Source organism: Streptomyces sp. NBC_00461, assembly GCF_036013935.1.
Classification (GTDB): domain Bacteria; phylum Actinomycetota; class Actinomycetes; order Streptomycetales; family Streptomycetaceae; genus Streptomyces.
Genome location: NZ_CP107902.1, coordinates 3,128,552 through 3,243,511 on the forward strand (window position 1 = coordinate 3,128,552; position 114,960 = coordinate 3,243,511).

At 69.8% G+C, this 114,960-nt stretch carries 96 protein-coding genes, 3 tRNA genes and 6 pseudogenes (2 of these 105 only partly in view); 50 read left to right on the forward strand and 55 right to left on the reverse strand.

The features are described 5' to 3' along the window. Positions 1-15 carry the beginning of a hypothetical protein gene (locus OG870_RS14755; protein ID WP_323180229.1) on the reverse strand. Its footprint begins 144 nt before the window's first position, so the window shows 15 of its 159 coding nt (coding positions 1-15); it begins with the start codon at positions 13-15; its stop codon lies beyond the left edge, outside the window. A 458-nt stretch (positions 16-473) separates the two neighbouring features. Between OG870_RS14755 and OG870_RS14765 the strand changes: the two genes are divergently transcribed. From OG870_RS14765 to OG870_RS48160, 5 genes and pseudogenes are all read left to right on the forward strand, one after another. After that, complete coding sequence (locus tag OG870_RS14765; protein ID WP_266924035.1) at positions 474-1,457, forward strand: response regulator transcription factor; 984 nt, start codon at positions 474-476, stop codon at positions 1,455-1,457. Positions 1,458-1,678: 221 nt separating this feature from the next. Continuing rightward, positions 1,679-3,058, forward strand: a complete 1,380-nt coding sequence (locus tag OG870_RS14770) for an APC family permease (RefSeq protein WP_266584871.1) — start codon at positions 1,679-1,681, stop codon at positions 3,056-3,058. Positions 3,059-3,243: 185 nt separating this feature from the next. Beyond that, on the forward strand, positions 3,244-3,588 hold the full coding sequence (locus OG870_RS14775) for a hypothetical protein (protein WP_266924039.1): 345 nt from the start codon (positions 3,244-3,246) through the stop codon (positions 3,586-3,588). Positions 3,589-3,606: 18 nt separating this feature from the next. Then, entirely contained in the window at positions 3,607-5,922 is a 2,316-nt protein-coding gene (locus OG870_RS14780; protein WP_327690959.1) for a N,N-dimethylformamidase beta subunit family domain-containing protein, read from the forward strand. Between the two features lie 38 nt (positions 5,923-5,960). Then, positions 5,961-6,061: pseudogene (locus OG870_RS48160) on the forward strand (IS5/IS1182 family transposase); the annotation flags it as partial. 693 nt (positions 6,062-6,754) lie between these two features. Here the strand turns inward: OG870_RS48160 and OG870_RS14785 are convergent. Then, positions 6,755-6,883 carry a hypothetical protein gene (locus tag OG870_RS14785; protein ID WP_327690960.1) on the reverse strand — a complete coding sequence of 43 codons (129 nt, stop codon included), beginning with the start codon at positions 6,881-6,883 and terminating at the stop codon, positions 6,755-6,757. Between the two features lie 24 nt (positions 6,884-6,907). Then, positions 6,908-7,657, reverse strand: a complete 750-nt coding sequence (locus tag OG870_RS14790; RefSeq protein WP_266584864.1) for a hypothetical protein — start codon at positions 7,655-7,657, stop codon at positions 6,908-6,910. Between the two features lie 265 nt (positions 7,658-7,922). Here OG870_RS14790 and OG870_RS14795 point away from each other — a divergent pair, with 265 nt between their 5' ends. The 6 genes from OG870_RS14795 (at position 7,923) to OG870_RS14820 (ending at position 15,507) form a co-directional block, all read left to right on the forward strand. Then, entirely contained in the window at positions 7,923-9,236 is a 1,314-nt protein-coding gene (locus tag OG870_RS14795) for an ABC transporter substrate-binding protein (protein ID WP_266584862.1), read from the forward strand. Positions 9,237-9,333: 97 nt separating this feature from the next. Further along, positions 9,334-11,367, forward strand: a complete 2,034-nt coding sequence (locus OG870_RS14800; RefSeq protein ID WP_266584861.1) for a branched-chain amino acid ABC transporter permease — start codon at positions 9,334-9,336, stop codon at positions 11,365-11,367. After that, positions 11,364-12,179, forward strand: coding sequence for an ABC transporter ATP-binding protein (locus OG870_RS14805; RefSeq protein WP_266584858.1), 816 nt, complete (start codon positions 11,364-11,366; stop codon positions 12,177-12,179). Before OG870_RS14800 ends, OG870_RS14805 begins: the two co-directional genes overlap by 4 nt. After that, complete coding sequence (locus OG870_RS14810) at positions 12,176-12,889, forward strand: ABC transporter ATP-binding protein (RefSeq protein ID WP_327690961.1); 714 nt, start codon at positions 12,176-12,178, stop codon at positions 12,887-12,889. The genes OG870_RS14805 and OG870_RS14810 overlap by 4 nt, the downstream gene beginning before the upstream one ends. Before the next feature lie 126 nt (positions 12,890-13,015). After that, entirely contained in the window at positions 13,016-13,870 is an 855-nt protein-coding gene (locus OG870_RS14815) for an alpha/beta hydrolase (protein WP_327690962.1), read from the forward strand. Between the two features lie 1,433 nt (positions 13,871-15,303). After that, positions 15,304-15,507, forward strand: coding sequence for a hypothetical protein (locus OG870_RS14820; protein ID WP_266584852.1), 204 nt, complete (start codon positions 15,304-15,306; stop codon positions 15,505-15,507). Between the two features lie 65 nt (positions 15,508-15,572). Here the strand turns inward: OG870_RS14820 and OG870_RS14825 are convergent. From OG870_RS14825 to OG870_RS14870, 11 genes and pseudogenes are all read right to left on the reverse strand, one after another. Then, positions 15,573-15,686: pseudogene (locus tag OG870_RS14825) on the reverse strand (transposase); the annotation flags it as partial. A 316-nt stretch (positions 15,687-16,002) separates the two neighbouring features. After that, entirely contained in the window at positions 16,003-16,362 is a 360-nt protein-coding gene (locus OG870_RS14830) for a hypothetical protein (RefSeq protein ID WP_266584850.1), read from the reverse strand. A 58-nt stretch (positions 16,363-16,420) separates the two neighbouring features. Beyond that, positions 16,421-17,164: pseudogene (locus tag OG870_RS48165) on the reverse strand (ISL3 family transposase); the annotation flags it as partial. 67 nt (positions 17,165-17,231) lie between these two features. Further along, on the reverse strand, positions 17,232-17,360 hold the full coding sequence (locus OG870_RS14835; RefSeq protein WP_266584849.1) for a hypothetical protein: 129 nt from the start codon (positions 17,358-17,360) through the stop codon (positions 17,232-17,234). 565 nt (positions 17,361-17,925) lie between these two features. Then, positions 17,926-20,172, reverse strand: coding sequence for an RNA polymerase sigma factor (locus tag OG870_RS14840; RefSeq protein ID WP_266840539.1), 2,247 nt, complete (start codon positions 20,170-20,172; stop codon positions 17,926-17,928). An 890-nt stretch (positions 20,173-21,062) separates the two neighbouring features. Continuing rightward, entirely contained in the window at positions 21,063-22,502 is a 1,440-nt protein-coding gene (locus tag OG870_RS14845; RefSeq protein WP_266924043.1) for a gamma-aminobutyraldehyde dehydrogenase, read from the reverse strand. A 336-nt stretch (positions 22,503-22,838) separates the two neighbouring features. After that, a complete protein-coding gene (locus OG870_RS14850; protein ID WP_266924045.1) occupies positions 22,839-23,897 on the reverse strand; it encodes a N,N-dimethylformamidase beta subunit family domain-containing protein in 1,059 nt (352 codons plus the stop codon). A gap of 65 nt (positions 23,898-23,962) precedes the next feature. Next, positions 23,963-24,481, reverse strand: coding sequence for a hemerythrin domain-containing protein (locus tag OG870_RS14855; protein ID WP_266584839.1), 519 nt, complete (start codon positions 24,479-24,481; stop codon positions 23,963-23,965). 367 nt (positions 24,482-24,848) lie between these two features. Beyond that, complete coding sequence (locus OG870_RS14860; protein WP_181649890.1) at positions 24,849-25,502, reverse strand: FMN-dependent NADH-azoreductase; 654 nt, start codon at positions 25,500-25,502, stop codon at positions 24,849-24,851. Between the two features lie 136 nt (positions 25,503-25,638). Then, complete coding sequence (locus OG870_RS14865) at positions 25,639-26,010, reverse strand: DoxX family protein (protein ID WP_057582123.1); 372 nt, start codon at positions 26,008-26,010, stop codon at positions 25,639-25,641. Between the two features lie 264 nt (positions 26,011-26,274). Next, positions 26,275-26,886, reverse strand: a complete 612-nt coding sequence (locus tag OG870_RS14870) for an NADPH-dependent F420 reductase (RefSeq protein ID WP_057582124.1) — start codon at positions 26,884-26,886, stop codon at positions 26,275-26,277. Between the two features lie 184 nt (positions 26,887-27,070). Here OG870_RS14870 and OG870_RS14875 point away from each other — a divergent pair, with 184 nt between their 5' ends. Both OG870_RS14875 and OG870_RS14880 read left to right on the forward strand, forming a co-directional pair. Then, positions 27,071-27,544 carry a MarR family winged helix-turn-helix transcriptional regulator gene (locus OG870_RS14875; RefSeq protein WP_057582258.1) on the forward strand — a complete coding sequence of 158 codons (474 nt, stop codon included), beginning with the start codon at positions 27,071-27,073 and terminating at the stop codon, positions 27,542-27,544. A 277-nt stretch (positions 27,545-27,821) separates the two neighbouring features. After that, positions 27,822-28,493, forward strand: coding sequence for a recombinase family protein (locus OG870_RS14880; RefSeq protein WP_143606564.1), 672 nt, complete (start codon positions 27,822-27,824; stop codon positions 28,491-28,493). Between the two features lie 909 nt (positions 28,494-29,402). On the opposite strand, the gene OG870_RS14885 is transcribed toward OG870_RS14880, so the two are convergent. From OG870_RS14885 to OG870_RS14895, 3 genes are all read right to left on the reverse strand, one after another. After that, positions 29,403-29,476: transfer RNA gene (locus OG870_RS14885), tRNA-Ile, on the reverse strand. A gap of 179 nt (positions 29,477-29,655) precedes the next feature. Further along, a tRNA-Asn gene (locus tag OG870_RS14890) sits at positions 29,656-29,728 on the reverse strand. A gap of 5 nt (positions 29,729-29,733) precedes the next feature. Then, positions 29,734-29,806, reverse strand: a tRNA-Asn gene (locus tag OG870_RS14895). Positions 29,807-29,949: 143 nt separating this feature from the next. Between OG870_RS14895 and OG870_RS14900 the strand changes: the two genes are divergently transcribed. The 4 genes from OG870_RS14900 to OG870_RS14915 all read left to right on the forward strand — a co-directional run bounded on the left by OG870_RS14900 (position 29,950) and on the right by OG870_RS14915 (position 35,562). Beyond that, complete coding sequence (locus OG870_RS14900; protein ID WP_266584830.1) at positions 29,950-30,255, forward strand: YtxH domain-containing protein; 306 nt, start codon at positions 29,950-29,952, stop codon at positions 30,253-30,255. An 84-nt stretch (positions 30,256-30,339) separates the two neighbouring features. Beyond that, positions 30,340-31,782, forward strand: a complete 1,443-nt coding sequence (locus OG870_RS14905) for an FGGY family carbohydrate kinase (RefSeq protein WP_266513877.1) — start codon at positions 30,340-30,342, stop codon at positions 31,780-31,782. Between the two features lie 115 nt (positions 31,783-31,897). Beyond that, on the forward strand, positions 31,898-33,631 hold the full coding sequence (locus OG870_RS14910) for an ABC transporter ATP-binding protein (protein ID WP_266513880.1): 1,734 nt from the start codon (positions 31,898-31,900) through the stop codon (positions 33,629-33,631). Beyond that, entirely contained in the window at positions 33,631-35,562 is a 1,932-nt protein-coding gene (locus tag OG870_RS14915) for an ABC transporter ATP-binding protein (RefSeq protein WP_327690963.1), read from the forward strand. Before OG870_RS14910 ends, OG870_RS14915 begins: the two co-directional genes overlap by 1 nt. A 54-nt stretch (positions 35,563-35,616) precedes the next feature. Here the strand turns inward: OG870_RS14915 and OG870_RS14920 are convergent, their stop codons facing one another. From OG870_RS14920 to OG870_RS14940, 5 genes are all read right to left on the reverse strand, one after another. After that, positions 35,617-36,918: an RNA polymerase sigma factor gene (locus OG870_RS14920; RefSeq protein ID WP_266513885.1), complete on the reverse strand. Its 1,302-nt coding sequence runs from the start codon at positions 36,916-36,918 to the stop codon at positions 35,617-35,619. A 500-nt stretch (positions 36,919-37,418) separates the two neighbouring features. Further along, entirely contained in the window at positions 37,419-39,317 is a 1,899-nt protein-coding gene (dnaG, locus tag OG870_RS14925; protein WP_266513888.1) for a DNA primase, read from the reverse strand. A gap of 29 nt (positions 39,318-39,346) precedes the next feature. Continuing rightward, on the reverse strand, positions 39,347-40,612 hold the full coding sequence (locus tag OG870_RS14930; protein ID WP_266513891.1) for an NAD(P)/FAD-dependent oxidoreductase: 1,266 nt from the start codon (positions 40,610-40,612) through the stop codon (positions 39,347-39,349). 135 nt (positions 40,613-40,747) lie between these two features. Further along, positions 40,748-42,007 (reverse strand): deoxyguanosinetriphosphate triphosphohydrolase, encoded by a 1,260-nt coding sequence (locus OG870_RS14935; protein WP_266584826.1) that lies wholly within the window; start codon positions 42,005-42,007, stop codon positions 40,748-40,750. 60 nt (positions 42,008-42,067) lie between these two features. Beyond that, positions 42,068-42,901 (reverse strand): sirohydrochlorin chelatase, encoded by an 834-nt coding sequence (locus tag OG870_RS14940; protein WP_327692309.1) that lies wholly within the window; start codon positions 42,899-42,901, stop codon positions 42,068-42,070. Between the two features lie 322 nt (positions 42,902-43,223). On the opposite strand from OG870_RS14940, the gene OG870_RS14945 reads away from it, so the two are divergent. Then, positions 43,224-43,910, forward strand: a complete 687-nt coding sequence (locus OG870_RS14945) for a SanA/YdcF family protein (RefSeq protein ID WP_266513896.1) — start codon at positions 43,224-43,226, stop codon at positions 43,908-43,910. A gap of 114 nt (positions 43,911-44,024) precedes the next feature. Further along, a complete protein-coding gene (locus OG870_RS14950; RefSeq protein ID WP_327690964.1) occupies positions 44,025-46,307 on the forward strand; it encodes a molybdopterin oxidoreductase family protein in 2,283 nt (760 codons plus the stop codon). Positions 46,308-46,337: 30 nt separating this feature from the next. On the opposite strand, the gene OG870_RS14955 is transcribed toward OG870_RS14950, so the two are convergent. Further along, positions 46,338-46,748, reverse strand: coding sequence for a gamma-glutamylcyclotransferase family protein (locus OG870_RS14955; RefSeq protein ID WP_327690966.1), 411 nt, complete (start codon positions 46,746-46,748; stop codon positions 46,338-46,340). Positions 46,749-46,899: 151 nt separating this feature from the next. Here OG870_RS14955 and OG870_RS14960 point away from each other — a divergent pair, with 151 nt between their 5' ends. Both OG870_RS14960 and OG870_RS14965 read left to right on the forward strand, forming a co-directional pair. Next, on the forward strand, positions 46,900-48,552 hold the full coding sequence (locus OG870_RS14960; protein WP_327690967.1) for a M4 family metallopeptidase: 1,653 nt from the start codon (positions 46,900-46,902) through the stop codon (positions 48,550-48,552). 101 nt (positions 48,553-48,653) lie between these two features. Beyond that, complete coding sequence (locus OG870_RS14965; protein WP_327690968.1) at positions 48,654-49,553, forward strand: aminoglycoside phosphotransferase family protein; 900 nt, start codon at positions 48,654-48,656, stop codon at positions 49,551-49,553. A gap of 40 nt (positions 49,554-49,593) precedes the next feature. On the opposite strand, the gene OG870_RS14970 is transcribed toward OG870_RS14965, so the two are convergent. Then, on the reverse strand, positions 49,594-50,223 hold the full coding sequence (locus OG870_RS14970; RefSeq protein WP_266584819.1) for an NADPH-dependent FMN reductase: 630 nt from the start codon (positions 50,221-50,223) through the stop codon (positions 49,594-49,596). Positions 50,224-50,502: 279 nt separating this feature from the next. Between OG870_RS14970 and OG870_RS14975 the strand changes: the two genes are divergently transcribed. Next, positions 50,503-51,045 carry a hypothetical protein gene (locus OG870_RS14975; RefSeq protein WP_266513914.1) on the forward strand — a complete coding sequence of 181 codons (543 nt, stop codon included), beginning with the start codon at positions 50,503-50,505 and terminating at the stop codon, positions 51,043-51,045. 135 nt (positions 51,046-51,180) lie between these two features. Continuing rightward, positions 51,181-51,804 (forward strand): class F sortase, encoded by a 624-nt coding sequence (locus tag OG870_RS14980; protein WP_266513917.1) that lies wholly within the window; start codon positions 51,181-51,183, stop codon positions 51,802-51,804. A 150-nt stretch (positions 51,805-51,954) separates the two neighbouring features. Here the strand turns inward: OG870_RS14980 and cpt are convergent, their stop codons facing one another. Both cpt and OG870_RS14990 read right to left on the reverse strand, forming a co-directional pair. After that, positions 51,955-52,488, reverse strand: coding sequence for a chloramphenicol phosphotransferase CPT (cpt, locus tag OG870_RS14985; protein WP_266513920.1), 534 nt, complete (start codon positions 52,486-52,488; stop codon positions 51,955-51,957). A gap of 15 nt (positions 52,489-52,503) precedes the next feature. Next, positions 52,504-53,286 carry a sulfite exporter TauE/SafE family protein gene (locus OG870_RS14990; RefSeq protein WP_266584811.1) on the reverse strand — a complete coding sequence of 261 codons (783 nt, stop codon included), beginning with the start codon at positions 53,284-53,286 and terminating at the stop codon, positions 52,504-52,506. Positions 53,287-53,490: 204 nt separating this feature from the next. On the opposite strand from OG870_RS14990, the gene OG870_RS14995 reads away from it, so the two are divergent. The 5 genes from OG870_RS14995 to OG870_RS15015 all read left to right on the forward strand — a co-directional run bounded on the left by OG870_RS14995 (position 53,491) and on the right by OG870_RS15015 (position 59,179). Further along, positions 53,491-54,705, forward strand: a complete 1,215-nt coding sequence (locus tag OG870_RS14995; RefSeq protein ID WP_266513925.1) for an NAD(P)/FAD-dependent oxidoreductase — start codon at positions 53,491-53,493, stop codon at positions 54,703-54,705. Beyond that, positions 54,705-57,299 carry a nitrite reductase large subunit NirB gene (gene nirB, locus OG870_RS15000; protein WP_327690969.1) on the forward strand — a complete coding sequence of 865 codons (2,595 nt, stop codon included), beginning with the start codon at positions 54,705-54,707 and terminating at the stop codon, positions 57,297-57,299. Before OG870_RS14995 ends, nirB begins: the two co-directional genes overlap by 1 nt. Further along, positions 57,296-57,646, forward strand: a complete 351-nt coding sequence (gene nirD / locus OG870_RS15005; RefSeq protein WP_266513929.1) for a nitrite reductase small subunit NirD — start codon at positions 57,296-57,298, stop codon at positions 57,644-57,646. Before nirB ends, nirD begins: the two co-directional genes overlap by 4 nt. A 78-nt stretch (positions 57,647-57,724) precedes the next feature. After that, the gene (locus tag OG870_RS15010) at positions 57,725-58,309 is read left to right on the forward strand and encodes a TetR/AcrR family transcriptional regulator (RefSeq protein ID WP_266513932.1); all 585 of its coding nucleotides are present in this window, start codon (positions 57,725-57,727) and stop codon (positions 58,307-58,309) included. Positions 58,310-58,378: 69 nt separating this feature from the next. Further along, positions 58,379-59,179, forward strand: a complete 801-nt coding sequence (locus OG870_RS15015; RefSeq protein ID WP_266584807.1) for an SDR family NAD(P)-dependent oxidoreductase — start codon at positions 58,379-58,381, stop codon at positions 59,177-59,179. A gap of 10 nt (positions 59,180-59,189) precedes the next feature. Here the strand turns inward: OG870_RS15015 and OG870_RS15020 are convergent, their stop codons facing one another. From OG870_RS15020 to OG870_RS15030, 3 genes are all read right to left on the reverse strand, one after another. Next, on the reverse strand, positions 59,190-60,116 hold the full coding sequence (locus OG870_RS15020; protein WP_266840518.1) for an oxidoreductase: 927 nt from the start codon (positions 60,114-60,116) through the stop codon (positions 59,190-59,192). A gap of 180 nt (positions 60,117-60,296) precedes the next feature. After that, the gene (gene ppdK / locus OG870_RS15025; protein WP_266513939.1) at positions 60,297-63,017 is read right to left on the reverse strand and encodes a pyruvate, phosphate dikinase; all 2,721 of its coding nucleotides are present in this window, start codon (positions 63,015-63,017) and stop codon (positions 60,297-60,299) included. A gap of 406 nt (positions 63,018-63,423) precedes the next feature. Then, positions 63,424-64,626, reverse strand: a complete 1,203-nt coding sequence (locus tag OG870_RS15030) for an ROK family protein (protein ID WP_327690970.1) — start codon at positions 64,624-64,626, stop codon at positions 63,424-63,426. A gap of 120 nt (positions 64,627-64,746) precedes the next feature. Between OG870_RS15030 and OG870_RS15035 the strand changes: the two genes are divergently transcribed. From OG870_RS15035 to OG870_RS15045, 3 genes are all read left to right on the forward strand, one after another. Continuing rightward, positions 64,747-66,186 carry an MGH1-like glycoside hydrolase domain-containing protein gene (locus tag OG870_RS15035; protein ID WP_266513945.1) on the forward strand — a complete coding sequence of 480 codons (1,440 nt, stop codon included), beginning with the start codon at positions 64,747-64,749 and terminating at the stop codon, positions 66,184-66,186. Next, on the forward strand, positions 66,183-68,120 hold the full coding sequence (locus OG870_RS15040) for an amylo-alpha-1,6-glucosidase (protein ID WP_266584803.1): 1,938 nt from the start codon (positions 66,183-66,185) through the stop codon (positions 68,118-68,120). Before OG870_RS15035 ends, OG870_RS15040 begins: the two co-directional genes overlap by 4 nt. Positions 68,121-68,486: 366 nt before the next feature. After that, positions 68,487-70,310 (forward strand): sulfatase-like hydrolase/transferase, encoded by a 1,824-nt coding sequence (locus OG870_RS15045; RefSeq protein ID WP_443063430.1) that lies wholly within the window; start codon positions 68,487-68,489, stop codon positions 70,308-70,310. A 221-nt stretch (positions 70,311-70,531) separates the two neighbouring features. Here the strand turns inward: OG870_RS15045 and dusB are convergent, their stop codons facing one another. Continuing rightward, the gene (gene dusB, locus OG870_RS15050) at positions 70,532-71,662 is read right to left on the reverse strand and encodes a tRNA dihydrouridine synthase DusB (protein WP_266513950.1); all 1,131 of its coding nucleotides are present in this window, start codon (positions 71,660-71,662) and stop codon (positions 70,532-70,534) included. Positions 71,663-71,805: 143 nt separating this feature from the next. Here dusB and OG870_RS15055 point away from each other — a divergent pair, with 143 nt between their 5' ends. Continuing rightward, a complete protein-coding gene (locus OG870_RS15055) occupies positions 71,806-73,251 on the forward strand; it encodes an MFS transporter (RefSeq protein ID WP_266584801.1) in 1,446 nt (481 codons plus the stop codon). Between the two features lie 18 nt (positions 73,252-73,269). On the opposite strand, the gene OG870_RS15060 is transcribed toward OG870_RS15055, so the two are convergent. Further along, a complete protein-coding gene (locus tag OG870_RS15060; RefSeq protein ID WP_266513955.1) occupies positions 73,270-74,193 on the reverse strand; it encodes a helix-turn-helix transcriptional regulator in 924 nt (307 codons plus the stop codon). Between the two features lie 101 nt (positions 74,194-74,294). On the opposite strand from OG870_RS15060, the gene OG870_RS15065 reads away from it, so the two are divergent. The 3 genes from OG870_RS15065 to OG870_RS15075 all read left to right on the forward strand — a co-directional run bounded on the left by OG870_RS15065 (position 74,295) and on the right by OG870_RS15075 (position 77,253). Further along, on the forward strand, positions 74,295-75,722 hold the full coding sequence (locus OG870_RS15065) for an MFS transporter (RefSeq protein WP_327690971.1): 1,428 nt from the start codon (positions 74,295-74,297) through the stop codon (positions 75,720-75,722). A gap of 97 nt (positions 75,723-75,819) precedes the next feature. After that, positions 75,820-76,026 carry a hypothetical protein gene (locus OG870_RS15070; protein WP_266513961.1) on the forward strand — a complete coding sequence of 69 codons (207 nt, stop codon included), beginning with the start codon at positions 75,820-75,822 and terminating at the stop codon, positions 76,024-76,026. A gap of 81 nt (positions 76,027-76,107) precedes the next feature. Next, complete coding sequence (locus tag OG870_RS15075) at positions 76,108-77,253, forward strand: serine hydrolase domain-containing protein (protein WP_327690972.1); 1,146 nt, start codon at positions 76,108-76,110, stop codon at positions 77,251-77,253. 305 nt (positions 77,254-77,558) lie between these two features. Here OG870_RS15075 and OG870_RS15080 read toward each other — a convergent pair whose 3' ends face one another. Continuing rightward, positions 77,559-78,149, reverse strand: coding sequence for a TetR/AcrR family transcriptional regulator (locus tag OG870_RS15080; protein ID WP_266513967.1), 591 nt, complete (start codon positions 78,147-78,149; stop codon positions 77,559-77,561). A 28-nt stretch (positions 78,150-78,177) separates the two neighbouring features. Beyond that, the gene (locus OG870_RS15085; protein WP_266513969.1) at positions 78,178-79,188 is read right to left on the reverse strand and encodes an aldo/keto reductase; all 1,011 of its coding nucleotides are present in this window, start codon (positions 79,186-79,188) and stop codon (positions 78,178-78,180) included. Between the two features lie 194 nt (positions 79,189-79,382). Here OG870_RS15085 and OG870_RS15090 point away from each other — a divergent pair, with 194 nt between their 5' ends. Then, positions 79,383-80,429, forward strand: a complete 1,047-nt coding sequence (locus tag OG870_RS15090) for a chitinase (RefSeq protein WP_266513971.1) — start codon at positions 79,383-79,385, stop codon at positions 80,427-80,429. 3 nt (positions 80,430-80,432) lie between these two features. Here the strand turns inward: OG870_RS15090 and OG870_RS15095 are convergent, their stop codons facing one another. Beyond that, positions 80,433-81,044, reverse strand: coding sequence for a LysE family translocator (locus OG870_RS15095; RefSeq protein ID WP_266513973.1), 612 nt, complete (start codon positions 81,042-81,044; stop codon positions 80,433-80,435). A 178-nt stretch (positions 81,045-81,222) separates the two neighbouring features. Then, entirely contained in the window at positions 81,223-82,605 is a 1,383-nt protein-coding gene (locus OG870_RS15100; protein WP_266513976.1) for a glycine--tRNA ligase, read from the reverse strand. Positions 82,606-82,790: 185 nt separating this feature from the next. On the opposite strand from OG870_RS15100, the gene OG870_RS15105 reads away from it, so the two are divergent. From OG870_RS15105 to OG870_RS15120, 4 genes are all read left to right on the forward strand, one after another. Then, a complete protein-coding gene (locus OG870_RS15105; RefSeq protein WP_266584795.1) occupies positions 82,791-83,750 on the forward strand; it encodes a metal ABC transporter substrate-binding protein in 960 nt (319 codons plus the stop codon). Between the two features lie 17 nt (positions 83,751-83,767). Beyond that, positions 83,768-84,604, forward strand: a complete 837-nt coding sequence (locus OG870_RS15110) for a metal ABC transporter ATP-binding protein (protein WP_327690973.1) — start codon at positions 83,768-83,770, stop codon at positions 84,602-84,604. Continuing rightward, a complete protein-coding gene (locus tag OG870_RS15115) occupies positions 84,604-85,506 on the forward strand; it encodes a metal ABC transporter permease (protein ID WP_266584791.1) in 903 nt (300 codons plus the stop codon). Before OG870_RS15110 ends, OG870_RS15115 begins: the two co-directional genes overlap by 1 nt. 68 nt (positions 85,507-85,574) lie before the next feature. Next, on the forward strand, positions 85,575-85,985 hold the full coding sequence (locus tag OG870_RS15120; protein ID WP_266513985.1) for a Fur family transcriptional regulator: 411 nt from the start codon (positions 85,575-85,577) through the stop codon (positions 85,983-85,985). A 138-nt stretch (positions 85,986-86,123) separates the two neighbouring features. On the opposite strand, the gene OG870_RS15125 is transcribed toward OG870_RS15120, so the two are convergent. From OG870_RS15125 to OG870_RS15150, 6 genes are all read right to left on the reverse strand, one after another. Continuing rightward, positions 86,124-87,455, reverse strand: a complete 1,332-nt coding sequence (locus OG870_RS15125; protein WP_266584790.1) for a histidine-type phosphatase — start codon at positions 87,453-87,455, stop codon at positions 86,124-86,126. Between the two features lie 60 nt (positions 87,456-87,515). After that, the gene (locus OG870_RS15130) at positions 87,516-88,367 is read right to left on the reverse strand and encodes an isoprenyl transferase (RefSeq protein ID WP_266513993.1); all 852 of its coding nucleotides are present in this window, start codon (positions 88,365-88,367) and stop codon (positions 87,516-87,518) included. Positions 88,368-88,382: 15 nt separating this feature from the next. Further along, complete coding sequence (recO, locus tag OG870_RS15135) at positions 88,383-89,129, reverse strand: DNA repair protein RecO (protein WP_266513996.1); 747 nt, start codon at positions 89,127-89,129, stop codon at positions 88,383-88,385. Further along, positions 89,126-89,257, reverse strand: a complete 132-nt coding sequence (locus OG870_RS15140; protein ID WP_323180318.1) for a hypothetical protein — start codon at positions 89,255-89,257, stop codon at positions 89,126-89,128. The genes recO and OG870_RS15140 overlap by 4 nt, the downstream gene beginning before the upstream one ends. Before the next feature lie 27 nt (positions 89,258-89,284). Next, positions 89,285-89,824 carry a DUF1266 domain-containing protein gene (locus OG870_RS15145; RefSeq protein WP_266584788.1) on the reverse strand — a complete coding sequence of 180 codons (540 nt, stop codon included), beginning with the start codon at positions 89,822-89,824 and terminating at the stop codon, positions 89,285-89,287. A gap of 118 nt (positions 89,825-89,942) precedes the next feature. Continuing rightward, on the reverse strand, positions 89,943-90,158 hold the full coding sequence (locus tag OG870_RS15150; RefSeq protein WP_266514001.1) for a hypothetical protein: 216 nt from the start codon (positions 90,156-90,158) through the stop codon (positions 89,943-89,945). A gap of 183 nt (positions 90,159-90,341) precedes the next feature. Between OG870_RS15150 and OG870_RS15155 the strand changes: the two are divergent. Further along, positions 90,342-90,728 (forward strand): annotated as a pseudogene (locus OG870_RS15155) (Scr1 family TA system antitoxin-like transcriptional regulator); the annotation flags it as partial. 60 nt (positions 90,729-90,788) lie between these two features. Here OG870_RS15155 and OG870_RS15160 read toward each other — a convergent pair. From OG870_RS15160 to OG870_RS15185, 6 genes are read right to left on the reverse strand one after another with little or no spacing between them, the layout of a single operon-like run. Next, a complete protein-coding gene (locus tag OG870_RS15160; protein ID WP_266514004.1) occupies positions 90,789-91,784 on the reverse strand; it encodes a hypothetical protein in 996 nt (331 codons plus the stop codon). A gap of 36 nt (positions 91,785-91,820) precedes the next feature. Continuing rightward, on the reverse strand, positions 91,821-92,792 hold the full coding sequence (locus OG870_RS15165; RefSeq protein ID WP_327690974.1) for an SCO2521 family protein: 972 nt from the start codon (positions 92,790-92,792) through the stop codon (positions 91,821-91,823). Between the two features lies 1 nt (position 92,793). Next, positions 92,794-93,780, reverse strand: a complete 987-nt coding sequence (locus tag OG870_RS15170; RefSeq protein WP_266584784.1) for an SCO2522 family protein — start codon at positions 93,778-93,780, stop codon at positions 92,794-92,796. Further along, positions 93,777-94,694: an SCO2523 family variant P-loop protein gene (locus tag OG870_RS15175; RefSeq protein ID WP_266514012.1), complete on the reverse strand. Its 918-nt coding sequence runs from the start codon at positions 94,692-94,694 to the stop codon at positions 93,777-93,779. The genes OG870_RS15170 and OG870_RS15175 overlap by 4 nt, the downstream gene beginning before the upstream one ends. A 2-nt stretch (positions 94,695-94,696) precedes the next feature. Then, complete coding sequence (locus OG870_RS15180; RefSeq protein WP_327690975.1) at positions 94,697-96,547, reverse strand: SCO2524 family protein; 1,851 nt, start codon at positions 96,545-96,547, stop codon at positions 94,697-94,699. 47 nt (positions 96,548-96,594) lie between these two features. Beyond that, positions 96,595-97,371, reverse strand: a complete 777-nt coding sequence (locus OG870_RS15185) for an SCO2525 family SAM-dependent methyltransferase (protein ID WP_327690976.1) — start codon at positions 97,369-97,371, stop codon at positions 96,595-96,597. Between the two features lie 69 nt (positions 97,372-97,440). On the opposite strand from OG870_RS15185, the gene OG870_RS15190 reads away from it, so the two are divergent. Further along, positions 97,441-97,929, forward strand: a complete 489-nt coding sequence (locus tag OG870_RS15190) for a GNAT family N-acetyltransferase (RefSeq protein WP_266584776.1) — start codon at positions 97,441-97,443, stop codon at positions 97,927-97,929. On the opposite strand, the pseudogene OG870_RS15195 reads toward OG870_RS15190, so the two are convergent. Then, positions 97,874-98,167 (reverse strand): annotated as a pseudogene (locus OG870_RS15195) (response regulator transcription factor); the annotation flags it as partial. The gene OG870_RS15190 and the pseudogene OG870_RS15195 sit on opposite strands and share 56 nt — an antisense overlap. Before the next feature lie 117 nt (positions 98,168-98,284). Between OG870_RS15195 and OG870_RS15200 the strand changes: the two are divergent. Next, entirely contained in the window at positions 98,285-99,760 is a 1,476-nt protein-coding gene (locus OG870_RS15200; RefSeq protein ID WP_405624250.1) for an alpha/beta hydrolase, read from the forward strand. A gap of 18 nt (positions 99,761-99,778) precedes the next feature. Here OG870_RS15200 and OG870_RS15205 read toward each other — a convergent pair whose 3' ends face one another. After that, positions 99,779-100,897, reverse strand: a complete 1,119-nt coding sequence (locus OG870_RS15205; RefSeq protein ID WP_266840497.1) for an abortive phage infection protein — start codon at positions 100,895-100,897, stop codon at positions 99,779-99,781. A gap of 139 nt (positions 100,898-101,036) precedes the next feature. Here OG870_RS15205 and bla point away from each other — a divergent pair, with 139 nt between their 5' ends. Continuing rightward, complete coding sequence (gene bla / locus OG870_RS15210) at positions 101,037-101,948, forward strand: class A beta-lactamase (RefSeq protein WP_405626758.1); 912 nt, start codon at positions 101,037-101,039, stop codon at positions 101,946-101,948. Positions 101,949-101,958: 10 nt separating this feature from the next. On the opposite strand, the gene OG870_RS15215 is transcribed toward bla, so the two are convergent. Both OG870_RS15215 and OG870_RS15220 read right to left on the reverse strand, forming a co-directional pair. Beyond that, complete coding sequence (locus OG870_RS15215) at positions 101,959-102,393, reverse strand: protein-tyrosine phosphatase family protein (protein WP_266514029.1); 435 nt, start codon at positions 102,391-102,393, stop codon at positions 101,959-101,961. Beyond that, the gene (locus OG870_RS15220; RefSeq protein ID WP_405624253.1) at positions 102,390-103,160 is read right to left on the reverse strand and encodes a FadR/GntR family transcriptional regulator; all 771 of its coding nucleotides are present in this window, start codon (positions 103,158-103,160) and stop codon (positions 102,390-102,392) included. The genes OG870_RS15215 and OG870_RS15220 overlap by 4 nt, the downstream gene beginning before the upstream one ends. A 189-nt stretch (positions 103,161-103,349) precedes the next feature. On the opposite strand from OG870_RS15220, the gene OG870_RS15225 reads away from it, so the two are divergent. From OG870_RS15225 to OG870_RS15245, 5 genes are read left to right on the forward strand one after another with little or no spacing between them, the layout of a single operon-like run. After that, entirely contained in the window at positions 103,350-104,972 is a 1,623-nt protein-coding gene (locus tag OG870_RS15225) for an ABC transporter substrate-binding protein (RefSeq protein ID WP_266840494.1), read from the forward strand. A 19-nt stretch (positions 104,973-104,991) separates the two neighbouring features. After that, entirely contained in the window at positions 104,992-105,954 is a 963-nt protein-coding gene (locus tag OG870_RS15230) for an ABC transporter permease (protein ID WP_266514037.1), read from the forward strand. Next, entirely contained in the window at positions 105,951-107,942 is a 1,992-nt protein-coding gene (locus OG870_RS15235; protein ID WP_327690979.1) for a dipeptide/oligopeptide/nickel ABC transporter permease/ATP-binding protein, read from the forward strand. Before OG870_RS15230 ends, OG870_RS15235 begins: the two co-directional genes overlap by 4 nt. A gap of 19 nt (positions 107,943-107,961) precedes the next feature. Beyond that, positions 107,962-108,981: an ABC transporter ATP-binding protein gene (locus tag OG870_RS15240; RefSeq protein WP_327690980.1), complete on the forward strand. Its 1,020-nt coding sequence runs from the start codon at positions 107,962-107,964 to the stop codon at positions 108,979-108,981. Next, positions 108,978-109,913, forward strand: a complete 936-nt coding sequence (locus OG870_RS15245; RefSeq protein WP_266584761.1) for a dihydrodipicolinate synthase family protein — start codon at positions 108,978-108,980, stop codon at positions 109,911-109,913. Before OG870_RS15240 ends, OG870_RS15245 begins: the two co-directional genes overlap by 4 nt. Positions 109,914-109,994: 81 nt before the next feature. Here OG870_RS15245 and OG870_RS15250 read toward each other — a convergent pair whose 3' ends face one another. From OG870_RS15250 to leuA, 4 genes and pseudogenes are all read right to left on the reverse strand, one after another. After that, on the reverse strand, positions 109,995-111,182 hold the full coding sequence (locus OG870_RS15250; RefSeq protein ID WP_327690981.1) for a sialidase family protein: 1,188 nt from the start codon (positions 111,180-111,182) through the stop codon (positions 109,995-109,997). A gap of 286 nt (positions 111,183-111,468) precedes the next feature. Next, positions 111,469-111,588: pseudogene (locus OG870_RS15255) on the reverse strand (TerB family tellurite resistance protein); the annotation flags it as partial. Between the two features lie 46 nt (positions 111,589-111,634). Then, positions 111,635-112,330: a TerB family tellurite resistance protein gene (locus OG870_RS15260; protein ID WP_327690982.1), complete on the reverse strand. Its 696-nt coding sequence runs from the start codon at positions 112,328-112,330 to the stop codon at positions 111,635-111,637. Between the two features lie 185 nt (positions 112,331-112,515). Further along, positions 112,516-114,237, reverse strand: coding sequence for a 2-isopropylmalate synthase (gene leuA, locus OG870_RS15265; RefSeq protein ID WP_266514051.1), 1,722 nt, complete (start codon positions 114,235-114,237; stop codon positions 112,516-112,518). A gap of 319 nt (positions 114,238-114,556) precedes the next feature. Here leuA and OG870_RS15270 point away from each other — a divergent pair, with 319 nt between their 5' ends. Further along, on the forward strand, positions 114,557-114,960 hold the 5' portion of the coding sequence (locus OG870_RS15270; protein ID WP_266924097.1) for a M4 family metallopeptidase. 670 nt of this gene lie beyond the right edge of the window; the window shows 404 of its 1,074 coding nt (coding positions 1-404); its start codon is at positions 114,557-114,559; its stop codon lies beyond the right edge, outside the window.

Genomic DNA, 114,960 nt, shown 5'->3' on the forward strand with positions numbered 1-114,960 from the left:
GAGGTGATCAGTCATCGTGCCCCGTCCTCTCCATCGATTCACTTCCGGGGCGGAGCTACTTGAGGTTGGACAGCGCCGAGCCCTTGATTGTGTCCACCAGAGGGCGACCCAGCGCGGGACCTTCCTCCTGAAGAGCGGTGACAGCCTGGCTAACCTGAATCAGGGTGTCGCGGTCAGTACGGCGCAGGCCGTGAAGCCACGAAAGGGCTGGCTCGACCACAACGATCTTCCAGGCCTCATATTGAGGGAGTGGTTTTCGCGGCAGGAACCGTCCCAGACAGCGATGAAATCCGCGCAGGGCTGGGTGACAGTTAGCAGCGTCGCCCACCCGTAGAGCAGGGCCGGCCGACTCCTCTACTCAGGCGGTCACCGCGAGCGCGATGTGCAACCGCGACCGCGGCTCTCATCCTCAGAGCCCGAGAAGACGTTGCTATCGTGGGGTGGGGTAGCCCAGCTTCGAGAGGGATCCGCTGATGAAGCCATCCCACACCCGGGTCCTGGCCGAGGCTGCCTATGCAGCCGGAGCCCGTGACCGGCACGAGGCCGCGATGACGGTATTGAGGCTGCTCGAGCCGGTGACCCATCACGACGCCGGCGCCCTCATGATCTGGGACCCGATGGCCCGTGCGCACCGCGCGCTCGCTGCGGTCACCTACGGTGATGAAACAGTTGCCGCATTGGGTGACCGCTATGCGGCGAGTGCTGAGAACCGGCTGGTCCGGGAGCGGCGCCTGCCGATGCGGATCGACGACGTGCCGGGCGACTACCGAGTGTCCCCGATGTACCGAGAGGTGCTCGGACCTGCCGGCTTCGCAGACGGCATGACCGCATGCCTCTTCTCGGACAGCGGGGTGTACACGGGCATGCTGCACTTCTCCGCGGCGGCGCGCGGCGCGTTCCGTGATGACGCGGCCGAACTCCTCAAGGCATTGGCGCCCGCGCTGGCGCGGATGTGCGACGTGGGTCGACGGGAGACCACCGGATGCGCCATACCCTCGGGAGCGAACGCCACCCTGATCGACCACACCGGCCGTGCCTGGGCCGTCGAGTCGTGCGCCCCGGCGCTCGCGCCCACGCAGCCCGACTTCACCGGCTTCCTGCGCCGCTTCATGGCCTCGCCGCAGGTTGCCGCCACCGGGCTGCAGGCGTCGAGTGAAGGGTGGCTTACGCTGCAGGTCCTGAAGGTGGCCGATCCGCTGGGACGGCCGGAACCAGCCGTACTGGTGCAGGAGCTTCCGACGGCCAGGCTGCCCCATTCTCTCTCGCCGCGCGAGTACGACATCCTGAACGGGATGGCGGCGGGGTTCTCGAACCAGCAGCTGGCATCGCAGCGAGACGTCTCCCTGCGCACGGTGACCACGCACGTGGAGCGGATCCTGCACAAGATGGGGCAGCCGTCGCGCGCCGGCGCGGTGGCGTCGGCGCTGCGCGACGGGATTCTGCGCCTGGACCGCTGACCACCGTTGTCGGTAGGAATGCGTATTGAGGCGCAAGGTGGCCGAAAGCCATATTCGAGGTGAAGAGAAGCCCGCGCTGAAGGCGGCCCCCACCCGCCGAGCCGGCTGCTGCCGACCCCCGCGTCCTCCCCGCTGTTGCCGCCCACGGCACCGACAGCCGACCGGGGCTCGTTCATCCCTCAGGAGGCCCGGCCGTGAACGTTCCAGAAGCTCCGCAAGCAGTGCCCGAAAGACCTGACGGCGCGTATGACGACGGCGACCGGCTGCACGAGCTCGGTTACGAGCAGGAGCTCGCCCGCACGCTCAGCCTGGCTGACGTCGTCATCTATGGCCTGATCTACATGGTGCCGCTCGCCCCCGTCGCGGTGTTCGGCATCGTCTACAACATGGCCGCCGGCGCGGTCGCCGCGGTGTACGTGGTGGCCGCGATCGCGATGCTGTTCAGTGCCATCAGCTACAAGGAGATGGCGGTCCGGTTCCCGGTCGCCGGCTCGGTCTACAGCTATGTGCGGATGGGCAGCAACCGCTTCCTCGGGTTCGTCTCCGGGTGGGCCATCCTGCTCGACTACCTGCTGCTGCCCGCGCTGCTGTGCGTCTTCGCGGCCAGCGCGATGACCGGAGTGGTCTCCTGGGTGCCCGCCTGGATCTGGGTGGTGATCTTCGTCGCCGCGACCGCCCTGATCAACATCATGGGCATCAGCGTCACCGCGACGATGAACAAGATCTTCCTCTACATCCAGCTGGTCGTGCTGGCCGTGTTCCTGGTCTGGGCGGCCGTGCTCGTCCTCCAGGGCCGGGCTCATCTGTCGCTCAACCCGTTCGTCCCCGCCGACGGCGGCTCCTGGTCTCTGATCCTCGGTGCAGTTCCGGTCGCCGCCCTGAGCTACATCGGGTTCGACGCGATCTCGACACTGAACGAGGAGGCCGAGGGCGGCGGCAAAACCGTCTCCAAGGCCACCATGATCGTCCTCTACCAGGTGACCGCGCTGTTCGTCGTGCAGGTCTTCGTGGCGGGCATCCTGGTCCCGAGCGGGACGGAATTCGCCGACGGCGACCCGGTCAACAACGCCTTCTACAACGTGGTGGGCACGGCCATGGCGGGCTGGTTCAAGACGATCGTCCTGCTGACCGCTGCTCTGATCGCGATCTTTGCCAACACCATTGCCTCCAACGCCACCTCCGCCCGTCTGGTCTTCAGCATGGCCCGCGACGGGCAGCTGCCGAAGTTCCTGTCGCGGGTCAGCGACAGGCATCAGGTCCCCCTCAACGCGATGATCTTCATCGCACTCCTGTCGGTGGGAGTCGGCATTCTCGGCGTGGAGCAGTCGGGACTGCTGACCACCCTGGTGACCTTCGGCGCGATCACCGCGTACGTCCTCCTCCACGTCAGCGTCTTCACCCACTTCGTCGTCCGAGGCGGCAGCCGCCGCATTTTCGTCCACTGGGTCTCCCCGGTCCTCGGCGCCGCGCTCCTCCTGGTCGCGCTGTGGAACGCGGACTCCAACGCCAAGATCGTCGGCTCGTGCTGGCTCGTCATCGGCCTCGGTGTGGCGGCGTACTTCAAGCTCACCGGGCGTGCGCTCGGTGGCTCCGACGCCTGACCGCACTCGCGCATACCGCCGGGCAGCACAGGCATCGGCCTGAGGCACCGTCACATCGAGGCGAAAGCCTCAGTCGCTGCCCGGCGCTCGCGAGCTCCTTCAGCACAAGAAAGGCACCCTCCCGTGAGCCCATCGTCCTTGTCCCGTCGCACCGCAACGGTGTTCCAGCAGCAGGAGGTGAACTGATGCGCACCAGTGCGGACCGCTCGGCCGAGCTGCTCGAGGTGTTCCGTCTGCGCAGCGAGAAACGCCTGCGCAAGCAGTGCACCGACGAGGTCGTCGCCGCCCATGACGCGGCTCCGCTGGGACCACACGACGACCGCACTCAACGCGTGCTGCGGGCGCTGCGCGGCCTGCCCGTCTCGGGCAAGCACATCGTCTTCTCCGAAGGACCCGACGGCCCCTGGCGCGTGGCGCAGATCGTCCTGGGTATGCCGGGCAACCTGCTCCTGACCGAGCAGTCCTTCGAGGACTACGAAGACGCCATGCGGTACATCTTCACCGCGCGTGTCGCGGAACTGCAGAACTAGAAAGGAACGTGGAGGGTCATGCCACTCCCCAGCGACCGCACGACGACCCAGAACGTCTTCGGCTACACCGATCGCTTCTCCGCCCGTCCCGGCGAGCAACTGTCGTTCCACATCAGCTGTGAAGGCCCCTCGGCCTACGACGCCGCCCTGGTACGCCTGCGACACGGCTACGACGGGCAGGCGGGGCCGGGTTTCCTGGAGGCCGAGGTCCCCTCCCCCGTCGATGGGACGTACCCGGGGCAGTACTACACCTGCCGGCCCGGCTCCTACGTCGAAGTCCCTGACCCGAAGGGCCTGCTGGCGAACCCCGACGCGCTGGTCATCCGCGCCGCCGTCTTCCCGACGCTTCCGCGCGACAACCGTTCAGGGAGCCTGGGCGCCTATCGGGTCAGCCAGAGCTCCGTCGGCTTCACCGGCGAGCGCCAGGCGGTCATGGGCACCTGGGACGAGGCGACCATGACCGGCTGGGCCCTGCTGCTCGATGACGGCAAGCCGTCCGTCGTATGGAGCGAGGGCGGTCAGCGGCGGATCCTCACCCTGGAACAGGAGCTGACGGCCCACCAGTGGTACCGGCTCGAGGTCGAACTGCCACGGTCGGCGGGGCAGATCACCCTGCGGCAGACCCCGCTGGACCACTGCGCGGACCGGGTGGCACCGGCCGCCGCAGCCGCCGTACCCGAGCAGGCGAGTGCAGCCGCCTCGGCAGTCCGGACGGCCTCTTCAATGCCGTTCCGTATCGGCGCGCTGGCTCGCAGGGACGGTGACCGGCTGCTCGCGGCGGCCGCGTTCAACGGGAAGATCGGTGGCGTCCGTATCGAACGCGCCGCCGATGATGCCTCCGAGGTGCGCGAACCGGTGGCTGCCTGGCACTTCGGCCGCAGTCGGCGTCCCGACGGGCTGCTGCTGTGGGACGTGGTCGACGAGGGGCCTCACATGCTGCACGGCCGCTGCGTCAACGCGCCCGTCCGGGGCGTCACCGGGCCCGAGTTCCACGGTGTCGTGGAGGACTTCCGGCTTGCGCCCGACGAGTTCGACGCCATCCACTTCCACGACGACGACATCGCTGACGCCCAGTGGCCTGCGGCGTTCACCTTCGAGGTGCCCGAGGACCTGCCCAGCGGCGTCTACGCGGTGCGGCTGCGGGCCGAGGGCATCGAGCAGCACGTGCCCTTCCTCGTCGGGCCGGGGCGCCGCCGCAAGGACGTCGCCGTCCTGTTCCCCACGGCGACCTACCTGGCTTACGCCAACGACCGGATCGCCTTCGAGGCGGACGGCATGGAGATGCTCCTCGGGCACACGCCCATCGTCCACAAGGAAGACCTGGTACTGCAGGACCACCCCGAGTTCGGTCGCTCCCTCTACGAGATCCACAATGACGGGTCCGGCGTGGTGTTCGGCAGCGTCCGCCGTCCGCTGATCAGCCTGCAGCCGCGGTACCGCGCCTCGTTCATGAGCGAAGGCCCCTGGGGTCTGCCCGCCGACCTGTCCCTCGTGCACTGGTTGGAGACCGCTGAGTGCGAGTTCGACGCCCTCACGGACGAGGACCTCGATCGGGAAGGCCACGACCTGCTGCGCGACTACCGCGTCGTGATCACCGGAAGCCACCCCGAATACGTCACGCGGCGCGAGCTCGACGCCCTTGAGGAGTTCACCGCGAACGGCGGCCGGCTGATGTACCTGGGCGGCAACGGCTTCTTCGCGACCGTCTCCTACGACCCCGACGCCCCGCACCTGATGGAGCTGCGCCGGGCCGACGGCGGCACGCGCCCCCACCAGTCACCCTTCGCCGAACGCCGCCACACCACCTCGGGCGAGGCCAGCGGCCTGTGGCGCAACAAGGGCAAGGCACCGCAGCGTCTGGTAGGAGTCGGCATGGCGGCCCAGGGCTTCGACCGCTGCACCTACTACGAGCGCCTTGCGGACAGCCAGGATCCGCGGGCGGCCTTCGTCTTCGAAGGCGTCGGCGAGAACGAGCTCCTGGGAGACTTCGGTGTCCTCGGGGGCGGCGCGGCCGGCGCCGAGATCGACTGCTGGAACCCGGCGCTCGGCTCGCCGCCCGAAGCCCTGGTCCTGGCCACCTCCGGGCCTTTCTCCGACAACTACCTGCTGGTGACCGAGGAGATCTTCGAGATGCTCCCGGGGATGGGCGGAACCGAGCAGCCGGCGGTCCGCTCGGACATGGTCTACTGCGCGCTGGAGGGCGGCGGCGGATTCTTCTCGGTCGGCTCCATCGCCTGGACCGGGTCGCTGTCCCACAACGGGTACGACAACAACATCGCGAAGATCACAGGCAACGTACTGCGGCGCTTCCGCGACGAGAAGCCGCTGGAGTAGGCCACCCCTGCTGTCGAAGGCGTCCCGCTCCGCCGGCGGAGCGGGACGGGAACGGCCCCGGTGGTGGACGTCCGTGGTGTCTGCCGCCGGCGGACCGGGGCTGCCCGTGGCCGCGTATTGGCCGACGAACCTCGCTGTGGATCGCAGCCCATGCCGCGCACCGGCTATCGGGACAACAAACGGGTTGTAGACACCGTCGGCCTGGACACGTCTGCGCCGTCCCGGCCCCTGTACGGCCCCTGAGTCTTGGCATCGACCCTCACGGCAGTCGCCCGGTCCGCGAGCGACACCCTCGATCATCAACTCAGCGGCAGGTCAGAAGGGTTGGAACTCCCCCGACCACCGCCGGACCCCAAACCCACGAGCAGCGGATTCAGTCCGTCCAGGCAAAGTTGACGCGCCGACACCCAAAAATGAACGTTTCCGCAGGTCAAAGGCCTACACAAGTGGGGCGGGTGGGACTCGAACCCACGGCCGACGGATTATGAGTCCCTTGGGGATCTTGGCGGCCCTTGCCGATCATTACCGATTCACGCCGTTCTTGCAGGCCAGACGTGCTGATCCGTGTCACCCCTGTGCAGTGCTTGTCGGTCTGTTGCTGTCCTTGTGGCCCCTCAATGGCCCCTGGGAGCCAATGAGTTGGACGCATACCACAGCAGCAGCCGCGTCCGCCCGGTTCAGCCAAGGGGATAGAACCCTCGCAGAGCGGAGTCCCTTACCGACGCGATGATGCTCCTTCCCAGGTATCGGGGTGGAGCATCGTCCCTGACATCAAGAGGCGATCCTGTCCACCGGACTGCGCATGGACCTGGGTCGCAGCGTGCCGATCGGATCAACCGAGGTCGACCAGGATCACGGCCTGGCGGAACGCAACGGTGTTGAGTTCCGGGGGCTGCGGAGATCTTGCTTTGAGCTTGGTGACGCGCTCCGTCCGCGATCTGGCGGCCTTCGGCGCACTCATCGACGCATGGACGTGCGAACCCATCTACGCCGGTTCGGTGAACTGGTCGAACACCATCACGGCGGCGCGGGTGGCGAGGGACCAGCGGTCCTCTCCTTCCGGGTCCTCCAGGTTGGGGTGTCCGGCGATCCAGCGCATGTGGAAACCGTCGAGCAGGGCGGCGATGGTGGTGGCAAGGTGTTCGACCTTGTAAGGCGCGCGCATGCGCAGCCCGTAGACGTCCAGCAGCGTCTGATACGCCTCGCAGGCGACCTCGGTGAACGACTCGCCGTAGTGCCCCAGGGCGTCGCGGACGCGGGGGTTGGCGGCGCTGGCGTAGAAGCCGAGCAGCACGCGGTAGATCGGGTCCACGCGATGGTTCTCGTGGTTGTCCGTCAGGACGTCGTTGAGAGCCTCCTGCCAGGTCGTGCCACTGTCGACCGCCTCCTTGAAACGACGGACGCTCTCCGGCAGCCCCGGGACCAGTTCAGCCTGTCGGCCGGTGAGGTGGAAGAGGAGATCCGCCTGGAAGTCGGCCTGCGCGGGCCAGATCTGGTAGATGGATCCGGTCGTGATCGCCGGTGCTGTGTCGTCGCCCAGTTGCTCCCGCATGATGCGGGTGGCTTCCTCGGTGACCCGCTTGACGCGGATATGAGCAAGGGCCGCGGAGACGGCCGCCTCACTCGTGTCGGAGGTGCCGGCGCAGACGAGCTTGGTGGCCGCTTCCAGCATGAGGGCCCGGGTCTCTTCGGGTGAGCGCCGAGGGAGCCTGCGTCTCACGGCGTCCGCCGTCATGTCCTTCCCCTCCCATTACATGATCGTTAATTCGGTGTGAACCGGGGCGTTGACAGGGCGCCAGCGTACACCTAGATTCCCGATCCGTAAGAAAGTTACGAAACTCGGAAGCCGCCAATCACCTGGCCTTTCGAAGTTCCTCGGGCTGGTCCGAGACACCGGTCACCCCAGTGCGCCCGCCTGCCTTCCTCTGCCTTCCGTGCTCTCCCCGCATGCCGTGCCAGGCACCGCCGCCCTGCCGTTTTCCGATCCAGGAGGATCCCGCATGCCCGTAACCTCACGTCCTCTGAGACTCGGCCTCGTCTCCGCCGCCGTGGCGCCCCTGCTGGGTGTCGCCGCATGCGGCGGATCTGGCACCAACGCCCCCGCATCGACCGGCACCTCCGGGGGTGGCTCCTCCGCAAAGGCGGAGTCCCGCCAGGCGAGTGACGTCGTGACCGACTACCTCGCCTACGTCGGTGGAAAGGCGGGCAAGGCCGACGCCGGCCTCGAACCGGTCACCCTGGGCTGGGTGAACGTCGAAGGCGGCCCCGGCGGCAACCCCGAAGCCACCCTGGGCGCCCGCGCCGCCGTGAAGTACGTCAACGACACGTTGGGCGGTATCGGCGGGCACCCGCTGAAACTGAACGTCTGCACGGTCGTGTCCGCCGAGGAGGAGGGGCAGAAATGCGGCCAGCAACTACTCGGCGACAAGGAAGTCTCTGCCATCGGCGCGGGCAACCTCTACCTCGGAGACGCCTCCTTCAACTCCGTGATCGCGGGGAAGAAGCCCGTGCTGGTCGGAGTGGCGACCGGCCCGACCATGCCCACCGCGAAGAACACCTTCAGTACGTTCGGTGACCTGCCGCACATCTTCGGTACCTGGGGCACGTATGCCCGTGACGTGCTGAAGGCGAAGACCGCGGCGGTGATCCACACGAACACGCCCGGCGACAAGATCGCCTCCGGGGCAGCGGTGAAGGGCCTGGAAGCGGCCGGCCTGAAGGTGAAGTCCGTCGGATTCGACGCGCAGTCCACCGACCTGATCGGCCCGGTCACCGCGGCCGGGGCGAACACCGCGGATGTCGTGGTGCCCATCTCCATCGGTGGCGGATGCGTCGGGATCGCCAAGGCACTGAAGCAGCTCAATGTCACCAAGCCGGTGGTCTCCACACCGCTGTGCATGTCCCCCGATGTCGCCCAGGGGCTCGGTGGGGACCTGCCCACCTGGACGTACGGCGTCGCCCAGACGCTGCCGATGGACCCCTCGGCCGCCGACTCCAAGGCGTTCCTGAAGGCCTCGGCAGAGGCCGGGCTGGGCAAGGACGACCAGTCCAAGGTGTTCGCGCCGCTGGGCTGGAGCACTGTCCTCACATACGCGAAGGTGCTCAACGCCATCGGCCCGGACAAGATCACTCCCGCGTCGGTGACCGAGCAGCTCAAGAAGTTCCCCGGGCCGGTCATCATGGGCGCCGCAGAGGTCAAGTGCGGCAAGTACCCGGACGCCGCCGCTGTCTGCAACGACCAGGCGAGGTTCTACCAGTACGAGGGCAAGGGCCAGTTCAAGCCCCTGACCGACTGGATCCGCCCGCCCCAGTGAGACCCGCCCGCCCCCGCCGCCGCTGAGGCTGCACGCCCTCGCGGGACGCAGCCTCAGCAGCGCGGATTCGCGGATTCGCGGACTCATGACAGGAGTCATGAAATTGGAACAGATCCTGCTCTTCGCCGTGCTCGGCCTCGGCCAGGGGGCACTGATCGCCGGCATCGCGCTCGGCGTCGTGGTCACCTACCGGGGCTCGGGCATCATCAACCTGTCCACCGGCGCCGTCGCCATGGTCTCGGCCTATGCCTTCTGGGCCCTGACCACCGGTTTCTTCGGGTTCACGCTGCCCGTCGGGCCCGCTCTCGCCGGGGCCCTCGCGGTCGCGGTCGCCGTCGGAGTGCTCACGGAGGTGGCGGTCTTCAAGCCGCTGCGAACCGTCTCGCCCCTGGCCAAACTCGCGGCCTCCCTCGGTATCCTGCTCACCCTGCAGGCCACCGTGCTCCTGGTCTTCGGGGTTCAGCCGCAGCAGGCACCGAGCATCCTTCCGGCCGGCACCGTCACCATGCTGGGCATCACCACACCCTCCGACCGCTTCGTCCTGGCCGGACTGGTCGTCGTGATCGCCCTGGTCCTCGGGTCCTTGTACCGGTGGAGCCGCTTCGGCCTGGCCACCCGCGCGGCCGCGGAGAACGAACAGGCCGCTCTGCTGGCAGGCCTGTCACCCAACAGCGTCTCGATGGCCAACACACTCCTGGCCGCCCTGGTCGCCGGGCTGCTCGGTGTCCTGGCCGCGCCCATCGTCCAGGTCGACTCCATGACGCTCCCCCTGCAGGTGGTCCCGGCCCTGGCCGCCGCCCTCTTCGCCGGGTTCACCTCGCTGTGGATCGCCTGCACCGCGGGCATCCTCATCGGAGTGCTCCAGTCGATCGTGTACTACCTGTCCACGCAGAGCTGGTTCCCGACCGACAGCGGCAACGCCATGCCCGGCCTCCAGCAGCTCCTCGTCTTCGCCCTGATGGTCGTCGCCCTGTACGTGCGCGGCGCCGGTCTGCCGCGCCGCGGTGAAAGCGTCGAACAGCGGCTGCCCGCGGTGCCCCTGCCCGAGCGGCTGCTGCGTCCCGCCCTGATATCCGCCGCGGTCGCCGTCGTCGCACTGATCGTGCTCCCGTTCGACTTCCGCCAGGCGCTCACGAACTCGATGATCGGCATGGTCATCGTCCTGTCGTACGTCGTCATCACCGGCTACGTCGGACAGATCTCCGTGATGCAGCTCGCGATCTCCGGAACCGCGGGCTTCGTCCTCTCCCACCTCTCGGTCGGGTGGGGGATCCCGTTCCCGTTCTCCGCCCTCGGCGCGATGGTGCTGGCCACCCTGCTCGGAGTGGCCGCGGGCGTCTCCGCCTTGCGGGTGCGGGGTGTGAGCCTGGCCGTCGTCACCCTGGCCGCGGCCCTGGCCATGGAACAGGCGCTGTTCAACAACACCTGGTTCGGCGGGACGGCCGGAGTGTCCGTACCCCCGCCGCGCCTGTTCGGGATCGACCTCGGACCGAAGGCGGACTTCCGCGGCTTGGACGGCAACGAACCCAGCCCCATGTTCGGCTTCCTCGTCCTGGCCGTCACCGTCGCGCTCGGACTGTACGTCGCCCATCTCAGGCGCACCGGACTCGGCCGGCGGATGCTCGCCGTCCGCTCCAACGAGCGCGCCGCTGCGGCGGCCGGTGTCGACGTGCGGGCGGTGAAGATCGCCGCGTTCGCGATCAGTTCCTTCATCGCCAGCGCCGCCGGCACCCTCTACGGCTACAACTTCGGCTCGATCAGCGCCGCCCGCTTCACCGCTCTGGCCGCCCTCGGCCTGATCGGATTCGCCTACATCGGCGGCATCACGATGGTGTCCGGAGCCGTGATCGCGGGGCTGATGTCCACCGAGGCGCTGCTGCCCCACGCGCTGGACAAGTGGTTCGGGATCAAGGGGACCTGGGCCCTGCTCTTCGGCGGCGTCTCCCTGATCGTGACGCTGATCGCCAACCCCGACGGCATCGCGGGCGCCGCCCACCGCCGGAGGACGGCGAAGAGGGCGAAACGTGCGGCGGCCACGACGGGACCACCGAGCGACAGCGCATCCACCGTCGGCTCCCCGGAGATCCGCCCCGGCCGTACCGCTGCCGACGCCAAGGAGGTCGCATCGTGAACGTGCTCTCTGTCCAGCAGTTGGGCGTCAGCTACGGCGGCGTCCACGCGCTCAGCGATGTCTCCCTGGAGGTCGGCGAGGGCCAACTCGTGGGGCTCATCGGCCCCAACGGGGCCGGCAAGACCACCTTCGTGGACGCGGTCACCGGCCTCGTCACCGCCCGGGGAAGGGTGGAACTGGACGGCAAGGACCTGACCGGACGGCCGCCCCATGTACGGGCCCGCCGAGGGCTCGCCCGCACCTTCCAGAGCAGCGAACTCTTCGAAGACCTCACGGTCACGGAGAACCTCCAGGTCACGGCGGACCCTTCGACGTGGTGGACCGCGCTCGGCGAGACCTTCGGCCGCCGCCCGCCCTCGAACCCCGCTGTCCCGGAGGCCCTCTCCGCCCTGGGGCTGGAGGACCTGGCCGACGCCTCGGCAAGCGAGCTGTCCCAGGGCAGACGCAAACTCGTCGGTGTGGCGCGGGCGTTGGCGGCCCGGCCCCGCGTCATCTGTCTCGACGAACCCGCGGCCGGCCTGGACACGACGGAGAGCGCCGAACTCGGACACAGACTGCGCGCGGTCGCTGACGCCGGCACCGCGCTGCTCCTCATCGACCACGACATGAGCCTCGTGATGGGGATCTGCGACCACATCGTCGTCCTGGAGTTCGGCAAGGTGATCGCCTCCGGGACACCGGCACAGGTCCGAACCGACCCAGCCGTCATCGCCGCCTACCTCGGGGCTTCCGCCGCCCAGCCCGCCAGCGCGTCCGGCACTTCGGGCAATGGCTCCGCCAAGGCCCTCACCAGCACACCGGAGACACCATGAGTACCCCAGTCCTGGAGGTGGCCGGCCTCACCGCCGGATACGACGGAGCCGCTGTCATCCGCGGGATCGACCTCGAAGTGGGCGAGGGAGAAGTCGTCGCCCTCCTCGGGGCCAACGGAGCGGGGAAGACCACCACACTCAAGGCCGTCTCCGCCCTGTTGCGCCCTCTTGCAGGCACGATCACCTTCAACGGAACGGACCTCGGCAGGATTCCGGCAGCGACGCGCGCCCGCCTCGGCATCGCCCACGTCCCGGAAGGACGCGGCATCTTCTCCGGCCTCACGGTGGTGGAACACCTGCGCCTCAGTCACCGGGGCGAGCGCCTCGACCAGACGGCCGCCGAGCGTTACTTCCCCGCCCTGTCCCGCCTCCAGGACCGCAAGGCAGGACTGCTCTCCGGCGGCGAGCAGCAGATGCTCGCCATGGGACGAGCCCTGGCCCGCGGCCCCAAGCTGCTCCTGCTCGACGAGCTCAGCCTCGGCCTGGCACCCATCATCGTCGAGGAGTTGCTGCCCATCGTCAGGCGCTATGCCGACGACACCGGCTGCGGGGTGCTGCTCGTCGAACAGCACGTCGGGCTCGCCCTCGACATCGCCGACCGCGGCTACGTCCTGTCCCACGGCGAGATCACCACGCATGCCACGGCCCGGGAACTCCGGGCCGACCAGTCCCGGATCGTCGCCGGCTACCTCGGCGAACAGCACGCCTGACCCGGCCGGGCGGCCCCAACCGCCCGACACCACAACCCCCGTGAGCCCGAACCGCTCGGGCAGCCCACCCCCTACGACCCGGCGGGGCACTCAGGGCTGCCCCGCATACCCAGGACAAGGAGTCCGATGTTCACCTTCGACAGCGAAGACGGCGTCCAGATCCACGTGCACGTATGGAAGCCGGACACCCCACCGCGAGCCGTCGTCCAGATAGCCCACGGCATGGGAGAGCACGCCGGCCGTTACGCCCCCCTCGCGGCGGAGCTGACCGCTCAGGGATACACCGTCTATGCCAACGATCACCGCGGACACGGGCTGAGCAGGCACGCCGAGCCCGGTCATCTCGGGGACGACGGCTGGAACCGACTCGTCAGTGACATGGCCACCCAGTCGGAGACCATCCGCGAGCAGCACCCCGGCCTGCCCCTGGTGCTGCTCGGGCACAGCCTCGGTTCCTTCGCCTCGCAGCAGTACGTCCTGGACCACTCCCACCTGATCGACGCACTCGCCCTCGCCGGCACCACCGCGGTCGACGTCATGCTCGCGGCACAGGCGCGGGACGCCGCGGAGGGAGGAGACCCGTTGCTCGCGCTCAACCAGGCGTTCCAGCCCAGCCGCACGCCGTTCGACTGGCTCAGCCGGGACGAACCGGCCGTCGACGCCTACCTCGCCGACCCCATGTGCGGCTTCAGCCTCGACGCCCAGGGCATGGCCGACATCACCATCGCCTCGACGTCACTTGCCCAGCCCAAGGGAATCCCGGCGGATCTGCCCATCTGCGTCCTGGTCGGGGATCACGACCCGCTGAACGCCGATCTCTCACTCAGCAACCTGCTTGTCGAACGCTACGGCGAGGCCGGCCTCAACGACGTGACGTATCTCAGATACCCCGAAGCCCGCCACGAACTGTTCCACGAGACCAACAGACAGGAGATCGTCAGCGACCTGCTGGCCTGGCTGAACCGCGTCCTCGCCCGCTGACCCCGGCGCTGGGGACAGCGTCCCGGGGACCGCGAACGGTTACGGGGCGGGCGGCTGCCAGGCAGACGGCCACGGTTGGCCCCTCGCCGTCGACGCGGTGAAGGTGTCCTCGTTGGCAGGCTTGCCGGTCACATTGCCCCGGACGACGTCGACTCGGGCCAACTTTGATATCACCGCGCCCAGCTGGGGTCGCCGGTCAGGGCCACGTTGACGGTCCGCGTGACCTTGGTGTCCTCCGACGCGCGCTCGTGTCCTTGACGTTTTCGCAGGTCAGATGCGGTTGCCCATACGGGTGCCGCCCGATTGCCTCCGCCCCGACGAACTCCAGCCCGTGTCAGCCTGTTCCTTCGAAGGGCCTGTGAAGTCGGAGATCGCCGGGATGGCCAGGGGTCGTCAGTTGTGCCCCGGGCCCGGCCGCTGAGGGTTTCCGATCGTCACATCGTCCATGACGCCGACAGCAGCCGACCCCCTGTCGGCGCGGATGTCGACTGCTCCCTCGACGATCGGCCGGGCCAACCCCACTGACCGCCCGGCGATCTGGCCAACCGAACCATGGGGAGCCCGGCGAGAGCTCGGTGTGCCCGCTCAGGACCGTTTCCTCTTCGGGCCGTTTCCTCGCCTCGGGCCTGCGCACCAGGCGTACGGCATCCTCGCCGCCTCCACTGTCGGCGCCATGGACGGCAGCCCATGCCGCGTGCGTAGCAAATGGGACAACGATTCAGCCCGGCGACACCCTCAGCTGGACCCACCTTCGCCGTCCCGGCCCCTGTACGGCCCCTGAGTCTTGGCATCGACCCTCACGGCAGTCGCCCGGTCCGCGAGCGACACCCTCGATCATCAACTCAGCGGCAGGTCAGAAGGGTTGGAACTCCCCCGACCACCGCCGGACTCCAAACCCACGAGCAGCGGATTCAGTCCGTCCAGGCAAAGTTGACGCGCCGACACCCAAAAATGAACGTTTCCGCAGGTCAAAGGCCTACACAAGTGGGGCGGGTGGGACTCGAACCCACGGCCGACGGATTATGAGTCCTTTGAGGATCTTGGCGGTCCTTGCCGATCAACGCTCATCTTTGACGTTTTCGCAGGTCAGATGTGGTAATCCGTGTTGAGGCTAGTCAGCCCTTGTCAGTCTGTTCCTGTCCTTGCGGCCTCAACTCGGCCTCAATGAGGCCCGACAGGAACGCGCTGAAGACACAGGAGACGATCGCGCCAGCTCAAGGACGGGGATCGAACCCGCGCGCAGCGGATTCTCCTTCCAACACGGAGAGGCTCCGCCCTCTGCTCGGGGCAGAGCCTCTGTGGCTGTTTTCATAGGCCAGACGTCGCCTCGTGAGCTTATCCGGCTCAGTTGCCTTCTTCCAGAGCGGGTTGATGGGAACGGGCAGGCTGCGGCTGACTGGTACAACGTCGCCCACCGGCACTCCGGAATAGCCATGCATACCCCCTTCGACGTGCACTTCGGCCTCGCCGACCAGCTCCGCGAGATGCGCGCCGACGTCCTCACGAGCGTCTACCGCCAGCACCCCGAACGATTCGTCCGCGGGGCACCCGAACCACCGAAACTCCCCGGGGCCGCCTGGATCAACAAGCCCCCCGACCTCCGACACAACGGTCAAACGATCCCGGCACAGAGATAGAACGATCTACCTGCCTTGATCGCGCTGACAGCGGCACCCCCCTTTTGCGGGGCCGCGGCGGGTGATGTCTGGCGTGCGCCCGCGGCGTGCTGGTGGGCACGGACCGCGGTGGAGTCCACGGACACATCCCAGTCGATTCGGCCGGCGGCGTCCTCGGCGGCCTGCACCTTCGACAGGAGCATCTGCCGTTCGGCACCCGGTGCAGCCCCGGCGGATCTCAGCAGCGAAGAATGGCGCATCCTCAACGCGTTCGAGGGCGAGCGGTACGAACTGCTGGAAATCGCCTTGTCCACAGGCGAATTGGGATGGGTGCGGCTCGTCTTGAGTGGGGTGCTGGTCAGGCACTGGGGGTGTATTCGCTCTGGCCAGCTGGTTGGTAGAGGCGTTCAAGTTCGCGAGTGAGGTGGTATCGCAAGTGGGTGTCGAAGTCGCCGTTGTTGCGCATGGCGCGGACGTTAAGGACGGCTTGACAGGTCAGCAGATCAGCAGGTCACTTCAGGCGAGCCACACCCGTTGGGGAATGCTGTGGCAGCCGTCGGTCCACCGCTGGTGCAGGTAGGGCTTGTACTCGTCGAGGAGGGTGGCGCGGTTGGTGGCTTTGACCAGGAGTTCGTCGAGGCTGCGGGCGCGGGCGAAGCGGCGCACGGTGGAGTGGCCTAGCCGCAGTTCACTGCGGATCACGGCCAGGGTCTTGCCCTCGGCCAGCCGCTCCTGCACCGCCTCGTAGCGTTCGGTGGTGCGGGCCACCAGGCGCCGCGGGCGGCCCGCGAAGTCGAGCGTCCCGTCCGGCGGAACGAACGGGATGCTCTCCGCGGTGGACGGCTCCTCGGTGACCAGGTCCCCGGCGGCGTCCACCTTGGTGACCAGGGGGGGTCGCGAATGCGGCCCGGATGCAGCTGTGGTGGGCGCCGACCGTCCTCTCCAGGGCCTCGGCAAGGTTCCGCCACAGATGCCACCCGTCCGCGATCTGCGTCGCCTGCGGGGCGCCGGTACGGGCGCCCTTGGCGTAGGCGCCGGCCCGGTCCCGGCAGATGATCTCCACCTCGGGGTGACCGCGCAGCCAGTCGGCCAGCGGTGCGGCGTCCCGGCCGGGCAGCACATCGAGCGGCCGGCGGGCCTCCAGGTCGATGAGGATGGTGGCGTACGAATCGCCCTTGCGTAAAGCGAAATCGTCCACGCCCAGCACTCTGACCTGGGCCGGAGGCGACTTGAGGACAGCGCGAAGGAGATGCAGGAGGGTGTCCTTCGCAACGCGGATGCTCAACGCGCCGGCAAGACGTGCCCCGGGACGGCCCGCCAGCGTCAGGGCGATCGAGGTGAGCACCGTTCGAAGCAGTGGGGTGTAGCGGGCGTGCGGGCTGGTCAGCCCTTGAATCTGCACGACGAATGTCACCGCCGGGCAACGGGAGTTGACGCACTTGAAGCGCCGCACCGAGAACTCGATCACAACGGGGGCCGCACCGATGGGTGCGTCAACGAGGCGGCGCCGGTATCGCCCGTGCACCCGCCAGGAAGGCATCGCACAGGACGTACATCTCGCTGGGAGCGTCCGGCATGATGTACGAAACGTGACCGCCCCGGCCACCCGCTCGACGGACTCCACGACCACACCAGCTAAATGCGGCAGCAACCGCCCCAAAACCCCTGAACCGCACACCCAGTAGATGCCCAGCTCAGCCGGACAGCATCACAAGATCGTCGACAGAGCCGAATTGCGCGACCGCTCACAGTTCCTGCTGCCCCGCGCCGAACAGCAGGCCGGCGATGTGCGCGTTCGCCACCTGGTCCATGTGCGCGAAGAGCCAGTCCACCTTGTCGTCCTGGTAGTGGATGAGGGTGTTGTTCTGCGCCATGTTGCCCACAGGGATCTGCCACAGGACCACCGGCTTGCCACGGACTCGGCCATCGTCTTCCAGACCCCTAGCTCGGCGGCGGCCTTCTGGTCCGTCCAGAACATGTCGCGGCTCCCGTGCGCCGGCTCGGCGTACCAGCCCGCGTCGCGGTCCGACACGTCGGCGACCAGGAAGTCGGCGTTCTGCGCCCCGAGGATCGCGTAATCCTTGGCGCACGCCTGCGTGTTGCCCTGCCAGTCCCAGCAGGTGAGGTGCATACCGACGGCCGCGTGAGGAGCGTACTTGCGGGTCATTGCGATCAGGCAGTGGGCCAGACCCGCCACACTGTTCGCCTGATTTGCGCAGTCGTTCGGGGCCGCAGCAGTCACCTGCGCCGGGACCTTGTTCACATTGCCCACGGTCGAGTAGCCGGGGCACAGCAATGTGCTCCGGCTACCCGACATCATCGACGGCAGCAGCTCGCGGACGTCACCGACGTCCCGCGGGCGGCCAGGATCACGCCGCGCAGGACCGGGCCGATCGTGCTGAACGACGTGCCGACCGCGAAGGCAGCAGCCTTCTCACGCTATTTGAGCGGCGTGCCACCCGAGTTTCGGTAGGCGATCGTCTTCCGGAACAGGTTGCCGCCGTCGGTTTCAATCGTGGTCGACTTGTCCGATCCTTGGCCGAACATCAGAGCCGCGACATGGGCGCTCGCGACCCGGTCCATGTGCGAGAACAGCCAGTCCACCTTGTCGTCCTTATAGTGGTACGGGGTGTTGTTCTGTCGCATGTTGCCGACCGGGATCTGCCAGACCACGATCGGTTTGCCGGACGCGTCCGCCATCGTCTTCCAATACGCGAGCTGCGCGGTCCACTTCTTTTCGCTCCAGAATGAGTTGTGTCCGCCATTCTCCGGCAGGGCAGTGAGACCGGCGTCCGCGGCTTCAACCTCCCCGACCAGGAAGTCCGCATTTTTTGCCCCGAGGGCCACGTAATCCCTGGCGCATTTCTTCTCGTTGCCCGGCCAGTCCCAGCAGGTGAGGTGCAGGCCGACGGTCGCGTTAGGAGCGTACTTGCGGGTCATTGAGATCAGGCAGCGGGCCAGACCCGCCACAGTGTTCGCCTGATTTCCGCATTCGTTCGGAGCCGCCGCAGTCACCTGCGCCGGGACCTTGTTCACATCGCCCGTCCCTCGGGCGAATCCCCAAAAGTCAGCTTCGAGATCGATCATGTCGTGCGAGGTGCCGATCTTCTGGACGAAGAAACGGTAGTCGTTCAGGTACCTGGTGAGGAGGTCGACCCGGTTGACCGCCTTCACCTCGTCCTGCCACGTCGCATTGGGGGTGAGGTGGGGGAGTTCAAACCACGACCACATCATCGTCTGCGGATGCGGTTGACCCTTATAGGTAGCCTGCGCAGCGCGGGCTTCCATATGGGGGACGAGCCCCCCGCGTCCACCCCACACGCATCCCCACCAGTTCGTCCCATTCGGGCAGGACTTCGCCGTGTACACGCTGCTCGACGGTGCAGGCGGACTGACGACGTATTGGTACTGAGCGTCGAATGGTGCGGCAACCGAAGGTTTATCGTTCGATATTCTTCCGATCATCACCGTGTTCTTGCCCATGAAACGTATCGTCGAGCTGGCGCCACCGGCCGCAGGAGACGACGCCGACGACGCTGCTGCCTTGGCGCTCGCCGACGCCGACGCCGACGCGCTCGCCGAGGCTGAGGCCGAACCGCTCGCCACGGCCGCCGCGACACCCGCAGCGCCCCGCGCCCCCGCCGTGGCGGAAGGGGAACCCTGTGGCTGGTGGCTGGTGGCCGCGTAGACGACGCCCGCGCCGACGGCTACGGCGGCAGCTACCGCGGCCGCGACGAGTTTCGCGGACACGTGCGCGGCCAGCCCGCCCGATCTGCTGCCGTGGCCGCCGTGGCGCAACCGCTTCGCGGCCTTGCCTTTCCCCGCGACCCCTTTCGCCGCGGCGGCCTGCGCGCTCGGCGCGGACGGGGGCAGGGCGTGCCGCAGCCATGTGGCCGCGAGCAGTGCGGGTACCGGTACCAGGGCCGAGCCCGCCAGCAGCCGCTCGGCGGGCACCAGGTCCTGCCAGGACGCGACGCAGGCTACGCATTCGCGTACGTGCCGCGCGAACTGCTTGCGCCACGACGGGGCCGCCCACCCGTCCCACCGGGTCGCTATCTGGGAGAGCTCAGCGCACCGGGGCGCGGCGTCCAGCGCCCGCACCACCGTGCGGGCGGCGTCCAGCCTGGCCTTGAGCCGCTGCACCCGCACCGCCGCGTGTCCCGGCTCGATGCCCAGCGCCCCGGCCAGCTCCGCCCGGTCCAGCTCGCCCGCCGCCTCCAGCCACCACAGCGCCAGCAGTTCGCGGTCACCCTCCTCCAGCCAGCGCGTCGCCAGAGCCGTCTCGCGCCTCTGGCCCGACAGCTCCAGTTGAAGGATCGTCAGGTCCACGAAGTCCGCGCCGGGATCGGCCGCGTCCGGCGCGAGCTCGAAGCCCCAGCCGTGCGCCGCCGAGGGCTGCGTCTGGTGGCGCCGCCACCGGTCGCGCACCTGGCGCACCGCGATCGCCACCACCCAGGCTCGGAACGCCGTAGGGTCGCGCAAATCCCCGATCCGGTCCACCGCGCGCATCAGCGTCTCCTGGACCACGTCGTCCACATCGACGTGTCCGTCCAGCGCCCGCCCGACGATGTTGTAGACCAGCGGCAGATACGCGGCCATCAACTCGTCCAGGGCTTGGCGGTCCCCGCCCTGCGCCGCCACCACCAAGTCCTGATCTGCACGCCCGTCCCGCTCTGCAACCCGCATCCGCACTCCTTCGCTCACCGGCCGGGCGCCCGCGCGCGCCCGGTCCGCCTCGATGTATAGGTGACGGCTGCGCGGCGGCCGGGTAACACTTCCGGCCGCATTGTTTTGCCGGACCGCGCACTACCCGCGGGCGGCGGCGACCCAACACCAAGCAAACCAACCAGTAGACGAAACACCATGCGTCAGCTAGCTGCCCGGCAGAACCACCGAATGGAGAAACGCACAGGTCATCGATCAGCAGCGCGGTTCACCACAACGCTCTCAGTCTTTCCGATCCTTGTGTCCAACCTGCGTCCAGAACGCGTCCTGGAGGACAGCCCAACCGGATTCCGAGACGATCGCCCCAGCTCAGAAGTGCGCCTCGAACTCGCCCGCAGCGGATTCCCCTTCCAACGCACAGAGACTCCACCCCAGGGCGCCAGGGCGGAGCCTCTGGGAGCACTTTCACCGAGCAACGCGTATACACAGAGCCCGAGCTACAGGACCGGAATCAGTCCGCGTCCAGCTCGGCCGCTTCGACGGGGTGCCGCTGCAGCCAAGCGTATGCGTTTCGCCTGTTGCTACCAACATCCCCGGGGCGATGCCGGCCTCAAACTGAGCCACCGTCAGCGCGCCCGCTGCGAGGACCGCATCCGCAACGCCCGTGCCACCGGCCTGCGCAACCTCCCCCGGCACGACTTCTCCCCGAACCAGATCTGGCTGGAGATCGGTCTGCTTCTATCCTTGCGTCCCGAACGCGTCCAGGATGGACGAGGAGAACCCGACTCCCCGGATACTGCTCCAGTTCAGAGGGGTTCTCAAACTCCTCCGCAGCGGATCCCTTCCTCACTTCGGGCGGATGTCGGGGCCCCTGCGGGGCGATCCCACTGGCACTGGCGTCGGCGCGAGCGTCACGCGTCCAGTGACGTCATGACGTGCTTGATACGGGTGTAGTCCTCGAAGCCGTACGCGGACAGATCCTTGCCGTAGCCGGATTGTTTGAAGCCGCCGTGGGGCATCTCGGCGACCAGTGGGATGTGGGTGTTGATCCACACGCAGCCGAAGTCCAGCTTCTTGGACATGCGCATCGCGCGTGCGTGGTCCTTGGTCCACACCGACGAGGCCAGGGCGTAGTCCACGCCGTTGGCCCACTCCACGGCCTGCTTCTCGTCCGTGAAGGACTGGACGGTGATGACCGGGCCGAACACCTCGTTCTGGATGATCTCGTCGTCCTGCTTGAGGCCGGAGACGACGGTGGGGGCGTAGAAGTAGCCCTTGTCGCCGACGCGGTGGCCGCCTGCCTCGATCTTGGCGTGGGCGGGCAGCCGCTCGATGAAGCCGGAGACCTGCGTGAGCTGGTTGGCATTATTGAGCGGTCCATACAGCACATCCGGATCGTCGGGCCGACCGGTCTTCGTGCCTGTGGCGGCCCTCGCCAGCGCCGTCACGAACTCGTCGTGGACCGACTCCTGTACGAGGACGCGGGTCGCGGCCGTGCAGTCCTGGCCGGCGTTGAAGAAACCGGCCACCGAGATGCCCTCGACGGCCTGGGTTATGTCAGCGTCGGCGACGACGACGACGGGGGCCTTGCCGCCCAACTCCAGGTGGACGCGCTTGACGTCTTTGGCCGCGGACCCGGCGACTTGCTTGCCAGCCCGTACGGAGCCGGTGATGGAGGCCATCGCCGGAGTGGGGTGTTCGACCATCAGGCGCCCGGTGTCGCGGTCACCGCAGATGACGTTGAAAACGCCCTTGGGAAGGATGGACCCAATGATCGCGGCCATCAGCAGGGTGGAGGCCGGGGTGGTGTCCGACGGCTTCAGGACCACGGTGTTGCCCGCGGCCAGCGCCGGGGCGAACTTCCAGACCGCCATCAGCATCGGGTAGTTCCACGGTGCGACCTGCGCGCAGACCCCGACGGGCTCACGCCTGACGATGGAGGTCATGCCGTCCATGTACTCACCGGCCGATCGGCCCTCGAGCAGGCGCGCGGCGCCGGCGAAAAAGCGGATCTGGTCCACCATCGGTGGCACCTCTTCGCTCGCCGTCAGCTCCAGGGGCTTGCCGGTGTTCTCGGACTCGACGGCGACGAGTTCCCCGGTCCTCGCCTCGAAAGCGTCCGCGATCTTCAGTAGCAGGCGCTGTCGCTCGGCCGGGGTGGTGTCGCGCCACGCCGGGAACGCGGCCGCGGCGGCGCCCATGGCGGCGTCGACGTCCTCCCGGCCGGACAGCGGCGAGGTCGCGTAGGACTCGCCGGTCACCGGGTTGACGATCTCGATGGTCTGCCCGTCGGCGGCGTCCAGGGACTCGCCGCCGATGTAGTTTCGCAGCGTGCGCAGAACGGTGGTCACTGGGTCTCCAGTTGGCACATAGGTGGTTCCTCGCGTGTTATTTCGGGTCCGGTTGTCGAGGGTGATGTCGGACGGCAGCCGCTGGGCCACGTGGACAGGGATGAGGACAGCAGCAGCACCAGCACGGTGCCGACATGGACCAGGTGCCAGTGCCGTGAATTCCCACGTGCCCCGACTCCGATCGGGCACCGACTCGGTGCCGGGTACCGGGGTGCGCGGAAGCCGCCGCAGAGCGGGGACTACGCCCCTGGGCCAAGTGCCGGTCTGCGCAGCCGGATGGCGTAAGGCGAGCTGCTCCGCCGGCAGAGCTGCTCGCCTTGGGCAACAGGGGGTGGCCTAGTCCAGCGGCTTCTCGTCGCGGAAGCGCCGCAGCACGTTGCCGGTGATCTTCGCGATGTTGTTGTCGTACCCGTTGTGGGACAGCGACCCGGTCCAGGCGATGGAGCCGACCGAGAAGAATCCGCCGCCGCCCTCCAGCGCGCAGTAGACCATGTCCGAGCGGACCGCCGGCTGCTCGGTTCCGCCCATCCCCGGGAGCATCTCGAAGATCTCCTCGGTCACCAGCAGGTAGTTGTCGGAGAAGGGCCCGGAGGTGGCCAGGACCAGGGTTCCGGGCGGCGATCCGAGCGCCGGGTTCCAGCAGTCGATCTCGGCGCCGGCCGCGCCGCCCCCGATGACACCGAAGTCGCCCAGGAGCTCGTTCTCGCCGACGCCTTCGAAGACGAAGGCCGCCCGCGGATCCTTGCTGTCCGCAAGGCGCTCGTAGTAGGTGCAGCGGTCGAAGCCCTGGGCCGCCATGCCGACTCCTACCAGACGCTGCGGTGCCTTGCCCTTGTTGCGCCACAGGCCGCTGGCCTCGCCCGAGGTGGTGTGGCGGCGTTCGGCGAAGGGTGACTGGTGGGGGCGCGTGCCCCCGTCGGCCCGGCGCAGCTCCATCAGGTGCGGGGCGTCGGGGTCGTAGGAGACGGTCGCGAAGAAGCCGTTGCCGCCCAGGTACATCAGCCGGCCGCCGTTCGCGGTGAACTCCTCGAGGGCGTCGAGCTCGCGCCGCGTGACGTATTCGGGGTGGCTTCCGGTGATCACGACGCGGTAGTCGCGCAGCAGGTCGTGGCCTTCCCGATCGAGGTCCTCGTCCGTGAGGGCGTCGAACTCGCACTCAGCGGTCTCCAACCAGTGCACGAGGGACAGGTCGGCGGGCAGACCCCAGGGGCCTTCGCTCATGAACGAGGCGCGGTACCGCGGCTGCAGGCTGATCAGCGGACGGCGGACGCTGCCGAACACCACGCCGGACCCGTCGTTGTGGATTTCGTACAGGGAGCGGCCGAACTCGGGGTGGTCCTGCAGTACCAGGTCTTCCTTGTGGACGATGGGCGTGTGCCCGAGGAGCATCTCCATGCCGTCCGCCTCGAACGCGATCCGGTCGTCCGCGGCTCCAACCTCACGCTCCCGGCCAGGACAGCTCAGGCGTGCCAGTCGTGGTCCATCCGCAGGAAGTACGGGAAGAGGGTGCGCTCCTCGAAGTCGAGATGGGCCTGGAGGTGGTCGGCAAGCGCGACGATCTGTTCCAGCACCACGTGGACGGAGCGTTCGTCCTTGGGGTTCAGCTGCCGCGCGTCGGCGCGGATGCTCACGATCATCTGTTTGACCTCCTCATGCTCGCGCCGGAGCCGCCCGATCTGATCGGTGAGCTCGGGGAACCGGTGCTGTATGACCGGCAGCATCCGAGCGTCCTCGATCGTGTGGTGGGCGTCCAGGTGGGCGCAGAAATGCTGGCAGCCCACCTTGAGCTGCCAGGTGAGGTCCGCGACAGTCAGACCGCCGAGCAGCTCCTCGATGTCCTCTGCGCGTGTGGTCGCCGCATCGAGCACCTCAAGCCCCTTGCGCAGGGCGGCGACGTCGCTGCGCAGCGGCGCATGCGCCATCAGCAGCTGCTGCATCATCTGGCGGCCGGCGACAGTTCCCGCCTGCGGCTGTGTCATCGTCGATGCTCCTTTGCGACTGCCTCGCGCACGGCGGGTGCGACCTTCTCGATGATGGGGCGCAGCGCGGACTCGTTGACCGGGCCGCTGAAGATGTAGCCGTTCATGCGGTGCTCGACCGGCCAGCTCGTCAGCAGGTCGACCCGCTGCGTAGTCGAACGGTCACCGACCAGGTTGTAGACCCGGTTGGTCCGGCTCGGGTCCCGCCCGGCAGCGCCGGCCGCCTCGTCGATTCGCCGGTTCGCGTCGTCCAGCTCCTCCGGGGCGAGAAATTCCTTCGAGGGCAGCCAGCCGCCTGTCCCCGCTGGAGTTCGCCCACGGCGGCCGTGAAGCGTGCTTCACGGCCGCCGTCCGGAGGGCGCTGTTTCTAGGCGGCGATGCGGTGGGCTATCGCCTTGGCCGTGGAGGCTGCGTCGTCCAGTGCCTGCTGGCGGGAGGCTTCGAAGAGGGGGATCAGCTGGGACATCGCCGGGTTGTGTACGGCCATCGTGAGTTCCGGGACGATGAAGTTCACGTCCAGGGCGAGCGCGTCGGCCAGAACGGCCGTGAGGTAGTTCTGCACGTATTCGTAGCCCTCGCGGGGCGTGCCCGGGGCGTAGGAGCCGCCGCGGCTGGCGACGACGGTGACGGGGGTGCCCTTGAGCCTGGAGCTTTCCACGCCGGCGGTGCGGCCGACGAGGACGATGTTGTCGAGCCACGCCTTGAGGGTCGAAGGAATCGAGTAGTTGTACATCGGAGCGCCGATCAGTATGGCGTCGGCGTTCTCCAGCTCGTCGATCAGCGTCAGCCGGTGGGCGAGGGCGGCGGCCTGGGCGGGGGTGTGCGTGGCCGGGTCGGTCTGGCCGGCGGTGTGGGCGTCGGCGGTGAGGTGCGGTACGGGGTTCGTGGCGAGGTCACGGTAGATGACCGTGCCCTCGGGGTGGTGCTCCTGCCAGGTCCGGCGGAAGGCGGCGGTCACGGCGCGGGAGGAGGAGGCGTCGCCGGAAAACAGCGAGGAATCGAGATGCAGAAGAGTGGCCATGGGATGTTCCTCAGGTGTAGCAGTGGTCGGGAATGCGGATGATCGGTGACGGTCCGCGTGGCGAGGGCGTCTCGCGATCACCCGGCGGGTTTGCCGGGCGGAAGGTGAGCTGTGGCGCCTCGGATTCAGGCGCTGGTCAGGAGGCGAGGACGAGCGTGGCGGCGGCAGCGATCGCGATGACGGTGAGGATGATGGGTGCCATCGCGTTGCCGCGGGTCTCGGGGTTGGCGTAGTCGCCGGACTTGGCGTGGAAGCCGACGGCTCCGACGAGCAGGACTGCGAATCCCAGGGCGGCGGCAACGCCGATGGGCTGCCAGAAGAGACCGGCGATGAGCCCTGCGGCTGCGGCCAGCTCGGCCAGCCCGATGAACCGGACCAGCGGGGCGCTGAAGCCTCCGGGAGACTGCAACTGGGCTGGAATGCTGCCCTTGAGCAGGGCTTTCGGTAGTCCGGCGGCCAGCCCGACAACGGCGAGCAGAACGCTCAGTACGGCGGCGAAGACAAACACGGGTCATGCCTTTCTGGGGAGTGATTCGGACCGCCCGAGCTGTGAGGGACCGGCATCCGTGGAGGATGGGTGTGCCGGCGGGTTTTGCTGCTCACGCGTGAGCGTTGCTGAAGTGCGGTCTCATCGATGGAGAGCGCTGCTGCGCGGCAACCCGGCCGCGGGCCGGGCGCCGGCCGCCGCGGTGCGGCCGGTGACGGCAGACGCTGAGGCAGGACGGCTCGTCGGCGCCGGCCGCACCGCCTGTGGAAGGCGGAACGCGGCCGATCAGGTGAGGGGCTGTTCGGTGAAGTTCCTGAGCACCAGTGCGCCGGGAACCTCGATGAGGCGTCCGCCTTCGTCGATCCTGCCGAGTTCCACCGGCGACAGGCCGAGCGTGCGGGCGAGCTCGGCGATCTGGGAGCTAGCCTCCCCGGAGTCGCTGGAGACGAAGACCACGCGCTTGCCCTGGCCGGAGGGCACTTCGGCGGCGAGCGTCTGGGCGGGAAGGTGGTTGAAGCCCTTCACGATCTGGGCGCCGGGCAGGACCTCGGCCGCGTACTGCGAGGAGAGCCGACCCTTGAGGATGTCGCCCGCGTTGGGCGCGTAGTGCGCGTTGGTGGTGTCGACGACGATCTTCCCGTTCCAGTCGGGCAGGGCGTTGCCGAACGTCTCGACTGCGCCGAACGGGATGGCCATGAAGATGACGTCGCTCGCCAGTGCCTCGGTGAGCGTCACGGCCCGGACCGTGGAACCCCAGGAGGCGGCGAGTTCGCTGATCGAGCCCGGTCCGCGGGTGTTGGCGATGCTGACCTCGACTCCGGCCCGGGCGAAGAGACGCGCCAGCGCCGAACCGATGTTTCCGGTGCCCACGATGGCGTAGCGGGTGTCTGCAGACATGAGTGCTCCCTGTTCCAGTAATTGCTGAAGGCTGTCGAGGCGGCAGAGCAGCTTCGCCGCCCGGCCTGTCGTCGCCGCGTTTCTGTAGGCGGCTCCGACCTCCGCAAGTCCATTTGGTTGAGGTGTTAACCAAACCGTACGACGAACTGGTTAACATGTCAACCAAAGCGGTAGGATGGGCTTCATGGACGAACCGCGATGGCTGGACGAGCGTGAACAGCGGGCTTGGCGCAGCCTCATGAAGATGCAGGCCGGCCTGTCCGAATACATCGAGCGGCAGCTGCGCACCCACAGCGGGCTGTCCACCGCCGACTACCAGGTGCTGGCGCACCTGTCTGAGGCGCCCGAGGGACGCCTGCGGTCGTTCGCACTCGGAGATGCGCTGCAATGGGAGAAGAGCCGTCTGTCGCAGCATCTGACCCGCATGCAGAACCGCAACCTCATCCGCCGCGAGCGATGCGCGACCGACCAGCGAGGGGCCGTCGTGGTCATCACCGAACAGGGCCGCACCCTCGTCGAGGCAGCTGCCCCGCTCCACCTGGCTGACGTGCGCAATGTGCTGATCGACCACGTGACCCCTGCGCAGATGGACCTGCTGATCGAATTGGGAGACCAGGTGGAGGCGCAACTCGCCGAGATCGATCAGAAACCGGGATGACCCCTTGCGTCCCCGCCGGGCTGCCGCCGACCGTGCCGTCAGAGTCTCGCCCGGGGTGCTGATGAGGGCCCGGCATCGCACCAACCGCCCTTACTGCGACACTCCCATCCAACAAAGAAGACGATGCGGGTCGACGAGCCTCGCCTTCAAAAAACGAACGTTTTCTGAAGATCACCGTGCGGGGGTCCGCACACCCCGCAGCCTCTTCAAAAAACCCTTCAAAAACCTGGGTCATTCAAGAACCCTCGACCACCGTTTTCTGACATGATCCGGGGTCATGAGTGACACTCCGGAGCCGTCCGGCCACCCCGAACTCCTCGTTGCCGAACCGCTTGTCTGCACCGAGATCAAGATCGGGTACGCGCGGGTGTCCAGCGGCGGACAGAAGCTCGACCGGCAGATCGACGCCCTCACCACCGCCGGATGCCGGAAGATCTTCTCGGACAAGAAGTCCGGAAAGAACGCCCTCCGCCCGGAATTGAAGGCGTGCCACGCCTTTCTCGACGCTGGCGACACCCTCGTCGTCCCGTCGCTCGACCGCTACGGCCGCAGCCTCCAGGACCTCATCAACATGGTCGCCGAACTCCGGACGCGCGGGATCGGCTTCACCTCGCTGCACGAGAACCTCGACACCACCACCCCCGGCGGCCGACTCGTCTTCCACGTCTTCGCCGCTCTGGCGGAGTTCATCCGCGAACTCATCGTCCAGGGCACTCGCGAGGGCCTGGCCGCTGCCCGCGCCCGCGGCCGGGTCGGAGGGCGCCCCACCGTCGCTACCGAGGAAGTCATCCGCGCCGCCCGCGACCTGCTGCCCGACCCCGGCCGCTCCATCACCTCGATCGCCAAAATGCTGGGCATCTCCCCGGGCACCCTCTACAACCACATCCCCGACCTCCAAGACCTGCGCGCCTCCGCCGTCCCCCACCAGCTCGACGCTGCGGAACGGTGACCCCACGTGCCGATCCGTCCCTAGGACCGCGAGCGTTGTCCCGCCGACTGGCCGGACATCTCCAACGCCATCAACGAACGCGCGGGCTGGCGGTGCGAGTGTGAAGGCGAGTGCGGACGCGGCAGTCACCCCGGCCGGTGTCCCAACCGGCCCGGACAGCCCGTGTACGGCACCGGTTCGCGGGTCATCCTGACGACGAGAGCGCGCACCTCGACTACACGCCGGAGAACTGTCACCCGGCCAACCTCAAAGCCATGCCAGGGCTGCCACCTGCACTACGACTGTAACCACCACGCCCGCATCCGGGCCCAGACCCGGCATACCGCGCTCGAAACGGCGGGCAGCTGACGTTTGAGTTGTAGGCGAACGTAGCAAGATCAACCCGGCGGACAGCATCACCCCACCGGAGCAGTGGAACCCGGCGCCCCCCGACGCGACAGCCGGGCCATCAACCTGCCCACGACCAACCGACAACAGAGAAACGGCCCGCCGGAGAAACCGACGGACCGTCATGCAAGATCGAGGCTAAGGCCGCTACACCTGCGTTCCGGGCCGTTTCCTGTTGGGGCAGTTTCCTTGGACCCTCGCCAGACCTACTGCCCGGAAGCCGCAGGCCCCGGCCGTCACACAAAACGCCCTGAGTCACCCGCAGACGACTTGTCGGACAACGCATCCGGCGCACTTCACGGGCACCTCCGGCCTCAGGAGGGCCTCAATACATGCTTTGCCGCAGCAGAGCCGAGCAGAACCCGTCTCAGCGATTGCACGTCCATGCAGGTCAGAGAGTCATCAGCCGAAGCAGACCAACGTGGCATCAAACTCACGAGCAGCGGATTCAGTCCGTTCAGGGAAAGTTGACACCCCGACAGGACAAAATGAACGTTTCCGCAGGTCAGAAACCTGCGCAGGTGGGGCGGGTGGGACTCGAACCCACGGCCGACGGATTATGAGTCCGCTGCTCTAACCGGCTGAGCTACCGCCCCATAGCGGCGTGTCGCGCACATTTGTGCGCGCCGTCTGCCGCAGCATAGCCGCTCATACGATCTCCTGCTTCGTATGGTCGACTTCGCATGCCCTTGAGGACTCCGCCGTGACCTGCACGGTTCCCGAGGAACAGGGCCAGACATGAAAAAGGACCCCTTCGGGGTCCTCGTTCAGCATGCTCCCCCGACTGGACTCGAACCAGTAACCTGCCGGTTAACAGCCGGCTGCTCTGCCAATTGAGCTACGGAGGACCGAGCTCCCCCGACTGGACTCGAACCAGTAACCTGCCGGTTAACAGCCGGCTGCTCTGCCAATTGAGCTACGGAGGAATGCCTCGTTGCATCGAACGCACCTACCTGGGTATTCGCCAGGGGGCGGGCGGTCGCTGCGACACATACATTAGCGCAAGCAGGGGGGTGCTCCGCCAATCGGTTCCCCCGGCACCGACCGACACGAGGGAAGGATGGCCTCCATGCGCTACAAGCTCACGTTCGTCGTCGGGCTGGCTCTGGGTTACGTGCTGGGCACGCGTGCCGGGCGCGAGCGCTACGAGCAGTTGAAGAAGTCCGCACGCCAGGTCTCTCAGAACCCGGCCGTCCGCAACACCGCAGAGACGGCCGCCCAGCAGGGCCGCCAGTTCGCCGGCAAGGCGTATCACGCGGTGAGCGAGAAGGTCGGCGACCACGTCCCCGACTCGGTGACCCAGCGGGTCCGGTCCCTGCGGGACCGCAACACCAACGGCACCGCAGAGGACGACTGGGGCACCACCAATACGTAGGTCCACGGCGCTGCGGGCCCCGTCGGACCGGTACCCGCCGGTCGGCAGACGCCCCCGCGGCGCTCGACCCATAGAATTTTCGCCATGGGGATAGTCGCCGGGTTGGACAGTGCGCCCGATTTCACTCGCATCGTCGTCTGCGACACGGACACAGGTGCCGTGCTCAGGCAGGGGTATGCCCCGCATCCGGTGGACGGTGATCGCCCTGCCGACGTCGACCCGCAGGCCTGGCTGCTTTCACTCGGTGAAGCGGCCGGCGGCGGACTCCTCGAAGGTGTGCAGGCCATCGGCGTGTCGGCGCAGCAGAACGCGGTCGTGCCGCTCGACTCCCAGGGCGGCACCGTACGTCCCGCGATGGTCGGCGGTGACAAGCGTGCCCAGGTGGCCGCGGCTGATCTGATCGACGCGCTCGGCGGGCGCGAGGCGTGGGCGCAGGCGGTGGGGTGCGTGCCGCAGGCCGCGCAGCCGGTGACCAAGTTGCGCTGGCTGGCGAAGAGCGAACCGGATGCCGCGCTGCGCACGGCGATGCTCATGCAGGCCCACGACTGGCTCGTGTGGCAGTTGCTGGGGAGACCGGTCAGAAGGACCACCGACCGGGGCGGGGCCTCCGGCACCGGTTACTGGTCGGCGGCCACCGGCAACTACCGGTCCGATCTCGTCGAGCTGGCGCTCGGTCACCAGGCCATGCTGCCCGAGGTGATCGGCCCTTCCGACGCGGCCGGTACGACCCCGGAGGGGCTGCTGATCTCCGCCGGGACCGGTGAGACCATGGCCGCCGCGTTCGGTCTGGGGATCGGGCTCGGGGATGCCGTGGTGTCCCTGGGGGCGTCCGGTTCCGTGATGGCCGTGCACCGCGAGGCCCTGGTCGACAACACCGGGATGATCACCTCCCTGGCCGACGCGACCGGCATGCACCTGCCGGTCGTGACCACGCTGAACGCCGTGCGGACCCTGCGCGGGACCGCCGAACTGCTCGGGCTGCCCGATCTGGAGAGCCTGTCCGAGCTGGCGATGAAGTCGACGCCGGGCGCGCACGGGCTCGTCATGCTGCCGTATCTGGAGGGTGAGCGGACGCCGAACCTGCCGCACACCGCGGGCTCGATCGCGGGGCTGCGGCGGGAGTCGATGAAGGCCGAGCACCTGGCCCGAGCGGCGTTCGAGGGCATGCTGTGCGGGCTCGCGGACGCGCTGGACGTGCTGCGCGGCCGGGGTGTCGAGGTGCGGCGGGTCTTCCTGCTGGGGGCGGCCGCCGAACTGACCGCGGTGCAGGCGGCGGCGCCCATGCTGTTCGGCGCGCAGATCGTCGTACCGCAGCCCGCGGACTACGCGGCGATCGGTGCCGCCCGGCAGGCCGCCTGGGCGCTCGGCGTGTCGCAGGGCACTCTCGACCCGCGCACACCGCCGGCCTGGCAGGGCGCGTCCGCCCAGATGCTGGAGCCCGGCGACGAACTGGCGGTCGGACAGGCGGTGCGGCAGCAGTTCGTTTCCGTGAGGGAACAGACACACCCCGGCGCGTTCCGCCCGTAGGACGACAAAGCGCACTGCTGTCGGCTTAATCGGTTGAGGTAACACGGGTGGAGTGTCCGACGATAGGAGCCTGGGGCATCAAGCCCGCCCCACCGCCGACTCCGAGAGACGTAGCGTGCTCATACGACTTCTGCGGACCTACCTCAGGCCCTACAAGAAACCCATCGCCCTGCTGGTGCTGCTGCAGCTCCTGCAGACCTGCGCCACCCTCTATCTGCCCACTCTGAACGCCCACATCATCGACCAAGGCGTCGTGAAGGGTGACACCGGCTACATCCTCTCCTTCGGCGCCCTGATGATCGGCATCTCACTGGTCCAGGTCGTGTGCAACATCGGTGCCGTGTACTACGGCGCCCGCACCGCCTCCGCACTCGGCCGGGACCTGCGCGCGTCCGTGTTCGACCGGGTGCAGTCCTTCTCGGCGCGGGAGGTCGGTCACTTCGGCGCGCCCTCGCTGATCACCCGTACGACCAATGACGTGCAGCAGGTCCAGATGCTGGCCCTGATGACGTTCACGCTGATGGTGTCGGCGCCGATCATGTGCGTGGGCGGCATCGTGCTGGCGCTCGGCCTGGACGTGCCGCTGTCCGGTGTGCTGATCGCCGTGGTCCCGACGCTGGGCATCTGCGTCACGCTGATCGTGCGGAAGCTGCGACCGCTGTTCCGGGCCATGCAGGTACGCCTGGACACGGTCAACCGGGTCCTGCGCGAGCAGATCACCGGCAACCGTGTGATCAGGGCCTTCGTGCGGGAGGAGTACGAGAAGGACCGGTTCCGCAAGTCCAACGCCGACCTCACCGAGATGCAGCTGAAGACCGGCAACCTGCTCGCGCTGATGTTCCCGGTGGTCATGACCACGGTGAACCTGTCGTCGATCGCGGTGGTGTGGTTCGGCGCCCACCGGATCGACAGCGGCGGGATGCAGATCGGCGACCTGACCGCGTTTCTCGCCTACCTCATGCAGATCGTCATGTCCGTGATGATGGCCACCTTCATGTTCATGATGGTGCCGCGCGCGGAGGTGTGTGCCGAGCGGATCGAGGAGGTGCTCGGGACCTCCTCCAGCGTGGTGCCGCCGGCGGCTCCGGTCACCGAGCTGCGCCGGCACGGTCACCTGGAGATCCGGGGTGCCGGGTTCCGCTATCCCGGCGCCGAGGAGCCCGTGCTCAAGGCGGTCGACCTGGTCGCGCGGCCCGGCGAGGTGACCGCCGTCATCGGCTCGACGGGCAGTGGCAAGTCGACGCTGCTGGGGCTCGTCCCGCGCCTGTTCGACGCCACCGACGGCCAGGTGCTCGTCGACGGCACGGACGTGGCGTCCCTCGAACCGGCGCTGCTGGCGAAGACGGTCGGGCTGGTGCCGCAGAAGCCGTACCTGTTCGCCGGGACGGTCGCGACCAACCTGCGCTACGGCAATCCGGACGCCACCGACGAGGAGCTGTGGCACGCGCTGGAGGTGGCGCAGGCCAAGGACTTCGTGCAGAAACTCGAAGCCGGGCTCAACGCCCCGATCTCGCAGGGCGGCACGAACGTCTCCGGCGGTCAGCGGCAGCGACTCGCCATCGCCCGGACGCTGGTGCAGCGCCCGGAGATCTACCTCTTCGACGACTCCTTCTCCGCGCTCGACTACGCCACCGACGCGGCGCTGCGTGCGGCGCTCGCCCAGGAGACCGCGGAAGCGACCGTCGTGATCGTCGCCCAGCGGGTGGCGACCATCCGCGAAGCGGACCGGATCGTCGTCCTCGACGAGGGGCTTGTCGTCGGGACCGGCCGCCATCACGAGCTGATGGCGGGCAACGAGACCTATCGGGAGATCGTGCTCTCCCAGCTGACGGAAGCGGAGGCTGCCTGATGGCCGGGCCGATGGCACGGATGATGGGCCAGGGCGGCGGCCCCGACAGCCGTTCGTTGGACTTCAAGGTGTCGGGCAAGCGCCTGATCGCCCGGTTCAAACCAGAACGTCTCACGATCTACGCGCTGCTGGTCTGCGTGGTCGTGAGCGTCGGCCTGAACGTGATCGGGCCGAAGATCCTCGGCAAGGCCACCGACCTCGTCTTCGCCGGCATCATCGGGCGTCAGATGCCGGCCGGGGCCACCAAGGAACAGGTTCTCGCGTCGATGCGGGAGCGGGGGCAGGGCCAGGTCGCCGACATGCTCCGCAGCACCGACTTCACGCCCGGCAAGGGCATCGACTTCGGCGCCGTGGGCAACGTACTGCTGATCGCGGTGTGTACGTTCCTCGCCGCCGGTCTGCTGATGGCGGTGGCGACGCGGCTGGTGAACCGGGCCGTCAACCGGACCATGTACCGGATGCGTGAGGACGTGCAGGCGAAGCTGTCGCGGCTGCCGTTGTCGTACTTCGACAAACGACAGCGCGGTGAGGTGCTGTCCCGGGCGACGAACGACATCGACAACATCGGCCAGACGCTGCAGCAGTCGATGGGCCAGCTCATCAACTCGGTGCTGACCATCATCGGCGTGCTCGCGGTGATGTTCTGGGTGTCCTGGCTGCTGGCGCTGGTCGCGCTGGTGACGGTGCCGCTGTCGTTCGTCGTCGCCACGCGCGTCGGCAAGCGCTCGCAGCCGCACTTCGTGCAGCAGTGGCGCTCCACCGGCAAGCTGAACGCCCACGTCGAGGAGATGTACACCGGCCACACGCTGGTGAAGGTGTTCGGGCGGCAGCAGGAGTCGGCGCAGCAGTTCGCCGAGCAGAACGACGCGCTGTACGAGGCCGGGTTCAAGGCGCAGTTCAACAGCGGGGTCATGCAGCCGCTGATGATGTTCGTGTCGAACCTCAACTACGTGCTGGTGGCGGTCGTCGGTGGTCTGCGGGTCGCGTCCGGCGCGCTGTCGATCGGCGACGTACAGGCCTTCATCCAGTACTCGCGGCAGTTCTCGATGCCGCTGACACAGGTCGCCTCGATGGCGAACCTGGTGCAGTCGGGCGTCGCCTCGGCCGAGCGGATCTTCGAACTCCTGGACGCGGAGGAGCAGGAGGCGGATCCGGTGCGCGGCGAGCGGCCCGCGGAGCTGCGGGGGCTGGTGGAGCTGGACAACATCTCCTTCAGCTACGACCCCGACAAGCCGCTGATCGAGCACCTGTCCCTGAAGGCGGAACCCGGGCACACCGTCGCGATCGTCGGCCCGACGGGAGCCGGCAAGACCACGCTGGTCAATCTGCTCATGCGGTTCTACGACGTGTCCGGCGGGCGTATCACTCTCGACGGCGTCGACATCGCGAGCATGTCCCGGGACGAACTGCGGGCCGGGATCGGCATGGTGCTGCAGGACACCTGGCTGTTCGGCGGCACGATCGCGGAGAACATCGCGTACGGCGCCTCGCGGGAGGTCACCCGGGGCGAGATCGAGGAGGCGGCGCGGGCCGCGCACGCCGACCGGTTCGTGCGCACGCTTCCCGACGGCTACGACACCGTGATCGACGACGAGGGCTCGGGCGTCAGCGCCGGTGAGAAGCAGCTCATCACCATCGCGCGGGCGTTCCTTTCGGACCCGACGATCCTGGTGCTCGACGAGGCGACGAGTTCGGTGGACACCCGCACCGAGGTGCTGATCCAGAAGGCGATGGCGAAGCTGGCGCACGGCAGGACGTCGTTCGTGATCGCGCACCGGCTGTCGACCATCCGGGACGCGGACACGATCCTCGTCATGGAGAACGGGTCGATCGTGGAACAGGGCACCCACGCGGACCTGTTGGCGGCCGACGGGGCGTACGGGCGGCTGTACAAGGCGCAGTTCGCCCAGGCGGTGGCCGAGGTCGACTAGTCGCCGGGACAGCTGATCCCAGGGGGCCGCTCACCGCGTGTGAGCGGCCCCTTCTCAGTCCAGGTATCCCCTCAGCTGGTCCGCGAAGGCGTGATCGCGCAGCTTGTTGAGCGTCTTGGACTCGATCTGCCGTATCCGTTCCCGCGTGACGCCGAAGATGCGGCCGATCTCCTCCAGCGTGCGCGGGCGGCCGTCGACGAGCCCGTACCGCAGCTGTACGACCTTCCGCTCCCGCTCCCCCAGCGTCGACAGCACCGCCTCCAGGTGCTCACGAAGGAGCATGAAGGCCGCCGACTCGACGGGGGAGGTGGCGTCGCCGTCCTCGATCAGGTCGCCGAGGGCCACGTCGTCCTCCTCGCCCACCGGGGCGTGCAGGGAGACGGGTTCCTGGGCCAGGCGGAGGACCTCGCTGACGCGCTCCGGCGGCAGTTCGAGGTGGTCGGCGACTTCTTCCGGCGTCGGCTCGTAGCCGCGTTCCTGCAGCATGCGGCGCTGGACGCGGACGACCCGGTTGATCAACTCGACGACGTGGACCGGGACTCGGATGGTCCGGGCCTGGTCGGCGAGGGCCCGGGACATGGCCTGGCGGATCCACCAGGTGGCGTAGGTGGAGAACTTGTAGCCGCGGGCGTAGTCGAACTTCTCGACGGCGCGGATCAGGCCCAGGTTTCCTTCCTGGACGAGGTCGAGCATGGTCAGCCCGCGGCCGACGTACCGCTTGGCCACGGACACCACGAGCCGCAGATTCGCCTCGATGAGGCGGCGCTTGGCCATGCGGCCCATGACGACGAGCCGGTCCAGGTCGAGCGCGAGCTGGCTGTCCAGGTCGGGTGCCGTGCCGAGCCTCTCCTCGGCGAACAGGCCGGCCTCGACGCGGCGCGCGAGGTCGACCTCCTCGGCCGCGGTCAGCAGGGGGATGCGGCCGATCTCGCGCAGGTACTGGCGGAACAGGTCCGAGGACGGTCCCGCGGTGTCGGCCGCGCGGGCCCGCGGCGGTGCCACCGGCTCGGGGTCCTCGGCGGTCTCCAGCGCCTCTGCGGGCGGTTCGGCCGGCTCGGGCGGGCTCTCGGGCTCCGCCTCGGGGTGGTGCGCGACACGGGTCTGCGGGGGTACCGCGACGAGAGGATCGGTCTCGGCGTCCGGCTCCGTGCCGTCCGTACTGTTGTCGGTCTCGGTGAGGGTCTGGGTCTGCACGGGGGCGACCTCCAGGATGATCGCTGCTGAGGTGTGCGGCAGCGCTGCTTCGGGAGCGGAGTCGACGGCCTCGCCGCTGTCCGTCCCGTACGCGATGAGCGCAGCCGCGGGGTTGTGGGACCCGTGTGGGACGGATCGGCCGCGCTCCGAGGACTCAGGCACCGGAACCCAGTGTGGAGTACGACACATCGCCGCCACGAGGGGCGTGCGGTGACTTTTTGCAATCGGGCTGTGACCGGGTGGTTACCGTCACAAAAAACCCGGATGTCCGCGCACCGCCTGATCTGGCACGATCGCCGCACTCGTTGCGCCGGTGGGCGGCGGTGGGCGGCGGTGGGCGGCGGTGCGCCATCAGCCTTTGCTCACCCTGTCGGGTTCCCCGGCCCGCGCGGTCGAATCGGCTCCGGCCCGCGAGGCGGCGGCATGACGTCCCTAGGCCCTGTCGTCAAATTCCCGTCGCCCGGAGGGCGGCCTCGCGGCGTCAGGTGCGTGCTGTGGGGGTCCCCCCGGCCGGAGGCTGGGGGAGTGCCGGGCGTGGACCCTCGTACTGGACGTACTCGGGTCTGCGCCCGGTGCGGCGAGTGGGGGCACCTCCCACGCCCTTAAGGCAGTGGGGGAGCGTGCATGGCGTCGCGAGGCAGACGGGAATGTGACGACAGGGCCTAGAGGGCGGCGGCCCCGTGCGCCCGTAGCGCCTGGTCGTACTGCTGGAGCACCCACAACTCGTTCTGTACGGCGGCCAGTTGGGCCGGGTCGCTTTGGGTGCCGAGGCGGGTGAAGGTGCTCTGGACGTCGCGGACGCGGCGCTCCACGGCGCGGCGGCGGACGGTGACGAGCTGCTCGCCCGCGTAGTTGTCGTCGACCGTGCGGCGCATGATCGCCTCGACGGCCAGCTCCGTGACCATCGCGCGCACCGCGTCGTCCGGTGCCGCCTCGCGGACGCGGACCAGGTAGTCCTGCGCGTCCTGGACGCCGTACTCCACACCGCCCGCCTCCATGATCGCCTCGCGTACGGCGGCGTAGGGCGCGGCGGTGAACTCGTCCGCGCCGTACGCGTCGAAGGCGGGGGAGACCAACTCGGGGCGCTGGAGGGCGAGTTTGAGGAGTTCGCGTTCGGTGGCGTAGACGGGGTTGCGGAGGTTGAGGGCCGGGCCGGAGGTCAGGGGGCGGGGGGCGGCGTCGTACGACTGCGGGCCCCGGGCCGGCGCCGGTCCCCTGCCGCCGCGGTCGCGGGCCCAACGGGCCAGCTGGGCCACGCGCTTGACGACGAACTGGGTGTCGAGGATGCCGAGCATGCCGGCGAGCTGGACGGCGACCTCGTGCTGGGCGCCGCTGTTCTTGATACGGGCGACGATCGGGGCCGCCTCGTCCAGGGCCGCCGCCCGGCCGGCGGGGGTGTCGAGGTCGTAGCGGACGACGATCTGGCGGAGCGCGAACTCGAAGAGCGGCGTGCGGGGTTCGGTCAGGTCCGCGACCGCCTCGTCGCCCTTCGCCAGGCGCAGCTCGCAGGGGTCCATACCGTCGGGGGCGATCGCGATGTACGTCTCGGCGGCGAACTTCTGGTCGTCCTCGAAGGCGCGCAGGGCCGCCTTCTGGCCGGCCGCGTCGCCGTCGAAGGTGAAGATCACCCGGGCCGAGCCGTTGTCCATCAGCAGCCGGCGGAGGATCTTGATGTGGTCGCCGCCGAAGGCCGTGCCGCAGGTCGCGATGGCGGTCGTGACGCCGGCCAGGTGGCAGGCCATGACATCGGTGTAGCCCTCGACCACGACCGCGCGGCTGGCCTTGGCGATGTCCTTCTTCGCAAGGTCGATGCCGTACAGGACCTGGGACTTCTTGTAGATCGCCGTGTCGGGCGTGTTGAGGTACTTGGGGCCGTTGTCCGCCTCGTACAGCTTGCGGGCACCGAAGCCGACGACCTCGCCGCCGATGTCGCGGATCGGCCACATCAGACGGCCGCGGAAGCGGTCGATGGGGCCGCGGCGGCCCTCCTGGGAGAGGCCGGAGAGGAGGAGTTCCTTGTCGGTGAAGCCCTTGCCGCGCAGGTAGCGGGTGAGGTGGTCCCAGCCCTGGGGGCTGTAGCCGACGGAGAAGTGCTCGGCGGCGGACTGGTCGAAGCCGCGCTCGGCGAGGAACTTGCGGCCGGTGTCGGCCTCGGGGCTGGTCGCGAGCTGTTCGACGTACCACTGGGCGGCGATCTTGTGGGCCTCGACCAGGCGGATGCGCTCGCCGCGCTGGTGAGCGGGGTTGTAGCCGCCCTCCTCATAGCGGAGGGTGATGCCGGCCTGCGCGGCCAGGCGCTCGACCGACTCCGAGAAGGTGAGGTGGTCGACCTTCATCACGAACGTGATGGTGTCGCCACCCTCCTGGCAGCCGAAGCAGTGGAAGAGTCCCTTGCTCGGGCTGACCTGGAAGGACGGCGACTTCTCGTCGTGGAAGGGGCACAGGCCCTTGAGGTTGCCACCGCCCGCGTTGCGCAGCTGGAGGTACTCGGACACCACGGCGTCGATCGGGACCGCGTCCCGTACCGCCTTCACGTCCTCGTCGTTGATCCGTCCTGCCACGCGTGAATTCTACGGTGATGGTCCGACATCTAAGGGACGAGGTTTTCGAGCGGAACGTGCGGGTCCGCCAGTGCCTCCGTGTCCACCTGTGTCCTTGAGCGAATCAGCCGCTGGATGGGTTCTGTGACGTCCCACACGTTCACGTTCATCCCGGCCAGCACTCGGCCCTCCTTGACCCAGAAGGCGATGAACTCACGCTTCCCGGCGTCCCCCCGGATCACCACTTCGTCGTAGGAGCCCGGGGGCGCCCAGCCGGAGTACTCCATCCCGAGGTCGTACTGGTCGGAGAAGAAATAGGGCACGCGGTCGTAGGTGACGTCCTGGCCGAGCATCGCGCGCGCCGCCGCCGGTCCGCCGTTCAGCGCGTTGGCCCAGTGCTCGACGCGCAGCCGGGTGTCGAAGAGGGCGTGCGGGAAGGACACGACGTCACCGGCCGCGTAGATGTCGGGGTCGGAGGTGCGCAGCCGCTCGTCGACCACCACGCCGCCGCCGTACCGCCGGTCGGCGATCTCCAGGCCCGCCGCCTCCGCGAGGCCGATGCGGGGGGCCGCGCCGATCGCCGCGAGGACGTCGTGGGCGGGGTGTTCCTCGCCGTCGTCGGTGCGGGCGGCGAGGACCATGCCGTCCTGGCCGACGATCTCCGTCAGCCGCGCGCCGAAGTGGAAGCGGACGCCGTGCTCGCGGTGCAGCTCGGCGAAGAGGTTGCCGAGCTCGGGGCCGAGGACCGCGTGCAGCGGCGTCGCCAGGGGCTCGACGACGGTGACCTCGGCGCCGTACTCGCGGGCCGCCGCCGCGACCTCCAGGCCGATCCAGCCGGCCCCGGCGATCACGATGTGGCCGTTGTCCCGGCCGAGGGCGGCCAGTACGCCCTTGAGCCGCTCGGCGTGGGCGAGGCGGCGCAGGTGGTGGACGCCCGCGAGGTCGGTCCCGGGGATGTCGAGGCGGCGGGGCTCGGCACCGGTCGCGAGCAGCAGCTTGTCGTAGCGGACGAGCGTGCCGTCCCCGCCGAAGCGGACGGTCTTCGCCTCGCGGTCGATGGCCTCCACGGTCTCGCCGAGGTGCAGCTCGATGTCGTTGCGCGCGTACCAGGCCGGTTCGTGGACGAAGACGCTGTCGCGCTCCTCCTTGCCCAGCAGATAGCCCTTGGACAGCGGCGGGCGCTCGTACGGGTGGTCGCGTTCGTCGCAGATCAGTATCACGCGGCCGCTGAAGCCCTCCGCTCGGAGCGCCTCGGCCGCCTTAGCGCCGGCGAGGCCGCCTCCGACGATGATGAATGTCTGATCCGCGTCGACCACTTGATGCCTCCTCGTAATGATGCCGCCACATGCGAGCGTCCCGCACGGAGCGTGATGGGGGAAGAGGTAGTGGCCCGATCAGGCCACGGAGGGTCACATTCGGGCTCGTTTGGCGTCACCCGCCTCCCGTCAGTCTCACAGATGCCCCGTCAGACGCGCGTGAAGCGAGCGGGCCGAGGCGTCGGTGAGGGAGGCGATCTGGTCGACGATCACGCGCTTGCGGGCGCGGTCGTCGGGGGCCTGGTCGAACAGGGCGCGGAACTGGGGGTCGAGGCCGTCCGGGGCACGGACGGTGAGTGCCTCGGCCAGCTCGGCGACCACGATCCGCTGGTCGGCCCGCAGCCGCTCCTGCTCGGCGCGCTGCATGACGTACCGGTCGGCGACCGCCTTGAGGACCGCGCACTCCAGCCGGGTCTCGTGCGGTACGACGAGTTCGGCGCCGTATCGGGTGAGCCGGCCGGTGCCGTACGCCGCGCGTGTGGCGGTCTCGGCGGCGAGGCAGAAGCGGCCGATGAGCTGGCTGGTGGCGTCCTTGAGGCGGGCCTGGGCGGCCGCGGAACCGTCGTAGCCGTGCGGCCACCAGTCCTCGTCCTGGAGGCGGTCCAGGGCGGCGGCGAGTTCGGCGGGGTCGGTGTCCGCGGGGACGTAGCGGCCGACGGCGACCTCGAAGACCGCCTGCCGTTCGGGTTCGGCGTGCAGGCAGTTGGGGTCGATGTGGCCGGCGTGCAGGCCGTCCTCGACGTCGTGCACCGAGTACGCCACGTCGTCCGACCAGTCCATGACCTGGGCCTCGAAGGTGGTGCGGGTGTCGGGGGCCTCCTTGCGGACCCAGTCGAAGACCGGGCGGTCGTCCTCGTAGACGCCGAACTTCCGGGAGCCGGGGTCGGTGGGGTGGGCGCCCCGGGACCAGGGGTACTTGGTGGCGGCGTCGAGGGCGGCGCGGGTGAGGTTGAGGCCGACGGGGCGGGAGCCGTGGTCGGTGAAGCGTTTGGGCTCGATGCGGGTGAGGAGTCTCAGGGACTGGGCGTTGCCCTCGAAGCCGCCGCAGTCCTCCGCGAATTCGTTGAGCGCCTGTTCGCCGTTGTGGCCGAAGGGGGGATGGCCGAGGTCGTGGGAGAGGCAGGCGGCTTCCACGAGGTCGGGGTCGCAGCCGAGGGCCGCGCCCAGCTCCCGGCCGACCTGGGCGCACTCCAGGGAGTGGGTGAGGCGGGTGCGGGGGCTGGCGTCCCACACCTGGCTGCGGGTGCCTGGGGTGACGACCTGGGTCTTGCCTGCGAGCCTTCTCAGCGCCGAGGAGTGCAGGATGCGCGCCCGGTCCCGCTGGAAGGCGGTGCGGCCGGGGCGTTTGTCAGGCTCTGGGGCCCAGCGTTCGGTTGAGGACGGGTCGTACGGCATGACTCGACAGTAAGGGCACGGACTGACAATCCACCCATGCATCTGCCGAGCGCTGTGCTGTCATCCGGCGAGTGCGGGTTGTGTGGGGCTGGTCGCGCCCCTGAGGTTGGTGATCGGCGCCTGCGTCGACAATGCCTGGTCGTAGCGGTGGAGGACCAGCTCGGCCATCGCGGGATGCGTGCCCAGGGGGGCCGAGGCGATCCACGGGGCCGCCTGGGCGCACTCCGTGGCGAACCGGCCGGGGGCCGTGAAGTACGAGGCGACGGCCACCCGGTGGCGGCCGCTCGCGGTCAGGGCGCGGATCGCGTCCGGGACCCGCGGGGCGGCTGTGGTGGCGTAGGCGGGGACCACCGGGACGCCCAGGCATTGGGACAGCAGGTGGGCCGTGCGGTTGGTGTCGACCTTGGACTCCGGGTCCCGGGAGCCGGCCGCGGCGAGGACCACGGCGCTCACCCGGCGGGTCCTGTCGTCCATACGGGTGCGCCAGCCGGCCTCGACCAGACGCTCGGCCAGGGTCTCCACGAGGAGGGGGTGCGGACCGAGCGGGGCGGCCACGCGCGTGCGTGCCTCGGCCGCGGCCGCCATCTCCGGGATGTCCTGCTTGACGTGGTAGCCGCGGCCGAGGAGCAGGGGGACGAGGACCGCCTCGCCGGTGCCCAGGCCGGCGAGCGTGTCGGGCAGCAGGGGTTCGTTCAGCTCGATGTGGCCCAGGTGGACCGGAAGGCCGGGGCGCTGCTCGCGGACGCGGTCCAGGAGCGTGCGGACGGTGCTCAGGGCGCGCGGGTCGCGGCTGCCGTGCGCCACGACGACGAGCGCGGGAGGGCCGGGGCGCCGCCTGCCGTTGAGGGAGACGAGGCTGAGCTGGCTGGCGAGCTGGCTGCTGATCCGGTTCATGAGGTGCGCCGTACTGTCGAGGTGGGCCGCCGGGAGTGGCTGGGCCGCATCGGGCTTGGACACGGACTCGTCGCGAGGAGGGTTCGACGGCGTCATGGACCGATGGTGGCGGCGCGAGGTTGCCACGCCGTTGCACGAGAATGACGGGCGTTTTCCGGCAGTTCACCGCGGGGTGTGTGGGGTGTGTGAGGCGACGTGACCTGCAGTTTCCCATCTCGGAGTGAACCTGGTCACGTATCACGTGCCGAACCGTCCGGCCTGACAGGGCGTCTCAGACTGTCGAAAGGGCCCGCCGGGGGGCCGACCGGGAGGGGACCGTCCGATGCGTCGACCCAAGCTGCGCAGACCGCGCCTGCCCCGCACGCGCGCCGGGCGGCGGAGGCTGGTGCAGGCCGTGATGGCCGGGTGCGTGCTCGCGCTGCTGCCGTCGACCTGGATGTACGTCGTCACGGGTGACCGGCTGCGTACGACGGCCGACGCGCCCCGCACCGAGGTCGCCGTCGTCTTCGGCGCCGGCCTCTGGGAAGGCGAACCCTCCCCCTATCTGGCGCACCGTCTCGACGCGGCGGCCAAGCTGTATCGCGAGGACCGGGTCGAGGTCGTCCTCGTCACCGGCGACAACAGCCGCCACGACTACGACGAACCCGACGCCATGCGCCTGTACCTGACGAAGCACGGCGTCCCCGACTCCCGGATCGTCAGCGACTACGCCGGCTTCGACACCTGGGACTCCTGCGTCCGGGCCCGGAAGATCTTCGGTGTCGACAGGGCCGTACTGATCAGCCAGGGCTTCCACATCCGGCGGGCGGTCGCACTGTGTCAGGCGGCGGGCATCGAGTCGTACGGCGTCGGGGTCGATGCCAAGCACGACAGGACCTGGTACTACGGCGGCACCCGCGAGATCTTCGCGGCGGGCAAGGCGGCCCTGGACGCGGTCTTCCACCCGGACCCCCGGTTCCTCGGGCCGAAGGAGTCAGGGGTGACGAAGGCGCTCGCCGACGCCCGCTGACGGCCGGAGCAGCGCGTGCCTCACTCCGTCGGGGCCCGCGCGGGGAGGCCGCCGTCTTGCCCGCGTAACAAGCTGCCCTCCCGGACGTAACACGGCCGAAGCACGCTGAAGGGCATGCAGACCTCCGCGACGCCCACCCACTGCCCGTACTGCGCCCTGCAGTGCGGAATGAACCTGACGCCCGCGCCGGAGGGCACGGTCGAGGTGAGCGAGCGCGCGGACTTCCCGGTGAACCGGGGTGCGCTGTGCGGCAAGGGCCGCACCGCGCCGGCCCTGCTCTCGTCCCGGGTGCGCCTGACCTCCCCGTTGGTGCGCTCCGAGGGCACGCTGACGCCCGCCACCTGGGACGAGGCGCTGGACCGGATCGCCGCGGGACTGCACGGCACTCGTACGGAACACGGCCCGGACGCGGTCGGTGTCTTCGGCGGGGGCGGCCTCACGAACGAGAAGGCGTACACGCTCGGCAAGTTCGCGCGGGTGGTGCTCGGCACCTCGCAGATCGACTACAACGGCCGCTTCTGCATGTCGTCGGCGGCGGCCGCGGGGACGAAGGCGTTCGGGCTCGACCGCGGGCTGCCCTTCCCGCTGGAGGACATCCCGAAGACGGGCTGTGTGATCCTGGTGGGCTCCAATCTCGCCGAGACCATGCCGCCGGCCTTGCGCTTCTTCAGCGAACTGCGGGAGAACGGCGGCACGTTGATCGTCGTGGACCCGCGCCGGACGAAGACCGCCGAGCAGGCCGACCTGCACCTGGCACCGCGGCCCGGCACTGATCTCGCGCTGGCGCTCGGCCTGCTGCACCTGGTCGTCGCCGAGGGCCGGGTGGACGAGGAGTACGTCCAGGAGCGTACGGCCGGCTGGGAGGACGCGCGGGCCGCGGCGATGGCGCACTGGCCGGAGTACGTGGAACGGATCACGGGGGTGTCCGTTCCGCAACTCCGGGAAGCCGTACGGCTGTTCTGTGAGCCGGAGGCCGCGATGGTGCTGACCGCGCGGGGACCCGAGCAGCAGTCCAAGGGCACGGACACGGTCGGCGCATGGATCAACCTGTGCCTGGCGACCGGCCGCGCGGGACGCCCGTTGAGCGGCTACGGCTGTCTGACCGGGCAGGGCAACGGGCAGGGCGGACGCGAACACGGCCAGAAGGCCGACCAGTTGCCCGGCTACCGCAAGCTGGACGATCCCGCGGCACGGCGGCATGTGGCCGAGGTGTGGGGCGTGGACCCGGACAGCCTGCCGGGACCGGGCCGCAGTGCGTACGAGTTGCTGGACGCCATGGGGACGGACATCAAGTCCCTGCTGCTGATGGGGTCGAACCCGGTGGTGTCGGCACCGCACGCGGCTCACATCGAGGAGCGCTTCAGGTCGCTCGACTTCCTGGTGGTGTGTGACGTCGTCCTGTCGGAGACCGCCGCCCTCGCGGACGTCGTCCTCCCGGTCACGCAGTGGGCCGAGGAGTCCGGCACGACGACCAGCCTGGAGGGCAGGGTGCTGCTGCGCCGGCGTGCGCTCTCCCCGCCCGAAGGCATCCGGAGCGACCTGGAGGTCATGCACGAGCTGGCCGGCCGGCTCGGTGTGGAGAAGGGCTTCCCGACCGACCCGGAGGAGGTCTTCGAGGAGCTGCGACGGGCCAGCGCGGGCGGCCCGGCCGACTACTCCGGGATCACCTACCGCAGACTCGCCGAGGAGAACGGGGTGTTCTGGCCTTGCCCGGCGGGCGAGGCGGGGACGGGCGCGCCGGTGACGGGCGCGCCGCCCGAGGCTGGGACGGGCGCCTCCGGGACGGGCCCGTCCGAGGGCGGGGCGGCCGCAACCGGGTCGGGCACGCCCGAGGCCCGCACAGACACAGCCGAAGCCCGGACAGGCACACCCGCGACAGACACGCCCGAAGCCGGAACAGGCCGGTTCGAGACCGGCGTCTCCGAGGGCCCCCACCCCGGCACTCCCCGCCTCTTCCTCGACCGTTTCGCCACCCCGGACGGCCGGGCCCGGTTCGTCGCCGTCACGCACCGGCCGTCCGCCGAGGAGCCGGACGACGAGTACCCGGTGCTGCTGACGACCGGCCGGGTCGTCGCCCAGTACCAGTCCGGCGCCCAGACCCGCCGCGTGGCCGAGCTGAACGCCGCCGCGCCGGGCCCGTTCGTGGAACTGCACCCGCGGCTGGCGGCGCGCCTCGGGGCGGCGGAGGGCGATCCGGTGGCGGTGGTGTCCCGTCGGGGCCGGGCCGTCGCACCCGCCCGGATCACCACCGCGATCCGCCCGGACACCGTCTTCATGCCATTCCACTGGCCCGGCGAGGGCCGCGCCAACACCCTGACCAACCCGGCCCTCGACCCGACCTCGCGCATGCCGGAGTTCAAGTCGTGCGCGGTGCGCCTGGAGACCGTGCGCGCCTAGCCGGTCCGGCGCACGGCGCACCGCGCACGCCTACCTGACCCGCCAGTCCCCGCTCTCGATCAGCTTTCCGCGGGCGCGCAGCCGTGCGGCGACGGCGGGTGCGGCCACGTACACCCACGCGCGTACGGGCGGGCCCGCGGCGTCGCGGATCACCTCGCGCTCGACGCGCTCGTAGAGGCTGCGCGGGTCCGCGGCGGCGTACTCCTCCAGCCGGTCGAGGGCGACGAGCAGCTCCTCGTACTCCCCGGGCAGCGCGGTCACGAGCCCGCCGTACACGGTCCCGCCCCGCTCCTCGACGGCGTACGGATAGCCGGGCCCGTCGTACAGCACCGCGCCGTGCAGCCGCCCCGGCTCCTCGGACCGGGTGCGGCCGCGCAGGAACAGGTCGTGGTTGACCTCGCCGGGGAGGAGGGTGCCGTAGACGAAGAACGGGAGAGTCACAAAAACGATTCTCTCTCCACACATACCTCCTCGTCCGCGCTATGGACCTCGCTCTGTCATGACCCCTTAAATCTTGGTCAACACCCGCGATTCCTGGTCGACACCAGCGTCGTGCCCCCATGCGCCCGCGGGCGCCTTTTCGAGGAGATCGATGAGTCGGATACGTATCGACGTCCGGGGCTCCCGTCGCCTCGCCGCCGCCGGTGTGGCCGCAACAGCCGCCACCCTGCTGGCCGCCACCCTCTCCCCCACCGCCGTCGCGGCCGACGAACCGACAAGGGCGGGCGCGATCGAGAACGCGGCGTCGGCACTCCTGAAGCACGCCGCGAGCCTCCAGCTCACCACCGACGAGGGCACGAAGGTGCGGGACGTCGTCGTCGACCGGGACGGCACCCAGCATGTGCGATACGACCGGACGTACCGTCAACTTCCGGTTCTGGGCGGCGACTTCGTCGTCCATCTGAAGCCGGACGGGGCGTTCCACAGCGCGAACCGGGCGACGCGGAGCAAGATATCCCTCGCCTCGATCGTCCCCTCCATATCCGCGCCGAAGGCCGCCGACCTCGCGGCGAACGCCCTGCGCGCGGTCAATCTCGGCGAGACGCTGAAGAAGCTGACGGCCAAGCCACAGCTGGTCGTCGACGCCCTGCACGGGGCGCCCAAGCTGGCCTGGCGGACGAGCGTCGTGGCGCGGGACTCCCTCGGCAACCCGGTCTCCCGCACCGTCATCACCAACGCCCGCACCGGCGCGCAGATCGACGCCTGGGACGACATCGAGACGGCGACGGGTGACGGCAAGTCGCTGTACAGCGGCACGGTGCCGCTGCGGACGACGCTGTCGGGATCGACGTACCAGCTCAAGGACCCGACCCGCGGGAACACCTACACGGGCGACGCGGCCAACCAGTCCGACCTGTGCCTGCTGACCACCATCTGCGTCAGCCGCGCCCCGTCGACGGTGTTCACCGACGCGGACAACCACTGGGGCACCGGGACGAGTTCCGACCGTGCGTCCGCCGCCGTGGACGCGCAGTACGGCACCGACGTGACCTGGGACTTCTACAAGAACGAGTTCGGCCGCAACGGCATCGCGGACGACGGCAAGGGTTCGTACAACCGCGTCCACTACGGCAACAAGTACAACAACGCCTTCTGGGACGACAGCTGCTTCTGCATGACGTACGGGGACGGTGACGGTACGACGCTCGGACCGCTGGTGGGTCTGGACGTGGCCGGCCACGAGATGACGCACGGCGTCACCTCCAAGACCGCGGCGCTGACCTACTCCGGGGAGTCCGGCGGCCTGAACGAGGCGACGTCCGACATCCTCGGCACGCTGGTGGAGTGGTACGCGAACAACTCCTCCGACCCCGGCGACTACCTGATCGGCGAGAAGGTCGTCCGCTCCGGCTTCGGCGCCGAGGCCCTGCGGTTCATGGACAAGCCGTCCAAGGACGGGGTGTCGGCGGACTACTGGAGCAGCTCGGTCGGCAAGCTGGACGTCCACTACTCGTCGGGCGTCGCGAACCACTTCGCGTACCTCCTGGCCGAGGGCAGCGGCGCGAAGACCATCAACGGCGTCAGCTACAACTCCCCCACGTCCAACGGCAAGACGGTGACGGGGATCGGACGGGAGAAGCTGGGCCGGATCTGGTACCGGGCGCTGACCGTCTACATGACGTCGTCCACGGACTACGCGGGTGCGCGCACGGCGACGCTCAACGCGGCGAAGGATCTGTACGGGGCCGGGAGTCCGGAGTACGACGCGGTGGGGGCGGCCTGGAGTGCGGTCAATGTGAACTGACCGACCGTGCACGGCCATCGGGGTGCGGAAATACGGTGGCAGCGGCGTCCTGGGCCTGGCTAGGCTCCGCTGCCCCTGTCCGTCCGCACCCCGGGAGCCGTATGCCGTCCACCGCGAAGATTCACGCCGACGAGCTCGACATCGACGCGGCGCTGGTCTCCCGGCTGGTCACGAAGCAGTTTCCGCGGTGGGCCGGGTTGCCGGTCACGCAGGTGCTGTCCTCCGGAACCGACAACGCCATGTACCGCCTCGGCGACGACATGGTCGTACGGCTGCCGCGGCGGTCCCGCGGGGGCCGGCAGATCGACGACGGGCATCACTGGGTGCCGCGGCTGGCCCCGCACCTTCCGCTCGCCGTCCCGACACCGCTCGCGAAGGGCGCACCCGGCGCCGGGTACGCGTCGTCGTGGGGCGTGTACCGCTGGTTGGACGGCGACAACGCGTACGACGCTCCGATCGCCGAACCGGCCGTCGCCGCACGGGAGTTGGGCTGGTTCGTGGCTGCGCTGCGACAGCTGGACGCCACGGGCGGGCCGCCGTCCTTCCGGGGCGGCCCGGTCGCCCGCCACGACGACGCCGTCCGCACCGCCATCCGAGACCTCGGCACGGACGGCACCCTTGACACGGCCCGCGCCACGGCGGCCTGGGGCGAGACCCTCGGCCTCCCCCAGTGGGACGGCGCCCCGGTCTGGCTGCACGGCGACCTGCTCCCCGGCAACCTGCTGACGGCGCACGGCCGCCTCACCGCCGTCATCGACTTCGGCAGCCTCGGCGTCGGCGACCCCGCATGCGACACGATGGCCGCGTGGACCGTCTTCGACTCCGCCACCCGCGACCTGTTCCGCGAGACGTGCGACGTCGACGACGCGACCTGGGCACGCGGGCGAGGCTGGGCCCTGTGCTTCGGGCTCATGGCGGATCACTACTACCGCGGCGGAAGGCACCCGGCACTGGCGGCGGTGGCCCGGCGCACGGTGTCCGAGGTACTTCGGGGGTACTGACGCAGCACGCGGCACGCCACCGCCGGCCGGGGACACGGGCCTAGCCGCTGTACGGCCGCCTCTCCCGCGCCTCCCTCAACCCCCGCCCCCACCACACCAGTTGGTCCAGCATCGCCTTCGCCGCGGCGTCCGGGGCGGACGGGTCGTCGAGGTGGCCGTCGGTGAAGGACGAGCCGGCGTTGTGGAACGACACCGTGTCCCGGATCGTCACCGCGTGGAGTTCGGCGAAGACCTGGCGGAGGTGTTCCACGGCACGCAGACCGCCCGCGAGGCCGCCGTAGGAGACGAGGGCGACGGGCTTGGCGCGCCATTCGGTGAAGTGCCAGTCGATGAGGTTCTTGAGGCCGGCCGGGTAGGAGTGGTTGTACTCGGGGGTGAGGACCACGTACGCGTCCGCTGCCGCGAGCTTCGGCGTGACGGAGGCGAGGGCCGTGCTCGCCTCGGGGGACGGGGCGAATGTCGTGGGGAGGTCCGCCTCGGCGACGTCCACGACCTCGACGGCAAGGTCGTCGTGGTCGCGCAGGTGGTGCAGGAGCCAGTCGGCGACGACGGGGCCGAACCGTCCGTGGCGGTTGCTGCCGATGACGAGGGTGACTGCGAGGGGTGTGTCGCTGAGAGGTGCGTCGCCGAGGGGTGCGTGGGCGGTGTGGGGTGCGTCTGTGGTCTGCATGCGCCCCAGCCTCGTACCTCAACCTTTCTTGAGGTCAAGTCCGGGGCGTGATCGCCGGGTCACCCGTTCACACGCGCGCACTGCGCCCTTCGGGTTCTCTTCCGCGCAGCCCCCGTCCCACGCCGATGACCTGCGGGAAGTCCGTCCGAGCACCCCTACCGCGCGCTGATCTGACACCCATTCACCACATTTCTGACACTCCTTCAGGAAGCGCGTTCGCGCCGCTGCCACTTACCTCGGAAGGGCAGAGGACACCGAAGAGAGCTCGAAGGAGCACCGATGCGACGTACCGCCCGTCTGCTGACCGGGACCGCGCTCGCCGTCGCGGCCGCGGGCTTCGTGGCCGCGCCCGCGTACGCGGACGACGGCGGCAGCGGGAGCGGCGGCAGCAGCAGCGGCTCCCTGGAGGTCCTTCCGTCGTCGGTCGTGCCGGGCGGCGAGGTCACGGTGACCACCGGGGACTGCGAGAACGGCACGGCGGCGGGCGACGCCGGCGCGGTGGGGGCCGGTGCCTTCACGCTGGCGCCGAGCACGCACGAGGGCGAGGCGATCGGGCAGTTCCGGGTGCCGCCGAGCGCGCAGCCGGGGACGTACGAGATCGTCGCCAACTGCGCCGAGGGCGACCGGCAGCTCAAGGGCGACCTGGTGGTGACACTGACCGCGGCACGCGGGCAGGAGCCCCGGGGAAGTGTGAAGACGGGGGTCGGCGGCGCTCTGGGCCCCGATCCCGTGCAGACCGCGGCCGGCGTGGCGGCTCTCGCCGTCGCCGCCGCGGGCGGTACCTGGCTCCTGCATCGCCGGGCGAGAGGCGACGGGATCTGACGGACACCCTCCGCTGTCCGTCGGCCGGTACCGCATGTCCCGCCCCCTCCGGGTCCGACGCCCCTCGCGGCCCGGAGGGGGAACGGGCCCACCCGCTCCACCAGGGTCCACCCGCTCCCCAGGCAAGAGGCTCGCGTGCGCAGAATCAGCAATGCCGCGATAGGCACCGTCACGGTCGTGGCCCTGTGCTCGGGCGCCTGGCTGCTCGGCGGTGGCGCGGGGACGAACGCCCCGCCGCAGCCGTCCGCCGCGCAGGCGGCCCGTACCGGCCAGGGCGGCGAACCTCTCGTCGCGCCCGCGCTGCCGCCGTCCCCGCCCGACCGGATCCGCATCCCGTCGATCCGGGTGAACGCACCCCTCATGGGCCTCGCCCTCACCAGGGCCGGCAGTCTCGACGTGCCGCCCGCCGCGAAGAAGAACCTCGCCGGCTGGTACGAGGCCGGCACCACCCCCGGCGAGCAGGGCACCGCGATCGTCGCCGGCCATGTCGACAACGCCGACGGCCCCGCCGTCTTCTACGACCTCGGCGCCCTGAAGAAGGGCAGCCGCATCGAGGTGGACCGGCGCGACGGGAGCGCGGCGCTGTTCTCGGTGGACGCGGTCGAGGTGTACGACGCCGAGCACTTCCCCGACGAGAAGGTGTACGGCGCCGCGGACCGGCCCGAGCTGCGGGTGATCACCTGCGGCGGGGGGTACTCACGGTCGACCGGCTACGAGGGGAACGTGGTCGTCTTCGCTCACCTCACGGGGAGCCGCTGAGACCGGGCCGGGCCGGACCGGACCGACCGGACCGGACCGGCTCCGCCCGCCACTCAGACCGACACGAACCCAACCCCGGCCGGCCACCCGCGCCGCAGGAGCCTGACGCCTCACCGGCTGCCAGGGCACCACGGTCACGTTCGCGGTACCTCACCGGGAGCCGTTGAGCACGGCCTGCGTGATGGTCCGTGCGCATTCCAGCGACTCCGCGCGCGCGGTGTCCACCTCCACGTCGTACAGGACGCCCCGGTGGACCAGCTCCGCCTGCCGCTCGGCCATTCCGCGCACCCGGTCGCCGCGGGCGATCTCACGGCCGGCGGCGACCGCCGCCTCGCACCGGACAGCGACCCAGAGCACGTCCAGGCCGTCCAGGACCTTGCGCCAGCGCTCCTGGGTCGCCGCTCCGCCGAGGAAGACGTCGTCGATGATCACCCGGGCGCCGGCCCGGACCATCGCGGCGATCCCGGTCGCCCACGCCGATTCCAGGGCCATGTACTCGGGGCCGACGCTCACCCCGCCGTCCGGGGCGAACTCGATGCCCGTGTCCTCCCCCGGCATCGCCTCGATCAGCGAGTCGACCCCGAAGGCCAGCCACGGCTCGGGCAGAACGGCCTGCAGGCACCGCACGATCCCGGTCTTGCCGGAACTGGAGCCGCCGTTGACCACGATCACCTGAGTCGCCATCGGGTCACCGTAACGTCAGGCGACCCACTGCTCGTACGCAATATTCGCCACCAGCGCGAACACCACCGTCAGCAGCACGACCCGCACGAAGCCGCTGCCCTTCTTCAGCGCCGTGTGTGCACCGAGGGTGCCGCCCACCAGGTTGAACACGGCCATGAGGGCCGCGAGCCGCCACAGCACCGTGCCCTGCCAGGCGAACATCGCGAGGGCGCCCGCGTTGGTGCAGCAGTTGACGATCTTGGCGGTGGCGGAGGCGGTCACCAGGTCGAGGTGGAGGACCGCGGTGAGGGCCAGCACGAGGAACGTGCCGGTGCCGGGCCCGATGAAACCGTCGTAGAAGCCGATGCCGAGGCCCGCGAGGGCGATCGCGCAGAGGATCCGGCGGCGGGTGGCGGGGCCGGTCGCGGGGGCCGTGCCGAAGGCGGGGCGCAGGATCACGAACGCGGCGACCACGAGCAGCACCACCATGATCACGGGCTTGAGCACGTCCGTGCTCATACCGGCCGCGAAGAAGGCGCCGGCGGAGGAACCGGCGAGGGCCGCCAGGCCGATGCGTACGGCCAGGCGGACGTCCACGGGGGTCTTGCGGGCGTAGGTCACCGCCGCGCCCGACGTGCCGACGATGGCGACCGCCTTGTTGGTGCCGAGTGCACTGGCGGCGGGAGTGCCGGCGGGCAGGCCGAGGAGGAGGACCGGCAGGAGCAGCAGTCCCCCGCCGCCGACCACCGCGTCGATCCAGCCGGCCGCCAGGGCGGTCAGGCACAGTACGGCGAGCATGGTCAGCGATATCTCGGGCATGATCGCGACCCTATGGACGGGATACCTGCACTGTCCATGCAGGTGGGTACGGCCCCGGTGGGCCGCCCTCGTCCACCTCACACCCCGCCCCCGGCATGACCGCGGAACCCTCACACCCGCCGCGGACTCCGGAAGAGGGCAGCGTTCCTCGCGGGAAACAGAGGTGATGCTGCCGGGTAACACCCGCACCGCACGCTCCTGGACATGACCTCGAATACGCGTGTGGTGGTGATCGGCGCCGGCCTCGCGGGCGTCCGTCTCGCCCGGCGGCTCGGTGAGCTCGGCACGCCCGTGACGCTCGTCGGCGAGGAGGAGCACCGCCCGTACAACCGGGTGCTCCTCGCCGAGGTGCTGGCCGGGCGATACAGCCCCGAGGTGATCGCGCTGCCGTCCCCGGCGGAACTGACGCGCGGCCGGGTCACGGGCATCGACCGCGAGGTGCGAGCCGTACACCTCGCGGACGGCTCGAAGATCGCATACGACACGCTGGTTCTGGCCACCGGCTCGAACCCGGTACTCCCGCCCCTGCGCGGCCTGTTCACCGCGGACCACGCGCTGCCCGAGGGTGTGCACGCGTTCCGCACGATGGACGACTGCCTCGGCCTGTCCAAGGCCGTGCGGCCGGGCGTGAAGGCCGTCGTCATCGGCGGCGGGCTCCTCGGCGTGTCCGCGGCCCGCGCGCTCGCCCAGCGCGGCGCGCAGGTCGTCCTCGCCCAGCAGGGCGAGCGACTCATGGAGCGTCAGCTCGACCCGAGCGCCTCGAAGCTGGTGAAGCGGCACCTGGGGGACCTCGGCGTCGAGGTCCACACCGAGACCCGCGTCCGTGACGTGCGCTGCGTCGGCGGTGTGGTCCGCTCGGTCGAGATGCACGACGGATACGCGCTCGACGCCGACCTCGTGGTCCTGGCCTGCGGTGTCCACCCGAGGCTGGGTCTCGCGCAGACCGCGGGCCTTGAGGTGCGCAAGGGGATCGTCGTCGACGACGAACTGCGCACCTCCGACCCGCACATCCGGGCGATCGGCGACTGCGTGCAGCACGACGGCACCGTGTACGGGCTCGCCACTCCGGCGCTCGAACAAGCCGAGATCCTCGCCGAGTTGATCGCCGGGCGCTCGAACGCCCGGTACACCGGCACCCGTTCGCTGACCCGGCTCACGCTCGCCGGACCGAACTCACCCTTCGACCTCGCCGCGTTCGGCGAGACGGAGCCGCGTCCCGGGGACGACGTCGTCCAGTTGACGGACGCCACCCGCGGCACCTACCGCAAGGTCGTCGTCCGCGACGACCGCCTGGTCGGCGGAGTCCTCGTCGGCGAACTCGGCACCGTCGGCGCGCTCGCCCGCGCCTGGGAGGGAGCAGAGCCGCTCCCCGACGACGGTCCACTGCTCCACCTGCTCACCAACGATGGAGGCTCCTGATGACCGCCACCCTGGGGGCCACCCCCACAATCGTGCTCGTCGGCCACGGCATGGTCGGCCAGCGCTTCCTCGAAGCGCTCGCCGAACGCGGCCTGACCGCCACGCACCGCGTGGTCGTCCTGTGCGAGGAGCCGCGTCCCGCCTACGACCGCGTCGCCCTCACCTCGTACTTCTCGGGCAGGTCACCCGAGGAACTCTCCATGACCGACATGGAGTTCATCAACGACCACGGCATCGAGCTGTACGTCGGCGACCCGGCCGAGACGGTCGACCGCGAGGCGAAGAAGGTCACCGCCAGGTCCGGCCAGGTCTTCGAGTACGACACCCTCGTCCTCGCCACCGGCTCGTACCCCTTCGTACCGCCCGTCCCGAACAAGGACGCCGAGGGCTGCTTCGTCTACCGCACCATCGAGGACCTGCTCGCCATCGAGGAGTACGCCAAGACCCGCACCACCGGTGCCGTGGTCGGCGGCGGTCTGCTCGGTCTGGAGGCGGCCGGTGCGCTGAAGGGGCTCGGACTCACCTCCCACATCGTGGAGTTCGCGCCGCGCCTGATGCCCGTGCAGGTCGACGAGGGCGGCGGCGCCGCTCTTCTGCGCACCATCGAGGACATGGGCCTGTCCGTCCACACCGGTGTGGGCACGCAGGAGATCGTGGTCGACGAGGCCGGTGCCGTCACCGGTATGAAGCTCTCCGACGGTTCCGAACTCGCCACCGACCTGGTGGTGTTCAGCGCCGGTGTCCGCCCCCGCGACCAGCTGGCCCGCGACTGCGGCCTGACGGTCGGCGAGCGCGGCGGCATCACGGTCGACGAGCAGTGCCGTACGGTCGCCGACCCGCACGTCTTCGCGATCGGCGAGTGCGCGCTGGCCTCCGACGGCCGGGTGTACGGCCTGGTGGCGCCCGGTTACGAGCAGGCGGAGACGGTGGCGGCGACCATCGCCTCCGACGAAGCCGCCTTCGTGGGCGCCGACCTGTCGACCAAGCTGAAGCTGCTCGGCGTTGACGTGGCGTCCTTCGGCGACGCACACGGCACCACCGAGGACTGTCTGGACGTCGTCTACTCCGACTCCCGCGCGGGCCTGTACAAGAAGCTGGTCATCGGCCGCGACGGGACGCTGCTCGGCGGCATCCTGGTCGGCGACGCGGACGCCTACGGCACGCTGAGGGCGTTCACCGGCTCCGTTCCGCCGGTCTCGCCCGAGTCGCTGGTGCTGCCCGCCGGCGCCGGCGAGTCCGTCCAGCTCGGCCCGTCCGCGCTGCCGGACGAGGCGATCATCTGCTCCTGCCACAACGTCAGCAAGGGCACCATCCGCGGCGCGGTGACGGAGCACTCCTGCACCACGGTGCCCGAGGTGAAGAAGTGCACCAAGGCCGGTACGGGCTGCGGCAGTTGCGTCAAGGTCCTCGGCCAGCTGGTCACCGCCGAGCTGGAGGCGAGCGGCGTCGAGGTCGACAAGGGCCTGTGCGGCTGCTTCGCGCAGACCCGCGAGGAGCTCTACGAGGTCGTCCTCGCCCTGCGCATCAACACCTTCCAGGACCTGCTGGACCGCTACGGCCGCGACGACGCCAAGGGCGGTGACGGCTGCGAGGTCTGCAAGCCCGCGGTCGGCTCGATCATCGCCTCCCTCGCCCCGACGATCGGCGCGAGCGGCTATGTCCTGGACGGCGAACAGGCGGCCCTCCAGGACAGCAACGACCACTTCCTGGCGAACCTGCAGAAGAACGGCTCGTACTCGGTCGTGCCGCGCATCCCCGGCGGTGAGATCACCCCCGAGGGCCTGATCGTGATCGGCGAGATCGCCCGCGACTTCGGCCTCTACACGAAGATCACCGGCGGCCAACGGATCGACATGTTCGGCGCACGGGTGGAGCAACTCCCGTTGATCTGGATGCGGTTGGTGGACGCCGGCTTCGAGTCCGGCCACGCCTACGGCAAGGCGCTGCGCACGGTGAAGTCCTGCGTGGGACAGACCTGGTGCCGCTACGGCGTCCAGGACTCCGTGCGCATGGCGATCGACCTGGAGCTGCGCTACCGGGGCCTGCGCTCCCCGCACAAGCTCAAGTCGGCGGTCTCCGGCTGCGCCCGCGAGTGCGCCGAGGCCCAGTCGAAGGACTTCGGCGTCATCGCCACCGTAGGCGGCTGGAACCTGTACGTCGGCGGCAACGGCGGCGCGACCCCCCGCCACGCGGACCTGCTCGCGCAGGACCTCACCGACGCCGAACTGGTCCGCCTCATCGACCGGTTCCTGATGTTCTACATCCGCACCGCCGACCGTCTGGAGCGCACCTCGACCTGGCTGGAGCGCACCCCCGGCGGCCTGGACCACGTGCGTGACGTGGTGGTGGAGGACTCCCTCGGCATCTGCGAGGAGCTGGAGTCCCTGATGGCGGACCACGTGGCGAACTACGCCGACGAGTGGGCCACCACCATCAACAACCCCGAGAAGCTCGCCCGGTTCGTGTCCTTCGTGAACGCGCCCGACACCCCCGACCCGGTCGTCGGCTTCGTCCCGGAGCGCGACCAGATCAAGCCCGACCTGCCGCTGCTCACCATCGGCCACCGTCCCCTGGAAGGAAGCGCCCAGCGATGACCCTGGCACCCGAGACGACCGAACTCAAGATCCAACTCCAGCTGGAGGAGGGCTGGTTGACGGTCTGCGACCTCACCCAGCTGAACCCCGGCCGAGGCGTGGCCGCGCTTCTGCCCGACGGCCGCCAGGCCGCCCTCTTCCGCGACCGCGGCGGCAAGGTCTACGCCATCGACAACCGCGACCCCTTCGGTGGCGCGGCGGTCCTCTCCCGCGGCCTGACCGGCACCCACCAGGGCCGCCCCTTCGTCGCCTCGCCTCTGCTCAAGCAGCGGTTCGACCTGGCTTCCGGAGAGTGCCTGGACGACGAGTCGGTACGGGTGGCGACGTACGAGGTACGAACCAGCTGACCCTCTCGTCCTGGCCATGCATGTCGCGGCCTGCCCATTTCTTGACCGATCGTTCTCATTGAATCTAGGCTGCAGCCCGTGGCCAGGACCAAGGAGTTCGATCCGGATGCCGCGCTGCAGGCAGCCCTGGAGCTGTTCTGGCAGCGCGGCTACGAGGCGACGTCGATGTCCGACCTGGTGAACCACCTCGGCATCGGACGCGCCAGCATCTACGCGACCTTCGGCAGCAAACACGAGCTGTACCTCAGGGCGCTGGAGCGCTACGACCGGGCAGGGCTCCCGCCGATCGTGCGGGAACTGTCCCAGCCTGGCCCCGCCCTGCCCGCCGTACGAGCGGTCGTACGGCGCTACGCCGCCGAGGCGGCCGACGAGCAACTGCGCCTGAACGGCTGCCTGGTGACGAACACCGCGAGCGAACTGGCTCCGCACGACCCGGTGGCCAAGCGGAGCGTGGAGCGCAACTGGGACCAACTGGAGACCGTGCTGCACTCGGCACTGGTGCGCGCACAGGCACAGGACGAGCTGCCGGCCGACCGCGACCCGCTGACCCTCGCCCGCATGCTGCTGGTGCTGATGCAGGGCCTGCGGGTGGTCGGCAAGGCCTCCGCCGATCCGGCCCGGGTCCGGGACGCGGCGGAACAGGCGCTGGCACTGCTGAACTGAGCCCAAAGGACGGGCGGCGCCTTTTCGCATGTCGCCATTCTGAACCGATCAGTCAAAATAGGGGGGACCATGACCAGGCCGATGACCAGGACCACGACGGGTATCAGGACCAGTCGTTTCACCGACCGGACCGTGCTCGTCACCGGTGCCGGCTCCGGCATCGGACGGGCGGTCGCGCTCGCGTTCGCGGCGGAGGGAGCACAGGTCGTCGTGGCCGGACGCCGCCGGGAACCGCTCGACGAGACGGTCCGGCTGATCGAGGAGCAGGGAGGCAAGGCCCTCGCGGTCACCGCCGACGTGTCCGAGGCCGCCGGAACCGAAGCCCTGGTGCGGGCCGCGGTGGACCGCTTCGGCTCCCTCGACGTGGCCGTCAACAACGCGGGCGTGTTCCGGGGCGGCGGCCCGCTGGCCGACCTCCCCGAGGCCGACTGGCACACCCAGCTCGACACCAACCTCACCGGCGTCTTCCTGGCTCTCCGCGCCCAGATCCACCAGATGCGCACCCAGCCGTCGGGCGGCGCGATCGTGAACATCGCGTCCAACCTCGGCGCGCACACGCGCGTCCCGGGCGCCGCCGCCTACGCCGCGACCAAGGCCGCCGTATCAGCCCTGACCAGGGGCGCCGCCCTCGACCACATCCGCGAGGGCGTCCGGATCAACGCGGTCAGCCCCGGCGCCACCGCCACCCCCATGTCGCTGCGCGCCGGGGAGACGGAGGCCGAGCGCGCGGAGCGGGCCGCGGCCACGCTGCCCCTCGGCCGCGTCTCGGCCACCCAGGAGGTGGCCGCCGCCGTCCTCTACCTGGCCTCGGACGACGCGGCGTCGGTGGTCGGCACGGACCTGGTGGTGGACAGCGGCGCCACGGCCTGACCGCTCACGCTCACACCTTGAGGCCGGCGTATGTCACGCCCGTCAGCTGCTCGGACGCGGCCCAAAGCAGCTCCCCCGCACGGTCGTCGAGCGTCCACGGCGCCCGCCACGAGGGCCCCGGCGCGCCGCGCCACATCATGAACGACGGTCCGGTGAAGGAGTCGGGCCGTACGCCGGGGGCCGTTGCCGCGTACAGCGTGCTCAGCGCGCCGGCCTCCGCCGACTGTGCGAGAACTCGGTTGCCGATCTCCATCACCCACCCGGCGAGCCTGCGCCCCTCCATCCGGGGTGCGGTGCCCTGCAGATTGGTGGCCGCGTACCCGGGGTGGGCCGCGGCCGCCACCACGTCCGCCCCGTGTGCCGCCAGCCTGCGCGCCAGCTCGTGCGTGAAGAGAAGGTTGGCCGTCTTGGAGCGGGCGTAGGCGATCCAACGCCGGTAGCGGCGCTCGCTGTTGAGGTCGTCGAGGTCGATGTTGGCCATGGCGTGCGCCTCGCTGGAGACGGTCACGACACGCGCTCCGGGCGTGCCGAGCAGCACGGGCAACAGCAGCCCGGTCAGGGCGAAGTGCCCCAGGTGGTTGACCCCGAACTGCGTCTCGAACCCGTCCGCGGTCGTACCGTACGGCAACGCCATCACCCCGGCGTTGTTGACGAGCAGATCGAGCCACTCGTAACCGAACCGGCTCGCGAACTCCCGTACGGACCCCAGGTCCCCGAGATCGAGCCGGGCGAACTCCGCGATCGCGCCCGGCACTTCGCGCACGATCCGATCGGCCGCCGCACTCCCCCGCACCTCGCTGCGACACGCGAGCACGACCCGCGCCCCCTTGCGCGCCAGCTCCCGCGCGACCACGTACCCGAGCCCGCTGTTGGCCCCGGTGACGACGGCGACCCGGCCGCTCAGGTCGGGCACGCCCTTCTCGCTCCAGCCGGACATGGCGACTCCCTCCACGAGCGGGCGAACACCCAGCGTACGAGACGAGCCCCGCCGACCGGAGGACACAAGAGGGCGGCACCCCCGCACGGGTGCCGCCCTCTCCTGGTGATCCGGAACCGCCGCCCATCGGTGTTGAGGGTCGGGGACGGGCGGCGGCTCCGGGGTTCAGTGGCCGTCGGGTCAGCGGTGGTCGCTGCCCGTCGACTGTGTGGCCGCGCGGCCCGCCTCCAGGCGCGCCACCGGGATCCGGAACGGCGAGCAGGAGACGTAGTCCAGACCCACCTCGTGGAAGAAGTGGACCGACTCCGGGTCACCGCCGTGCTCGCCGCAGACACCGAGCTTCAGGTCGGGACGGGTCTCGCGGCCCGCCTGCACGGCGGACTTGACCAGCGAACCCACGCCGTCCCTGTCGATGGTCTCGAACGGGCTGACGCCGAAGATGCCCTTCTCCAGGTAGGCCGTGAAGAACGAGGCCTCCACGTCGTCCCGGCTGAAGCCCCACACCGTCTGGGTGAGGTCGTTCGTGCCGAAGGAGAAGAACTCCGCCGCCTCCGCGATCTGGCCGGCCGTGAGCGCGGCCCGCGGCAGCTCGATCATCGTGCCGATGGCGAGCTTGAGCTGCGTACCGGTCGCGGCCTCGACCTCGGCGATGACCTGGTCGGCCTCCTCGCGGACGATCTCCAGCTCCTGGACCGTGCCGACGAGCGGGATCATGATCTCGGCGCGCGGGTCACCCTTGGCGTTCTTGCGCTCGGCCGCGGCCTCGGCGATCGCCCGGACCTGCATCGTGAACAGGCCGGGGATGACAAGTCCCAGACGTACGCCGCGCAGGCCCAGCATCGGGTTCTGCTCGTGCAGCCGGTGCACGGCCTGGAGCAGGCGCAGCTCGTTCTCGTGCGGGTCCTTGCGGGACTCGGCAAGGGCGACCCGCACCGACAGTTCGGTGATGTCCGGCAGGAACTCGTGCAGCGGCGGGTCCAGCAGCCGGACGGTGACGGGCAGGCCGTCCATCGCCGAGAACAGGTCCACGAAGTCCTGCTTCTGCAGCGGAAGGAGCTGCTTGAGGGACTCCTCGCGCTCGTCGTCCGTGTCGGCCAGGATGAGACGCTCGACCAGCTCACGGCGGTCACCGAGGAACATGTGCTCCGTACGGCACAGGCCGATGCCCTGCGCCCCGAAGCGGCGCGCACGCAGCGCGTCCTCGGCGTTGTCCGCGTTGGCGCGCACCCGCAGGCGGCGCTTGCGGTCGGCGAACGCCATGATCCGGTGCACGGCCTCGACCAGCTCGTCGGCGTCGTTGGCGCCCGCGTGCATCCGGCCCTCGAAGTACTCCACGACCGGGGAGGGGACGACGGGCACCTCACCGAGGTACACCTTGCCGCTCGAACCGTCGATGGAGATGAGGTCGCCCTCCTCCACCACGTGCCCGCCGGGCACGGTCATCCGCCGGCGCTTGGTGTCGACCTCCAGCTCCTCGGCACCGCAGACACAGGTCTTGCCCATGCCGCGCGCGACGACGGCCGCGTGGGAGGTCTTGCCGCCGCGCGAGGTCAGGATGCCCTCGGCCGCGATCATGCCGTCGAGGTCGTCGGGGTTGGTCTCCCGGCGGACCAGGATGACCTTCTCGCCCGAGCGCGACCACTTCACGGCGGTGTACGAGTCGAAGACCGCCTTGCCGACCGCCGCGCCCGGCGAGGCCGCGATGCCCCGGCCGACCTTCTCGACCTTCGCGTCCTCGTCGAAGCGCGGGAACATCAGCTGGGCGAGCTGGGCGCCGGTGACCCGCTGCAGCGCCTCGGTCTCGTCGATGAGTCCCTGGTCCACGAGCTGCGTGGCGATGCGGAAGGCGGCACCGGCCGTCCGCTTGCCGACGCGCGTCTGCAGCATCCACAGCTGCCCGCGCTCGATGGTGAACTCGATGTCGCAGAGATCCTTGTAGTGGTTCTCCAGGGTCTCCATGATCTGCATCAGCTGATCGTACGACTTCTTGTCGATCTGCTCCAGCTCCGCGAGCGGGACGGTGTTGCGGATGCCCGCCACCACGTCCTCGCCCTGCGCGTTCTGCAGGTAGTCGCCGTAGACGCCCTGGTGGCCGGAGGCCGGGTCGCGGGTGAACGCGACGCCCGTGCCGGAGTCCGGGCCGAGGTTGCCGAACACCATCGAGCAGACGTTGACGGCCGTACCGAGGTCGTGCGGGATGCGCTCCTGGCGGCGGTAGAGCTTGGCGCGCTCGGTGTTCCAGGAGTCGAAGACCGCGTGGATGGCGAGGTCCATCTGCTCACGCGGGTCCTGCGGGAAGTCGCGGCCGGCCTCGGTCTTGACGATCTTCTTGAACTTGGTGACGAGCTTCTTGAGGTCGGCGGCCTCCAGCTCGGTGTCGACGGTGACCTTCTTGGCCGCCTTCGCCGCCTCCAGCGCGTCCTCGAAGAGCTCGCCGTCGACGCCGAGGACCGTCTTGCCGAACATCTGGATGAGGCGGCGGTACGAGTCCCAGGCGAACCGCTCGTCGCCGGCCTGCTCGGCGAGGCCCTTCACGGACTTGTCGGAGAGCCCGATGTTCAGGACCGTGTCCATCATTCCGGGCATCGAGAACTTCGCGCCGGAGCGGACCGAGACGAGCAGAGGGTTGTCGGCCTGACCGAGCTTCTTGCCCATGCGGGCCTCAAGAGCGTCGAGGTGCGCACTCACCTCGTCACGCAGTGCCGCCGGCTCCTCGCCACTGTCGAGGTAGACCTTGCAGGCTTCCGTCGTGATGGTGAAGCCAGGGGGAACGGGGAGTCCCAGGTTGGTCATCTCCGCGAGGTTCGCGCCCTTGCCACCCAGGAGGTCCTTGAGGTCTTTGTTTCCCTCGGTGAAGTCGTAAACGAACTTCGCTACGTGGGGTTCTTTGTTTTCCGACACGGTCTCGACTCCCTCGAGGACGCGGTGGCTGCCCTGACGGCGAGGAACATACCCAGATCGAAGGCTTCTGGGTACGTCTACTCACGTGTCATGCGCCCGTAACCACTCGTCCGCCAGTGGATCGAAAGTCAAAGCTTGGCAAGCGATGACGGGCGGATGTTTTCACTTCTTGAACACAGCCCCCCTCACTCACCCGAGAAATCCGCTCATGTGAGCGGCTCTCGGCACGTCTGATTTCGATCGATGAACGATCAAGGGGTGGCACTGCGTGCCACCCCTTGGAGAAGTGCAGTCGCTCATGATCCGCTCATCTGAGCGCAGCCCTTATCAAGGGTGGCAAGAATCACGCTGTCACAGGCGGCCAGATTTCACCATGCGGACGCGACCTGGGACGGAAACGCGGCCGTCACACGCCCATCGCGAGCAGCCGCTCCTCCACCCGCTCCGGCGCGTACAGGTGCTCCACGACCAGCGCCCCGGCCCCCACCAGCCCGGCCCGCTCCCCGAGCCGGGCGGTCACGACGTCCAGATGGGCCGTGGAGCGGGGCAGCGCCCGCTGGTACAGCAACTCCCGGACCCCCGTGAGGAAGGGAGTTCCGGCCAAATCCCCGGCGATCATCAGCACGCCGGGGTTCAGCAGCGTGACGACGGTCGCCAGGACGTCCCCCACCAGCCGCCCGGCCTCGCGGGCGAGCCCGACCGCCTCGGGATGCCCGGCCGCGAGCAGATCCCGCACATCCGAGCCGGAGGCCGTCGGCAACCCGGCCTCCGCGAGCCGCCGGGCGACGGCACCACCGCTCGCGACGGCGGCGAGACAGCCGTACGCACCGCACCGGCACAGCGCCTCCGTGCCCACCCGGATGTGCCCGATGTCGCCGGCGCCCCCGTCGATGCCCCGGTAGATCGACCCGTCGACCACGACCCCCGCGCCGATACCGGTCGACACCTTGACCAGCACGAACGCCGAACAGTCGTCGTACCCCGTGCGCTGTTCGCCGTACGCCATCAGATTCGCGTCATTGTCCACGAGCACCGGCACCACCCCCGCCCCCTCGCCCGCGCACTCGGCGAAGGCTCCGGCAAGGCGGCCTCTTATGTCGTGGCCGTCCCAGCCCGGCATGATCGGCGGCTGTACGACCCGGCCGGTGTCGCTGTCGACGGGCCCCGGCACCGCGAGCCCGATCCCGCAGACCGTCCGAGCCGGCTGCCCGGCCTTCTCCAGCAACTCGGCGAACCAGCGGCCGAGTTCACCGAGTACGACGTCCGGGCCGTCCTCGATGACGAGCGTGCCGGAGTGCTCGGCGAGGATCTCGCCGGCCAGCGAGAGGACGGCCGCGCGGGCGTGGCGGGTGTCGAGGTCGGCGGCCAGGACCACCGCGTGCTCGTCGTCGAACTCCAGGGTGATGGAGGGGCGTCCGCCGAGGGGCGAGTCGACCGGGCCGCCGGCGCCCTCGCGCAGCCAGCCCGCGCGGAAGAGCCGGTCGAGGCGCTGGCCGACGGTGGCGCGGGAGAGCCCGGTGGCCTGCTGGAGCGCGCCGCGCGTGGTGGCCCGCCCGCTTCGTACCAGTTCGAGCAGATCGCCGGCGCGAGCCTGGCCGCGTCCAGTCATGCGCACCCCCTTGTGTTTCTCAAGCCTGCATTACATATTGAGTTTTGCGTGTTAAATAGACGTAACTCTACGGTAGCCACGACCGAACCGGTCGTCCGCACGTCCTTCGGGGAGCCCTGAGTGGATCGCACTGTCCAACTCGCCAGCCGTGCCGCACAGCACCCCATTGCATACGATCCACCGCCCGAGCCGGATGAGCTGCACCTCGGAGCCGTGCGCGTACTGGAGGACAACTGGACGGGAGCCTCCACCGTCCCCTCGCGCAGCCTGTATCCGCACCAGTGGTCCTGGGACTCCGCGTTCATCGCGATCGGCCTCAGACATCTGTCGCCGTTACGGGCGCAGCGGGAGCTGGAGACGCTGCTGGACGCCCAGTGGGAGGACGGGCGGATCCCGCACATCGTCTTCAACCCCTCCGTCCCGCTCGACGCGTACTTCCCGAGCCCCGACTTCTGGCGCTCCTCGACCGCGGGGCGCGCCGCGGGCGCCCCGCGCACCGTACAGACCTCAGGCATCGTGCAGCCACCGGTGCACGCGCTCGCCGCCTGGCTGGTGCACTGCGCCGACCCGGGCCTGTCCCGCGCCCGCGGCTTCCTCACCCGGGTGTATCCCCGCCTGGCCGCCTGGCACCGCTATCTGCTGCACCGCCGTGACCTCGGCGGAGGCGGCCTGGTGTCCGTCGTCCACCCCTGGGAGCAGGGCATGGACAACAGCCCCTGCTGGGATGCCCCGCTGGCCCGCGTCACCCCCGCCCCGGCCCGCTCCTTCCGCCGCGCCGACCTCGACCACGGGGCCGCCGAGGACCGGCCGACGGACCTGGACTACGGGCGGTACGTGCGGCTGGCGACGGACTACCGGGATCGCGAATACGCCGACGGAGCATCCGAGTTCGCCGTCGAGGACCCCTCCTTCAATGCCCTGCTCATCGCCTCCGAGCACGCCCTGTCCCGGGTGGCGGACGAGCTGGGCGCGACGGGCGCGGCCCGCCGCGCGCGGGCGGAGCGGCTGACGACCGCAATGCTCGACCGCCTGTGGGACCCCACCGAGCAGATGTTCTTCTGCCGGGACGTCCGCAGCGACGAGCTGATCCCGGAGCGAAGCGTCTCGGGCCTGCTCCCCCTCCTGCTGCCCACGCTGCCGCGCGGGACGGCCGACGCCCTCGTGCGCACGACCCGCGGACCGCACTTCGGACTCGGCAGCTCGACCCGCCTCCCCCCGTCCTACGACCTCCTCGGCGAGGCCTTCGACCCGCACCGCTACTGGCGCGGCCCGGCCTGGTTCAACACGAGCTGGCTGCTGGAGCGGGGGCTGCGCACCCACGGCGAGCAGGCGATGGCCGACGCGCTGCGGGAGGCCGTCCTGGACATCGCCGGCACCTCCGGGTTCGCGGAGTACGTGGACCCGCACACCGGCGAGGCGTGCGGTGCGACCGGGTTCGGCTGGACCGCCGCGCTCGCGCTGGATCTGCTCCACATGCGCCCCGGACACGGCGTGTCCCTCATGGGCGACGGCACGTTCGACAGCAGTGACAAGGGAGTCAGGGGAGGGGACCGGGCATGACGGAGCGGCATCATCTGCTCGTGCACGGCGGGACGTTCGCGGCCATGGGCGACGGCGGGGACATCAGCGGTGTCCGGGGATCGGGCTCCCCGGACGGGTTGTTCGTGCGTGACGCCCGGCACCTGAGCCGTTGGCAACTGACGGTCGACGGCGCCGTACCCGAGGCGCTCACGCCGGTCGCGGACGGGGACACGGCGCGCTGTGTCCTCGTCCCGCGCGGCGGACGCCAGGAGCCGCCCGCGTACACGATCTTCCGCGAACAGGCCGTCGGGGACAGCGCGTTCGTCGAGTCCCTGCGGGTGACCAGCAACCGCCCGGTGCCGACGACGGTCCGCCTCGCGGTCACCGCGGACGCCGACTTCACCGACCAGTTCGAACTGCGCTCCGACCACCGCACCTACACCAAGATCGGTGCCGTCCGCTCCCGCCAGGCCCTCGACGACGGCATGGAGTTCGGCTACCAGCGCGGCGACTGGCGTTCCCGTACGACGGTGCGGACCACCCCCGCCCCGGACGCCGTCGAGGAGACGGGCACGGGCGCCCGCCGCCTCGTATGGACCCTGGACCTCCAGCCGCACGGCACGGCGGAACTGACGCTTCGGGTGGCGGCCCACCCCCACGGAGCCGCCGGCTCCGCGCAGGTCCCGACGTCCCCGACCGCCGCAAAGACCCAACTCCGCACTCTGGAAAGTGAGTTCGTGGAGGGTGTGTCCTTCCCGACCGGCTGGCCCGAGCTGGCGGCGGCCTGCGCACGCGGCCTCGCCGACCTGGCCGCACTCCAGGTCACGGCGACGGGCCCGGACGGCGAGGACCTTCGCGTGCCGGCTGCGGGCGCCCCCTGGTTCCTGACCCTGCTGGGCCGGGACGCCCTGCTCACCTCGCTCTTCGCCCTTCCCTACCGCCCCCAGCTCGCCGCGGCCACGCTCCCGGCCCTCGCCGCGGCCCAGGCGACCGAGACCGGAGCGGACGCGGTGTCCCAGCCCGGCAAGATCGTGCACGAGGTGCGGCACGGGGAGCTGGCGCACTTCGGCCAGGTGCCGTACGGCCGCTACTACGGCTCCGTGGACGCGACCCCCCTCTTCCTCGTCCTCCTGGGCGCCTACGTCGAGCAGACCGGGGACGCGGCTCTCGCGCGCCGGCTGGAGCCCCACGCCCGAGCGGCGGTCGGCTGGATGCTCGACCACGGCGGGCTCACCTCCCGCGGCTACCTCGTCTACCGCGCCGACCAGGGCGGCCTCGCCAACCAGAACTGGAAGGACTCCCCCGGCGCGATCTGCTCCGCCGACGGGACACGGGCGAGCGGGGCGGTGATGGCGGCGGGCGCGCAGGGATACGCGTACGACGCACTGCGCCGCACGGCGTGGATCGCCCGCACGGTATGGGAGGACGGAACTTACGCGGCGTTACTCGAACAGGCCGCCGGCGACCTCCGCGACCGCTTCCAGCGGGACTTCTGGATGCGGGAGTGTTCCTTCCCCGCACTCGCCCTCGACGGCGACGGCAAGCAGGTCGACGCCCTGGCCTCGGACGCGGGGCATCTGCTCTGGTCGGGGCTGCTGGACAAGGAGTACGGGGAGGTCGTGGGCCGGCGGCTGCTGGAGCCCGACTTCTTCTCGGGCTGGGGTGTGCGGACGCTGGCCGCGGGCCAGGCGGCCTACCACCCCCTCTCGTACCACCGCGGTTCGGTGTGGCCGCACGACAACGCACTGATCACCCTCGGACTGGCCCGCTACGGGCTGCATGACGAGGCCCGGGTCGTCGCCCATGCCCTGGTGGACGCGGCGACGACCTCCGGTCATCGGCTGCCGGAGGTTCTCGCGGGGTACGGCCGGGACACGCACACGGAGCCGGTGCCGTATCCGCATGCGTGCGTGCGGGAATCTCGTTCGGCGGCGGCGCCTCTCGCTCTGCTGACGGCGGTTGGGGGCGCGTAAGAACTCGGGGCGGGGGGTTGTGTTGCGGCTGCGGGCTCGTTGTGGCCGGTCGCGCAGTTCCCCGCAACGTCCCCCCAAAGACCGGCCGTGAGCGACAGCGGGCTCGCCGTGGCCGATCGTGCCGTTCCCCGCAACTTCCCCCCAAAGACCGGCCATGGGCGGCAGCGGGCTCGTCGTAGCCGATCGCGCCGTTCCCTGCACGCCTGGAGGGCGCTGGCGGCAGCGTTGGTTACCCGTTTGCCGGGTGTTTGCCCTTGGCCTCTGAACGTGGGCGCAGGGTGGGCCGTACGGAATTGTGGCGGGTCCCAGCCTCCCCAGCGTGGCCCGCCACTCCGCATCAGGGCCTCGCATGGAAGGACCTTCGGGTTGCCTCAGGACACGAGCACGCGCCAGACAACGGAAACGGCAGGGGCGCCCGGGGACGAGACCGCGGAGCGAGAAGCCGGCAAGGAACTCGTCGCCGCCCCGAGCCTCCTCTCCCGCATACGCTCCCTTCCGCGCCCCCACCCCCGGCGGGCCTGGCGGCGCTGGAAGGCCGCCCACCCCGTGCCCGCGCAGGTCATCGGCATCGTCGTGACGACCGGCGCGCTCGCGCTCATCGTCGCGGCGCTCGTGATGCCGAACCGCCTTGAGACCTTCCGCCCGGCCGAGTTCATACGACTACCGGTGGAGGCGCTGCTCGGGGCGGCCGTGCTGACCGCTCTGCCGCGCAGGCCGAGGCTGATCGTGGCGGTGCTGTTCGGGCTGCTGCTCGGCGTGCTCACCGTGCTGAACCTGATGGACATCGGCTTCTACGAATACCTCGGCCGCGGCTTCAACATCATCCTGGACTGGCCGCTGCTGACCGACGCACAGTCCTACCTCGGCGACACGCTGGGCAAGGGGACGGCCCAACTGGCGGCCATCGGCGTCGTCCTGCTCGTCGCGCTCATCCTCGCCGTGATGGCCCTCGCGGCGGTCCGCGTCGGCAACCTGGTGGGGCGGCACCCGGGCCACTCGACCCGCGTCCTCCTGGTGCTGTGCGCGTTCTGGATGACCTGCGCGAGCGTGAACCTGCAGAACGCCGGCGTGCCGCTGTCCGCCGAGCACACCGTCACGATGCTCAAGTACCGCGCGGAGCGGGTCCGGGACGCCATCCGGGACGAGGCGGCATTCGGGAAGATCGCGCGGGCTGACACGTTCGGCAACACACCGCCCAGCCAGTTGGTGCCGGATCTGCGCGGCAAGGACATGGTCTTCACCTTCATCGAGAGCTACGGCCGCAGCGCGATCGAGGACCCGGTCGAGGCGCCCGGAGTGGACGCGACACTCGCCGCGCGCACCAAGGCCCTCGCGAAGGCGGGCTTCCACGCCAAGAGCGGCTGGCTGACGTCGGCGACGTACGGGGGCAGCAGCTGGCTCGGCCACTCCACGACCATGTCGGGCCTGTGGATCAACAACCAGAGCCGCTACCGGACCGTCACCGCGGGCAACGGCGAACACCTCACCCTCACCAAGGCGTTCCAGAAGACCGGTGCCTTCGACACGGTCGGCATCATGCCGGGCGTGCAGAAGGGCTGGCCGGAGGAGAAGTGGTACGGCCTCGACAAGGTCTACGACGCCTTCCAGCTGGGCTACAAGGGGCCGAAGTTCAGCTGGTCGACCATGCCCGACCAGTACGCCCTCGAACAGTTCCAGAGGCAGGTGCACAGCAAGAAGCCGGCCAACGGCAAGTCACGGATGTCGTTCCTCATCCTGACCTCCAGCCACCAGCCGTGGGCGCCCCTCCCGAAGATCGTCCCGTGGGACCAGATCGGCAACGGCTCGATCTTCAACGCCATCCAGAAGGCCGGCAAGAAGCCCTCGGACATCCTCACCAGCTCGCCCAAGTCCCAGGCGGAGTACGGCAAGTCGGTCCAGTACTCGGTGACCGCCCTCACCCAGTGGCTGGAGCGCTACGGCAACGACAACACCGTCCTCGTCTTCCTCGGCGACCACCAGCCCATCGCCCGAGTCAGCGGCAACCACGCCAGCCGGGACGTCCCGATCTCGATCGTGGCCAAGGACCCGAAGGTCCTCGACAAGATCAACTCCTGGAACTGGACAGACGGCCTGCGCCCCGCCCACAACGCCCCGGTCTGGAAGATGAGCAACTTCCGCGACGCCTTCCTCACGGCATACGGCTCGACCCCACACCCCAAGAAGGGCTGAGCGGAACGCCGCGGCAGGCGCCGTAGCCGCAAACGGCGGGAAGGGGACGGGGCGGGGGGTGCCCGCCCGCAGCGTCCGGCGTCCATCACCAGCACATCCCCACCAACAGCACCGCCGGACCGAGGACGGACACCCCCCGCACCGGCCCCGACCCCCCCCACCGAACCCGACGCGCTACACGCACCCCCACCGAAGCCGCACAGGCGCCGCAGGCATCCGACTCACCCGCCGGACGTATCCAGCTCGGCGTCCTCCCCGACCCCCGCACAGTCATACGGGTCCTTCAGCCAACCGTCCGGCAGCACCACCCTGTTGTTGCCTGACGTACGCCCACGAGGCCCGTCGGCACCATCGGGCCAGGCCTGGTCCAGATCCAACTCGTCCAGCCCGCCCCGTAGTTCCTCCAGAGACGACGTGACGGCAAGCCGCTTACGCATCTCGCTCCCGACGGCGAACCCCTTCAGATACCAGGCCACGTGCTTACGAAAGTCGACAACACCCTTGGCCTCGTCACCGATCCACTCACCAAGCAGCGTGGCATGCCGAACCATCACACCGGCCACCTCACGCAGCGAGGGCCGCGCACCGCCTCCCCGCCCCTCGAACGCCGCCACCAGATCCGCGAACAGCCACGGCCGCCCCAGACACCCCCGGCCCACGACCACCCCGTCACACCCGGTCTCCCGCACCATCCGCAGCGCGTCCTCGGCCGACCAGATGTCCCCGTTCCCGAGCACCGGAATCTCCGGGACGTGCTCCTTCAGCCGGGCGATGGCATCCCAGTCGGCCGTGCCGCCGTAGTGCTGGGCGGCGGTCCGCCCGTGCAAGGCGATGGCAGTGACACCCTCCTCGACAGCGATACGCCCCGCGTCGAGATACGTGATGTGGTCGTCGTCGATGCCCTTGCGCATCTTCATGGTGACCGGAAGATCCCCGGCCCCGGACACGGCCTCGCGCAGGATGGCCCGCAGCAGATGCCGCTTGTACGGCAGCGCGGATCCCCCACCCTTGCGCGTCACCTTGGGCACCGGGCACCCGAAGTTCAGGTCGATGTGGTCGGCGAGGCCCTCCTCCGCGATCATGCGGACGGCCTTGCCGACGGTCGCCGGGTCGACGCCGTACAGCTGGATCGAGCGCGGATTCTCCGTCGCGTCGAAGTGGACCAGCTGCATGGTCTTCTCGTTGCGCTCGACCAACGCCCGGGTCGTGATCATCTCGCTGACGAACAGCCCCTTGCCCCCGCTGAACTCCCTGCACAGCGTGCGGAAGGGTGCATTGGTGATCCCGGCCATGGGCGCGAGCACGACAGGCGGCGTGACGGCGTGCGGACCGATGGACAGCGGGTGGGACATCAGCAGGCTCCGGGCGGAAGTACGGCAGCGGTCATGGGCAAGCACCCATTGTCGCGCACTCCCAAAGCCTCCCCTTCAGGCCGCCCGAGATACGCCAGGTAATTAGTTAGACGCACTATCGAAGTCGGTGTACGCTGCAACGCATGCCCGAGCTCAGCCCCCGCCGACGTCAGCTCGTCCTCGCGATCTGCTGCATGAGCCTGCTGATCGTGAGCCTCGACGTCACCGCCCTGAACGTCGCCCTGCCGTCGATGCAGCACGACCTGGACGCCAGTACGTCGGGTCTCCAGTGGACGATCGACGCCTACACGCTCGTCCTGGCCTCGCTGCTCATGCTCGCGGGTTCCACCGCCGACCGGATCGGCCGCAAGAAGGTCTTCATCGCAGGCCTGACCATTTTCGGCCTGGGCTCACTGCTCTGCTCCCTGGCGCCCAGCCTCGACGCGCTGATCGCCTTCCGCATGCTCCAGGCGGTCGGCGGCTCGATGCTCAACCCGGTCGCCATGTCGATCATCACCAACACCTTCACGGACGCGCGCGAGCGCGCCCGTGCGATCGGCGTGTGGGGCGCGGTCGTCGGCATATCGATGGCCGCCGGTCCGCTGGTAGGCGGGCTGCTCGTGGAGTCGGTCGGCTGGCGGTCGATCTTCTGGGTCAACCTGCCGGTGGGCCTGACCGCGCTGCTCCTCACCCTGCGCTTCGTCCCCGAGTCCCGGGCGCCCAAGGCCCGCCGCCCCGACCCGGTCGGACAGTCCCTGGTCATCGCCCTGTTCGGCTCCCTGACGTACGCGATCATCGAGGCACCTAGCTCAGGCGCCGGCTCGATCGCGCCGTTCGCCGTGATCGCCGTGGCCGCGCTGATCGGGCTCCTCTGGTACGAGCCCCGGCGCGACGAACCCCTCATCGATCTGCGGTTCTTCCGTTCCGTGCCGTTCAGCGGTGCGACCGTGATCGCGATCAGCGCGTTCGCGGCACTGGGCGGATTCCTGTTCCTGTCGACGCTGTATCTGCAGAACGTACGGGGCCTGAGCGCGCTGCACGCCGGGCTGTGGATGCTGCCGATGGCGGTGCCGATGTTCCTGTGCGCCCCGCTGTCCGGGCGGCTGGTCGGCAGCCGGGGGCCTCGGCTGCCGCTGCTGATCGCGGGGTTCGCGATGACCGCGAGCGCGGTGCTGTTCGCGGCGTTCGACGCGGAGACGTCCAACGCCACGCTGTTCCTCGGGTACATGGTGTTCGGCATCGGGTTCGGGTTCGTGAACGCGCCGATCACGAACACGGCGGTGTCCGGGATGCCGCGCGCGCAGGCCGGTGTCGCCGCCGCCGTCGCCTCCACGAGCCGACAGCTCGGTCAGACGCTGGGCGTCGCCGTGGTGGGTGCGGTGCTGGCGTCCGGCGTGGGCTCGTCGTCGTACAAGGACACGTTCGTGTCGGCTTCGGTGCCGGGGTGGTGGATTCTCGTGGGGTGCGGGGTCGCGGTACTCGTGTTCGGGGCGTTGACGAACGGGCGTTGGGCGAAGGGGACTGCCGAGCGGACGGCCAAGCAGCTGGAGTCCGCCGAGGTGCGCGAAGCCGCCGGAGTGCGTGCGTAGTCGGGGCTGGTCTCACCCTCACGCCGGTTGAGAGTCGCGAGAGGCGCCCTTCTCCAACGCGATCTGCTGCAGCCTCTCCAACCGCTTCCTCGACTCCTCGTCCGCCGGTGCGTACGTCACGATGCGTGGGCCCGGTTCCGGACCCAGCCACAGGTCCGTGTGGTCCACCGTGAGGCGACCCACATGGCGATTGTCGAACTGCTTGCGCTTGGTGCGGTGGGCCACCACCTCGTGGCGGTCCCAGTTCTCGCAGAACTCCGCGGACTCGGCGCGCAGCCGCTTCAGGAGCATCTTCCAGGCGGGCTCGGCGAGATGGCCCGCCATCGTGGCGCGGAAGCGGGCGGCCATCATGCGCTGGGCGTCCTGCAGATGCACGATCGAGGAGCACCAATCGTCGTGTGTGTAGGAGAGGATCATGCAGTTGCGGTCCTCGGGCGGCACCGCGTCCAGGTCGCACAGCAGCATCCCGTACGTGCGGTTGTAGGCGAGGATGTCGTAGCGGCTGTTCTGCACGCAGGCCGGGACCGGCTCCAGGTGCTCCAGGACGGCGCGCACCGCGGGCGTGATCGACGGGCAGCTGGTGGCCGGCGTCGGGTCCACCTGGCCCGCCAGCTGGAAGAGGTGGGCGCGCTCGCTGGGGTCCAGGAAGAGCGTGCGGGCCAGTGCGTCCAGGACCTGCACGGAGACCTGGATGTCCCGGGCCTGTTCGAGCCACGTGTACCAGGTGACGCCGACGGCGGCGAGGTGGGCGACCTCCTCGCGGCGCAGGCCGGGTGTGCGGCGTCGGCGGCCGCGGGGCAGGCCGACCTGCTCGGGCGTGATGTGCTCACGCCGGTGCCGCAGGAACCCGGCGAGTTCGTGCCGTCGCACCGAACCGGCGGCGTCCCTGGTCACAGGGGTGCCCGGGGTGCGTACCGCATGATCCTGTGCCATCGTCGTCATGCCTCCAGCGTGCCGCCCCGCAGAGCCTGTTTCCAGGTAGTGCTTCTACCAGGATAAGGAGACTCTGGTACCCCTCTGGGAGTGGTCGCAGGCTCGAAGGCGTGACCGAAACCATCGCTCCACGCACCGTCCGCTCGCCGGCCGCGACACCCTCGCTCGGCGGCCTCGGGCTCTTCACCGTGCTGCTGGCAGCGGCACTTCCCCTGATCGACTTCTTCATCGTCAACGTCGCCCTGCCGTCCATCGGCAGGGACCTGCACGCGAGCGAGTCCGTGCTGGAACTCGTCGTCGCCGGGTACGGGCTCGCGTACGCCGTGCTGCTCGTCCTGGGCGGACGGCTTGGCGACCTGTTCGGCCGGCGCCGCTTCTTCCTGGGCGGCATGGCGGCCTTCGGGCTGACCTCGCTGGCCTGCGGACTCGCGCCCAGTGCCTGGACGCTGGTCGCGGCGCGGGTCGCGCAGGGCGCCGCGTCGGCCGCGATGCTGCCGCAGGTCCTCGCCACCATCCAGTCGGCCACCGCGGGGCAGCAACGGGCGAAGGCCATGAGTCTCTACGGCGCCACGGCCGGGCTGTCCATGGTCGCCGGGCAGATCCTCGGCGGGGTGCTCGTGGCCGCGGACATCGCGGGCACGGGTTGGCGCTCGGTCTTCCTGGTGAACGTCCCCGTGGTCGTCGTGGGCCTGGTCCTGGCGGCCCGTGGCGTGCCCGAGACCCGTTCCCGGCGTCCGGAGCCGGTGGACGGGCCCGGCACCGTCCTGCTCACGGCGTCCCTCCTCGCGCTGCTGGCCCCGCTCACCGAGGGCCGCTCGGCGGGCTGGCCGCTGTGGACGTGGCTGTCGCTGCTGGCGTTCCCGTTCGTGGCGACGGCGTTCTACCTGGTGGAGCGGCGGGCGGACCGGCAGGGCCGTACGCCGCTGGTGCCGCCGAGCCTGTTCGCGCTGACCTCGCTCAGGCGCGGGCTGGTGATGATCCTCCCCTTCTCCGTCGGCTTCAGCGGGTTCATGTTCGTGATCGCGGTGGCGCTGCAGCGGGGCGCGGGACTGGGGCCGGTCCCGGCGGGGCTGGCGCTCGCGCCGATGGCCGTCGTCTTCTTCTTCGTCTCGCTGGCCGGCCCGCGGCTGGTGGCCCGGTACGGCACCCGGGTGGTGACCGCCGGCGCGCTGGTCCAAGGGCTCGGCGTCGGACTGATGGCCCTGGCGGCATGGCGGTCCTGGCCCGGCCTCGGCCTGGTGGAGCTGCTCCCCGGTGCGGCCCTCGCCGGAGCGGGGCAGGCACTCCAACTCCCCATCGTCTTCCGGGTCGTTCTCTCCGAGGTGCCGGCCGCCCGTGCCGGTGTCGGCAGCGGGGTGATGATGACCACGCAGCAGTCGGCGCTCGCGCTCGGCGTGGCCGCCCTGGGCACCCTCTTCCTGTCCCTGGTCCCGCATGCCGGAATGCGGGACGCCCTGGTCACGACCCTTCTGGTGCAGCTGGGCTGTGTGGTCCTGACCGGGCTGCTGAGCCTGCGGCTGCCCCGCACGATCGGCTGAGGTGTGTGGGATCGGCTACGGCTTGGTCAACTCACGGCGGAGGGCACCCTGTTGATGTTGGTCTTGCTGCACACTCCTTAGCCGGAGGCGAGGCAGCATGCTGGAGATCAACACGAGCAAGGTGAGCCGCTGGGACCAGCACGGACGCGAGCACGTCGTCCGGGTGCAGCGGGCGGGAGTGCAGCGCACGATCAGGTGTGACACGTGCGGCTGGCGCAAGGGCGCCCAGTTCCTGCCCTGGCTGAAGGCGGAGGAGCATCTGGCCGAGGCGCACCAGGCGACCGTGGATCCGTCGGAGGCCTGAATTTGCCCTGCTGCCGGAGATGACTTTTCGCCGCCGTGGGAGTCGTACTGAGGACTGCCACCCGGACCGGAAGGCCGACCGATGAGTGATCTGCACGACATCCTGCAGCAGCATGTCGACCGGGGCACCGCCCCCGGCGCCGTCGCCCTGGTCGCCCGCGGTGACGACGTCGAGGTGGTGACCGTGGGCTCGGTGGACACCGACGGCTCCGCCCCGATGGCCCGGGACTCGATCTTCCGTATCGCCTCGATCACCAAGCCGATCACGGCGGCGGCGGTGCTGATGCTGGTGGAGGACGGGCTGCTCGGGCTGGACTCGCCGGTGGAGGAGTGGCTGCCGGAGCTGGCGAAGCCGTCGGTGGTGCGCACCCCGTCCAGCCCCGTCGAGGACGTGGTCCCCGCCGTCCGCCCGATCACGGTCGAGGACGTGCTCAGCTCGCGCACCGGCTGGGGCTTCCCCGCCGACTTCACGCTCCCCGCGGTGCAGTCGCTGTTCCCGGTGCAGCGGGACGGCCGCTTCCTGCAGGACTGGCCGGACCCGGCCACCTGGCTGGGCCTGCTCGCGCAGGTGCCGATGCTGTACCAGCCGGGCGAGGCCTGGCTCTACGGCACCTCGTCCGACCTGCAGGGCATCCTGGTCGCCCGGGCGTCGGGCCGTTCGCTGCCGGACTTCCTCGCGGAGCGGATCTTCGAACCGCTGGGCATGAAGGACACCGCGTTCGAGGTCCCGGCGTCGAAGCGAAACCGCTTCACCTCGGCCTACACCACGGCCTCCGACGGCACCCTGGAACGGGCGGACACTCCGGACGGCGGGTTCAGCCGTGTCCCGCGCTTCCACTCGGGCGGCGGGGGCCTGGCCTCCACGGCCGACGACTGGCTCGCCTTCGCGCGCATGCTGCTGAACGCCGGCGAGGGCGGCGGCCACCGCCTCCTCACCCCCACCTCGGTCAGCCGCATGACCACCAACCACCTCACCGCCGAGCAGCGCGACCGGGTCCCCCTCTTCCTTGAGGGCCAGGGCTGGGGCTACGGCGGCCAGGTCGACGTCACCCCGTCCGACCCGTGGAACGTCCCCGGGCGCTACGGCTGGGTCGGCGGCACGGGCACGACGGCCCACATCGTCCCGCCGACGGGAACGGTCTCGATCCTGCTCACCCAGGCAGCCATGCGGAACCCGACGCCCACCCAGCTGATGCGCGACTTCTGGAGGCACGTCGCCGGAAGCTAGCGCCCCGACAGGCGAACGTTCACCCCAGCAGGGTGCCCCGACACCAGGGCCTGTCCGGCTGATCAGGCCGGCTGGAAGGGACTGCGCGTTGTCGCCGACCCGAGCGGGCTCTGGTGCGTGCGGCTGCAAGGCGGAGGAGGGAGTCGACGCGATGGGGGTCCCCTCCGCTTGACCGGAGCCGAGAGTGGGGGAGTCGGCGAGTACGACAACGCCGCTGGGGGTCCCGTCCCCTCCCTCACGCCTTCAAGGCAGTGGAGGAGTGCGCGCCAGACCCCGCGACGCCGGCATGACCCGCTGGACAGGCCCTAGGGGTGCAGGCCGCGCGCCAGTAGGTCCATCACGGCCTCGAACTCGCCCTGCACGCCCTGCTGTTCCCATTCCTTGGCGTAACCCGGGTCGTGGAAGCGGGCGGTGGCCTGGAAGAGGGCGCGGGCGGTGGTCTCCGGGTCGTCGGCGGTGAAGGTGCCCGCCTCGACGCCGGCCCGCACGATCTGGGTCAGCTGGCCGGTGAGTTCGGCGATGTGGGAACCGACCACCTCACCGGTCTCGCCGGCCAGCACCGTGTAGGTGGCGAACAGCTCCGGGTCGCCGCCCGCCTTGCGGCGCTTGGCGGCGAAGAGCTCCGTGAACCACTCGCGCAGCCTGGCCTCCGGGTCCCGCCGCCCGTCGGCGGCGATGCCGGCCAGCACCTCGGTCGTGCGGTCCAGCCACCGCTTCGTCACGGCCTCCCGCAGCGCCGCCTTGGTCCGGAAGTGGCGGTAGACGCTGCCATGGCTGACGCCGAGCGCGCGGGCCACGTCGACCACGGTGGCCTTGGCCGGTCCGTGGCGGCGCAGCACCTCCTCGGTCGCTTCGAGGATGCGCTCGGCGGTCAGGGTCTGGGAGGTCGGTGCCATGGCCTAGACCGTACCCGGCACGGCGTGCTCAGTGTTCGGTGCCGAGGCTCGCCATCTGCGCCGCCGGGTACCGGGTGCCCGCCACCGCGTCCGCGGGCGCCGCCTCCTCGATCGCCGTCAGGTCGGCCTCGTCCAGGTTCACCTCCAGCGCGCCCAGCGCCTCGCCGAGCCGCTCACGGGTACGGGCGCCGACGAGCGGCACGATGTCCTCACCCCGGGCGAGCACCCAGGCGAAGGCGATCTGCGCGACGGACACGCCCTTCTCTTCGGCGATCTTCCGCAGCGCGTCGACCAGATCCAGGTTGCGCTGGAGGTTCTCGCCCTGGAAGCGGGGCGAGACGGAACGCCAGTCGTTCGGGCCGAACTGCTTGTCGCGGGTGATGTGGTCGGAGATGAGACCGCGGGAGAGGACGCCGTACGCCGTGATGGCGATGCCCAGTTCACGGGTGGTCGGCAGGATCTCCCGCTCGATGTCGCGGGTGATGATCGCGTACTCGATCTGGAGGTCGACGATGGGCGCGGTGGCGGCGGCGCGGCGGATGTTGGCGGCACTGGCCTCGCTCAGGCCGATGTGGCGCACGTATCCCTTCTCGACCAGTTCCGTGATGGCGCCGACGGTCTCCTCGATCGGCACGTCCGGGTCGACCCGGGCGATGCGGTAGACGTCGATGTGGTCGACGCCGAGGCGCTGCAGGGAGTAGGCGGCGAAGTTCTTGACGGCGGCCGGGCGCCCGTCCTGGCCGGACCAGCCGCCCTCCGGGTCGCGCAGGCCGCCGAACTTCACGCTGAGCTGGGCCCGTTCGCGCAGTCCCGCGGGGGCCGTGCGCAACGCCTCGCCGATCAGCATCTCGTTGTGGCCCATGCCGTAGAAGTCGCCGGTGTCGAGGAGGGTCAGGCCCGCGTCGAGGGCGGCGTGCAGGGTCGCGATCGACTCGGCCCGGTCCACGTCGCCGTACACCGGCGACATGCCCATGCAGCCGAGGCCGAGGGCGGAGACCTGGGGGCCGGTGGTTCCGAGGTTTCGTGTCTGCATCGTCATGTGGCCCACCCTCTCACCGTGGATGACAAATTTCAATATCTGTCATTCCATACTTGTCACCCCGTGGATGGAGTGGTCCAGACCTATTGACGAAAGGTCTGGACCGCGAGCACTGTCATGCCTACGACATCGACCGCCACCTCACCCCGCGTCACCCCACCTCACCTCACCGCACCCCCACCGGGAGGCCCCGTATGCTCCGCCGCACGCTGTGCCTGCTCGCCGCCGCGCTGACGACCGCCTGCCTCACCCAGCTCCCCGCGGCCACCACCGCCTCCGCCGCCGACACCTGTGCCGTGAAGTCGCGGCCCGCCGGCAAGGTCCTCCAGGGCTACTGGGAGAACTGGGACGGCTCCGCGAACGGCGTCCACCCGCCCTTCGGCTGGACCCCGATCACCGACTCCCGTATAGCCGCGCACGGTTACAACGTGATCAATGCCGCCTTCCCCGTGATCCGTTCCGACGGAACGGCCCTCTGGGAGGACGGCATGGACGCGGGCGTGAAGGTGGCGACGCCCGCGGAGATGTGCGCGGCCAAGGCGTCCGGGCGGACGATCCTGCTGTCGATCGGCGGCGCGACGGCCGGAATCGACCTCAACTCGACCGCCGTGGCGGACAGGTTCGTCGCGACGATCGTCCCGATCCTGAAGAAGTACAACTTCGACGGCATCGACATAGACATCGAGACGGGCCTGGTCGGCAGCGGCAGCATCACCCAACCCTCCACCTCCCAGGCCAACTTGATCCGCATCATCGACGGAGTACTGGCGCGCATGCCGTCGGGCTTCGGCCTCACCATGGCCCCGGAGACCGCCTACGTCACCGGTGGCAGCGTCACCTACGGCTCGATCTGGGGCGCGTACCTGCCGGTCATCAAGAAGTACGCGGACAACGGCCGCCTGTGGTGGCTGAACATGCAGTACTACAACGGCAGCATGTACGGCTGCTCCGGCGACTCCTACTCGGCCGGCACCGTGGCCGGCTTCACCGCGCAGACCGACTGCCTCAACAAGGGCCTCGTCGTGCAGGGCACGACGATCAGGGTGCCCTACGACAAGCAGGTGCCGGGCCTGCCCGCCCAGTCGGGAGCGGGCGGCGGCTACATGTCACCGTCACTGGTCTCCCAGGCCTGGAAGCACTACGGCACCTCGCTCAAGGGCCTGATGACCTGGTCCATCAACTGGGACGGCTCGAAGAACTGGACGTTCGGCGACAACGTGAAGTCCCTGCAGGGGCGTTGAGGTTCACCTCGCGGTGAGGGCGAGCTTCGCGCCCAGCGCCACGAACGACCCCGCGAAGCTCCGCCGCAGCCACGCCATCACCCGCGGCCGTGAGGTGACGTGGCTGCGGACGGAGGCGGCGAGGATGCCGTACCCGGCGAACACCACGAAGGTCGCCAGCATGAACACGCCGCTCAGCTCCAGCATCCTCGGCAGGGCATGCGGCCGACCCGGGTCGACGAACTGCGGCAGGAACGCGAAGAAGAAGATCGTCAGCTTCGGATTGAGGATGTTGACGAGCACGCCCCGCACGATGACCCGGCCCGCCGAACTCGGGGCGGCCTCCCCGTCGACGGCGATGCTCCCCTTGTCCCGCACCGTCGCCCACGCCATGTACAGAAGGTAGGCGACACCGGCGTACTTGAGGATCTGGAAGGCACTCGCGCTCGCGTTCAGCAGCGCGGCGAGACCGGTGACGGTGGCCAGGACGTGCGGCACGATCCCGAGAGTGCAGGCGAAGGCCGCGACGACGCTCGCCCGGCGCCCCCGGGACAGACCGGCGGCCAGGGTGTAGACGACACCGGTGCCGGGCGTGGCGACGACAACGAGGGTGGTGAGGAGGAAGGCGAGGCTCATGGAGCCAGCCTCGCGACGCCGCGGCCCGCACAACAGGGCCAAAGCGAGGCGCGTATCGAGGGCCAATGACCAACGCCGGACAGGCGTTCTCAGCCTGTCCGGCGTTTGAGGACGAGTCCCTCAGGGGCCGAAAGCGGGGGCCTGGGGCGGCAGCCCCCAGGCACGGCCCGCGGAGGACCTAGGCTCCGGCGAGACGCCCGGCCAGGTACCCCTCGATCTGGTCCAGCGACACACGCTCCTGCTTCATCGAGTCCCGCTCGCGCACCGTCACCGCGTTGTCCTCAAGCGTGTCGAAGTCGACCGTGACGCAGTACGGCGTACCGATCTCGTCCTGGCGCCGGTAGCGGCGGCCGATCGCGCCCGCGTCGTCGAACTCGATGTTCCAGTTCTGCCGCAGCGCCTGGGCGAGACCCTTGGCCTTGGGCGACAGCTCGGGGTTCCTGGAAAGCGGCAGCACCGCGACCTTCACCGGGGCCAGGCGGTGGTCGAGGCGCAGCACCGTGCGCTTCTCCAGCTTGCCCTTGGCGTTGGGCGCCTCGTCCTCGACGTACGCGTCCAGCAGGAAGGCGAGCATGGCACGGCCGACACCGGCCGCGGGCTCGATGACGTACGGAGTCCAGCGCTCGCCGGCCTCCTGGTCGAAGTAGGACAGGTCCTGGCCGGAGGCCTTGGAGTGGGCGCCGAGGTCGTAGTCGGTGCGGTTGGCGACGCCCTCCAGCTCACCCCACTCGTTGCCGCCGAACTGGAAGCGGTACTCGATGTCGGCGGTGCGCTTGGAGTAGTGGGAGAGCTTCTCCTTGGGGTGGTCGTACCACCGCATGTTCTCCTCGCGCAGGCCCAGGCCGGTGTACCAGTTCCAGCGCTGCTCCATCCAGTACTCCTGCCACTTCTCGTCCTCGCCCGGCTTGACGAAGAACTCCATCTCCATCTGCTCGAACTCGCGGGTGCGGAAGATGAAGTTGCCGGGCGTGATCTCGTTGCGGAAGGACTTGCCCATCTGCGCGATGCCGAACGGCGGCTTGCGGCGCGAAGTGGTCTGCACCTGGGCGAAGTTGGTGAAGATGCCCTGGGCGGTCTCGGGACGCAGATACGCGATCGAGCCGGAGTCCTGGGTGGGGCCCAGATGCGTGGACAGCAGGCCCGAGAACTGCTTGGGCTCGGTGAACTGGCCCTTGTTGCCGCAGTTGGGGCAGTTCACGTCCGCCAGGCCGTTCTCCGGCACGCGGCCGTGCTTGGCCTCGTAGTGCTCCTCCAGGTGGTCCGCGCGGAACCGCTTGTGGCACGCGGTGCACTCGGTCAGCGGGTCCGTGAAGGTGGCGACGTGGCCGGAGGCGACCCAGACCTCGGGGGCCAGGATGACGGACGAGTCGAGACCGACCACGTCCTCGCGCGACGTCACCATGTAGCGCCACCACTGGCGCTTCAGGTTCTCCTTGAGCTCGACACCCAGCGGTCCGTAGTCCCAGGCGGCGCGCTGTCCGCCGTAGATCTCACTGCACGGGAATACGAAGCCTCGGCGCTTGCTCAGGCTGACGATGGTGTCGATCTTGTCGGCGGCCACGGTGCTCTCTTCATTACGACGACGGGCGACGAAGCGAGACGCTTCAGAGCGAATGCTTCAGGGTACCGGCGGGGGCTCCCCCTCAATCAAATCGGTTCGGCTTACGAGCCTCGTGCGGGGCCTTGCGTCCCCTTTGCCAAGAGCTTTGTTGACAACGGTTTCCATGTTTGTTGAAAATGACTGTCATGAACGTACGACGACAGCACATATCCGGGGTGGCCATGGCGGCCGTCGCCGCCCTCGGCCTCGGCTCGCTCTCCGCCTGCTCCACCGACAGTGCCGCCGCGGCGAACACCGGCAAGTTCGACGTGGTCGCGTCGTTCTACCCGATGGCCTTCCTCGCCGACCGGATAGGCGGGACCCATGTGCACGTCACCAGCCTGACCCAGCCCGGCCAGGAGCCGCACGACCTGGAGATCAGCGCCCAGCAGACCGCGCGGCTCCAGGAGTCGGACGCGGTGCTCTACCTGAAGAACCTCCAGCCCTCCGTCGACGACGCGGTGGCCCAGTCCGAGGTCAGGACGAAGATCGACGCCGGCTCCCTCACCTCGCTGGAGAAGCACGGCAACGAGGTCGGCGGCCACGCGGCCTCCCACGACCACTCCGCGAACGAGGAGTCGGCCGGACTCGACCCCCACATCTGGCTGGACCCGGTGCGCTATGCCCAGGTCGCCGAGGGCGTCGGCAAGGCCTTCGAGAAGGCGGACCCGAAGAACGCGGCCGACTACAGGAAGAACACCGCGGCCCTGGTGAAGGAACTCGACGCCCTGAACACCCGGTTCAAGGACGGGCTGGCGCACACGAAGTCCAAGGTCTTCATCACCACCCACGCCGCCTTCGGCTACCTCGCCGAGCGCTACGGCCTCACCGAGGAGGCCATCAACGGCCTCGACCCCGAGTCCGAGCCGAGCGCGGCCCGGGTGAAGGGCCTTGAGAACATGGCGAAGGCCGACGGCGTCACCACCGTGTTCTACGAGACGCTCGTCAGCGACAAGACCGCGAAGACCATCGCCGCCGACGCCGGGTTGAAGACGGACGTCCTCGACCCGATCGAGGGCATCACCGCCAAGTCCCGCGGCAAGGACTACTTCTCGGTCCAGGAGTCCAACCTCAAGGCACTGCAGACGGCTCTGGGAAGCAAATGATCTTTACGGAGGACGACATGGGCGCCTTGGGCAAGCCCGACGCCAAACGCGATGCCGGGCCCGGCACCGGACCCGACGCCAAGCCGGGCACCGAGCCCGTCATAGCGCTGCGCGGCGTACGGGCCGAGCTGGGCTCGCGCCCCGTCCTGCGCGGAATCGACCTCGCCGTGGCACGCGGTGAGGTCGTCGCGCTGCTCGGCGCCAACGGCTCCGGCAAGTCGACCGCGATCCGCACGATCATCGGCCAGGTGCCGGTCAGCGCCGGTGAGATCGAGCTGTTCGGTACGCCCCGCAAGCGGTTCAGGGACTGGGCGCGGGTCGGCTACGTCCCGCAGCGCACGACCGCCGCCGGCGGCGTCCCGGCCACCGTCACCGAGATCGTCTCGTCCGGCCGGCTGTCCCGGGCCCGCTTCGGCGTGCTGCGCAAGGCGGATCACGCCGCCGTACGACAGGCCCTGGAACTGGTCGGCATGGCGGACCGGGCCAAGGACTCGGTGAACGCCCTCTCCGGCGGCCAGCACCAGCGCGTGCTGATCGCCCGCGCGCTCACCGCCGAACCCGAACTGCTGATCATGGACGAGCCGATGGCGGGCGTGGACCTGGCCAGCCAGGAAGTGCTCGCAAGGACACTGCGGCAGCAGGTCGCCAGCGGCGTCTCGGTGCTCCTCGTCCTCCATGAACTCGGGCCGCTGGAGCCCCTCATCGACCGGGCGGTCGTTCTGCGCGACGGCTGCGTCCTGCACGACGGCCCGCCCACCCCGGCCGTCGGCCAGCACGCGCTGCCCGGCCACGACCACGTACACCCGCACGCACCCGCGGGAGCCGAACCGATCCGCACGGGACTGCTGAGCTGATGGACCTCCTGAACTACGCCTTCATGCAGCGGGCGCTGCTGGCCGCCGTCCTGGTCGGCATCACCGCTCCCGCCATCGGCATCTACCTCGTCCAGCGCCGCCAGGCCCTGATGGGCGACGGCATCGGCCATGTGGCGATGACGGGCGTCGGCCTCGGCTTCCTGCTCTCCGCGTCCCCGGTCTGGATGGCGACGGTCGTCTCCGTCCTCGGCGCGATCCTCATGGAGCTGATCCGCTGGTACGGCCGCACCCGCGGCGACATCGCCCTCGCGATGCTCTTCTACGGCGGCATGGCCGGCGGCGTGATGTTGATCAACCTCGCGCCCGGCGGCTCCAACGCCAATCTGACGTCGTACCTCTTCGGCTCGCTGTCGACCGTCTCGGAGTCGGACGTGACGGCGATCTGCCTGCTCGCGGGCTTCGTGGTGCTGGTCACCCTCGGTCTGCGCCGGCAGCTCTTCGCGGTCAGCCAGGACGAGGAGTTCGCGCGGGTGACCGGCCTGCCGGTACGCGCGCTGAACCTGCTGACGGCGATCACAGCGGCGGTCACCGTGACGGTGGCCATGCGGGTGGTGGGCCTGCTGCTGGTGTCGGCCCTGATGGTGGTCCCGGTCGCCGCGGCCCAGCAGCTGACCCGCAGCTTCGCCGCCACCTTCGCCATCGCGGTGGCGATCGGCGTGACCGTGACCATCGGCGGCACGGTCACCTCGTACTACCAGGACGTGCCGCCCGGCGCGACGATCGTGCTGCTGACCATCGCGGCCTTCATGGTCCTGACCGCCCTCGCGGCCCCGCTCTCCCGCCGCCGGGCCCGAGCGGCGGCCGTCGAGCAGCCCGCCGGGGAGCCCGCGGAGTGTGCGATTCCGGCCGCCCGGACAGCCGACGGAACGGTCGGCGTCTGACTGGGCACAGCCCGGACTGGCACAATGTCCGGGCAGACGCAGACGTGAACGAGCCGTAGGAGGAACCGGTGACGACCGCTGGACCGCCCGTGAAGGGCCGCGCGACCCGGCAGCGGGCAGCCGTGGCGGCGGCCCTGGACGAGGTCGACGAGTTCCGCAGCGCGCAGGAGCTCCACGACATGCTCAAGCACAAGGGCGACTCGGTCGGCCTGACCACGGTCTACCGCACCCTCCAGAACCTTGCCGACGCCGGTGAGGTCGACGTTCTGCGCACCTCCGACGGCGAGTCGGTCTACCGCCGCTGCTCCACCGGCGAGCACCACCACCACCTGGTCTGCCGCGTGTGCGGCAAGGCCGTCGAGGTGGAGGGGCCAGCGGTGGAGAAGTGGGCGGAGGCGATCGCCGCGGAGCACGGCTACGTCAACGTAGCCCACACGGTGGAGATCTTCGGCACCTGTGCGGAGTGCTCCGCGGGTTGAGCGGTTTGCGGTGCGGGTGGGCTGCAGTGACCGTCCTGGGGGCTGCCCCCCGGACCTCCCAGACCCCCGCTTTCGGCCTGAACGGCCTCGGTCTCAAACGCCGGACGGGCTGACGATGCCCGACCGGCGTTGCAGGATCTACCCCCGGCCGAAGCAGCGCTCCAGCTCGTTCAGGTCGTAGAACCTGCTGCCCTTCGAGACCGGACGGCAGGCCGCCTTGAAGGCGGTCTCCTTCTCGTTGTAGAGCATGCGGACCAGGTAGCGACTGCCCTTGCGGTACACGTCCCACTGGATGTTGGAGGCGAGGGGCGCGACGTTCGCACCGCGCCACGGGTTGTCGGCGTAGGTGTACGGCTTTCCGGGCTTCGCCGCCTTCGTGCTGCCCGGCAGGCCCATCAGCGCGGCCAGCGGGATGATCTCCTCGGCGTGGGTGAAGCGGAGTTCGGCGCCGAGGTCACTGGTGCCGGCCTTCTTCGCCTCGATCTGCCGGAAGAAGTCGTCGAGCAGGACGCCGGCCATCCTGTAGGTGATGTCGCTGTCCGAGAAGCCGGGGCCCTTCTCGTAGAAGTCCTCGGCGTCGGACAGGTAGCCGAACCAGGACGCGTCGGAGTGGGAGATGTACCGCTCCATGCCCCAGCCCTTGCCGTTCGGGCTCTCCTCGGCCATCGCCGGAGCGATCGCGTACAGGTTGTGGACGGCCCGCGCGGCGGCGACCTGGTCCGCGCCGCTGAGCTGGTCCACGAAGGAGGCCCGGAACAGCCGGAGCAGGACGCTGCGTGCGGCCCTGTGCGTCTTCGGCTGGTCGGTGATCGACTCCAGCGTGTCCGCGAGCCGCTTGTCGTTGGCGATGTAGTCGCGGTAGGCCGCGCCGCCGGCCGCCTTGTGGAAGTAGAGCAGGTCCTTGTCGGTGCGGGTCGCGCCGATCAGCGGCTTCAGGTCCGGGTCGCTGTCGCCGAGGGCGGCGGCGAACAGGTTGCCGCTGTCGACCGCACGGCCCTGCCCGGAGCTGACGACGTCGATCTTCTCGCCGTTCCTGGCGATCGACGTGAACAGCGCCGGCAGGCGGTCGGCCAACCGTACGGCCGTGTCCTGGATCTCCTGCTTGCCGCGGGCGCTGAGGTTGCCGTACCCGATTCTGGCCATCTCGGCCTGCAGGGCCCGCACCTTGGGGCCGAACTCCTTGCCCTTCCGGGTGAGTTGACCGGCCGCCTCCGCCTTGTTCCACAGGCCGAGGATCAGGTCGCCGTCCTCGCCGTCGGTGGCGGAGCGGGATCCGTGCCGGGATACGTTCTCCGTGAAGACGGGGCTGAAGCCGGTGGGCGGCCGCTGGTACGTGCGAGCGTTCCGCCCGGCTTCGTACGTGGCTTTCGTACCGTAGCTGTCGCGGTGCGCGAGCTGGTCCGCGGCCTGCGAGGGCAAGGCCGCGGCCAGCAGGGTGCACAGCGCGAGGGCGGGGGTGACGCGTCTCATGGCCGGATCGTCGACGACCGCCGTGAACCCGCCGTCTCCCCGCGGATGAACCGCCGGTGGCTACGACGTGGCCGAATCCCCTCGCATCGCCCGCTCCATCTCCAGAAGCTGTTCGTTCGGCACGGCTCCGCCGAACCGCCGGTCGCGCGAGGCGAATTCCATGCAGGCCCGCCACAGGTCACGCCGGTCGAAATCCGGCCACAGGACGTCCTGGAAGACCATCTCGGCGTACGCGCTCTGCCAGAGCAGGTAGTTGGAGGTGCGCTGCTCGCCGCTCGGGCGCAGGAACAGGTCCACGTCCGGCATGTCCGGGTAGTACAGGTACTTCGCGAGGGTCTTCTCGTTGACCTTGGACGGGTCGAGCCGGCCCGCCTTCACGTCCTCGGCAAGAGCCTGCGCGGCGTCGGCGATCTCCGCCCGCCCGCCGTAGTTCATGCAGAAGTACAGCGTGAGGAGGTCGTTGCCCTTGGTCTGCTCCTGGGCGACCTGGAGCTCCTTGGCGACGGACTTCCACAGCTTGGGCATACGGCCCACCCAGCGCACCCGGATGCCCAGCTCGTCGAGCTGGTCGCGGGTCTTGCGGATGAAGTCGCGGTTGAAGTTCATCAGGAAGCGGACCTCGTCGGGCGAGCGCTTCCAGTTCTCGGTGGAGAAGGCGTAGAGGGAGATGCTGCCGACGCCCATCTCGATCGCGCCCTGAAGGACGTCGAGCACGCGCTCGGCGCCGACCTTGTGCCCTTCCGTCCGGGGCAGGCCGCGCTCCTTCGCCCATCGGCCGTTCCCGTCCATGACGATCGCCACATGGTTCGGGATCAGCTCGCCCGGCAGCTTCGGCGCGCGGGCGCCGCTCGGGTGCGGCTGAGGCGCCTTGTGATCGCGGCGCTGGCGTCCCAGGATCCCGCGTACAACCATGTGCTTCTCGTCTCCTTATTTCTCGACGTAACGCAGGGAGCGCAGCCCGCGTTCCAGATGCCAGTGCAGATAGGCGGACACCAGCCCGCTGCCCTCCCTGACGTACCGCGGCTCGCACGCGTCCGCGGTCTCCCAGTCTCCCGTAAGCAGCGCGCCCAGCAGTTCCAGGGTCTGCGGCGAGGGTACGACGCTGCCGGCCACCCGGCAGTCGACGCAGATGGAGCCGCCTGAGGCGACCGAGAAGAACCGGTTCGGCCCGGGCATTCCGCACTTCGCACAGTCGCCGAAGCTGGGGGCGTAGCCGTTGACGGCGAGGGAGCGCAGGAGGAAGGCGTCGAGAACGAGGTGCGACGCGTGCTCGCCGCGGGCGAGGGTGCGCAGGGCCCCGACGAGAAGCAGGTACTGCTGCACGGCCGGTTCGCCCTCGTGGTCGGTGAACCGCTCGGCGGTCTCCAGCATGGCGGTGCCCGCGGTGTAACGGCCGTAGTCGGCGACGATCCCGCCGCCGTACGGCGCGATGGTCTCGCTCTGCGTGCACAGCGGCAGCCCGCGCCCGACCAGCTCGCTCCCGCGCGAGAAGAACTGCACGTCGACGTGGGAGAAGGGTTCCAGACGGGCCCCGAACTTGGACTTGGTCCGCCGCACCCCACGGGCCACGGCGCGTACCCGCCCATGACCTCGGGTGAGCAGCGTGATGATCCGGTCGGCTTCGCCGAGCTTCTGGGTGCGCAGCACGATGCCGTCGTCCCGAAAGAGACTCATCGCGCACCGCCACGGGATTTCGGCCGGGGGTCCGGGGGGTGTCCCCCGGGAGAGCACAGCATGATCCGGTCCGCCTCGCCCAGCTTCTGGGTGCGCAGCACGATGCCGTCGTCGCGGAACAGACTCATGGGGTCCATTCTCGCGTACGGCCGGAGTCAGCGGGCACGGTCGGGGTGAGTGATGGTGTCCCAGGGGGCCAGGTTCCAGGGACTGGACCGGTTCGCCGGGTCCAGCAGCGCGCTCAGATGCGCGTCGGCTGCGGCCTGCGGGGCGGGGATGTCCGTGTCCCGCGTGCCGCTCAGCCCGTCCCGCCACACCTTGCGCCCCAGCAGGTAGTGGTCGGCGTACTCCTGCCAGGAGCCGTACGTCCGCACCACCGACGGCACGATGTTCTTGAGCGCGGTCCACGCCTCGGCCTCGGTGACCATCCCGCACCCGAAACCGAGCCGGGCTATGTCGACGTACAGGGCGGCGTCCCAGGCGAGCGGGGAGACGCCGAGGACCTGCTGAGCCCGTGCCCGGTAGCCGCCGCGGGACAGGTCGTCGAGCCGGCGGACCAACCGCTCCCGCGAGGTGATCTCCCACTGGTCGGCCAGCCAACCGCGGGCGCTGTCGTCATCGATCCGTGTGTAGGGGTACAGAGTGGTCCGCGAGGCGTTCCGGTCCCGGCTCACCGGCGCGCTCAGGGACACCATCCAGAGCTGGTGCGCGGTAAGGGGTTCGGGGTACCGGCTGGCGACCCTCGGCTTTCTCCAGTCCCCCCGGCCTCTCCGGCTTCTCCAGTTCCACAGACCCATGCGCCCGCACTGTACGTCAAGGGACTTCGCCCCGGCTGCGTGCGTTGGCGTACGCCGTCGCCGCGCTGAGCCGCTCGGAGGGGGTGGCGCCCCGCACGACGCCGGGCTCCGCGTCCCACTCCCTGCCGCCGCCGTACGGTCTCAGTTGTACGTACGGTCCTTCGTGCCCCATGACGATTCCCACCTTTCCGGTGCGTGTGTCTACGACGTGAGTGCCGACGGGGGGTTTCATTTCCTCTCCTTAACGACCGTAACGAAAGCGACCCACAATTCCGGAGGCCGGCTTCGTCGAGCCAACAGCCTGCTCCCCTTTCTTTTTGGGTTTCACTCTTTTCCTCTCGATGATGACGTACGGCACCTACACTCGGCTGGAGTCTGTGCACTACAAGTGCGGTGCATCGCAAGAGGGTTGGCCATGGCCAACGGTTCACGCCAGGCGGCGTGGGAGTTCTTCGGCACGGAGCTGAGGAGGCATCGGGAGGAAGCCGGTCTCACTCAGGCGGACGTGGGAGCACGCGCCTTCGTGTCCGGCGCCTGAATCGGGCAGTTCGAGCAGGCTATTCGAAAGCCCCAGCCGGATATCGCGACGCGGATTGACGGGATCCTGCAAACCGACGGTATTTTCGAGCGGTTGCGCCTGAAGCTCATCAACGACAAGCAGTATGCGGATTACTTCGCCGAGGTGGTGCATCTGGAGCGACTGGCCACACGGATCTGCGAGTTCGCGCCGACCGTTCTGCCGGGCCTGTTGCAGACGGCCGCGTATGCCGAGGCGGTCACGATCGCGGCCAACCCGTTCGTGCCCGGTGGGGCCGTGCTGTTGGTGGGGTCGGCTGCCTGGACGGAGTTCGTCGGCGGCGTCTCAGCGTCCGCGTAGTTCCGGCGGGCCCTCCCCGCACGCGTCCCAGAGCTTGTCGAACCGCTCCTTGCGCCGAGTCACGTGCGGCGCACGGGCTTCGAGTCTGGCGTTGGGGTTGAGCTGCTGCACGTCCGTCTTGATCTCGAAGTACAGCTCCTCGTCCAGGATGACGACGTCCAGCGTCTCGCCCACCCTGATGTCGGACCGCAGCTCGGACAGGACCAGGACCCCGGCCTCGATGCCCGCGCTCCTCTGCTCCTGGAGGATCTCGTCGAGGTCGTCGAACTCCTCCCGGATCTGCACGATGAACAGGCGCCTGACCTTCACCCCGCACCGGATCGCCTCGCGCTGTACGTCCAGGTAGTGCTTCGCGGTCGCGGTCTTCCAGAAGGCCAGGTCGACGAAGCTGCTGGTGGCGTAGATGCTCTCGCGGACGCACCGGGTGAGAGCGATGAGCAGGTCGTTGTTCTCCCCCTCCCAGTCGGCGCTCCCCCACGAGGTCAGTGCCGTCATCATCGACGCCACCCGTGTGATCTCGGCGCGGGCGAACTCCTTCACGATGCCGCGGCTCTGTGATCCCACGTGCGCCGCGCTCCTGACCAGCCGCGAGATCTCGTCGGACGGCATTCCCGAGGCGTCCAGTCTGCTGAACAGCTCCGTCACCTCGCTGACCCGCCGAAACCCCTGGTCCACCAGCTCCTTCATCTCGTCGTGCCGCGCGGTCAGGCTCTCCCCCAGCTCACGCCTGTTCTGCCGCTGACCGGTCTCCACCGAGCCCAGGCGCTGTTCGAAGTCGACCATGTACTGGACGATCAGCGTCGCACCTCCTATGAGGACGGCCAGGGCGATCTGCCACAGTTCCTCCTCGGACTGGTCGACGAGGTTGGTGATCACATAGGTGCCCGTCCCCACGGCCACCGTGATCAGGACCTTCAGAACGACCGGCGGTATGTGAAGACCGCCCCTCGCCCGACCGGGGGTTCCCGGCTCTCCGTCCATGCCTGCCTCTTCCGCCGGAGTCGTTGGGCCACTGGATCAGCGCGGTGACAGCGCCTGGTGCGGCAACGGGATTGCCTGAAGCGCCAGTTGGTCCCGGATGCGCTGGACCAGGTTCTGCCATTGGCGGGTGAATCCCGGTTCCCGCTCCAGCGCCTCCCACAGGTGGACCAGCGAGTGGTGCACTCGCGCGTGCGGCGTCCACAGGTGCAGCAGGTGGTCGACGGCCGGCCGCAACGCGAGGACCGCGGCGGGCCCGTCCGCCGCGGCGAGCCGGCTGTTGTCCAGCATGTGCACCACCGTCGTCAGCAGCCAGTCATGGAGCGCGAGGTCCTCGCACAGGCCCGCAGCCGCGGCGACCGGTGTGTCCGCCGGCAGCCGCAGCCGCACGGTCCGCAGCCCGTCCCTGTCCAACCTGAATTCCACCAGTGCCGCCCGATCACCCTCGGAGATCCGGTGGACGACCCAACGCAGGTGCGTACGGCGGGACTTGAACGGAACCTTGCGGTCCAGGAGCGGGTGGCGCAGGAGCCTCGTCAGCAGGGCCTCGGAGATCATCCCGAGGTCGAGTTCGCCGCCCGCCGCACCGCGCAGCACGCCCGCGGCAGTGGCCTGGTCGGGCAGCTTGCCCAGAGGCTCGACCACACCGGGCCGCACGAGATAGTGCCCCCAGGGGCGACGGGTGGCGGGGCCTACGGCCGGCGCGCTGAAGTACGCGGTGGACTGGAGCAGACGGCCCTCGGTCAGTGCCGCGCGGGCGGCCACCGTGCCGACGGCCCGGACCTTGACGCCGTTGGAGGTGGGCAGCCGGCAGTCCACTCCCGTCAGGACCTCGGGGGAAAGGACGTACAGATTGGGACGCTCGGAGACCCTGACGTGTTCGTCGGCGCGCAGCCGCAGCAGCTGGGCGGCGGCCCGTCCCTCCAGCGCCTGGAAGGACGGCAGCAGACAGGTACGCACCTCACCGCAGGCGAGGACCGGGCGCGCGGGCTGCCCGAGGGGCGGCTGCATCTCAACTCCCCTCAGTGGAAAGGGTGTAGGCGGGCTCCTCGTAGAAGACGTACGTGGCTCGCTGGGCGACCGCCTCCGGGACCGCGAGTCCTTCCCTGGCCGAGCGCTCGGCGACCTGGCGCAGCGCAGCGGAGTCGACGTCTGTCTGGTCGAGGATGAGCCGCACGGCGTCCTCGACGGCCAGGAAGCGGTTCGACATCAGCGTGCAGGTGCGGTAGGCGCTGAAGGCCGTCGCCGACGGGTTGAGCCGGAGCAGCGGTGGCATCCGGTCCCAGTCGTGCGGGAAGCCCTCGCCGTTCCAGGGCTGCGGGACCAGCACCGGCTCGCCGAGGTGCCGTAGCAGCCCGAGCCGGACCAGCTGCCATACGGCGGCCAGGAACGGGCAGGACCACAGCCGGCCCCCGTCCCGCTCGGACCACAGCTCGACGTCCATGAAGACGGAGTGGTTGCGGGCCGCGGTCTCCTGGGGCGGCTGCCAGCCCCTGACCTCGCCCAGGGCCGCGCGCTTGGTGGCGGGCGTGCGCCGGCCGTTGGCGAGCCAGCCGGTGTGGCTGACGGGCGGGCGGGAGCCGTAGCTGCCCGGCGGCGGCGACTCGACCAGGCGGTGCACGACGGACTCGGCAAGCTCGATCCGGTCGGCGACCGCGCAGCCCGACTCACGGGCCAGGTAGTCGATGACCAGGCCTGCCTTCTCGGCCTCTGCCAGCACCAGCGGAACGAGTTCGGCCGGCGTGGAGAACCGGGTGAAGTAGTCGTCGATGAGGAAGCAGGTGCTGATACGGGGGCGCTTGCCGCCCATGCGGCGGGCCGTACCGGCGCGGGCGGCGTCCGCCCATGGCCGTACCTCGGCGAAGTGCTCGCGCAGCCGCTCGGGGCCCGCCTCGAAGTCCTCCATGTAGAGGTGGCCCAGCTCCAGCGAGAGGTGGGACAACGGCAGGGACTGGGTGTGGAGCTGCGCGGTGGTCTCCTGAAACACGGCTTCGCTCACGCCTGCTCCCAGTACCTGTCGTCGGTGAGTCGCCCGGCCAGCGAGCTGAGCGCCTGCCAGGTCTCCCGGTTGGCGATCCGGCTGCCCAACACGTCCTCCTCGGTGATGAGTTGCTCACGCCATTCGAGGACCGGTTCGAGCGGCACGGAGCCGAGGACCAGGCTGTGGCCGATGCCGTGCGTGGAGGCGAGTTGCGTGAGATCGCCGTCGGTCTTGCGCATCCATGCCGACTGGGCGGGCGACACCTGTGACCACAGTGGCGATTCGGGATCGGGTACGGCGACCCGTACGAAGCGGATGGCGCCGCGCAGCTCCTCCTCGTCGTGGCCGCGGGCGACGCCGCCGGCGACGATGCCGCGCTCACCGAAGACCAGGCTCGCGGTGGCCGCCACATGCTGACGGGTCCAGCGGTGGAAGACCAGCCAGCGGGCCGTGACGCCGCTCATCTCGGGCTGTGCGGTCGCCTGCAGGACCATGTCGACGGCGTAGGAGCGGCCGGCGCTCAGGTCGACGACGACCAGGTCGAACTCGAAGCAGAGCTTCATCAGCAGGTCGACGCAGAGCCGCAGGTCGTCGTCGGTGACGGCGAACTCGCCGCCGCCGGTGTCGCCGGGCATCAGCACCAGACGGCCGCAGCCCGGCGGCGGGGACCGCAGCACCTGGTGCTCGGTCTCGGACCAGACGTCGATCCGGGCCGGTTCGCCGACCTGCCCTGTCAGGTAGGAGTGCAGACCGCGCTCCTCGGTGGTCTGGCGTGCGTCCCCCACGTCGAAGACGACCGCCGCGGTGGGCGAGCCGAAGTCGAAGTCGACGTAGCAGACGTCGTCCCCGGACAGCGCGCGCTGGTAGGCGAGGTTGGCGCTCGTGACGGAGCGGCCCGTTCCTCCCTTGTCGGAGGCGGCGAAGATCAGCACGGTCACACTCCCCCGTCCGCTGCCTCGCGGGCGCGGGCGAGCGAGTCGAGCTGTCCCAGCACGTCGAGCGTCAACGCGCAGGCGGTGCCCGGCTGTTCGTCCACGAGGCCGCGGGCGCGGCGCAGCATGATCTCGATGTTCCTCAGTTGCATCCCGTGCCGGCCGCCGTCCGAGGGGGCGGGTTCCAGCTGCTCGTTGCCCAGCAGGTGGGCGCACTCGCTGAGCAACGCCCTTGCCTGCTGGGTGAGTTCGAGGCTGCGGATGGGAGGCCTGCGGTACATGCCGTGCGCCTGGACCATCACCTCGGTGACCCGCTCGGTGATGCTCCACGACACCGGCAGCCGCCCCTTGTGGACCGCCGCCCCGGGATAGGCGCAGTGGACGTCGTCCCACAGGCCGACACCCTCGCCGTCCCGGATACGACGGCGCCACATGTGGTCGAAGACGTCCTCGGCGAGCCGGAGCAGCCGCTCGTGCGAGGCGAGGTTGCGCGACAGCGTGCACATCTGGACCGTCCGCTTCAGCAGCTGTGCCGAGAAGTCGGTCATGGCCCAGGTCATGGGCGGGCCGAGACGCTCGCTGCCCTGCAACGGCAGTTGGACGCCCACGGTGTGCAGCTCGTGAACCGTGGGGTCGTCGCGGGTCATGCGGCTGGTGATGCGGCCGCGTTCGGCGAGGCGTTCCATGACGCGGACGGTGCGGGTCAGGTCGTCGTCGGTGGCCCGGCGCCGCATCAGGTCGTGCACGAGGATGGCGGCGACGGAGAGGGAGAAGTACTCGGACTCCAGCCTCTGTCCGGTCGTACGCCAGGGAATGTCCTCCAGGGGCCAGCGCTCGTCGTCGAAGCGGGCGATGCCGGACCAGTACTGCTGGGTGAGTTCCCATCGCAGCCGTAGCGCCTCGGTGAGCTTTTGCTGTTCGGCGTTGAGCAGGCCCAGGGTGAGGGTGCGGTCGGAGAACAGGTCCTGGATGCCGTCGAGGGCGACCACGGTGAAGTACAGGTACGGCACCGGGTTGGCAATGCCCTCGGGCTGCGGCCCGACGGGTTCGCCGGTGTCGACCTCGGGGGCGTCCCGTACCAGGCTCCACGCCCAGCCGCACTCGAAGAGCTGGCTCTCGTCCTTGAGGCCTTCCTCGATGTCGATGCCGAGGAACAGGCTTTCCACGAGCGCGGCGCGCAGCGGACGGAAGCGGCTCTGGAACTTGCCGAGCACCTGCCGCTGCGAAAGCCGTCCCTGGCCCAGGAGTTCGGTGAGGGCGCGGCCCTGGGGTGACTCGGTGTCGAAGGCGTTGACGGTGAAGGAGCGCAGCAGGCTCACCATGGCGGCGGTGAGCCGGTTGCCGGTCATCTGGCGCAGCTCGGCGATCGCCTCCCGGATGTCGCCGCGGCGGGTCCTGGTCTCGTACACCTTGAGGAAGCCGAGCGTGGCGAGGCACAAGGTGATCGACCTCGCGAAGGAGTCGACCACGCCGAGCCGGCGTTGTTCCTCCGTGATCTCCGTCGTCTCGTCGGCGGAGCCGAAGTAGTGGCCCCCGGCGAAGGTCGGCTCCTGGTCGTCGCCCGTGTGCGTGCGCATGAACCGGGTCGCTGCGGTGACGAGGCCGGCCGGGATGTCCGGCCGCCCGCCGGCTCTCTTCAGGGCCTGCCGGACGTCCTGCTGCGTGGTGTCCGGGTCGTCCAGCCGGAACGCCGGGATCTCCGTGGCCGGATACAGCAGGCAGAGCAGTTGCTCCGCGTCGGCCACGCTGCTCCGTCCGCCCCACTCTCCCCAGACCCACTCCCCCTGGTCGAAGGAGTAGCGAGCCATTGCCTGCCAGATGTCCAGCAGATGCTGACGTGGCTTGATCTGCACCCCCGGCCCCCTCACCGACTGCGTCGCGTCGCCCTGTCGGAGACTGTCTAATTACCCCAGCCGCGAAAGCCGCAAGCCACGATCATGGACGTATAACCATGGCGCACCGCATGGGGCTTGCCGACCTTGGAAATCCGGAACCCCTCTTCGGCGGCATGCCTTTTGACGGCGGACCTGATCTCCGGCTCCCCGAGTTTGCATGCGGGAAAGTGGGTGTCTCCCACGTAATATCCCTCGGAGCCCTCCATGAACGCGGCCGCGAACGGCGCGCCCGGTGTGAGCGACAGCATGAAGCACTCGACGGCCTGCCGGAACTCCTCGTGGGATGTCGACAGGGATTCGGCCACGAAGAACATGGTCCCGAGCGACCAGTGGTCGCGTCGGCCGCCCAGGGCGAAGAGGTCTCCCTGCTCGACGCCGACGACCTGGGCGAACCTGTCCCGCGGATCGCCCGGCAGCGTCGCGTAGCCCTCGTCCTGGCACAGCAGGTGCCAGAACGCGTCCCAGCTCTCGTCGTACGAGCGCCGCTGCTTCTCCAGATACTCCACATTCCGGTCCGCCCGGTCGAGCAGGGTGATCTCCTCGCACCAGGGCAGCATGGAAAAGGCCGGATAGAGATTGGCTCCGGCCCCGACGTCGATCCCCCGGTACGGGCGGTCCTGACGCCCACGGAAATGATCACTGAAGTGCGCGCGGACGATGGAGATGATCTCCGCGTCCTCGTGGATCACTCTCTTGTAGTTGTGGCTGACGTAGGCCTGTGGGTCGAATGCGTCCCACGGGGCGTCGGCGTTCAACTGCGACGGGCTCTCCGGTGATCCCATATGCATTTCATTAACGTACCTTGATCAGCCGACTTGAACTCCCGTACCCAAGCGGGCAATTCTGGGCGAATGCCTGATCTGCACATTCGGACGGCCCGCGAGGACGACCTTCCGGAAATCTGCCTTCTCGACAGGGAGGCGTTCCCTGCCGAGCCGTATCCCGAGTTCGTACTGCGCCAGTACTTCGACCTGTGCTGCGGCCATCTGATCGTCGTGGACGACGGCACCGCCCTGAGGGGATACCTGATCGCCGCAGCCCCGTCGGACTGCGGGCCCACGTGGCTGATCAGCCTCGGTGTGGCCCGGGACCTGCGGGGACGGGGACTGGGCCGCCGGCTCATGACGAGGATGCTCGATCGCCTGCGTTCCGAGGGTGCGAGCGAGGTGCGGCTCGCGGTCGACCCGGACAACGAACCGGCCGTCCACCTCTACAAGTCGCTCGGCTTCACCCCGCTCGGCGGCCCCCGCAGGGACTACTTCGGTGCCGGCAAGGACCGGCTCCTCATGGCTCTCTTCCTGCCGGCCGCACCGACACCAGCCCCGCCTCGTAGGCCATGATCACCAGCTGGACCCGGTCCCGCGCGTCCAGCTTGGCCAGGAGACGGGTGAGGTAGGTCTTCGCCGTGGCGACGCTGATGCACAGTTCAGCGGCTATCTCGGCGTTGGCCAGGCCCGTGCCGACCAGGGTGAGGACCTCGCGTTCGCGGTCGGTGATGCCCATCAACTCCCGTCGTGGTGCGGCCGGTTCGGGGTGGGACGCGAAGTCGTGGATCAGGCGGCGGGTCACACTCGGGGCGCCGTGGACCGGCGTGACGTATGAGAAACCCGTCGTCGCGGCAGGGGGCAAACCCCCCTGCCAACACGGCAGTTGACCGGATGGGAGGCGCGGGCCGGATCCGGGAGTCTCATGGTCATGAAGGAGATCACGAAGAGCGCCGCCCTGATCGCAGCCGTCTCCGGCATCGTTTTCGGTGCCATCACGCCTCTCACCGCGTCCGCCGCCGAGACGCCACTCAAGTGGACCAGGTGCGAGGGCAGCGGCGTCGACCCACGCCAGCGGTGCGCGACCCTCGAAGTGCCGATGGACTACGCGCACCCCGACGGCCCGAAGATCGACCTCGCCGTCTCCCGCATCCCCAGCGAGAAGCCGTCCGCACGCCGGGGCGCCCTGCTGCTCGTTCCCGGCGGGCCCGGTGGCACGAGCCTCGACGACCCCTCCGGGAAGGGGCAGAAGCTGCCGCAGGACGTCCGGGACACCTACGACCTGATCGGTTTCGCGCCGCGCGGCAACGCACCCTCCACCGACGTCAGTTGCGGGCTCGACCACGCCGACCTCGCGCTGACGTCGCTGCGCCCCTGGCCCGCCGCCGACGGATCGGTCACCGGCAACATGACCACCGCGCGGCGCGTGGCCGACGCCTGCGCGCACAACGGCGGCGAGCTGATGCGGCACCTCAGCACGGCCGACAACGCACGCGACATCGACCGCATCCGGGCCGCGCTCGGCGAACGGAGGATCTCGGCGTGGGGCGTCTCGTACGGCACGTATGTCGGCGCCGTCTACAGCCAGTTGTTCCCGGACCGCACCGACCGCGTCGTCCTCGACAGCAACGACAACCCCGATCCGGTCAAGGTGGAGCGCGCCTGGGTCCAGGCGCAGGAGGTCGGCGCCGAGGACAACTTCCCCGAGTTCGCCAAGTGGGCCGCCCGGCCCGGCAATCCGTACCGGCTGGCCGACACGGCGGCCGAGGTGCGCCCGCTCTTCCTCAGCCTCGCCGCCCGCCTGGACCGCGAGCCGATCCCGTGGCCCGGCGCCAACCCGGAAGAGCTGAACGGCAACGTGCTGCGCCAGACCATGCTGAACAGCTTCGACGACCCCGACGACTACGCCGGTCTCGCCCAGCTGATCCTGGCCGCGCGGAAGGGCACGGTGCCGCCCGCGCCGCAGTCGCCCCCGGAGGCGGTGCTGCAGAACGTCGTCGCGGTGGGTGCCGCCACCCTCTGCGACGACGCCGCCTGGCCGAGGTCGGCCGCCGTGTACGAGAAGGGCGTGGCCGAGAGCCGGGCCAGGTATCCGCTGACGGCGGGCATGCCCCGTAACGCGATGGTGTGCGCCGCGTGGCCGTGGCAGCCGGAGCGGGCGCCGGTGCGGATCACCGACCGAGGGCCGTCCAACGTCCTGCTCGTCCAGAACGAGCGCGACATGGAGACTCCGCTGAGCGGCGCCCTGAAGCTCCGCGCGGCCCTCGGCCGCCGCGCCGTCATGGTGACCGTCGACTCCACCGGCCACGAGGCCTACCTCGCCAACGGCAACGAGTGCGGCGACGCGACGGTCTCGCGGTTCCTGGCGACGGGCGAGCGGCCCGAGCGGGACGTCCACTGCGGGTGAGCGCACTCGGTGCAGCCGCTACTGCGGGTGAGTACACCGACCGTAGTGGCGGGCCAGCGTGTGGAACGCCTCCTTCGGCTCCCAGTGCCAGTCCGAACGGGGGTCGTCGGGGCGGTCCTTGACCGCCTTGGTGATGCTGTAGCTCGCCATGTCGAGGTCGTAGCGGGGACTGTCGGTGCGGTGGGGGGCGTCCGGGGTGACGAACTCGAACGCCATCGCCGCGTACAGGCCCATCGACTCGAAGACCGCCAACTGGTCGACCAGGTAGGCGGCCTGGGTGCGTTCGCTGCGCACCAGGTGCCCCTTGATCTCCTCCGGGTCCTTGTCGTGGTCGACGACGTCCCAGCCCATGCCGCCCGCCTCGGGGGCGCCCTTGTAGGTGCACGTACCGAACTCGGTGATGGCGAGGGGCTTGCCCCAGCGCAGGTAGCGCCTCAACTCCCGTACGTAGTCGGCATGATGGCGGAAGTAGGAGTAGTAGTCGATGCCGACGATGTCGAAGAGCCGCCAGTCGACCTTGTCGTCCTGGGCTGCCGCGTAACTGAGGTTGCCGTGGAACACGGAGCGGCCGGCCGCGGCCGCCTTCGCGGTGAAGCGGTCGAGGCGGCGCTGCATCCGCACCGGGTCGAAGTCGCCGTTCAGCATGTTCTGTACGCGCTCCAGAACCGTCTTCCCCGGCACGATCCCGGGCACGAAGAGCCAGAACTCGCAGCCCACGCTGAAGTCGATGCTCGCGCCCTGCCGCCGCAGCCGCTCCGCGAAGCGGCCGCACTCGGCCAGGTGTTCCAGGATGTCCCGCTCCGGGGCGTCCGCCAGGGTCGGCTGGAGCCATACGTGCAGTCCACGCTCGGCGGCCTCGGCGGCGGTGGCCGTGAGGCGTTCGACGCCGTCGCCGGTGACGTCGACGGTGTCGGCGTGCAGCTCGCCGCGGATGGCGCGGATGTCCCGGCGCATCCGGGCGGCGCTCCACGCGGTCGCCGGCGTCTCACCCTCACCGACCGTGTAGACGACACCGCGGTGCCGAAGGCCCCGGCCGGTGGCCTGGGTCGGCTGGGACGGCAGCACCGCCGCCGAGAGCCCGAGGGCCGCCGCCCCCGCCAGGAACTGCGCCCGATTGATCCCCTTCGTCTTCTCCATGCCCTCATCGTGGCGGCCGGGACCGGGCCCCGCCGTCCGCCGATGGTCTACGGCTCGGCAACCAAGGAATGACGTGTGGCGTCGACCATGGGGAGGACGACCGGAGATCGCCGGCCGTCACCGACCGAAGGAGAGCAAGATCCTAGGCCGACGCACCCTGCTCACCGCAGGCACCGCCACCGCCGCCGCGCTCCTGACGAGCGCACCCGCCCACGCCACCACCGACCACCCGCGCGAACCGAAGCGACTGGATCAGCCGGCACAACTGGAACAACTGGCACGACTGGAGCGCCGACACGGCGCCCGGCTGGGCGTGTTCGCGCACAACGTCCGTACGAAGCGGACCGTCGCCTACCGGGCCGACGAGCGCTTCCCCATCTGCTCGGTCTTCAAGACCCTCGTCGCCGGAGCCGTCCTGCGCGACCTGGACCGGCACGGCGAGGTGCTCGCCCGCCGCATCCACTACAGGCGCGAGGACCTGGTGGACGGCGCCCCCGTCACGGGGACCGAGGAGCATCTGGCGAACGGCATGACGGTCGCCGAGCTCTGCGACGCCGCCATCCGCTACAGCGACAACTCGGCGGCCAACTTCCTGCTCCGCCTGCTCGGCGGCCCCACCGCGATCACCCGCTTCGCCCGCTCGCTCGGCGACGGGGTGACCCGCCTCGACCGGTGGGAGCCGGAACTCAACTCGGCCGAACCGGGACGCGTCACGGACACGACGAGCCCGCGCGCTATCGCCGGCACCTACGGCCGCCTGGTCGTCGGCGACGCCCTGAACCGCCCGGACCGCGACCGGCTCACGCACTGGCTGCTGAACAACACGACCGGCGACCACCGCATCCGCGCCGGGGTGCCCGCGTCATGGACGGTCGGCGACAAGACGGGCTCCGGTTCGTACGGCACCACCAACGACGCGGGCGTCGCATGGACCCCGGACGGCGCACCGGTCGTCCTCGCGTTCCTGTCGACGAAGCCGGCACCGGACGCCGCCTGGGACGACGCCCTGATCGCGGGGGCAACGGCCGCAGTCGTGGACGCCCTGGCCTAGGGCCCCGGCACTAGAACCTCCGCACATACCGCTTCTGCCACGGCGTCTCCACCGCGTGCCGGTCGTAGTGGCGCCGTACGAAGTCCACCGCCTCCTCGGCGGGTACGCCGTCCAGGACCGCCAGACAGGCCAGCGCCGTCCCGGTGCGGCCTCGGCCGCCACCGCAGGCGATCTCGACGCGCTCGCCCAGGGCCCGTTCCCAGGCCTCGGTGAGCGCGGCGCGCGCGTCGGCGCGGTCGGCGGGCAGCCGGAAGTCCGGCCAGCGGATCCAGCGGAACTCCCAGGCGACGGGCGGCGGTTGCCTGCCGAGGAGGTAAAGGGCGTACGAGGGTGCGGGTGCGCCCGGTTCGAGGGGGCGCCGCAGTCCGCGGCCCCGGACCAGCCGTCCCGACGGCAGCCGGAGGACGCCGCGGTCCGTGGGCTGCCAGGTGTCCGTGTCCGTCACCGGGTCAGCGTACGTGCCTCGATGCCCCGGAAGTGGTGTGCCATCGCGCGCTGGGCACTCTCGGCGTCCCGCGCCCGCAGGGCCGTCACGATGTCCCGGTGGCGATGGACGGTCACCTCGGGTGCCGGGTCGTCGGTCCAGCCGCGGGCGCCCGCGACCCTGCGGAACACGGTCCAGAAGGCGCCGAGCAGCTGGGGCACGAGCGCGTTGCCCAAGGAGGCGTAGAGCAACTCGTGGAACTCCCGGTCGAGTTCGGGAAACGGCCGGGCCGCCCCGACCGCCGTCTCCATCCGGGCCACCACCGCTTCCAGCGCGTCCAGCTCCGCCTCGGTGACCGTCCCCGCGATCCGCCGGATCAGCCCCTCCTCCAGCACCTCGCGCACCTGGAGGATCTCGGCGAGCGCACCGGTGTCGTCGTCCTGCCGGGCGAGCGTGCGGAAGGTGAGACCGTCGATCAGAGGGGTGAGGGACGCCTGGCCGACGTAGGTCCCGTAGCCGTGTCTGATCTCCACGATGTCGAGTGCCTGGAGCGCCTTGAGGGCCTCGCGCACGGAGTTGCGGCTGACGCCGAGGTCCTCCATCAGCTCGGCCTCGGTGGGCAGCGGGGCGCCCGGCCGGAGTCCGCGGTCGAGGATCAGCTGCACGACCTCGCGCCGTATCCGGCTGTTCCCGGACTCCGTGTGCCGGGAGCGCCCGGACTCCCCGGGCCGGGAGTGCCGGGGCTCCCTGGGCTCCTTGTTCCTGGGCTCCGCGGACATGCGCCGCATCGTACGCGCACCGGACGTCCCACGTCCCATGTCCGGCGCTGACGTGCGTCAACTCCCGCCATTTCGCACTGCCATTGGCTCGACCTCTGGCAGCTACGCCATTCGTGTAAGACCCCTTGACCGCCCTCCGGGCCCCTCCTATGGTCGCGGCTGACGGCAGGACGTAGGACGTCGTATCTCCTCACTCCGATGGAACTCCCCGCTGGAGGAACCGTGCATCGCCGGACCTTCCTGAAGTACACCGGCGCGCTGGGTGCGGCCACGGCCGTCTCCGCGTCGCTGTCGGCCTGCTCGTCCGGGCCCCAGTCCACGAACGACACCGGCGGCGGGGGCGGCAAGGACCGCACACTGACCGCGGTCATCGGGTACGGCAACGACGGCACCTGGGATCCCACGCAGACCGCGTCCGCCTTCTGCATGGCGGCCAACAACCACATCTACGAGGGCCTGCTCGACACCGACCCGATCTCCCGCAAGCCGTACGCCGCGCTCGCCACCGCGCTGCCGCAGGACCTGGACGCCACGTCCTGGAAGTTCACGCTGCGGGCCGGGGCCAGGTTCCACGACGGCAAGCCCGTCACCGCCGACGACGTGGTGTTCGTCTTCGACCGGATCCTCGACCCGAAGACACAGACGCTCGCCAAGGGCTTCTTCGCGAGCTGGCTGAAGGAGGTCCGGAAGATCGACGCCCAGAACGTCGAGCTGGTGCTCAAGTTCCCCTTCCCGGACGGGGCTTCGCGGCTCACCCTCGCGAAGATCATGCCGAAGCACGTCTTCTCCGAACCGGGCGCCTGGGACAACGCCATCAGGGGGCTGGCGATCGGCTCGGGACCGTACCGCCAGAGCGCGCACCACCCGAAGTCGAACACCACCTTCGAGGCGTTCGCCGACTACAACGGCCCCCGCAGGGCCGCCTTCAAGAAGATGAACTGGCTGACCATCGTGGACGCCGCCCCGCGCGTCGCCAAGATCTCGGGCTCCAGCGCGGGCGCGCAGATCTCCGACAACATCCCCTACGCCAATATCAAGCAGCTGGAGAGCGGCGGGCTGACGGTCGCCGGCGGGGCCGGCATGAACAACCTGTTCCTGATGTTCGACACCAAGCACAAGCCCTTCGACGACGTACGCGTACGGCAGGCGCTGCACTACGCCATCGACACCGAGAAGATGGTGCAGGTCGCGCTCAAGGGGCACGGCAAGCCGTCGTCCTCGTTCCTGAACGAGGGCAACCCCGGCTACCGCCGGGCGAAGACCGTCTACGACTACGACCCCGAGAAGGCGAAGGCGCTCCTCAAGGCGGCCGGGGTCAGCGGACTGAGGATCAACATCCTTGCGGTGAACGTGAGTTGGATCGTCGACTGTCTGCCGACGATCAAGGCGTCCTGGGACGCGATCGGCGTGCGGACGACCCTCTCCCCGCAGGAGACCACGGCCGTCTTCACCAAGATGGACCAGAAGCAGGACTACCAGGTCGTCGCCGCGGCCTCGAACCCCAACCAGTTCGGCCTCGACGCCGACCTGATCATGCACTACAACTACGGGCCCACCAACCTGTGGATGCAGTACACGCGGTGGGCGGACAACTCCGTGGCCAGGCAGCTCTTCAAGGACATGGACCGGGCCACCCGGGAGCCCGACCCGGACAGGAAGAAGACGATGATCCAGGACTACATCGACGTCGTCGCCGAGCAGGCCGTGCTCTACCCGGTCGTCCACAACGAGCTGATGACCGCCTGGGACCCGCGCAGGCTCGGCGGCATAAGGGCACAGCCGTACCCCGGCATCAACCTCCTCCAGGCCAAGTGGGTCTGAGAACAACAGGAGCCCGCCCGTGATCACCGTCGCCCGGATCCTGCTCCGCCGCGTCGCCCTGCTCGTGCCGCTGATGCTCGGCATCGTGCTGTTCGTGTTCCTGGTGATGCGCTTCTCGGACGTCGACCCGGCGTCCGCGTTCTTCCAGGGCGCCAACCCCACCTCGCGGCAACTGCACGACTTTCGCGAGCAGAACGGCCTTCTGGACCCGCTGCCCGTCCGCTACGTCCACTTCGTCGGCGCCCTGCTGCACGGCGACATGGGGACCAGCGCGCTGACCCGCGCACCGGTCATCGACCAGGTCACGACCGCCCTGCCGCTCACCCTCCAGCTCACCTTCCTGGGCCTGGGCGTGGCGGTCGTCCTGTCGCTGGCCGGCGGAGTGACGGCGGCCATCTACCGCGACCGGCTCCCCGACCAGATCATCCGCGTGGTGTCGCTCACCGGAGTCGCCGCCCCCGGCTTCTGGCTGGCGCTGCTGATGATCCAGTACCTGGCGGTCGACCTGGGGTGGTTCCCGACCGGCGGCTACATCAACCCCGCCGACTCCTTCACCGGCTGGCTGAAGACGATGACCCTGCCCGCGCTCGCGCTGTCGCTGCCCGTCGCGGCCCAGCTGACGCGGATCGTCAGGACGTCGGTGGTGGAGGAGCTGGACCGGGACTACGTGCGTACGGCGGTCGGGAGCGGGCTTCCGCCGCGGGTGGTCGTCGGGCGCAACGTGCTGCGCAACGCCCTCATGAACCCACTGACCGTACTGGGACTGCGAGTCGGCTATCTGCTGGGCGGTGCGGTCGTCATCGAGACGATCTTCTCCCTGCCCGGCATGGGCAAGCTGATGATCGACGCCGTGAAGAACGGCGACCCGGCCGTGGTGCAGGGCGTCGTCCTGACCACGGCGACCGGCTTCGTCGTGGTCAACCTCGTCATCGACATCCTGTACCTGCTGGTCAACCCGCGACTGAGGGATGCGACCGCATGATCACGCAGTTCACGCGCAAGAACCTCACCGAGACGCTGTCCGGGCCCGGCGTCCGCCTGCGCGGGTGGCGCCGGCTGCCGCTGCTGTCGAAGGTCGCCGTCTGCTTCCTGGCCGTCGTGGTCCTCATGGCCCTGCTCGCGCCCCTGCTCGCGCCGCACGACCCGCTCGACCAGCAGACACCGGCCGACGGCACCGGGCACCCGTCCGCCGCGCACTGGATGGGCCAGGACAGCCTCGGCCGGGACATCCTGAGCCGGCTGATGTACGGCGCCCGCTGGTCGCTCGCCATCGGCCTGGGCGCGACCGCCCTCGCGCTGGTCGTGGGGGCGCTGGTCGGCGCGGTCGCGGCCACCTCCCGCAAGGCGCTCGACGAGACGCTGATGCGCTGCCTGGACGTGGTGATGGCGTTCCCCGGCATCGCGCTCGCGGCGGTCCTGGTCGCGGTCTTCGGCGGCGGGATCACCGTGCTGATCTGCGCGATCGCGTTCCTGTTCATGCCGCCGGTGGCACGGGTCGTACGGGCGAACGTCCTCGACCAGTACGGCGAGGACTACGTGACCGCGGAGCGGGTGATCGGCGCCCGGACGCCGCACATCGTGCTGAAGCACGTCGCCGTCAACTGCGCCGCTCCGGTCCTGGTGTTCTGCACGGTGCAGGTCGCCGAGGCCATCGTCTTCGAGGCGTCGCTGTCCTTCATCGGCGCGGGCGTCCGCCCTCCCGACCCGTCCTGGGGCAGCGTCATCGCCGACGGCAAGGACATGGTGCTCACCGGGGGCTGGTGGGCCACCGTCTTCCCGGGCCTGCTGATCCTGGTGACCGTCCTGTCGCTGAACATCCTGGCCGAGGGGGTGTCGGACGCGTGGGCGGCGCCGTCGGCACGGGAGATCGACGTCCGCGCGCACGACGACCGGCTTGAGGCCCCGGAGCCCGGCGGCGGCGAGGTGCTGCAACTGCCCGGCCTGACCGCCGCGGCCGCACGGCTGCGTTCGCGGGCCCGCGCCCTCCCCCACGGCGGCCAACCGGTACTGGCGGTGGAGAACCTCGCCATCGGCTTCGAGGCCCGGCACGGCGGGGTGGACATCGTCGACGGCATCAGCTTCGAGGTGCGCCCGGGTGAAGTCCTGGGACTGGTCGGCGAGTCGGGCTGCGGAAAGTCCCTGACCGCGCTGGCCGTCATGGGCCTGGAGCCGAAGGGCGCCAGGATCCGCGGCCAGGTCCGTTTCGGCGGGCGGGATCTGCTCGCCGAACCGATGCGGGTACGGCGGGGCCTGCTCGGCCACGAGATGGCGATGATCTACCAGGACGCGCTCTCCTCCCTCAACCCCGCGATGACGATCCGCGCCCAGCTCAAACAGGTCGTACGGCGGGGAGGACGCCGATCTCCCGCCGAACTCCTCACCATGGTCGGCCTCGACCCCGACCGCACCCTGCGCAGCTACCCGCACGAGCTGTCCGGCGGCCAGCGCCAGCGCGTACTGATCGCGATGGCCCTGTCCCGCGACCCGAAGCTGATCGTCGCCGACGAGCCGACGACGGCCCTGGACGTGACGGTGCAGGCGCAGGTCATGGAGCTGCTGCTGCGGCTGCGCGAGGAGCTGGGCTTCGCGCTCATCCTCGTCTCGCACGACCTGGCGCTCGTCGCGGACGTCACCGACCGGGTGGTGGTGATGTACGGCGGACAGATCGTGGAGACGGGCGTGACCGCCGACCTGGTGGAGGCACCGGCCCACCACTACACGCGCGGCCTGCTCGGCAGCGTGCTGTCCCTGGAGTCCGCGGCCGAGCGGATGACACAGATCAAGGGCGTCGTACCCTCGCCCACGGACTTCCCGGCGGGCTGCCGCTTCACCGACCGCTGCCCGCTCGCGACCGAGATCTGCCGGACCACCCCGCCGGACCTCCTGGGCACGGCGACCCACACGGCGGCCTGCCACCTTCCAGCGGTCGAACTCGTGACGTCGGAGTCGGAGTCGGAGGCAGTGAATTGAAGCCGTCGGAGGCCGTGACGTGAACGCGATCATCGAACTGTCCGACGCCCACGTCGTGCACAAGGCGCGCAGCGGCGGCCTGTTCACGCGGGACAAGGTGTACGCCCTGACCGGCGCCGATCTCACCGTCGCGCCCGGCGAGACGGTCGGCGTCGTCGGCGAGTCCGGGTGCGGCAAGTCGACGCTGGCGAAGGTACTGGTGGGCGTGGTGCGGCCGACGTACGGCACGGTGTCCTTCCAGGGCCGCGACCTGTGGTCGATGACGCCCGCCGAGCGCCGGGCGGCCGTCGGCGGCAGCACCGGCATGATCTTCCAGGACCCGTCGACGGCCCTGAACCGCCGCCTGCCGGTACGGCAGATCCTGCGGGACCCGCTGGACGTGCACGACCGCGGTTCGAGGACCCAACGCGAGGAACGCGTAAGGGAGTTGATGTCCCTCGTGGGTCTCCCCCGCGCCCTCATCGACGCCCTGCCCGGACAACTGTCCGGCGGGCAGCGCCAGCGCGTCGCCATCGCACGGGCGTTGGCGCTGGACCCCCGCCTGGTGGTGGCGGACGAGCCGACGAGCGCACTGGACGTCTCGGTCCGCGCCCAGATCCTCAACCTCCTCCTGGACCTGAAGGAACGCCTGGGTCTGGCCCTGGTCTTCGTCTCGCACGACATCCAGACGGTCCGGCGGATGAGCGACCGTGTGATCACCATGTACCTCGGCCGGATCGTCGAGGAGTCCCCGGCCGCCGAGGTGAGCGACCGTGCCCGCCACCCGTACACCCGGGCCCTGTTCTCGGCGACCCCCGGCCTGCTGGACCCCATCGACCCCATCCCGCTGACCGGGCCCGTCCCTTCGGCGACGCATCCGCCCAGCGGCTGCCCCTTCCGCACCCGCTGCTGGAAGGCGGACGACGCGTGCGCGGCGAGAATGCCGGACTTTTCGGACGCGTCGACCCGAACTCACCGTTTCCGCTGCCACCATCCTGTGCAGGAGGACGAGTCGACCCGCGACCTCGTACGTCAGAACCACCCCACGGAGCACCCATGACCTTCCCCGCCCCGCTGACCGGTGTCGTCCCGCCCGTCTGCACGCCCCTGACACCGGACCGCGAGGTGGACGTCCCCTCCCTGCTCGGGCTGGTCGACCATCTGGTGGCGGGCGGGGTGCACGCGCTGTTCGTGCTGGGTTCGTCGTCGGAGGCGGCGTATCTGCGCGACGGGCAGCGGAGGCTGGTGGTGGAGTCGGTGGCCGCCCATGTGGGAGGCCAACTCCCGGTGCTGGCAGGGGCGATCGACATGACGACGCCGAGGGTGCTGGACCATGTGGCGTCGGTGACGGCGGCGGGCGCGGACGCGGTGGTGGTGACGGCGCCGTTCTACACGCGCACCCACCCCGCCGAGATGGCCCGGCACTTCCGGCTGATCGCGGCCGCGTCGCCGGTGCCGGTGGTGGCGTACGACATTCCGGTCGCCGTCCACACCAAGCTGCCCGCGGACGTGGTGCTGGAACTGGCCGCCGAGGGCGTGCTCGCCGGCCTCAAGGACTCCAGTGGTGACCTGTCCGCCTTCCGCGAGGTCGTCACGGGCGCCCGCACCCGGTCCGACATCACCGGTTTCAGCGTGCTGACCGGCTCGGAGCTGGTCGTCGACTCGGCGCTCGCGCTGGGCGCCGACGGGGCGGTGCCGGGCCTCGCCAACGTCGACCCGCACGGCTACGTCCGCCTCGACCGCCTGTGCCGGGACGGCGACTGGGAGCGGGCGCGGGCCGAACAGGAGCGGCTGTGCGCCCTGTTCGGCCTGGTGTCCGTCGGGGACGCGACCCGCATGGGCGGCAGTTCGTCGGCGCTGGGCGCCTTCAAGGCGGCGCTGCATCTGCGGGGGATCATCGACTGCCCGGCGACGGCGGAGCCCCAGGTACCGCTGTCACCGGCGGAGGTGGAACAGGTGGGCAAGTACCTGGCGACGGCGGGCCTGCTCTGACTTCCTTCCCTCGCCCCCGCCGCCCCTACCCGTCCCGTACCGGGGGCCAGCCCCCGGACCCCGCCGTTCAGGCCGAAGATCTCACGGCAGGTCCGCTGTCGGCACGCGGCGGAACTCGATCGTCTCGTACGGGCCCGACGCACCCGTCTCGTACAGGATGCCGACCGTGCTCCGCCGGACCTGGACAAGGTCGCAGTACCCGGCCGGCTGCTGCGAGAGGGTCAGCGCCTTGGTGAAGGTCGCGCCGGCGTCCGTGCTGCGCCAGATCGCCATCGCCCGGCGGGCGGTCGGCACGGACGGTCCGGAGAAGAGCAACGGGGCGTCCATACCGTCGAGTTGGAGGACGCTGCCCTCGACCACCGGCACGTCGTTCAGGGTGGGCTGCACCTCGTACGGGCGGTCGAGAGACTCCCCGCCGTCGCTGGAGTACGTGTCGAGCCGGTTGCCGACACTCGTGCCGTTCTGGTCCCGCGCACTGAAGTACAGCCTGCCGTCGGAGAGTTGAGCGGCAGTGGACTCGTTGGCGTTGTCCGCACCGTCGTAGGAGTCATCGACGAAGCCCATCCGCCAGCTGCGCCCGCCGTCGTCGCTGTAGATGGCGTGCGCGCCGTAGTAGCGGGCCTCCTGGCCGGTGTCGGAGGATCCGGCGGGCGGGGCCACGGAGTGGTTGGCGGGGACGACCAGCCGGCCGGCGTGCCGCCCACGGGTCAGCGCGACCGCGTGGCCCGGTCCCGTCGCGTACCACCGCCAGTTCGGCGGCTTCACCTCCGCCGTGATGTCCCGCGGCGCGGTGAAGTGCCGCCCGTCGTCCCAGCTGCGCTGCACGAAGACCCGCCGGCTGTCCTCCGCGGTGACCTCGCCCCGCATGATCTGCGCCTCGGTGACGGCCCCGCTGTTGTAGGAGGTGACGAGGACGACCGCGCCGGTGTGCGGGTCGAGGACGGGTGCCGGGTTGCCCCGGGTGTTCCCGTTCCCGGCCGAGACCACCCGCAGCGGGCCCCAGGTGCAGCCTCCGTCACCGGAGCGTCTGAGGACGACGTCGATGTGTCCGGTGTCGCCCGCGCCGCCGCGACGGCCCTCGGCGAAGGCGAGGACCGTGCCCCGGCCGGTCGTGACCGTCGCCGGGATGCGGTAGGTGTCGTAGCCGCCCTCGCCCGACACGTACGGGACGGAGGATGTGCAGCCGGTGGCCGCGGCGGCCGGGGCGAGGGCGGTGAGCGGGGTGAGGAGCACGGTGGCGGCGAGGAGGGTGCGGCTCAGGATGGTCACCGTCGGATGGTTCCCGGACTCCCCGGTTCCGACTCGTGGGCGACGATGACCCGGCTCGGCTCGGCCGCGCGCCCCCGGCTTCCCCGCGGTCCGGCTGACATGGGTCATGGCGTCAGCGGACTCAGCCCCCAACACCTCACCGACCTCCGCGTTGTTGAGCCCCGTCCCGGGCGTGGACGAGCTGTGCGGGAACCGCTCGATCAGCCGCGCCGTGGGTACTGCCGTGGGCGGCCGGCCCGGCGGCGCCGTTACTCCGACGGGGGTAACGGCGCGGGCGACAGGCGGCTCAGGACGGCGTACGCGCCGCCGCCAGCAGGCGGGTCACGTCGTCCGAGCAGATGGTGAGCGCGGCGCCGACAGTGCTCACGGCGTCGCGCTCGGCCGGGGTGCGGGGCCCGTCGGTCAACGGCGCCGTTACTCCGCCGGAAGCAACGGCGCGGGCGACAGGCGGCTCAGGACGGCGTACGCGCCGCCGCCAGCAGGCGGGTCACGTCGTCCGAGCAGATGGTGAGGGCGGCGCCGACAGTGGACAGGGCGTCGCGCTCGGCCGGGGTGTAGGGGCCGTCGGCGAGGGCGATGCGGGCGCCCTGCAGCAGGATCGCCTCGCGGCCCACGGGGGCGAGGTGCGGGGCCAGTGGGTCCAGGGCCTCGTGCAGCTCTATGGCGAGTCCGGCGCCGCAGGACTCGCCGTAGACCCGGCCGGTGTCCGCGGCCAGCGCCTCGACGAGCGCGTTCAACTGGTCCTCGGTGCAGTCGTCGAAGCCGGCCGCTCTGACCGTGCCGGCCGCGGCCTCCAGGGCCGTGCGCGAACAGGTGCCGCCCGCGGCGAGCACCGCAAGGGCGACCGTGTGGACGGCGTCGCGGAGCATCGCGGAGAAGCGGGTGGTGGTGGGGTGGTCCAGGACGTCGGTGCCGAAGTGGCGGCGGCAGGCGGCGCACTCCACGACCGGCGCGGTCTCGCCGCGCGGCAGCACGGGCACACCCAAGAGGACGAAGCGCCGGTGGCCGGTCAGGCGCTGGTAGTTGCGGTCGCCTCCGCAGCCGGGGCAGAAGAACTCGCCGTCCCCGACGGGCGTCCACGCGGTGCGTGTGCCCAGGAAGCGCGCAGGCCTGGCCGCTCGGCCGATGGGTCCCCGTACTGGCAGCACGTCGCACCTCCTTAACACCGCGGCAACATCGCAGCGGTGTCCGTGATGTTAGCCACATCAGTGAGGCGTAGTCAGCACCCTGGACGAGACCTTTCCGTGACCTCCACGGACGGGTGGCCGATAACCGACGGGGCCCTGATCGTCGTATACGACGATCAGGGCCCCGAAATGGCCGGTCAGAGGCGTCAGCGGGCCGCGCGGTTCACCGCGGAGACGACCGCCTTGAGTGACGCACGCGTCGTGTTCGCGTCGATGCCGATTCCCCACAGAACCTTGTCGTCGATCGCGCATTCGATGTAGGAGGCGGCCTGAGCGGAGGCGCCCTCGCTCATCGTGTGTTCCTGGTAGTCCAGCAGGCGTACGTCGATGCCGACGGACTGCAGGGCGTCGAAGAAGGCCGAGATCGGACCGTTGCCGGAGCCGGTCAGGACGGTGTCGACGCCGTCGACCGTGGCGTCGACCTTGAGGGTGTCCACGCCGTCGGTGTCGGTCGTCGACTGGCCGTTGCGGACCTGGATGCGGCCCCAGGCGTTCTCCGGGTTCGGCAGGTACTCGTCCTGGAAGACCGCCCAGATGTCGGAGCCGGTGACCTCGCCGCCCTCGGCGTCCGTCTTGGCCTGGATGATCCTGGAGAACTCGATCTGCATCCGGCGGGGCAGGTCCAGCTTGTGGTCGTTCTTCAGGACGTACGCGATGCCGCCCTTGCCGGACTGCGAGTTGACGCGGATGACGGCCTCGTAGGAGCGGCCGACGTCCTTCGGGTCGATCGGCAGGTACGGGACCGCCCACTCGATGTCGTCGACGGTGACGCCCTTGGCGGCCGCGTCGGCCTCCATCGCGTCGAAGCCCTTCTTGATGGCGTCCTGGTGGGAGCCGGAGAAGGACGTGTAGACCAGGTCGCCCACGTACGGGTGGCGCGGGTGGACCTCCATCTGGTTGCAGTACTCCCACACGCGACGGATCTCGTCGATGTCGGAGAAGTCGATCTGCGGGTCGACGCCCTGGGAGAAGAGGTTCATTCCCAGCGTGACCAGGTCGACGTTGCCGGTGCGCTCGCCCTGGCCGAACAGGCAGCCCTCGACGCGGTCGGCGCCGGCCATCAGCGCCAGCTCGGCGGCGGCGACGGCCGTACCGCGGTCGTTGTGCGGGTGGATCGACAGGACGACGTGCTCGCGGCGGGTCAGGTTGCGGCCCATCCACTCGAAGCGGTCCGCGTGCGTGGAGGGGGTCGAACGCTCCACCGTGGCGGGCAGGTTGAGGATGATCTCGCGGCCCGGGCCGGGCTGCCAGACGTCCATGACCGCCTCGCAGACCTCCAGCGCGAAGTCCAGCTCGGTGTCCGTGAAGATCTCGGGGCTGTACTGGTAGCCGAACTCCGTCTCCGGGCCCAGCAGCTTCTCGGCGTACTCCATGACCAGCCGGGTGCCGTCGACGGCGATCTGCTTGATGTCGTCCTTGGAGCCGCGGAAGACGACCCGGCGGAAGACCGGGGCGGTGGCGTTGTACAGGTGGACCGTGGCGCGCCTGGCGCCCTTCACGGACTCCACCGTCCGCTCGATCAGGTCCTCGCGGGCCTGGGTCAGCACGGAGATCGTGACGTCGTCGGGGATGGCGCCCGGTTCCTCGATGATCGACCGTACGAAGTCGAAGTCCGTCTGTCCCGACGCCGGGAAGCCGACCTCGATCTCCTTGTAGCCCATCTTGACCAGCTGGTCGAACATCCGCCGCTTGCGCTCGGGCGACATCGGGTCGATCAGGGACTGGTTGCCGTCACGCAGGTCGGTGGAGAGCCAGCGGGGCGCGGAGGTGATCCGCTGCTCGGGCCAGGAGCGGTCGGGAATGGCGACCTGCTCGTACTGGCCGTACTTGTGGATCGGCATGGTGCTGGGCTGCTGGCGGTTCGCCATGATTGCGGGGCTCCTCAGGATGTCCGGAAGGACGGCCGACGACGCAACGCGAAGCTCCGCGGGGAGGGAGTCGACCTGGACTACAGGCCCTCGCCGCGGCAGCTAAGAAGAAGCAGCCCGAAACGCATGATGCTCCGCATGCTAGCCGAGCCCCTTCGGACGCGGGGCGCCGTATCAGTATGCGGGACCCGAAAGACATTGGGGACAAAAAGTGCGCCATACCACTTCGTCACGGAGCGTGGGCGTTCCTGTCCCCATATTTCACCAATCATGGTTGCGGGTAGTGACACGGACATAACCCAGTGCAAGGGTTCCGGGCATGACGAAGACCAACGGGGGCTTCGAGCCCGTCTTCTGCACCGTCGTGCCGCCTCATGTCCTCGACAAGCTGGCCCAGCACGAGGACCCCGCGCTCGCGAACGCCGCGCGCAAGACCCTGGAGCGCGACGCCTACGAGCGCACCCACCGCCGGCTGACCACGGTCATCGGCGCTCCGACCGTCGCCCCGCCCGCCGGAGCGGCTCCCGACAAGCCGCACCGCACGATCTACGACGCCCGGCACGGCACCGACCTACCGGGCCGCAAGGTCCGCTCCGAGGGCGAGGACCCCGGCAAGGACGCGACCGTCAACCGTGCCTACGCGGGCCTCGGTGCCACCTTCGAGCTGTATCTGAAGGCCTACGAGCGCTACTCGATCGACGGCAACGGCCTGCCGCTCGACGC

Excerpts from the sequence above, each read along its gene's own strand:
- OG870_RS14765 (WP_266924035.1), top strand. The coding sequence starts at position 474 with ATGAAGCCATCCCACACCCGGGTCCTGGCCGAGGCTGCCTATGCAGCC.
- OG870_RS14775 (WP_266924039.1), top strand. The coding sequence starts at position 3,244 with ATGCGCACCAGTGCGGACCGCTCGGCCGAGCTGCTCGAGGTGTTCCGT.
- OG870_RS14780 (WP_327690959.1), top strand. The coding sequence starts at position 3,607 with ATGCCACTCCCCAGCGACCGCACGACGACCCAGAACGTCTTCGGCTAC.
- OG870_RS14785 (WP_327690960.1), bottom strand. The coding sequence starts at position 6,883 with ATGAGTGCGCCGAAGGCCGCCAGATCGCGGACGGAGCGCGTCACCAAG.
- OG870_RS14790 (WP_266584864.1), bottom strand. The coding sequence starts at position 7,657 with ATGACGGCGGACGCCGTGAGACGCAGGCTCCCTCGGCGCTCACCCGAA.
- OG870_RS14795 (WP_266584862.1), top strand. The coding sequence starts at position 7,923 with ATGCCCGTAACCTCACGTCCTCTGAGACTCGGCCTCGTCTCCGCCGCC.
- OG870_RS14800 (WP_266584861.1), top strand. The coding sequence starts at position 9,334 with ATGAAATTGGAACAGATCCTGCTCTTCGCCGTGCTCGGCCTCGGCCAG.
- OG870_RS14810 (WP_327690961.1), top strand. The coding sequence starts at position 12,176 with ATGAGTACCCCAGTCCTGGAGGTGGCCGGCCTCACCGCCGGATACGAC.
- OG870_RS14815 (WP_327690962.1), top strand. The coding sequence starts at position 13,016 with ATGTTCACCTTCGACAGCGAAGACGGCGTCCAGATCCACGTGCACGTA.
- OG870_RS14820 (WP_266584852.1), top strand. The coding sequence starts at position 15,304 with ATGCATACCCCCTTCGACGTGCACTTCGGCCTCGCCGACCAGCTCCGC.
- OG870_RS14835 (WP_266584849.1), bottom strand. The coding sequence starts at position 17,360 with ATGGCGCAGAACAACACCCTCATCCACTACCAGGACGACAAGGTGGAC.
- OG870_RS14840 (WP_266840539.1), bottom strand. The coding sequence starts at position 20,172 with ATGCGGGTTGCAGAGCGGGACGGGCGTGCAGATCAGGACTTGGTGGTG.
- OG870_RS14850 (WP_266924045.1), bottom strand. The coding sequence starts at position 23,897 with ATGGAGATGCTCCTCGGGCACACGCCCATCGTCCACAAGGAAGACCTG.
- OG870_RS14855 (WP_266584839.1), bottom strand. The coding sequence starts at position 24,481 with ATGACACAGCCGCAGGCGGGAACTGTCGCCGGCCGCCAGATGATGCAG.
- OG870_RS14860 (WP_181649890.1), bottom strand. The coding sequence starts at position 25,502 with ATGGCCACTCTTCTGCATCTCGATTCCTCGCTGTTTTCCGGCGACGCC.
- OG870_RS14870 (WP_057582124.1), bottom strand. The coding sequence starts at position 26,886 with ATGTCTGCAGACACCCGCTACGCCATCGTGGGCACCGGAAACATCGGT.
- OG870_RS14875 (WP_057582258.1), top strand. The coding sequence starts at position 27,071 with ATGGACGAACCGCGATGGCTGGACGAGCGTGAACAGCGGGCTTGGCGC.
- OG870_RS14880 (WP_143606564.1), top strand. The coding sequence starts at position 27,822 with ATGAGTGACACTCCGGAGCCGTCCGGCCACCCCGAACTCCTCGTTGCC.
- OG870_RS14900 (WP_266584830.1), top strand. The coding sequence starts at position 29,950 with ATGCGCTACAAGCTCACGTTCGTCGTCGGGCTGGCTCTGGGTTACGTG.
- OG870_RS14905 (WP_266513877.1), top strand. The coding sequence starts at position 30,340 with ATGGGGATAGTCGCCGGGTTGGACAGTGCGCCCGATTTCACTCGCATC.
- OG870_RS14915 (WP_327690963.1), top strand. The coding sequence starts at position 33,631 with ATGGCCGGGCCGATGGCACGGATGATGGGCCAGGGCGGCGGCCCCGAC.
- OG870_RS14935 (WP_266584826.1), bottom strand. The coding sequence starts at position 42,007 with ATGCCGTACGACCCGTCCTCAACCGAACGCTGGGCCCCAGAGCCTGAC.
- OG870_RS14940 (WP_327692309.1), bottom strand. The coding sequence starts at position 42,901 with ATGAACCGGATCAGCAGCCAGCTCGCCAGCCAGCTCAGCCTCGTCTCC.
- OG870_RS14945 (WP_266513896.1), top strand. The coding sequence starts at position 43,224 with ATGCGTCGACCCAAGCTGCGCAGACCGCGCCTGCCCCGCACGCGCGCC.
- OG870_RS14950 (WP_327690964.1), top strand. The coding sequence starts at position 44,025 with ATGCAGACCTCCGCGACGCCCACCCACTGCCCGTACTGCGCCCTGCAG.
- OG870_RS14960 (WP_327690967.1), top strand. The coding sequence starts at position 46,900 with ATGAGTCGGATACGTATCGACGTCCGGGGCTCCCGTCGCCTCGCCGCC.
- OG870_RS14965 (WP_327690968.1), top strand. The coding sequence starts at position 48,654 with ATGCCGTCCACCGCGAAGATTCACGCCGACGAGCTCGACATCGACGCG.
- OG870_RS14970 (WP_266584819.1), bottom strand. The coding sequence starts at position 50,223 with ATGCAGACCACAGACGCACCCCACACCGCCCACGCACCCCTCGGCGAC.
- OG870_RS14975 (WP_266513914.1), top strand. The coding sequence starts at position 50,503 with ATGCGACGTACCGCCCGTCTGCTGACCGGGACCGCGCTCGCCGTCGCG.
- cpt (WP_266513920.1), bottom strand. The coding sequence starts at position 52,488 with ATGGCGACTCAGGTGATCGTGGTCAACGGCGGCTCCAGTTCCGGCAAG.
- OG870_RS14990 (WP_266584811.1), bottom strand. The coding sequence starts at position 53,286 with ATGCCCGAGATATCGCTGACCATGCTCGCCGTACTGTGCCTGACCGCC.
- OG870_RS14995 (WP_266513925.1), top strand. The coding sequence starts at position 53,491 with ATGACCTCGAATACGCGTGTGGTGGTGATCGGCGCCGGCCTCGCGGGC.
- nirB (WP_327690969.1), top strand. The coding sequence starts at position 54,705 with ATGACCGCCACCCTGGGGGCCACCCCCACAATCGTGCTCGTCGGCCAC.
- nirD (WP_266513929.1), top strand. The coding sequence starts at position 57,296 with ATGACCCTGGCACCCGAGACGACCGAACTCAAGATCCAACTCCAGCTG.
- OG870_RS15015 (WP_266584807.1), top strand. The coding sequence starts at position 58,379 with ATGACCAGGCCGATGACCAGGACCACGACGGGTATCAGGACCAGTCGT.
- OG870_RS15020 (WP_266840518.1), bottom strand. The coding sequence starts at position 60,116 with ATGTCCGGCTGGAGCGAGAAGGGCGTGCCCGACCTGAGCGGCCGGGTC.
- OG870_RS15030 (WP_327690970.1), bottom strand. The coding sequence starts at position 64,626 with ATGACTGGACGCGGCCAGGCTCGCGCCGGCGATCTGCTCGAACTGGTA.
- OG870_RS15040 (WP_266584803.1), top strand. The coding sequence starts at position 66,183 with ATGACGGAGCGGCATCATCTGCTCGTGCACGGCGGGACGTTCGCGGCC.
- dusB (WP_266513950.1), bottom strand. The coding sequence starts at position 71,662 with ATGTCCCACCCGCTGTCCATCGGTCCGCACGCCGTCACGCCGCCTGTC.
- OG870_RS15055 (WP_266584801.1), top strand. The coding sequence starts at position 71,806 with ATGCCCGAGCTCAGCCCCCGCCGACGTCAGCTCGTCCTCGCGATCTGC.
- OG870_RS15060 (WP_266513955.1), bottom strand. The coding sequence starts at position 74,193 with ATGACGACGATGGCACAGGATCATGCGGTACGCACCCCGGGCACCCCT.
- OG870_RS15070 (WP_266513961.1), top strand. The coding sequence starts at position 75,820 with ATGCTGGAGATCAACACGAGCAAGGTGAGCCGCTGGGACCAGCACGGA.
- OG870_RS15075 (WP_327690972.1), top strand. The coding sequence starts at position 76,108 with ATGAGTGATCTGCACGACATCCTGCAGCAGCATGTCGACCGGGGCACC.
- OG870_RS15080 (WP_266513967.1), bottom strand. The coding sequence starts at position 78,149 with ATGGCACCGACCTCCCAGACCCTGACCGCCGAGCGCATCCTCGAAGCG.
- OG870_RS15085 (WP_266513969.1), bottom strand. The coding sequence starts at position 79,188 with ATGACGATGCAGACACGAAACCTCGGAACCACCGGCCCCCAGGTCTCC.
- OG870_RS15090 (WP_266513971.1), top strand. The coding sequence starts at position 79,383 with ATGCTCCGCCGCACGCTGTGCCTGCTCGCCGCCGCGCTGACGACCGCC.
- OG870_RS15095 (WP_266513973.1), bottom strand. The coding sequence starts at position 81,044 with ATGAGCCTCGCCTTCCTCCTCACCACCCTCGTTGTCGTCGCCACGCCC.
- OG870_RS15105 (WP_266584795.1), top strand. The coding sequence starts at position 82,791 with ATGAACGTACGACGACAGCACATATCCGGGGTGGCCATGGCGGCCGTC.
- OG870_RS15110 (WP_327690973.1), top strand. The coding sequence starts at position 83,768 with ATGGGCGCCTTGGGCAAGCCCGACGCCAAACGCGATGCCGGGCCCGGC.
- OG870_RS15115 (WP_266584791.1), top strand. The coding sequence starts at position 84,604 with ATGGACCTCCTGAACTACGCCTTCATGCAGCGGGCGCTGCTGGCCGCC.
- OG870_RS15125 (WP_266584790.1), bottom strand. The coding sequence starts at position 87,455 with ATGAGACGCGTCACCCCCGCCCTCGCGCTGTGCACCCTGCTGGCCGCG.
- OG870_RS15130 (WP_266513993.1), bottom strand. The coding sequence starts at position 88,367 with ATGGTTGTACGCGGGATCCTGGGACGCCAGCGCCGCGATCACAAGGCG.
- recO (WP_266513996.1), bottom strand. The coding sequence starts at position 89,129 with ATGAGTCTCTTTCGGGACGACGGCATCGTGCTGCGCACCCAGAAGCTC.
- OG870_RS15140 (WP_323180318.1), bottom strand. The coding sequence starts at position 89,257 with ATGAGTCTGTTCCGCGACGACGGCATCGTGCTGCGCACCCAGAAGCTG.
- OG870_RS15145 (WP_266584788.1), bottom strand. The coding sequence starts at position 89,824 with ATGGTGTCCCTGAGCGCGCCGGTGAGCCGGGACCGGAACGCCTCGCGG.
- OG870_RS15150 (WP_266514001.1), bottom strand. The coding sequence starts at position 90,158 with ATGAAACCCCCCGTCGGCACTCACGTCGTAGACACACGCACCGGAAAG.
- OG870_RS15160 (WP_266514004.1), bottom strand. The coding sequence starts at position 91,784 with ATGGACGGAGAGCCGGGAACCCCCGGTCGGGCGAGGGGCGGTCTTCAC.
- OG870_RS15165 (WP_327690974.1), bottom strand. The coding sequence starts at position 92,792 with ATGCAGCCGCCCCTCGGGCAGCCCGCGCGCCCGGTCCTCGCCTGCGGT.
- OG870_RS15185 (WP_327690976.1), bottom strand. The coding sequence starts at position 97,371 with ATGGGATCACCGGAGAGCCCGTCGCAGTTGAACGCCGACGCCCCGTGG.
- OG870_RS15190 (WP_266584776.1), top strand. The coding sequence starts at position 97,441 with ATGCCTGATCTGCACATTCGGACGGCCCGCGAGGACGACCTTCCGGAA.
- OG870_RS15200 (WP_405624250.1), top strand. The coding sequence starts at position 98,285 with ATGAAGGAGATCACGAAGAGCGCCGCCCTGATCGCAGCCGTCTCCGGC.
- OG870_RS15205 (WP_266840497.1), bottom strand. The coding sequence starts at position 100,897 with ATGGAGAAGACGAAGGGGATCAATCGGGCGCAGTTCCTGGCGGGGGCG.
- OG870_RS15220 (WP_405624253.1), bottom strand. The coding sequence starts at position 103,160 with ATGCGGCGCATGTCCGCGGAGCCCAGGAACAAGGAGCCCAGGGAGCCC.
- OG870_RS15225 (WP_266840494.1), top strand. The coding sequence starts at position 103,350 with ATGGAACTCCCCGCTGGAGGAACCGTGCATCGCCGGACCTTCCTGAAG.
- OG870_RS15235 (WP_327690979.1), top strand. The coding sequence starts at position 105,951 with ATGATCACGCAGTTCACGCGCAAGAACCTCACCGAGACGCTGTCCGGG.
- OG870_RS15245 (WP_266584761.1), top strand. The coding sequence starts at position 108,978 with ATGACCTTCCCCGCCCCGCTGACCGGTGTCGTCCCGCCCGTCTGCACG.
- leuA (WP_266514051.1), bottom strand. The coding sequence starts at position 114,237 with ATGGCGAACCGCCAGCAGCCCAGCACCATGCCGATCCACAAGTACGGC.